87 protein-coding genes and 3 pseudogenes (1 of these 90 only partly in view) are annotated in these 103,431 nt (G+C 64.5%); 56 read left to right on the top strand and 34 right to left on the bottom strand.

Going from position 1 to position 103,431, the window contains the following annotated elements; genetic code table 11:
- From M3A49_RS15160 to M3A49_RS15130, 7 genes and pseudogenes are all read left to right on the top strand, one after another.
- Window positions 1-139, top strand: a pseudogene (locus tag M3A49_RS15160) (IS5/IS1182 family transposase); the annotation flags it as partial.
- Between the two features lie 206 nt (window positions 140-345).
- Entirely contained in the window at window positions 346-2,247 is a 1,902-nt protein-coding gene (locus tag M3A49_RS15155) for a dipeptide ABC transporter ATP-binding protein (RefSeq protein ID WP_266229358.1), read from the top strand.
- 87 nt (window positions 2,248-2,334) lie between these two features.
- Window positions 2,335-3,879 (top strand): glutathione ABC transporter substrate-binding protein GsiB, encoded by a 1,545-nt coding sequence (gene gsiB, locus M3A49_RS15150; protein ID WP_323183154.1) that lies wholly within the window; start codon window positions 2,335-2,337, stop codon window positions 3,877-3,879.
- 69 nt (window positions 3,880-3,948) lie between these two features.
- Window positions 3,949-4,869 carry a glutathione ABC transporter permease GsiC gene (gsiC, locus tag M3A49_RS15145; RefSeq protein WP_254353751.1) on the top strand — a complete coding sequence of 307 codons (921 nt, stop codon included), beginning with the start codon at window positions 3,949-3,951 and terminating at the stop codon, window positions 4,867-4,869.
- A gap of 7 nt (window positions 4,870-4,876) precedes the next feature.
- The gene (gene gsiD, locus M3A49_RS15140; RefSeq protein ID WP_266229347.1) at window positions 4,877-5,770 is read left to right on the top strand and encodes a glutathione ABC transporter permease GsiD; all 894 of its coding nucleotides are present in this window, start codon (window positions 4,877-4,879) and stop codon (window positions 5,768-5,770) included.
- Window positions 5,767-6,843: a P1 family peptidase gene (locus M3A49_RS15135; RefSeq protein ID WP_266229346.1), complete on the top strand. Its 1,077-nt coding sequence runs from the start codon at window positions 5,767-5,769 to the stop codon at window positions 6,841-6,843. Before gsiD ends, M3A49_RS15135 begins: the two co-directional genes overlap by 4 nt.
- Window positions 6,840-7,673 (top strand): M55 family metallopeptidase, encoded by an 834-nt coding sequence (locus M3A49_RS15130; protein WP_266229345.1) that lies wholly within the window; start codon window positions 6,840-6,842, stop codon window positions 7,671-7,673. The genes M3A49_RS15135 and M3A49_RS15130 overlap by 4 nt, the downstream gene beginning before the upstream one ends.
- A gap of 102 nt (window positions 7,674-7,775) precedes the next feature.
- On the opposite strand, the gene glgX is transcribed toward M3A49_RS15130, so the two are convergent.
- The 5 genes and pseudogenes from glgX to M3A49_RS15105 form a co-directional block, all read right to left on the bottom strand.
- Window positions 7,776-9,953, bottom strand: a complete 2,178-nt coding sequence (glgX, locus tag M3A49_RS15125; protein WP_266229344.1) for a glycogen debranching protein GlgX — start codon at window positions 9,951-9,953, stop codon at window positions 7,776-7,778.
- A gap of 228 nt (window positions 9,954-10,181) precedes the next feature.
- Window positions 10,182-10,414 (bottom strand): annotated as a pseudogene (locus M3A49_RS15120) (antibiotic biosynthesis monooxygenase family protein); the annotation flags it as partial.
- 91 nt (window positions 10,415-10,505) lie between these two features.
- On the bottom strand, window positions 10,506-10,772 hold the full coding sequence (locus tag M3A49_RS15115) for a hypothetical protein (protein ID WP_266229343.1): 267 nt from the start codon (window positions 10,770-10,772) through the stop codon (window positions 10,506-10,508).
- Window positions 10,773-10,963: 191 nt separating this feature from the next.
- On the bottom strand, window positions 10,964-11,290 hold the full coding sequence (locus tag M3A49_RS15110; protein ID WP_266229342.1) for a hypothetical protein: 327 nt from the start codon (window positions 11,288-11,290) through the stop codon (window positions 10,964-10,966).
- A gap of 178 nt (window positions 11,291-11,468) precedes the next feature.
- Window positions 11,469-11,633 carry a hypothetical protein gene (locus M3A49_RS15105; RefSeq protein ID WP_266229341.1) on the bottom strand — a complete coding sequence of 55 codons (165 nt, stop codon included), beginning with the start codon at window positions 11,631-11,633 and terminating at the stop codon, window positions 11,469-11,471.
- 808 nt (window positions 11,634-12,441) lie between these two features.
- On the opposite strand from M3A49_RS15105, the gene gspG reads away from it, so the two are divergent.
- A complete protein-coding gene (gspG, locus tag M3A49_RS15100) occupies window positions 12,442-12,903 on the top strand; it encodes a type II secretion system major pseudopilin GspG (protein ID WP_266229340.1) in 462 nt (153 codons plus the stop codon).
- A 156-nt stretch (window positions 12,904-13,059) separates the two neighbouring features.
- Here gspG and M3A49_RS15095 read toward each other — a convergent pair whose 3' ends face one another.
- A complete protein-coding gene (locus M3A49_RS15095) occupies window positions 13,060-14,964 on the bottom strand; it encodes a sensor domain-containing diguanylate cyclase (RefSeq protein WP_266229339.1) in 1,905 nt (634 codons plus the stop codon).
- A 509-nt stretch (window positions 14,965-15,473) separates the two neighbouring features.
- Window positions 15,474-16,397, bottom strand: coding sequence for a transporter (locus M3A49_RS15090; RefSeq protein WP_266229338.1), 924 nt, complete (start codon window positions 16,395-16,397; stop codon window positions 15,474-15,476).
- Window positions 16,398-16,834: 437 nt separating this feature from the next.
- Between M3A49_RS15090 and M3A49_RS15085 the strand changes: the two genes are divergently transcribed.
- From M3A49_RS15085 to M3A49_RS15065, 5 genes are all read left to right on the top strand, one after another.
- On the top strand, window positions 16,835-18,364 hold the full coding sequence (locus M3A49_RS15085; protein ID WP_266229356.1) for a transglycosylase SLT domain-containing protein: 1,530 nt from the start codon (window positions 16,835-16,837) through the stop codon (window positions 18,362-18,364).
- Window positions 18,365-18,640: 276 nt separating this feature from the next.
- Window positions 18,641-19,321 (top strand): VIT1/CCC1 transporter family protein, encoded by a 681-nt coding sequence (locus M3A49_RS15080; protein WP_266229337.1) that lies wholly within the window; start codon window positions 18,641-18,643, stop codon window positions 19,319-19,321.
- A gap of 89 nt (window positions 19,322-19,410) precedes the next feature.
- On the top strand, window positions 19,411-19,806 hold the full coding sequence (locus M3A49_RS15075) for a potassium channel family protein (RefSeq protein ID WP_266229336.1): 396 nt from the start codon (window positions 19,411-19,413) through the stop codon (window positions 19,804-19,806).
- A 45-nt stretch (window positions 19,807-19,851) separates the two neighbouring features.
- Window positions 19,852-21,516: a Na+/H+ antiporter gene (locus tag M3A49_RS15070; RefSeq protein ID WP_266229335.1), complete on the top strand. Its 1,665-nt coding sequence runs from the start codon at window positions 19,852-19,854 to the stop codon at window positions 21,514-21,516.
- 280 nt (window positions 21,517-21,796) lie between these two features.
- Window positions 21,797-23,908 carry a kelch repeat-containing protein gene (locus tag M3A49_RS15065; RefSeq protein ID WP_266229334.1) on the top strand — a complete coding sequence of 704 codons (2,112 nt, stop codon included), beginning with the start codon at window positions 21,797-21,799 and terminating at the stop codon, window positions 23,906-23,908.
- 422 nt (window positions 23,909-24,330) lie between these two features.
- Here M3A49_RS15065 and M3A49_RS15060 read toward each other — a convergent pair whose 3' ends face one another.
- Together M3A49_RS15060 and M3A49_RS15055 are read right to left on the bottom strand one after the other, a co-directional pair.
- Window positions 24,331-25,416 carry a methyl-accepting chemotaxis protein gene (locus M3A49_RS15060; RefSeq protein WP_266229333.1) on the bottom strand — a complete coding sequence of 362 codons (1,086 nt, stop codon included), beginning with the start codon at window positions 25,414-25,416 and terminating at the stop codon, window positions 24,331-24,333.
- A 152-nt stretch (window positions 25,417-25,568) separates the two neighbouring features.
- Window positions 25,569-25,976: a DUF6632 domain-containing protein gene (locus M3A49_RS15055; protein ID WP_266229332.1), complete on the bottom strand. Its 408-nt coding sequence runs from the start codon at window positions 25,974-25,976 to the stop codon at window positions 25,569-25,571.
- Window positions 25,977-26,408: 432 nt separating this feature from the next.
- On the opposite strand from M3A49_RS15055, the gene M3A49_RS15050 reads away from it, so the two are divergent.
- Entirely contained in the window at window positions 26,409-28,433 is a 2,025-nt protein-coding gene (locus M3A49_RS15050; RefSeq protein ID WP_266229355.1) for a TonB-dependent receptor, read from the top strand.
- Window positions 28,434-28,446: 13 nt separating this feature from the next.
- Here M3A49_RS15050 and M3A49_RS15045 read toward each other — a convergent pair whose 3' ends face one another.
- Genes M3A49_RS15045 through M3A49_RS15030 form a run of 4 tightly spaced genes read right to left on the bottom strand, consistent with a single transcriptional unit; the run spans window position 28,447 to window position 31,918 of the window.
- A complete protein-coding gene (locus M3A49_RS15045; protein ID WP_266229331.1) occupies window positions 28,447-29,616 on the bottom strand; it encodes a betaine/proline/choline family ABC transporter ATP-binding protein in 1,170 nt (389 codons plus the stop codon).
- Window positions 29,613-30,266: an ABC transporter permease gene (locus M3A49_RS15040; protein WP_028202324.1), complete on the bottom strand. Its 654-nt coding sequence runs from the start codon at window positions 30,264-30,266 to the stop codon at window positions 29,613-29,615. Before M3A49_RS15040 ends, M3A49_RS15045 begins: the two co-directional genes overlap by 4 nt.
- A 15-nt stretch (window positions 30,267-30,281) precedes the next feature.
- On the bottom strand, window positions 30,282-31,202 hold the full coding sequence (locus M3A49_RS15035) for a glycine betaine ABC transporter substrate-binding protein (protein WP_416338959.1): 921 nt from the start codon (window positions 31,200-31,202) through the stop codon (window positions 30,282-30,284).
- The gene (locus M3A49_RS15030; protein ID WP_254353760.1) at window positions 31,202-31,918 is read right to left on the bottom strand and encodes an ABC transporter permease; all 717 of its coding nucleotides are present in this window, start codon (window positions 31,916-31,918) and stop codon (window positions 31,202-31,204) included. The genes M3A49_RS15035 and M3A49_RS15030 overlap by 1 nt, the downstream gene beginning before the upstream one ends.
- Between M3A49_RS15030 and M3A49_RS15025 the strand changes: the two genes are divergently transcribed.
- The 7 genes and pseudogenes from M3A49_RS15025 (at window position 31,917) to M3A49_RS14995 (ending at window position 39,733) form a co-directional block, all read left to right on the top strand.
- Window positions 31,917-32,228, top strand: a complete 312-nt coding sequence (locus M3A49_RS15025) for a hypothetical protein (protein ID WP_266229329.1) — start codon at window positions 31,917-31,919, stop codon at window positions 32,226-32,228. The two genes, M3A49_RS15030 and M3A49_RS15025, sit on opposite strands and share 2 nt — an antisense overlap.
- Before the next feature lie 590 nt (window positions 32,229-32,818).
- Window positions 32,819-33,838, top strand: coding sequence for a M23 family metallopeptidase (locus tag M3A49_RS15020; protein WP_266229328.1), 1,020 nt, complete (start codon window positions 32,819-32,821; stop codon window positions 33,836-33,838).
- A gap of 309 nt (window positions 33,839-34,147) precedes the next feature.
- Window positions 34,148-35,448 (top strand): annotated as a pseudogene (gene eat / locus M3A49_RS15015) (ethanolamine permease).
- Window positions 35,449-35,495: 47 nt separating this feature from the next.
- Window positions 35,496-36,893: an ethanolamine ammonia-lyase subunit EutB gene (locus M3A49_RS15010; RefSeq protein ID WP_266229327.1), complete on the top strand. Its 1,398-nt coding sequence runs from the start codon at window positions 35,496-35,498 to the stop codon at window positions 36,891-36,893.
- Entirely contained in the window at window positions 36,890-37,690 is an 801-nt protein-coding gene (gene eutC / locus M3A49_RS15005; protein ID WP_266229326.1) for an ethanolamine ammonia-lyase subunit EutC, read from the top strand. Before M3A49_RS15010 ends, eutC begins: the two co-directional genes overlap by 4 nt.
- A gap of 227 nt (window positions 37,691-37,917) precedes the next feature.
- Window positions 37,918-38,934 (top strand): helix-turn-helix domain-containing protein, encoded by a 1,017-nt coding sequence (locus tag M3A49_RS15000; RefSeq protein WP_323183153.1) that lies wholly within the window; start codon window positions 37,918-37,920, stop codon window positions 38,932-38,934.
- A gap of 16 nt (window positions 38,935-38,950) precedes the next feature.
- Window positions 38,951-39,733 carry an alpha/beta fold hydrolase gene (locus M3A49_RS14995; RefSeq protein ID WP_266229325.1) on the top strand — a complete coding sequence of 261 codons (783 nt, stop codon included), beginning with the start codon at window positions 38,951-38,953 and terminating at the stop codon, window positions 39,731-39,733.
- A 15-nt stretch (window positions 39,734-39,748) separates the two neighbouring features.
- On the opposite strand, the gene M3A49_RS14990 is transcribed toward M3A49_RS14995, so the two are convergent.
- Window positions 39,749-40,285 carry a GNAT family N-acetyltransferase gene (locus tag M3A49_RS14990; RefSeq protein WP_266229324.1) on the bottom strand — a complete coding sequence of 179 codons (537 nt, stop codon included), beginning with the start codon at window positions 40,283-40,285 and terminating at the stop codon, window positions 39,749-39,751.
- A gap of 16 nt (window positions 40,286-40,301) precedes the next feature.
- Window positions 40,302-40,874, bottom strand: coding sequence for a helix-turn-helix domain-containing protein (locus M3A49_RS14985; RefSeq protein ID WP_266229323.1), 573 nt, complete (start codon window positions 40,872-40,874; stop codon window positions 40,302-40,304).
- A gap of 253 nt (window positions 40,875-41,127) precedes the next feature.
- On the opposite strand from M3A49_RS14985, the gene M3A49_RS14980 reads away from it, so the two are divergent.
- Genes M3A49_RS14980 through M3A49_RS14970 form a run of 3 tightly spaced genes read left to right on the top strand, consistent with a single transcriptional unit; the run spans window position 41,128 to window position 45,677 of the window.
- A complete protein-coding gene (locus M3A49_RS14980) occupies window positions 41,128-43,671 on the top strand; it encodes an EAL domain-containing protein (protein WP_266229322.1) in 2,544 nt (847 codons plus the stop codon).
- Between the two features lie 47 nt (window positions 43,672-43,718).
- The gene (locus M3A49_RS14975) at window positions 43,719-44,027 is read left to right on the top strand and encodes a hypothetical protein (RefSeq protein WP_266229321.1); all 309 of its coding nucleotides are present in this window, start codon (window positions 43,719-43,721) and stop codon (window positions 44,025-44,027) included.
- 15 nt (window positions 44,028-44,042) lie between these two features.
- Window positions 44,043-45,677 carry a methyl-accepting chemotaxis protein gene (locus M3A49_RS14970; protein WP_266229320.1) on the top strand — a complete coding sequence of 545 codons (1,635 nt, stop codon included), beginning with the start codon at window positions 44,043-44,045 and terminating at the stop codon, window positions 45,675-45,677.
- 4 nt (window positions 45,678-45,681) lie between these two features.
- Here M3A49_RS14970 and M3A49_RS14965 read toward each other — a convergent pair whose 3' ends face one another.
- Entirely contained in the window at window positions 45,682-46,425 is a 744-nt protein-coding gene (locus tag M3A49_RS14965; protein WP_266229319.1) for a FadR/GntR family transcriptional regulator, read from the bottom strand.
- Between the two features lie 391 nt (window positions 46,426-46,816).
- Here M3A49_RS14965 and M3A49_RS14960 point away from each other — a divergent pair, with 391 nt between their 5' ends.
- From M3A49_RS14960 to M3A49_RS14945, 4 genes are read left to right on the top strand one after another with little or no spacing between them, the layout of a single operon-like run.
- Complete coding sequence (locus tag M3A49_RS14960) at window positions 46,817-47,944, top strand: sugar ABC transporter substrate-binding protein (RefSeq protein WP_069265916.1); 1,128 nt, start codon at window positions 46,817-46,819, stop codon at window positions 47,942-47,944.
- 37 nt (window positions 47,945-47,981) lie between these two features.
- Window positions 47,982-49,550: a sugar ABC transporter ATP-binding protein gene (locus M3A49_RS14955; protein ID WP_266229318.1), complete on the top strand. Its 1,569-nt coding sequence runs from the start codon at window positions 47,982-47,984 to the stop codon at window positions 49,548-49,550.
- Window positions 49,547-50,527: an ABC transporter permease gene (locus tag M3A49_RS14950; RefSeq protein ID WP_266229317.1), complete on the top strand. Its 981-nt coding sequence runs from the start codon at window positions 49,547-49,549 to the stop codon at window positions 50,525-50,527. The genes M3A49_RS14955 and M3A49_RS14950 overlap by 4 nt, the downstream gene beginning before the upstream one ends.
- Window positions 50,524-51,510 (top strand): ABC transporter permease, encoded by a 987-nt coding sequence (locus M3A49_RS14945; RefSeq protein WP_254353772.1) that lies wholly within the window; start codon window positions 50,524-50,526, stop codon window positions 51,508-51,510. The genes M3A49_RS14950 and M3A49_RS14945 overlap by 4 nt, the downstream gene beginning before the upstream one ends.
- A gap of 52 nt (window positions 51,511-51,562) precedes the next feature.
- On the opposite strand, the gene M3A49_RS14940 is transcribed toward M3A49_RS14945, so the two are convergent.
- Window positions 51,563-52,366, bottom strand: a complete 804-nt coding sequence (locus M3A49_RS14940) for an SDR family NAD(P)-dependent oxidoreductase (protein ID WP_266229316.1) — start codon at window positions 52,364-52,366, stop codon at window positions 51,563-51,565.
- Between the two features lie 141 nt (window positions 52,367-52,507).
- On the opposite strand from M3A49_RS14940, the gene M3A49_RS14935 reads away from it, so the two are divergent.
- Window positions 52,508-53,461 (top strand): GlxA family transcriptional regulator, encoded by a 954-nt coding sequence (locus M3A49_RS14935; RefSeq protein WP_266229315.1) that lies wholly within the window; start codon window positions 52,508-52,510, stop codon window positions 53,459-53,461.
- Between the two features lie 14 nt (window positions 53,462-53,475).
- Here the strand turns inward: M3A49_RS14935 and M3A49_RS14930 are convergent, their stop codons facing one another.
- Window positions 53,476-54,471: a GlxA family transcriptional regulator gene (locus M3A49_RS14930; RefSeq protein ID WP_266229314.1), complete on the bottom strand. Its 996-nt coding sequence runs from the start codon at window positions 54,469-54,471 to the stop codon at window positions 53,476-53,478.
- A gap of 21 nt (window positions 54,472-54,492) precedes the next feature.
- Window positions 54,493-55,902 (bottom strand): MFS transporter, encoded by a 1,410-nt coding sequence (locus M3A49_RS14925; protein WP_266229313.1) that lies wholly within the window; start codon window positions 55,900-55,902, stop codon window positions 54,493-54,495.
- A gap of 161 nt (window positions 55,903-56,063) precedes the next feature.
- Here M3A49_RS14925 and M3A49_RS14920 point away from each other — a divergent pair, with 161 nt between their 5' ends.
- Window positions 56,064-56,342: a hypothetical protein gene (locus M3A49_RS14920; RefSeq protein ID WP_266229312.1), complete on the top strand. Its 279-nt coding sequence runs from the start codon at window positions 56,064-56,066 to the stop codon at window positions 56,340-56,342.
- Between the two features lie 20 nt (window positions 56,343-56,362).
- Here M3A49_RS14920 and M3A49_RS14915 read toward each other — a convergent pair whose 3' ends face one another.
- From M3A49_RS14915 to M3A49_RS14905, 3 genes are read right to left on the bottom strand one after another with little or no spacing between them, the layout of a single operon-like run.
- The gene (locus tag M3A49_RS14915; protein ID WP_266229311.1) at window positions 56,363-58,657 is read right to left on the bottom strand and encodes a xanthine dehydrogenase family protein molybdopterin-binding subunit; all 2,295 of its coding nucleotides are present in this window, start codon (window positions 58,655-58,657) and stop codon (window positions 56,363-56,365) included.
- The gene (locus tag M3A49_RS14910) at window positions 58,654-59,115 is read right to left on the bottom strand and encodes a (2Fe-2S)-binding protein (RefSeq protein WP_254353779.1); all 462 of its coding nucleotides are present in this window, start codon (window positions 59,113-59,115) and stop codon (window positions 58,654-58,656) included. Before M3A49_RS14910 ends, M3A49_RS14915 begins: the two co-directional genes overlap by 4 nt.
- Window positions 59,112-60,431: a cytochrome c gene (locus M3A49_RS14905; protein ID WP_266229310.1), complete on the bottom strand. Its 1,320-nt coding sequence runs from the start codon at window positions 60,429-60,431 to the stop codon at window positions 59,112-59,114. The genes M3A49_RS14910 and M3A49_RS14905 overlap by 4 nt, the downstream gene beginning before the upstream one ends.
- A 138-nt stretch (window positions 60,432-60,569) precedes the next feature.
- On the opposite strand from M3A49_RS14905, the gene M3A49_RS14900 reads away from it, so the two are divergent.
- From M3A49_RS14900 to yicI, 11 genes are all read left to right on the top strand, one after another.
- A complete protein-coding gene (locus tag M3A49_RS14900) occupies window positions 60,570-61,469 on the top strand; it encodes a LysR family transcriptional regulator (RefSeq protein ID WP_266229309.1) in 900 nt (299 codons plus the stop codon).
- 169 nt (window positions 61,470-61,638) lie between these two features.
- Window positions 61,639-62,967: an MFS transporter gene (locus M3A49_RS14895; protein ID WP_266229308.1), complete on the top strand. Its 1,329-nt coding sequence runs from the start codon at window positions 61,639-61,641 to the stop codon at window positions 62,965-62,967.
- A 34-nt stretch (window positions 62,968-63,001) separates the two neighbouring features.
- Complete coding sequence (locus tag M3A49_RS14890; RefSeq protein WP_266229307.1) at window positions 63,002-64,042, top strand: amidohydrolase family protein; 1,041 nt, start codon at window positions 63,002-63,004, stop codon at window positions 64,040-64,042.
- Entirely contained in the window at window positions 64,039-64,710 is a 672-nt protein-coding gene (locus M3A49_RS14885; RefSeq protein ID WP_266229306.1) for an RraA family protein, read from the top strand. The genes M3A49_RS14890 and M3A49_RS14885 overlap by 4 nt, the downstream gene beginning before the upstream one ends.
- Before the next feature lie 80 nt (window positions 64,711-64,790).
- Window positions 64,791-65,183, top strand: coding sequence for a hypothetical protein (locus M3A49_RS14880; protein WP_266229305.1), 393 nt, complete (start codon window positions 64,791-64,793; stop codon window positions 65,181-65,183).
- A 187-nt stretch (window positions 65,184-65,370) separates the two neighbouring features.
- Window positions 65,371-66,417, top strand: coding sequence for a substrate-binding domain-containing protein (locus M3A49_RS14875; RefSeq protein WP_266229304.1), 1,047 nt, complete (start codon window positions 65,371-65,373; stop codon window positions 66,415-66,417).
- A 210-nt stretch (window positions 66,418-66,627) separates the two neighbouring features.
- Window positions 66,628-67,839: an ABC transporter substrate-binding protein gene (locus M3A49_RS14870; RefSeq protein ID WP_266229303.1), complete on the top strand. Its 1,212-nt coding sequence runs from the start codon at window positions 66,628-66,630 to the stop codon at window positions 67,837-67,839.
- 86 nt (window positions 67,840-67,925) lie between these two features.
- A complete protein-coding gene (locus M3A49_RS14865; protein WP_266229302.1) occupies window positions 67,926-68,864 on the top strand; it encodes a carbohydrate ABC transporter permease in 939 nt (312 codons plus the stop codon).
- A 30-nt stretch (window positions 68,865-68,894) separates the two neighbouring features.
- Complete coding sequence (locus M3A49_RS14860) at window positions 68,895-69,707, top strand: carbohydrate ABC transporter permease (RefSeq protein WP_266229301.1); 813 nt, start codon at window positions 68,895-68,897, stop codon at window positions 69,705-69,707.
- A gap of 18 nt (window positions 69,708-69,725) precedes the next feature.
- Complete coding sequence (locus tag M3A49_RS14855) at window positions 69,726-70,805, top strand: ABC transporter ATP-binding protein (protein ID WP_266229300.1); 1,080 nt, start codon at window positions 69,726-69,728, stop codon at window positions 70,803-70,805.
- Between the two features lie 54 nt (window positions 70,806-70,859).
- Complete coding sequence (yicI, locus tag M3A49_RS14850; RefSeq protein ID WP_266229299.1) at window positions 70,860-73,190, top strand: alpha-xylosidase; 2,331 nt, start codon at window positions 70,860-70,862, stop codon at window positions 73,188-73,190.
- A 118-nt stretch (window positions 73,191-73,308) separates the two neighbouring features.
- Here yicI and M3A49_RS14845 read toward each other — a convergent pair whose 3' ends face one another.
- Both M3A49_RS14845 and M3A49_RS14840 read right to left on the bottom strand, forming a co-directional pair.
- Window positions 73,309-73,575 carry a DUF4148 domain-containing protein gene (locus M3A49_RS14845; RefSeq protein ID WP_254353792.1) on the bottom strand — a complete coding sequence of 89 codons (267 nt, stop codon included), beginning with the start codon at window positions 73,573-73,575 and terminating at the stop codon, window positions 73,309-73,311.
- A 191-nt stretch (window positions 73,576-73,766) separates the two neighbouring features.
- Window positions 73,767-74,834, bottom strand: coding sequence for a GGDEF domain-containing protein (locus tag M3A49_RS14840; RefSeq protein WP_323183152.1), 1,068 nt, complete (start codon window positions 74,832-74,834; stop codon window positions 73,767-73,769).
- Window positions 74,835-75,057: 223 nt separating this feature from the next.
- On the opposite strand from M3A49_RS14840, the gene M3A49_RS14835 reads away from it, so the two are divergent.
- The 4 genes from M3A49_RS14835 to M3A49_RS14820 all read left to right on the top strand — a co-directional run bounded on the left by M3A49_RS14835 (window position 75,058) and on the right by M3A49_RS14820 (window position 79,096).
- A complete protein-coding gene (locus M3A49_RS14835) occupies window positions 75,058-76,311 on the top strand; it encodes a serine hydrolase domain-containing protein (RefSeq protein ID WP_266229297.1) in 1,254 nt (417 codons plus the stop codon).
- Between the two features lie 206 nt (window positions 76,312-76,517).
- Window positions 76,518-77,306 carry an acetoacetate decarboxylase gene (locus tag M3A49_RS14830; protein ID WP_254353795.1) on the top strand — a complete coding sequence of 263 codons (789 nt, stop codon included), beginning with the start codon at window positions 76,518-76,520 and terminating at the stop codon, window positions 77,304-77,306.
- A gap of 30 nt (window positions 77,307-77,336) precedes the next feature.
- Window positions 77,337-78,620, top strand: coding sequence for a patatin-like phospholipase family protein (locus M3A49_RS14825; protein WP_266229296.1), 1,284 nt, complete (start codon window positions 77,337-77,339; stop codon window positions 78,618-78,620).
- Entirely contained in the window at window positions 78,617-79,096 is a 480-nt protein-coding gene (locus tag M3A49_RS14820; protein WP_266229295.1) for a hypothetical protein, read from the top strand. The genes M3A49_RS14825 and M3A49_RS14820 overlap by 4 nt, the downstream gene beginning before the upstream one ends.
- A 57-nt stretch (window positions 79,097-79,153) precedes the next feature.
- Here the strand turns inward: M3A49_RS14820 and M3A49_RS14815 are convergent, their stop codons facing one another.
- The 5 genes from M3A49_RS14815 to M3A49_RS14795 all read right to left on the bottom strand — a co-directional run bounded on the left by M3A49_RS14815 (window position 79,154) and on the right by M3A49_RS14795 (window position 82,252).
- The gene (locus M3A49_RS14815) at window positions 79,154-79,840 is read right to left on the bottom strand and encodes a type 1 glutamine amidotransferase domain-containing protein (RefSeq protein ID WP_254315825.1); all 687 of its coding nucleotides are present in this window, start codon (window positions 79,838-79,840) and stop codon (window positions 79,154-79,156) included.
- Window positions 79,841-79,932: 92 nt separating this feature from the next.
- Window positions 79,933-80,448, bottom strand: a complete 516-nt coding sequence (locus M3A49_RS14810; RefSeq protein WP_266229294.1) for a DUF3331 domain-containing protein — start codon at window positions 80,446-80,448, stop codon at window positions 79,933-79,935.
- Between the two features lie 87 nt (window positions 80,449-80,535).
- Window positions 80,536-80,769, bottom strand: coding sequence for a tautomerase family protein (locus M3A49_RS14805; RefSeq protein ID WP_266229293.1), 234 nt, complete (start codon window positions 80,767-80,769; stop codon window positions 80,536-80,538).
- Between the two features lie 90 nt (window positions 80,770-80,859).
- Window positions 80,860-81,570 carry an SDR family NAD(P)-dependent oxidoreductase gene (locus tag M3A49_RS14800; protein ID WP_266229292.1) on the bottom strand — a complete coding sequence of 237 codons (711 nt, stop codon included), beginning with the start codon at window positions 81,568-81,570 and terminating at the stop codon, window positions 80,860-80,862.
- A 259-nt stretch (window positions 81,571-81,829) separates the two neighbouring features.
- Window positions 81,830-82,252, bottom strand: coding sequence for a VOC family protein (locus tag M3A49_RS14795; RefSeq protein ID WP_266229291.1), 423 nt, complete (start codon window positions 82,250-82,252; stop codon window positions 81,830-81,832).
- Window positions 82,253-82,522: 270 nt separating this feature from the next.
- On the opposite strand from M3A49_RS14795, the gene M3A49_RS14790 reads away from it, so the two are divergent.
- From M3A49_RS14790 to M3A49_RS14770, 5 genes are all read left to right on the top strand, one after another.
- Window positions 82,523-82,960 carry a MarR family winged helix-turn-helix transcriptional regulator gene (locus M3A49_RS14790; protein ID WP_266229290.1) on the top strand — a complete coding sequence of 146 codons (438 nt, stop codon included), beginning with the start codon at window positions 82,523-82,525 and terminating at the stop codon, window positions 82,958-82,960.
- 88 nt (window positions 82,961-83,048) lie between these two features.
- Window positions 83,049-84,611, top strand: a complete 1,563-nt coding sequence (locus M3A49_RS14785) for a DHA2 family efflux MFS transporter permease subunit (protein ID WP_266229289.1) — start codon at window positions 83,049-83,051, stop codon at window positions 84,609-84,611.
- A gap of 113 nt (window positions 84,612-84,724) precedes the next feature.
- Entirely contained in the window at window positions 84,725-85,162 is a 438-nt protein-coding gene (locus M3A49_RS14780) for a MarR family winged helix-turn-helix transcriptional regulator (RefSeq protein ID WP_266229354.1), read from the top strand.
- A 56-nt stretch (window positions 85,163-85,218) separates the two neighbouring features.
- Window positions 85,219-86,742, top strand: coding sequence for an efflux transporter outer membrane subunit (locus M3A49_RS14775; protein ID WP_266229288.1), 1,524 nt, complete (start codon window positions 85,219-85,221; stop codon window positions 86,740-86,742).
- 34 nt (window positions 86,743-86,776) lie between these two features.
- A complete protein-coding gene (locus M3A49_RS14770; protein ID WP_266229287.1) occupies window positions 86,777-88,072 on the top strand; it encodes an HlyD family efflux transporter periplasmic adaptor subunit in 1,296 nt (431 codons plus the stop codon).
- Here the strand turns inward: M3A49_RS14770 and M3A49_RS14765 are convergent.
- The 4 genes from M3A49_RS14765 to M3A49_RS14750 form a co-directional block, all read right to left on the bottom strand.
- On the bottom strand, window positions 88,069-89,016 hold the full coding sequence (locus M3A49_RS14765) for a LysR family transcriptional regulator (RefSeq protein WP_266229286.1): 948 nt from the start codon (window positions 89,014-89,016) through the stop codon (window positions 88,069-88,071). The genes M3A49_RS14770 and M3A49_RS14765 overlap by 4 nt on opposite strands.
- Before the next feature lie 70 nt (window positions 89,017-89,086).
- Window positions 89,087-89,386, bottom strand: coding sequence for an ArsR/SmtB family transcription factor (locus tag M3A49_RS14760; RefSeq protein ID WP_028202276.1), 300 nt, complete (start codon window positions 89,384-89,386; stop codon window positions 89,087-89,089).
- Window positions 89,383-89,991 (bottom strand): AraC family transcriptional regulator, encoded by a 609-nt coding sequence (locus M3A49_RS14755; protein WP_266229285.1) that lies wholly within the window; start codon window positions 89,989-89,991, stop codon window positions 89,383-89,385. Before M3A49_RS14755 ends, M3A49_RS14760 begins: the two co-directional genes overlap by 4 nt.
- A 6-nt stretch (window positions 89,992-89,997) precedes the next feature.
- Window positions 89,998-92,823: a 2-oxoglutarate dehydrogenase E1 component gene (locus M3A49_RS14750; RefSeq protein ID WP_266229284.1), complete on the bottom strand. Its 2,826-nt coding sequence runs from the start codon at window positions 92,821-92,823 to the stop codon at window positions 89,998-90,000.
- 311 nt (window positions 92,824-93,134) lie between these two features.
- Between M3A49_RS14750 and M3A49_RS14745 the strand changes: the two genes are divergently transcribed.
- Window positions 93,135-94,100 (top strand): GlxA family transcriptional regulator, encoded by a 966-nt coding sequence (locus M3A49_RS14745; protein ID WP_266229283.1) that lies wholly within the window; start codon window positions 93,135-93,137, stop codon window positions 94,098-94,100.
- The gene (mug, locus tag M3A49_RS14740; RefSeq protein ID WP_266229282.1) at window positions 94,093-94,659 is read left to right on the top strand and encodes a G/U mismatch-specific DNA glycosylase; all 567 of its coding nucleotides are present in this window, start codon (window positions 94,093-94,095) and stop codon (window positions 94,657-94,659) included. The genes M3A49_RS14745 and mug overlap by 8 nt, the downstream gene beginning before the upstream one ends.
- Here the strand turns inward: mug and M3A49_RS14735 are convergent.
- Entirely contained in the window at window positions 94,645-95,664 is a 1,020-nt protein-coding gene (locus M3A49_RS14735; protein ID WP_266229281.1) for a LysR family transcriptional regulator, read from the bottom strand. The genes mug and M3A49_RS14735 overlap by 15 nt on opposite strands.
- 503 nt (window positions 95,665-96,167) lie before the next feature.
- Between M3A49_RS14735 and M3A49_RS14730 the strand changes: the two genes are divergently transcribed.
- The 4 genes from M3A49_RS14730 to M3A49_RS14715 all read left to right on the top strand — a co-directional run.
- On the top strand, window positions 96,168-97,793 hold the full coding sequence (locus M3A49_RS14730) for an MFS transporter (protein ID WP_266229280.1): 1,626 nt from the start codon (window positions 96,168-96,170) through the stop codon (window positions 97,791-97,793).
- A 12-nt stretch (window positions 97,794-97,805) separates the two neighbouring features.
- Window positions 97,806-98,894: an HlyD family secretion protein gene (locus M3A49_RS14725; protein ID WP_266229279.1), complete on the top strand. Its 1,089-nt coding sequence runs from the start codon at window positions 97,806-97,808 to the stop codon at window positions 98,892-98,894.
- Window positions 98,891-100,423: an efflux transporter outer membrane subunit gene (locus M3A49_RS14720; RefSeq protein ID WP_266229278.1), complete on the top strand. Its 1,533-nt coding sequence runs from the start codon at window positions 98,891-98,893 to the stop codon at window positions 100,421-100,423. The genes M3A49_RS14725 and M3A49_RS14720 overlap by 4 nt, the downstream gene beginning before the upstream one ends.
- A 145-nt stretch (window positions 100,424-100,568) precedes the next feature.
- A protein-coding gene (locus M3A49_RS14715; protein ID WP_266229277.1) for a trifunctional serine/threonine-protein kinase/ATP-binding protein/sensor histidine kinase crosses the window boundary here: on the top strand, window positions 100,569-103,431 show its 5' portion. 2,648 nt of this gene lie beyond the right edge of the window; only the first 2,863 of its 5,511 coding nucleotides appear in the window; it begins with the start codon at window positions 100,569-100,571; its stop codon lies beyond the right edge, outside the window.

Here is a 103,431-nt window from a genome sequence, read left to right as displayed (position 1 = left end):
TTTCGGCTGGGCCAAGACCGTGGGGCGCATGCGTCAGGTGATGGTGCGTGGCTTGAAGAAGGTGGACCAGATGTTCGTGTTGAACATGGCGGCATACAACCTCGTGCGCATGCGATCACTGGCACAAATCCGCTTATAAGTGGCGGAAAGCGTGGCAAGGAGGTCAGAAGTCGGCCTCAAGCCGCCGAAAGAACGTTGAATTCGCGTTGAGATTGCACAATGCGAAAGTTTGCGACTGGCGGGCGCGTACATCGAGGCGCACCGCTTCCGCCGGGGGTGTATTTCCGCAACCTGTTAAGCGGCGCATCGTTTTGCGCACCAAACGAAGGAATCCTCATCGTGCAGATGTCCTCGCACTCTCCTGATACCGCGCCGGCCAGCGAAAAGGCCGCGCTGCCGCCGAACCGCGTGATCGACGTCCGTAACCTTTCCGTGTCGTTCAGGCGCGGCGCGGGCGCGTTCGAAGCCGTGCGCAATCTGTCGTTCCACGTCGATCGGGGCGAGACGCTCGCCATCGTCGGCGAATCGGGCTCGGGCAAGTCGGTCACGTCGCTTTCGCTGATGCGGCTCGTCGAGCACGGCGGCGGCAGCATGACGGGCGGCAGCATCGACCTGCGCCGCCGCAACGGCAGCGTGCTCGATCTCACGCGTGCCAGTGCCTCGACCATGCGCTCGGTGCGCGGCGCGGACATCGCGATGATCTTTCAGGAGCCGATGACCTCGCTGAACCCGGTGTTCACGGTGGGGAACCAGATCAGCGAGGCGATCGCGCTGCATCAGTTGATGAACGCCGCGCAGGCGCGCGCCGAAACGCTGCGCCTGCTCGACCGCGTGCGCATTCCCGAGGCGCGCCGCGTGATGGACCGCTTTCCGCATCAGCTTTCGGGCGGCATGCGCCAGCGCGTGATGATTGCGATGGCGCTTTCGTGCAAGCCCGCGCTCCTGATCGCCGACGAACCGACCACGGCGCTCGACGTGACGATCCAGGCGCAGATCCTGCAGCTCATTCGCGGCCTGCAGGACGAGATGAATATGGGAGTGGTCTTCATCACGCATGACATGGGCGTGGTGGCCGAAGTGGCGGACCGCATCCTCGTGATGTATCACGGGGAAAAAGTGGAAGAGGGCGCATCCGATGCGCTGTTCGCCGCCCCTTCGCATCGCTACACGCAGGCGTTGCTCGCCGCAGTGCCGAAACTTGGCGCGATGCAGGGCACCGACCTGCCGGAGAAGTTCCCGCTGCTTTCGGTGAGCGAAGCGGCGCGCCCGGCTGCCCCGTCAACGCTCCCGGCGAGCGCGCCGAAAACGCACGCGGCGCCGGTCCTGCGCGTGCGCGACCTCGTTACGCGCTTCCCCGTGCACAGCGGTCTGTTCGGCAAGGTCACGGGCCGCGTGCATGCGGTGGAAAAAGTCAGCTTCGATCTTCACGCCGGCGAAACGCTCGCGCTGGTGGGCGAGTCCGGTTGCGGAAAATCGACCACGGGCCGCTCGCTGCTACGGCTCGTCGAGAGCCAGAGCGGCACGATCGAATTCGGCGGCCACAATATCAGCACGCTCACCGGCCCCGCACTGCGGACGTTGCGCCGCGATATCCAGTTCATTTTCCAGGACCCGTTCGCCTCGCTCAACCCGCGCCTCACGGTGGGCTTCTCGATCATGGAGCCGCTGCTCGTGCACGGCATCGCGAAGGGGGCGAAGGCGCAGGCGCGCGTGGAATGGCTGCTCGATCGCGTGGGCCTGCCGAAGTCGGCGGCGGGCCGCTATCCACACGAATTCTCGGGCGGCCAGCGTCAGCGCATTGCCATTGCGCGCGCGCTGTCGATGAACCCGAAAGTCGTGATCGCCGACGAATCGGTGTCGGCGCTCGACGTTTCCGTGCAGGCGCAGATCGTCAACCTGATGCTCGACCTGCAGCAGGAGCTTGGTGTGGCGTATCTCTTCATCTCGCACGATATGGCCGTGGTGGAACGCGTGAGCCATCGCGTCGCGGTGATGTACCTGGGGCAGATCGTCGAGATCGGCCCGCGCCGCGCCGTGTTCGAGAATCCGCAGCACGCCTATACGAAGAAGCTCATGGGCGCGGTGCCGATCGCCGATCCGGCGCGCCGCCACGCGAAGCGCGTGCTCGCCGCCGACGAACTGCCGAGCCCGATTCGCGCAACCGGCGACGAGCCGCAGGTCCTGCCGCTCGTGGCGGTCGGCCCGGGTCACTTCGTGGCGAAGCATCGGGTGGGCGGCGCTTACTGAACACGCCGTCACGCCACGCAGTCGTTCGCTGTTTAGCTGGATCGTTTTGCTGAGTCGTCAAGATTCATTGTTATGGATACCTGATTGATGAAAGAAGTCAAAACATGGATGAAGGGCAGCGCGCTCGCACTCGCGCTGATCGCGGGCGCGAGCGCGGCACAGGCCGCCGGACAGCGCGCCGTGATGGCCGTCGATTCGACCTTCTCGACGCTCGACCCATACGACGCCAACGACACGCTCTCGCAGGCGGTTTCGAAGTCGTTCTATCAGGGCCTGTTCGGTTTCGACAAGGACCTCAAGCTCACCAACGTGCTCGCCACGAGCTATGAAGTGAGCGGCGACGGCCTCGTCTATACCTTCAGGCTGCGCGAGGGCGTGGAGTTCCAGGACGGCACCGACTTCAACGCGGCGGCCGTGAAGGCGAACTTCGACCGCGTGACGGACCCGGCGAACCACCTGAAGCGCTACAACATGTTCCGCCGCATCGCGAAGACCGAAGTGGTCGATCCGTACACGGTGAAGGTCACGCTGAACGCGCCGTTCTCGGCGTTCGTGAACGTGCTCGCGCACCCTTCGGCGGTGATGATCTCGCCGGCGGCCATGAAGAAGTGGGGCAAGGACATCGGCCTGCATCCGGTGGGCACGGGCCCGTTCGCTTTCGTGAAGTGGGACCCGGCTGGCGACCTCGTCGTCCACAAGTTCGCCGGCTACTGGAAGAAGGGCTACCCGAAGATCGATGAGATCGACTGGAAGCCGGTGGCCGACAACAACACGTGCGCGGCGCTCATGCGCACTGGCGAAGCGGACTTCGCCTTCCGCATTCCGTTCGAGCAGGCGAGCGCGTTCCAGTCGAACCCGAAGGTGGATTTGATCGCCACGTCCTCGATCATCCAGCGCTACATCAGCCTGAACACCGCGAAGAAGCCGTTCGACAACCCGCTCGTGCGCCAGGCGCTGAACTACGCGATCAACAAGGACGCGCTGGCCAAGGTGGCGTTCGGGGGCTATGCGCTGCCTTCGGACGGCGTGCTGCCGCAAGGTGTGGACTACTCGGTCAAGCTCGGCCCCTGGCCTTACGATCCGGCCAGGGCGCGAGAACTGCTCAAGCAGGCCGGTTACCCGAACGGCTTCGAAACGACGCTGTGGTCGGCGTATAACAACTCGACCGCGCAAAAGGCCATTCAGTTCGTGCAGCAGCAGCTCGCGCAGGTGGGCGTGAAGGCGAACGTCGAAGCGCTCGAAACGGGCACTGCGGTCGCGCGCGTGGAAAGCGCGCAGGACCCGGCGACGGCGGGCGTGCGCATGTATTACATCGGCTGGTCGTCGTCCACGGGCGAGGCCGATTGGGGCATCTCGCCGCTGCTCGCTTCGGCATCGTGGCCGCCCAAGCTCATGAATACGGCGTACTACAAGAACCCGGCGGTCGATGAGGACCTCGCGAAGGCGCTCGAAACGACGGACCGCGCGCAAAAGACGGCGCTCTACGCCGACGCGCAAAAGCGCATCTGGGCCGACGCCCCGTGGGTGTTCCTCGTCAAGGAGAAGGTCGTGTACGCCCGCAGCAAGCGCCTGGCCGGCGCGTATGTGGCGCCGGACGGCTCGTTCAACTTCGACGAGATCTCGATTCGCTAATGCGTTGCGCGCCGCGCCGGAACGGTTGGTTCCGGTGCGGCGCGCACGCCCCGATGCAGTAACGCGCTCATGCTGAATTTCATTGTCAAACGCTCGGTGGGTCTGCTGCCGACGCTCCTGATCGTCGCGGTCCTGGTGTTCCTGTTCGTGCACCTGCTGCCGGGCGACCCGGCGCGCCTCGCGGCCGGTCCCGAAGCGGACGACGCGACGGTCGCGCTCGTGCGCGCCGACCTCGGCCTCGACCAGTCGCTGCCGCAGCAGTTCCTCCACTTCTTCGTGCGCGTCGCTCACGGTGACTTTGGCGTTTCGATGCGCAGCAAGCGCCCGGTCGTCACCGAAATTAGCGAGCGTTTCATGCCCACGCTGCTGCTCACGCTCACCAGCATGGTCTGGGCCGTGGTGTTCGGCATGGCGATCGGCATCGTCTCGGCCGTGTGGCGCAATCGCTGGCCCGATCGCATCGGCATGGCGCTCGCGGTGTCGGGCATTTCGTTTCCGGCTTTCGCGCTCGGCATGGCGCTCATGGAGCTGTTCTCGGTGCGCCTGGGCTGGCTGCCCGTGGTGAGCGACGGTTCGTGGCGCAGCTACGTGCTGCCGTCGATCACACTCGGTGCGGCGGTGGCTGCGGTGATGGCGCGCTTCACGCGGGCCTCCTTCGTCGAGGTACTCAACGAGGACTTCGTGCGCACGGCGCGCGCGAAGGGCGTGGCCGAACAATGGGTGGTGATCAAGCATTGCCTGCGCAACGCGATGATTCCCGTCGTGACGATGATGGGGCTGCAGTTCGGCTTCTTGCTGGGCGGCTCGATCGTCGTGGAAGTGGTGTTCAACTGGCCGGGCCTCGGGCGACTGCTCATCGATTCGGTTTCGATGCGCGATTACCCCGTGATTCAGGCCGAAGTGCTGTTGTTCTCGCTCGAGTTCATCGTCATCAATCTGATCGTGGACGTGCTGTACGCGGTCATCAATCCGACCATTCGATTCAGGTGAGCCCGCCATGAGCACGACCCTAAACGTTGATGTACGCGCAGAGGACGAAGCGATCCGCACGCCATGGCGCGAATTCTGGCGCAAGTTCCGCAAGCAGCATGTCGCGCTCGGCGCGGGCGCATTCGTGCTGCTGCTGGTGGTGATCGCGGTGTTCGCGCCGCATCTCGTGCCTTACGACCCGGAAAATTACTTCGACTACGACTCGCTCAACGCCGGTCCGTCGGCTGCCCACTGGTTCGGCGTGGACGCGCTGGGCCGCGATATTTTCAGCCGCATTCTCGCGGGCACGCGCATATCGCTCGCGGCGGGCTTTCTTTCCGTGGCGCTGGGCGCCGTGGTCGGCACGTTCTTCGGCTTGCTCGCGGGTTACTACGAAGGCTGGTGGGACCGCATCACCATGCGGGTGGCCGACGTGCTGTTCGCATTCCCAGGCATTCTGCTTGCCATCGGTGTGGTGGCGATCCTCGGCAACGGCATGATCAACGTGGTCTGTGCGGTGGCAGTGTTCAGCATCCCGGCGTTCGCGCGGCTCGTGCGCGGCAACACGCTCATGCTCAAGCACCTCACCTATGTCGAGGCCGCACGCAGCATTGGCGCGTCGGACTGGACGATCATCATGCGCCATATTCTGCCGGGCACCGTGTCGTCCGTGATCGTGTATCTGACCATGCGTATCGGCACGTCGATCATCACGGCGGCGAGCCTGTCGTTCATCGGCCTTGGCGCGCAGCCGCCCACGCCGGAGTGGGGCGCCATGCTCAACGAGGCGCGCGCCGATATGGTGACGGCGCCGCATATCGCGCTGTTCCCGAGCCTCGCCATCTTCCTCACCGTGCTCGCGTTCAATCTGCTGGGCGACGGCTTGCGCGACGCGCTCGACCCGAAGCTGGATCGCGCATGAGCATCGATCGTGGAGATACCGCGCCGCATGTCGGCACACTGGCGAGCGGGGTGACGGGAACGATTGCCGACGTAGCCGGCGTGCGCGTCGGACATTGCACGCTCGACGCGGGCGAGGTGCAAACCGGCGTGACCGTGCTGTTGCCGCATGCGGGCGACCTCTTTCGCGAGAAGGTGCCGGCGAGCGTCTGCGTGATCAACGGATTCGGCAAGAGCATTGGGCTCATGCAGCTCGAAGAGTTGGGCGTGCTCGAAACGCCGGTCGCGCTGAGCAACACGTTTGCGGTGGGCACACTCGCGCAAGCGCAGATTCGCGCGGCGGTCGCGGGGAATCCGCAAATCGGGCGCGGCCTGCCGACCGTCAATCCGCTCGTGTTCGAGTGCAACGACGGCTATCTGAACGATATTCAGGCGCTGGCTGTACATGAGGAACACTACCTCGCGGCCTGCGCCGCTGCGAACGCCGGTTTCGCGCGTGGCAGCGTAGGCGCGGGTCGCGGCATGTCGAGCTTCGACCTGAAGGGCGGCATCGGCACGGCGTCGCGCGTGGTGCAGGCGGCGCTCGCGCCGTACACCGTGGGCGCGCTCGTGCTGGCGAACTTCGGCCGCTTGCCGATGCTGACGATCGGCGGCGTGCCCGTGGGGCGCGAGCTTGCGGCGCGCGCGGCGTCCAATCGTGCGACGCAGGAGCCCGAGAAGGGCTCGATCATCATGCTGATCGCCACGGATGCGCCGCTCGACGCGCGGCAGCTTCGGCGCGTGTCAATGCGCGCGGCGGCGGGTCTCGCGCGCACGGGGTCCGTTTATGGACACGGCAGCGGCGATATCGCCATGGCGTTCAGCACCGCGTACACATTGGCGCACGACGCGCAGACCTACGCGTTGCCGCCCCTGCTCGCCGACTCGCAGCTCGATCCGCTGTTTCAGGCGAGCGCCGATTGCGCCGAGCAAGCCATTCTCGACGCCTTGTGGTGCGCGCGCACCGTGCAGGGCCGCGATGGCCACGTGCGTCTGGCGCTGCGCGAAGCGGTGCCCGATCTCGCCGAACTGCTTTCAGGCGGAGCGCAGGCGTGAAGGTCCTCATCTCGGTCGATATCGAAGGCATAGGCGGAGTCTTCAACGTTGCGCAAACGCGCGCGGGAAACGCCGAGTACGAGCAGGCCCGCCGCTGGATGACGCTCGAAGCGAACGCGGCCGTGGAGGGCGCGTTCTCGGGCGGCGCGAGCGAGGTGTGGGTCAACGACTCGCATGGCGGCTTCAACAACCTGCTGCTCGACGAGATCGATGCGCGCGCACGCGTGATACTCGGCAAGCCGCGCACGCTGGGCATGATGGCGGGGCTCGAGCACCGGCCCGCGCTCGTTTTCATGATCGGCTATCACGCCATGGCGCAAAGCCGCGGCATGCTTGCGCACACCATCAACAGTTTTGCGTTTGCGCGTGTGCTCGTCGATGGCGTGGCGACGGGCGAGGCGGGGCTGTATGGCGCGCTCGCGCAGGAATACGGCGCACGAGTGGCGCTGCTCAGCGGTGACGATGTGTTCGAAGGCGAAACGCGGCCCGCTTTTCCCGATGCGAAGTTCGTGGTGGTGAAGCGCGCCGGCGGCCACGCGAGCGGCGACCTGCTGACGCCCGCCGCGTGCCGCGAGCGGATTCGCGACGCGGCGCACGAAGCCGTCGGGCAGGTGGCACGCGACGGCGCGTGGTGGGACCGCGCGTGTGCCGCGCCGCGCGTGCGCACGTGCGAGCTGCATACGCAGACTACTGCGCTGGCCGACCTCTTTGCGCAGTGGCCCGGTGTCGAGCGCGCGGCGGGCTGCTTGATCCGGTTCGTGGCGCCAACCGCCGAGTCCCTCGTGCGCACGCTCAATAGCTTGTCGGCGATGTCTGCGGTGCTGCGATGAGGCGGCGGTCATTCGCCGCATTGTGCAACTAACTGTCAGCCCCGCCACACGTCGCACAACGGATAGGCGGCTTCGCCGCCAATCCGCAAAAAAGCCTGCCGATTACCCGGTGAGATCTTCCTCCAGGCGGTCGAACACCCGTCGCGTCGCGCCACGCGCGTGCAGCGCGAACAGCAGTAGCGAGCGGCCGGTCACCTGGTAGATATCGCCCGCTTCGAATTCGGGCAGCTCGTCGCGCACGGGCATGTTCGTGTCGATGAGGCAGTTCCACTGATCGTTGCCCGGCACGGAAGGCAGCGTGAAATCCACCACGTCGTGATAGGCGTTGAGCACGATGAGCATGGTCGCATCCGAAGCGAGGCGCATGATGCCGCTCGTTTGCGATCGTCCATCGATCAGCATGCCGAAACAACGCATGGCCGAATCGTCCCACTGCTCCCGAGCGATCGGTACGGCTGCGGGCGAGAGCCATTCGACGTCGGTGACGTCAAGCGCGGCGTTGTGCTCGCCGATGAGAAACCGGTTGCGTCGCAGCACCGGCAGCGCATGGCGCAGCGCGGTGAGCTTGCGCACGAAGTCGGCGAGCGCGCGGCCCGTGTCGTCAATGCCCTCCCAGTCTACCCAGCTCACCTCGTTGTCCTGGCAGTACGCATTGTTGTTGCCGCGCTGCGTGCGGCCGAATTCGTCGCCCGCGAGCAGCATCGGCGTGCCCTGCGAGAGCAGCAGGGTGGCGAGGAAGTTGCGCTTCTGGCGCTCGCGCAGCGCGCGGATTTCGGGGTCGTCGCTCGGGCCTTCCGCCCCGCAGTTCCACGAGAGATTGTCGCCGTGGCCGTCGCGGTTCTCTTCGCCGTTGGCTTCGTTGTGACGCTCGTTGTACGAAACGAGATCGTTCAGCGTGAAGCCGTCGTGCGCGGTGACGAAGTTCACGCTTGAACATGGCCGCCGCCCGCGCCGGTTGAAGCTGTCGCCGGAGGCGCACAGGCGCGTGGCGAGTTCGGGCGCCTTGCCTTCGTCGCCTTTCCACCAGGCGCGCGTGGTGTCGCGAAAGCGGTCGTTCCATTCCATCCAGCCGGGCGGGAAACCGCCCACCTGGTAGCCGCCCGGCCCGCAGTCCCACGGCTCGGCAATCAGCTTCACGCTCGCGAGAATCGGATCCTGGCGGCAGCTGTCGAGAAAGCCGCCGCCTTCGTCGAAGCCGTAGGGCTCGCGCCCGAGGATCGTCGCGAGGTCGAAGCGAAAACCGTCCACGCCCATTTCCAGCACCCAGTAGCGCAGGCTGTCCGTGACCATCTGCAGTACGCGCGGGTGCGAGAGATTGAGCGTATTGCCGGTGCCGGTGTCGTTGATGTAATAGCGCCTGTCTTCGGGTAGCCGGTAGTACGAAGCATTGTCGATGCCGCGAAACGAGAGCGTCGGGCCGAGTTCGCTGCCTTCGGCCGTGTGGTTGTAAACCACGTCGAGTATGACTTCGAGACCCGCCTGGTGGAGGCGGTCCACCATGTTCTTGAACTCGTCGATCGAGCCGTGCGCGCCCACCGAGTAGCGCGGGTCCGGCGCGAAGAAGCCGATGGTGTTGTAGCCCCAGTAGTTCGTGAGACCGCGTTCGAGCAGATGCGAGTCGTTCACGAAGGTATGAATGGGCAGTAGCTCCACGGATGTCACGCCAAGCCCGCGCATATATTCGAGCACCGGCGTTTGTGCGAGCCCGGCGAAGGTGCCGCGCTCTTCGGGCGGCACCTCGGGATGGCGGATCGTGTAGCCGCGCACGTGCGTTTCGTAGATGATCGTGCGCTCGCGCGGCACACGCTCGCGCATCGGGTGGTGCCATGTGAAGCCCTGATCGACCACGCGGCAGCGCGGCACATAGCGCGCACTGTCTCGCGTGTCGAACGAAAGATCGCCATCGCGGCTTCCGATCGTGTAGCCGAACACGGCGGGATGCCAGCGCATCGCGCCCACGTGCGCCTTCGCATAGGGATCGAGCAGCAGCTTGTGCGGATTGAAGCGATGGCCCGCTTGCGGCTCGTACGGCCCATGCACGCGATACCCATAGATGGCGCCCGGTTCGAGTTCGGGCAGATAGACATGCCACACTTCGTCGGTGTATTCGGGCAACTCGATGCGTTCGAGTTCGCGCAGGCCGCTCTTGTCGAAAAGACACAACTCGACCTTCGTAGCGTTCGCGGAGAAGAGCGAGAAGTTCACACCGCGGCCGTTCCAGGTGGCGCCGAGGGGGAACGGTTGTCCTTCTACGATGCGGGTAGCGGTTTTTTTCTTCATGGGCTCGTCGGTTGGGGACGCGATGGCGCGCGCCTCCAACACCGTTGCGCGCGAGGGCGGGGGCTTGTATCAAGCAAGGTTTGGGCCTAGGACGCGCGGCGCAGCGGGAAGACGAGAGGAGGGGGCCGGATGCACGGGGCACTGCGGCGGTGCGTGCTGCGAGCGTGTAGCTTTGGCGCAGCGCGTGCACAGATTTACCGATTTTCTTTACGACTCCGCGTGCACCGCCTATTTCACGGTTTGCACGACTTCGAGCCTTCGAACTCGGGGTCGCTCAGATAGACCGGACGGTTTGCGCCGCCCGTATTGCCCGCGTTTCGATGCGCCGCGCGAAAGGCGTCGGAGCGCGTCCGGTCTTCGAAGTGCGCGTGGCTCGCCCAGATCGTGTGGCTCGCGTAGAGCACGTGGTCTTCGCGCTGCGGGCCTTTGAGCAGATGAAATTCGATAAAGCCGGGCACTTGCCCGCGTCGCTGTACACGTTCGCGTCAGTAAAACGCTCACCACACGCGATGCAGTGGATGCGATAAATGTCCTGACGCGACATGGCGGGCCTCACCCGCTGACTGGATCGGCGTACGCGTCGTCGTCCCACATGCAGGCGCCACGCATCGATCCCTCGTACACCACCTGCCCGTCCACGAGGCGGGTCACGCAGGGCGTCTGGCCGCATACCTCGCACTGCCGACCGTAGTCGGGCATCCACGCGTCGACCACGATGCTCGTGGGGTACGCATCGGGTACCGCGATGCGCTCGCGGGCCTTCCTGCCACGCGCGGACATCGTGGACCTCGCGAGTCGTGAGCGCTTTGGGCATGGCATGTGATGCCCGATTGTCCCGCTTCGCGCGATCGAGCAGGTAGCCATTGGACGGCTTGAGCGTGATCGTGGCCTGCGGGTACTCGCCGAGCGGCTCCAGATGCACCACGCGACCGAAGAGGCGCTCGCAGTGCGTGACCACGTGCGCGTTCAGATTGAAGCGCTGCGCGATCACGCGCAACGCGTACGGCCATTCATCCGGGCGCCGTGCGTCGTGCATGTCCTGCAGCGCGACGAGCAGGTTGTGATGCGCGAGCAGGAATTGAAGGCTTCGCGAGGCGCTCGATCAGAGAGTTGGCAGTTGCGAGGAAGGGCAACGCTCTCTGATAGCTCAGGACAGCCACCATCGCGTCATCTTTCGCGCCCTTCACCACGCGCAAATAGTCATCGGCGTGCTTCTTCGGCGGCAACTGCATCGCCGCGGCAAGTTGGTCACTGCGCGACTGCCCATGCGTGCCGAGGCTCAACGCGCGCCGCTGGAGGTCCGCATACTGCTCGCGCAGTTCGGTTTCACTGAGCATCGGGTGTATCCGCAGGTTCCATATTCATGGGCAGCATTTTACGACAGCACTTTGAAGCCGCTTGGCCGCCGCGCGGCGGCGCTGTCCTGCGCGCTATCGCGCGAGTGCGCTGACAGGTGCACAGCGGCCGATAGCGTGAAGTCCCGAAAGGCTATATTGATCGAATCTGTCGCCTGCGCTAGCGGGTGGCGATCCGTGCGTACCAGAGGAGGCTGCTATGGACGAATCCTGGCTGGCAATGACTGTGGGTGTAATCGTGCTGGCAATCGCCGCGGCCGGCGTTGTTGCCCACTATCGACGTGAACGGCGTCGAGCGGATCTTCTGCGCAATCTCGATCACCACGAGTGGTTTCGCTGGACGCGTTCGCGGTCTCTGTGCAGACTATCTGAAGCCATCGTAAAGGATGCTCGAGGGGCGAGCCAGACGAAAGAGCGGCCGGCCGCGTCTGGGCATCGGAGCCCCAGACTTCACCAGTCGACCCTGTAGCGCCTTTCGTTGAGGAGATGTATCGCCTTCTGCGTGACCCAGATCCCGGGCTGGGCGGTAGCGGCCGTGCCTCATGGCCACTCGATCGCAACGACATGAAGAAGGCCGCCGCTTCCACAGGAATGCGGCGGGCATGAGTTCCGGGAGCCTTTGCGATAGCTTCCGGCGGCGAGCGCGTCGGTACGCGCCCGAAGAAGAAGCTAGCAAGCGGCTCCGGTATTGTCCATAGGACCATCGTCCGATTCGCAGTCATGCGTCAGCGTCTGCAGCACTAGCATGTGCGGTGGTCGCGCTGCTGGCGAGTTGTGAGCCTTTACCGATGCCAGCAGACGGGGCCGCGCACGAGGCCCGCTTTGAGTGCGGAGTCGAAGTTCGAGTGTCATTGCGAAGGGACGAGGCAATGACGGGAGTTGGCCGCACAGCGCCCCATGACTGAACGCGACGATCATCCCGGATCGAGATTCAACCTTTTTCGGTGATCGACGACACGGCATCGATCAGAGCGCAGGATCGTTCGTCATCCATTGTCTGGCGCGCTCCGCAGACTACATTTACGTTACACCTCTACCACGACAAAACTTAGAATGAGTGGCCGGGCTTAATTGACCGCTATCTGGCCACGACGAAGCACACGCGTTTCTTCCCGAACAATAGGCAACAAGTTATGAAAATGAGGACAGGTCGCCGCGCGGATATCGGGGGTCTGCGCAGCCGTGATCAGCAAGGGTTTGCGTTTAAAAGAACTATCGCCGTTGTTGCGATGCTCGGCCTGCTCGCTGCACTAGTCGCCTTGAAGATGCGTGGCCCGGAAGGGGTGAAACGTGTCGCTGCGAAACAGGAAATCGGCGCGATCATGCAGGCGCTGACGCTATACCACCGCGACAATGGCCGCTATCCAACCCAGGAGCAAGGCCTGCGGGCGTTGATGGAGAAACCGGCTACTAGTCCAGTGCCAATCTTCTGGAAGGACGGCGGCTATCTCCGGCGTCTGCCGTACGATCCATGGGGCAACGCGTATTCGTATCTCAATCCAGGCGTGCATGGCGAGATCGACGTATTCAGCTACGGCGCTGACGCGAAGCAAGGCGGTGAGGGCGACGACGCCGACATAGGCTCGTGGGAATAGCCTACTCCCTTTCACTGCGTACCCGGCACTTACCGCGGACCGCATTGCGCCGTTCACCACCGCGCAAACGTCTGTCATGAGGCGCACAGCAGACGTCGAGGGAGGCGTCGCCGAACACGCTATTCTTCAACCTCCCGTCGTAGCACTGTCAGCGGGTCACGTGCTCTCTCTGTCTGTCCTTGATGCCTGACTTTCACAACCCGATGGTGCCTGTAATGTCGTTTCCTTGGAGTCAGGGGCGGCCGGCATCGCAATGTGGACACGATTGCGCCCCGCGCTCTTAGCCGCATATAGCGCGGCGTCGGCACGCTCGTGTGCTGCCACGATGTCATCTTCGCCCTCGTGGTATGACGCAATGCCAATGCTTATGGTCTGCGAAATGGTCTGTCCTGTCTCCAGGGCGATCGGCGTGTTCTGGATGGAGGTGCGAATACGTTCGGCGACGGTCTGGGCCTGCTCCAGTGTTGTGTCGGGCAGGATGGCGGTGAATTCTTCGCCGCCCAGGCGGGCGGCCAGATCCTCCGTGCGCAGCGCTCCTTCAAGCACGCGTGCCACGACTGCCAGCACGCGATCTCCGGCTGCATGACCGTACGTGTCATTGACAAGCTTGAAGTAGTCCAGATCCAGTGCCAGCAGCGATAGCGGCCGGTGCTGTCCGCGAGCATGCGCAACCGCCTGCGCGGCAGCCCTCGCGAAACTGCGGCGGTTCGGCAGTCCAGTGAGCGAGTCCACTTCGGCTTCGGAGCGTAGCTTCGTGAGCTGCTGGTATTGATGACTGACGTCGACGAGTGTGACGAGCAGTGCGCCGGATTCTTCGGCTTGCACGCCGAGGGGGAGCCGGGTGCTGTGCAGCAGCATATGCCGGGGGCCGTCGCGCGTGAGCATCGCGACCGCCTCGTCTTGACGGACCGACTGCGTGTCCGTCCATGCTGTGGGGTCCACGAACAGCCGGGCAAACGGTTGCCCCGCGCCAGCGACCGCACCGAATACAGCCAGCATAGATTCATTGGCGACAAGAACTTTACCTTCGCCGGGTTGTACCACAACAACCGGCGTGGGCATGTTCTTCACAATGGTCGAAATCAGGCTGGCAAACTGTTGCACCTGATCGAACAGGTGACGCTCACGGCGCACGAGCAGGATCGCGCTCGCCAGCATGACCAGGACTGTGGCCGAGCCAGCGAGGTTGATATACAAGCTTTGTCGTACACTCGCGCGGTATACATCGACCGAAAGGCCGACATCAAGTGTCCAGTAGCTTGCTGTGGGTCCGAGCGGAATCCTGCGTGTGGCCACCAAGTGTTGCGTACCGTCCGGAGGAAAGAGCAGATACCGGGTCGTCGGCGTGGGGCCAGTCGTCGCCGTGCCGTCGATCAGCTTCTGTCCTGGCGCCACCGCGAGGGCGGCCGGGTAGCGCGCGATGACGTGGTCCGCACTGTCGCGCAACAGGACGGAAGTGCCCGCGGGCAAATTCATGGCTTCGAGCGGGCGCTGTTCGACATTGACCACCTGGACGATGACCGCGTCGAGTTCACCTGCCCGGTTATGATGTCCCTTTGCGAAAATGACGACTGCCTCTTGTGCCCAGGTCGCAAGGTCTGTGACGAGGTCAGACGGATCATTCCGCACACGGGAAAGCACTGATTCAAGGCCAGGCACCTGGTTGCCGACACTCGCACTCGATCCGGCAAGTAGCCGGCCGTCAGGCGCGAAGACAGCAATGAGCACTTCACCGAGCGCCGGACGCATGATCATTGCCAGTTGCGTCAGCTCGACATCGGCGAGCGCCTGGCTATCCAGCATGTTCTCGATCTGTGCCGTCGACACATTTATGCGCTGCAAACGGTCCTCGATGCGTGCCGTGATAAGCGAGGCCTGGCCGTTCAGCCGCTGTGCTGCAAGGGTATCTGCGGCTCGGAAGTCGTGCCACGACTGCCATGAGTTAATCAGGATATTCAGAGTGACAAGCAGGGCGAGTGCGAGCAGCGCCCGTCGCAGCCACGATTTGCGCGCAATGTAATCGAGCGACCAACGAACGGCAGTGGTGAGTGAGCGCGCCATGATGTCTGACTTCCGGTGCGGGCTTGTCTATCATCGTAGGCGATCGACGGCGCCACCGCATTTCAGGACGGCATCAGCTCCTGGACACGTTCCCAATTCTTGCCCGTCAGTTCGTTCCAATATGGCTGTCCGGATGCGGCTGACTACTGCTCGACACGTTCGCGGTAGCTGACCAGATATAGCGGTCCTTTAACCTACAGCGCAATCGGTGGCGGTGACCTGCTGGTATCGGCCATACATCTTGCCGGAGTCGTCTATCTCTTCTGGAAACTTCGCAAAGCCAGACTTGGCGATTCAGGGTTGCAAACGCTTCTTCAATCCATGTCACCGTCATATGAGGACGTCCGGCTATGCTTCTGCGCAATTTGAGGCCTCAGCGCGATGAACGGTTGGTGCCGAGCTCGGGCTGCCAAACGCGAATATTTTCTTTTGTCGTTTGGACATTCCAGGCGGCTGATTGATGGGAGCAGTGCTTTGAGGTGACCCTCATGAGGCGCCAATGACCCAACTCAATGATCGAACCAGCGGTACTGGATCGCGACGGAGACGATCTGATAGTTGCCGCCCGCGCGCACGACAAAGCCTCGAGAGTAGGAAAGCTTGGCAGACCAGCCGCGACCTAGCGGCGCGGCAAGCGTGACGCCGCCGCGCGCGTTAGCCTGGCGGCCGCTGCTCGATCCGCCATTGACTTCAGTGGCGCCACCGAGCGCATAGCCGAGATCGGCGGCGAGCCAGAGCCCCGGCCGAAAGCTGTATCCGCCATGGAGTTGGGCGATCGCGAGTGGAGCCTGGCTTTTTTCCCGTCCTTTGAAAAAGTTCGTGTTGTTCGTGAACATCCAGACACCGGCCGAGGCCTCGAAGAACCAGTTTCCCCATGGCTGTGATATCCCGAACTCTGGCTTGAACGCCCAACGGTTGTTGCCGACGTTGACGAGGCGTGAGGGGACGTACTGGCCTGTGGGCGCCTGAATCGTCACGCTCGCGCCGAGCGAGGTAACGGGCGGTGCACGGGAAAACGCTTCAGGTGAAAGCGCGGGGTTGCCGATCAGATTCAGCGCGAAGCGAAACTGCACGTCACCGAGGCCTGCGCGATGCACCTCGGTCGGTGCACCAATGACGAGCCCGTTCAGGTTGCCGCTCACGAATGGCACGGCAACGCCGATCGACGCCGTGCGGTCTGCCAGCGCGAACGTGCGCACGTAGCCGAGCACGAGGTTGTTCAGTTGTGTGCTCACACCCGTGATGGGGAGGGACGGGTCGGTGAGCACGTCGCCGCTTACGTGGGCGTAACCCAGGAGGAGAAAGTTGGTGCCGATCGGCGAGGGAGAATAGGTGCGCGGCTCCAGTTCCTGGGCGCGCGGTGCGTTTGCCAGCCACGACAGCACAGCAGCGCAGTAACAGAGACGCAACCCGAGAGCGGTTCGCCTGCTCATGGCGGTTCAATCCCGTTTGCCGGCAGGAGGGGGCGAATGCGATGCGGCTGCATACGCCTCGCGAGTTCGGAACCCAGGATAGCAGCGACGTCCCCGCCGGTGAATAGGACGATGGTCTGATTGTCGTGGGGGGCGGCGCGTGAACGGACTCGTCTGACCTGACGGGTGGAGCAATGACTGCCCTCGACCTGCCGTCCCCGGAGATCGCCGTGTAGGACCATAGGCCGATTTTCACAAGCCACCATAGTGGCAGTATCAGGATGTGCTGGTGCAGTGAGACCGTCGCCAGCGCGCAGAAGGTTAAGCGGGATTCATGACCGCACCGGATTCACGTTGCGGAGTCTCAGCCCGAAAGACGAGCATGGCGTGGCGATTGGTACACACACGGTCACTACCGGGGTTCGTTCCAGCCTCCGGTTTCGGAGCGGGTCTTAATGATGCGCGTCATACATGTGTTGATGTACGTTGCGGCGTTCTGCGCAGGCATGTTCGCGGGTGTGGCGACGTGCTGCGCCGCGCAAGGTGCGGCGTCGCAGCCTGCCGCTTCCGCGTCTACCCCGGCAGCCGCTACTGCCCCCGCGTCGGCTACCGGGGCGCGCCGTATCGATCTCGGCAACCAACCATGGAAGGGTGACTTCGACGCAATGCTCGACCGGCGTGTGATCCGCGTACTCGTTCCCTATAGTCGGACACTCTATTTTAACGACCAGGGTCACGAGCGCGGACTGACTGCCGGGCTCATGCGGGACTTTGAGCGTTATGTGAACAGGAAATACAAATCGACGCTTGGCAAGCGCCCGCTCACCCTGGTCATCATCCCGACAACGCGCGACCAGTTGATCCCGGGGCTGATCGCCGGCCGGGGCGACATCGCGGCCGGCAATCTGACGGTGACCGAGGCGCGTCTCAAACAGGTCGACTTCGTGGCGCCGCGCGACCGAACGCCGGTCCGCGAAGTCGTTATTACCGGGCCGAAGTCGCCGTCTCTCGCGAAGCTTGACGATCTCAGCGGAAAGACGGTCCATGTACGCGCCAGCAGCAGTTACTACGAGAGCCTGAACACGCTGAATGCGCGCTTTCGCAAGGAAGGCAAGGCTCCGGTAAAGCTTGCGCTGCTCCCCGATGCGCTTGAGGACGAGGACGCAATGGAGATGCTCAATGTTGGGCTCATCCAGATCCTCGTGGTGGATGACTGGAAAGCGAAGATATGGGCGCAGATACTGCCTGGGATCGCTGTGCACGACGATATGGCGGTGCGCGACGCCGGCTATATCGGATGGGCGATCCGTTTGCAGAGCCCCAGGCTGAAGGATGCGATCAACGACTTCTACGTCAATTACGTGAAGAAGCAGAGCGTCGCCGAGGTCCGTCTCCAGCAGGAAATGAAACGCATCAAGCAGATTTCCAACAATACGGAGACGGAGGACATGAAGCGGTTCAGGCAGACCGTCAGATTATTTGAAAAATACGGCGCGCAGTACCGCTTTGATCCGCTTTTGCTTGCGGCCCAGGGATATCAGGAGTCCCAGCTAAATCAGGACGCACGCAGTCACGTCGGGGCGATTGGAATCATGCAGCTCATGCCGGCCACCGGGAAGGAACTTGCAGTAGGCGACATCCGGGTGACGGAGGCGAATATCCATGCAGGAGCAAAGTATCTCGATTCCCTGATGGTCCGTTACTTTCCAGATGCTCAATTTTCGGAGAGGGATCGCTCGCTCTTCGCATTCGCAAGCTACAACGCGGGACCTGCAAAGATCGCGAGGATGCGCAAGGAAGCGGCGGCACGCGGTCTGGATCCCAACAAGTGGTTCAACAATGTCGAGATCGTGGTTGCCGAGAAGATTGGCACCGAGCCGACGACCTATGTACGTAATGTTTTCAAATATTACGTCGCCTACCGGCTGGTGCAGGAAGCCGAGGCGGCGCGCTCTCGCGCGATTGGACAGATGCGCAAGAAAGGATGATCGGCAAGCGGAGCGAGCGATGGATTCGGCCTGCGTAGTCCACTGAAGCTGCAGGGTGTTACTCCGGTGGACCATTTGTGCATGGCCTGCAAGCGAACACCCAATCCGGCCTGTGATGGACGGTCCGGCTGGCCTCAGGCCTCTTGCGCTGGTCTCTCTGTTCCCGGTGTATCAAACAAGGATATCGAACTGTCGTCTCTTTCATATACTGCTCGTACCAGCACTCCATGTTGGCAGCTATCGCAACGTCTCGTTGTCTACCATGATCGAGGCCATATGAGCACTATCATGCCGGCCGGACACGCCGAACCCGAACGACGCGCACCGATTCTCAATACCGTCGACCGTGTCTGTGAAATATGTTTTGGTCTGTTCATGGCCCTGACGTTCGTCGGCGCCGTCAAGGCGGTCACCGCAGGCGAAGATGAAGGGTACAAGATGTTCTTCGCGGCACTCGGATGCAATCTCGCGTGGGGCCTGGCGGACGCCGTGATGTATCTCGTACGTACGCTCGCTGATCGAGGGCAGCGCCTGAAACTCGCGCAGACCGTCAAGCGCGAACAGGACCAGGCTGTCGCCGTACGGGTGTTGCGCGATGCATTGCCTGAGAAGCTGGCGCCGCTCGTCGAAGATGCCGACCTCGAGCGGATCCGCGCGCGCCTCGCGGCGGCATTGACGCTGCCACCTCGGGCGAATTTTGTGAGTGGTGACTTCGTCGGCGCGCTGGGTATCTTTCTGCTAGTTGTTCTGGGAACCTTCCCGGTCGCGGTGCCGTTTCTCGTCTTCAGGGATGTGACAACGGCACTCGTCGCCTCGCGCGTGCTCACACTCGTGATGCTTTTCGTCGCCGGCTTTGCGCTGGGGCGCTACACCGGTGCAGGGGCAATGAAGGCAGGTATCGCAATGATTGCGCTTGGCATTCTACTTACGATGGCGATCATCAAGCTGGGCGGCTAACCGACCCTTCTACACCCGGCCGGCCCGCTTTCCAGGCGCGAGTGGATTCCCGGCAGGGCGACCCAAAATATTGTGGGAGGTTTAGCGTCATGAAGGACGCCGACAATTCCGCGCACGCTACGCTGAAGCCTCACCAGGTCGTGGCCGAATTTTCCAGGGCACTTTGGCAGCTACGTGGCCCGATCGCATTTCTGTTTGTGCTTTACCTCCTGCTTTCTGTCGTCATGTATAACTTCGGCGGCCAGGTCGACTCTGCAAGCGGATTGCCATGCTCCTTTGGGGAAGCGCTCTACCTTTGCGCGATGAGGGCGATCACGATCGGTCAAAGCGACATCGTGCCCACCACAAGCGTTGGCCATATTGTCTCAGTGTCGCTCGGGGTGCTGGGCATACTGCTCGTAAGTACTGTTGCTGCCGCAGCGGTTCGCGGTGTCGGTGAGGCGATACAAAACGCAGGCACATCGCTAGGTCAGTTGTCGCGCTGAGCAAATAGTAAGACCCGGTTCGAATTCTCACGGTTGACGGCCCTGATGGAAATCGTCTTCACCGTTTTGATCCTGCTGCTCGCGGTCGCCGTATCGGGCGTCGTCGTGCGGCTTCTGCGTGGCCTGTTGCCGTTGCCGCTCGTCCAGATCGCAATCGGTGCAGTGCTTGCGTGGCCAAAGTTCGGTCTGTACGTCACCTTCGACCCCCAACTGTTTCTGCTACTCTTCATCCCGCCGTTACTCTTCGCGGACGGATGGCGCACTCCGAAACGCGAGTTCTTCATGCGGCGCCGTTCGATCCTGCTGCTCGCATTCGGTCTCGTGTTCATGACGGTGCTCGTGGTCGGCTACTTCGTGCATGCGCTCGTGCCCACCGTTTCGCTTCCCATCGCGTTTGCGCTCGCAGCGGTGCTGTCGCCGACAGACGCCGTAGCGCTGGCGGGCATTGCCGGCAAGAATCGCATTCCAGCGCAGCTGATGCATATTCTCGAGGGCGAAGCGCTGATGAATGACGCCTCGGGTCTCGTTGCGCTCAAGTTCGCGATTGCGGCCGCGCTGACCGGCATGTTCTCGCTGCGGGAGGCTTCTATCAGCTTCGTGATCATCGCCGCAGGCGGCCTTGCGATGGGCGCCGCGGTGAGCTGGCTGTTCAGCTTCGTGATACGGCGGTTGCGCAGCGTGACGCACGAAGGCGATCCAGCGCCCGGCGTTGTCTTGACGTTGCTGATTCCGTTCGCCGCCTACCTGTTCGCCGAACATTTCCATTGTTCCGGCATTCTCGCGGCGGTTGCTGCCGGCATGATGATGAATTACGTGACTGTCACCAGCGCCGGTTCGGTATCGGCACGCGTGAGGGCGAACAGTACGTGGGCAATGGTCGAATTCGTCTTCAACGGAATGGTGTTTATCCTGCTGGGATTGCAGTTCCCGCACATCATCGGCCGTGCGCTCCTTGACGCTCACGAGACGGGTAACGGTGACGTGTGGCGGCTGATCGGCTACGTCGCAGCGGTCACGCTCGCGCTCTATGCGATGCGCTTCGTGTGGGTCTGGCTGCTGCGGTGGTTTGCAAGCCTCGGAGCGGCCCGGCACGGCGTGAGCAACGCCGTGCCGGGGCTACGTACCGTGGCGATCATGACGGTCGCTGGGGTGCGTGGTGCGCTGACGCTCGCAGGCGTATTGTCGATACCCGTTGCGTTATCCAGCGGAGAGCCGTTGCCGGGGCGTGACCTGGTGATCTTTATCGCTTCAGGGGTGATCCTGACGTCGTTGCTTGTTGCCGTCTTCGCACTGCCGCAGTTGCTATATGGGACGCGCCACGGGCACGATGCCCATGCAGATGAGGAAGTCCACGCGCGCAAGGTCGCTGCGCAAGCCGCAATCCGCGCCGTCGACGACCTTCATCGAACCGTCACCGGGGATAATGGCGAGTCCGCAACCGCCTTCGCTGCGGATGCGGCTGCACGCGTGATGGATCTATACCGCCGGCGACTCGCCAGGTTCACCCACGACAGGAATTCCGCTGACGAAGTGCGCAGGGTGGAAGCGCTGGAAATTCAGTTCAGCCTTGCGGCAATGCGCGCAGAGCGCGCTGCGCTGCTGGCGCTGCGCAACGCCAACGAGATCAATGACGAGACGTTGAGCAAGCTGATGCGGGAGGTAGACTATTCGGAAACGGCGCTGACCACCCGTGAACAGGCTGCTAACTGACGGATCACGACGGTCAGCTTTCGAGCGCACTTCGGTCGGCGGGAAACACACGACGACGGTCGCTTCATGGCCGACCAGCGTCCCACGGCCGAGCGTGACGATCGTCCGGGCCGCGCGTTTCATGCAAAAGGCATGACCCGACCCGACCCACAACAGACCTACAGCATCGTGAGATATCCGTCCGCTTTGCAAACCCTTTCCACCATTGGCCGGTTTCAGGATTAAGAAGTCCGGCGAGTCTCCGTCGCATAGTTATGCGCTCCGATAATTGGAGCGGCTCTTGAACCAATCCGATGGCTCATTTCGCTTTCCGACCTATGGCGAAATCAAGACCGGTGTGCGGCCTACGGCAAATCGGCATCAGCGATGCGGAGTGCGGGAACGCGATAAGCGCTGGCATCGCATCCGACTGATATTTACGGCTGGACAATCTATCCTGAAAAGAAAATGGGCGGAGGGCATGGTCATGCGGATAGAGCGTCGTCTGACAGGCCTGCTGCTGCTGGCCATGCTGGTGGCCGCGTGCCATGGCGGTGGCGACAACAGCGTCGGACCGGCGCAGCCTGCGGGGCTGGCCGAACATGACGGCTCGGTGGTGTACCCGGTGGGTACCGAAATAATTCCCGAAATGCCCAGCGAGAGTGGTGGGGCAATCGCGCAATTCGACGTGTCACCTGCGCTGCCCACGGGGCTGAACCTGAATCCACAGACCGGCGTGATTACCGGAACGCCCACCGCTGTCAGCAATGCCACGGAATATACGATCACGGGCACCAACGGGACGGGCAGCACGACCACCCGGCTGCAGGTTGAGGTCAAGGCTACCGCCATCGCGCCGGAAAACCTGGGCTACCTGGATAGTTCGGTCATCTATGTGACCAATGCACCGATCACGCCCAACACGCCGATCACCACGGGCGGTGAAATCACGCAGTACAGCGTGTCGCCGGCGCTGCCCGCGGGCCTTACGCTAGACCCGCAGACCGGGATCATTTCCGGCACGCCGACGGCAGTAACCGCGCCAGCGGTCTACATCGTCACCGGCAGCAACAGCGTGGACAGCATCCAGGCCCAGCTCAGTATCGAGGTGCAGGCGCAGGTCGTGCCGCCGGCAGGGCTCACGTATGTGGACCCGGTGCCGGTGTATATCATCGGCCGGCCTATCGTGATCAACGAGCCCCAGTATTCCGGTGGCGAAATTACCCAGTTCACCGTGTCACCAACGCTGCCTGCCGGGTTGAGCATCGATGCGTTGACCGGGGCGATCAGCGGCACACCGACCGCGGTGCAGGCGCCGACGACCTTCACCGTTACCGGCAGTAACAGCGCGGGCAGCGTCACAGCGCACATCGTCATTGATGTGGACAACGCCACGATCGGCGCGTGGCTCCCAGCCGATGCCATGAACCAGGGGCGATACCTGCACACCGCCACGCTGTTAGCCGACGGTACGGTGCTCGCCGTGGGGGGGTACAACAAAGGCCGGCTGGCCTCGGCCGAACTGTACGCTCCGGCTGCGGATACCTGGTCGCCGACCGGCAGCCTGAATCAGGCGCGTGACAGCCAAACCGCCACGCTGCTGACCAACGGCATGGTGCTCGCGGCGGGGGGCGAGAACACGACCGGTGCCCCGCTGTCCTCGGCCGAACTGTACGATCCGGTCGCACGGACCTGGTCGCCCACTGGCGGCCTGAATCAGGCGCGTGACATCCAAACCGCCACGCTGCTGACCAACGGCACGGTGCTCGTGGCAGGCGGTCAGGGCGCGACCAACGCCGCGCTGTCCACAGCTGAACTGTACGATCCGGCCACGCGGACCTGGTCGCCGACCGGCAGCATGAGTGAGGCGCGTTACTACCATACTGCCACACTGCTGCCCGACGGCCGGGTGCTGGTGGCGGGGGGCGTCGGCAGCGCAAGCTTTGGCAGCGCAAGCCGGCTTGCCTCGGCTGAACTGTATGATCCGGCCACGCGGACCTGGTCGCCGACCGGCAGCATGAGTCAGGGGCGCAGCATCTTCGCCGCCACGCTGCTGCCCGACGGCAAGGTACTGGTATCAGGGGGATACGGTGGAACCGCCGCGCTGTCCTCCGCCGAACTGTTTGATCCATCCACGGGTACCTGGTCGCCGACCGGCAGCCTGAATCAACCGCGTTACTACCATACCGTCACGCTCCTGCCTGACGGCCGCGTGCTCGCCGCGGGCGGGATCAACCTGAGCAACCTGGCTTCCGACGAACTGTACGACGAGGCCACGGGTTCCTGGTCGCCGACTGGCAGTCTGATCCAGCCGCGCAGCCGGCATACGGCCACACTGCTGCCCGACGGCCGGGTACTCGCCGTGGGAGGACTCGGCCCTGGCTACCTGTCGTCAGCCGAGCTGTTCCATTGACACGAAGATCCGGAATCCGAATGGCTCCTGAAGCCAGATCTGCAGACGTTCGATGCTGCACGTCGGGCGTCCCTTCATGGCCGAACTGAGCCGGACGCGAACTGACACCGTCTGTCCAATCAAGTCCAAATTTTTACACCTCTCATACTTGGTACTGGTGGGGCAACACCAGGCGGCGCACAAAGCTGCGGTATGTCCTAATCAGGCTTGCGCGTGCCTCGTCGCCCGGTTGCGCAACGTATGCCGCAAGCAGCGCGTCCAACTTGTCCACGAACGCCTCGTAAGCGGGTGATCGGGTTTTGCCCAATATGCATGGAAAATCCGAAGTCCGGTGTGGAATCCGACGCACCAAGGAGGTAGGGCAGTGGGCGCTGTGCGCCCGATTCGATACCGGGGCTGCGCGGGCTTCAGTCTGGCGTTCTTCAGGCAGCGGCGGTCCTGAAGGGGATCACGTTGTCCGCGCCTTCGATCTCGCTCATTGTGCTCACCACGTCCTGCACGACATCGCTCCCGCGCGACGCCACGTTGGCCGCCGTTTGCGCGAGCGTGCTGCCCTGGCGGGCGTTGTCGGTGTTCTGCTTTACCGCCGACGTCAGCTCGTTCATGCTCGCGGCCGTTTCCTGGAGCGACGCGGCCTGTTCCTCGGTGCGCGCCGAGAGGTCGATCATGCCCGCTGCGATCTGGCGCGTGGCCACCGAAACCGATTCGCTGCCCGAGCGCACCGCGCCCGTGACTGAACCCAGTTCCTTGCGGGTCTTTTCGATCTTTTCCAGCAGCGGGCCCATTTCGTCGCGGCGCTGCGCGCGCACGGCCCGGCTCAGATTGCCCGAGGAGATTTCATCGAGGCGCTTGAGCGCGTAATTGAGCGGCTCCATGATCGCGCGGCGCAGCATCACCCAGCCGAGGCCCGCGCCGAGCAGGCCGAGCGCGACCATGGCGGCGCTCACGCCCGAGAACAGATGGAAATTTGCTTCGGCCTCCTCATAACGCATCTTCGCGTTGTGGTAGAGGTGCTTCTTGACCTCGTTGTTCGCGGCGCTCATGGCGCTGTAGAGGTCGGAGAGCTGCGTCATCGCGATGTTGTCGGCGCTGGCCTTGTCGCCCGATTCGAGCGCCTTCGTGAAGTCCGATACCGCGTTGCGCATGGCGGTGCGCCGCTCGGTGGTCGCCGCGATGAGCGGCAACTCGTCGCTCTCGTGCGGCATCTGCGTGAACTTCGTCCACCACTCGTCGGAATTCTTGAAGAAGCCGACGGCGCGCTGCAGCTGGTCGGGCACCGAGGGCGCGTCGGGATGCAGTGCCACGCGGTCGAGCACGAGGCGTGTGCGCGCGATATAGATTTCCGCGTTGTCGATGGCCGTGGATTCGGCGAGCTTGTTGCGATAGGTGTCGCGGTTGGCGCTATTGGCCTTTTCGGTGCTGATGAAGCCGAGAACGCCGGAAACCGTGAGCAGGAGGGCGAGAAGCGCGAACGTGAGGGCGATGCGCGCTCGAATGGTGAGTGTCATGCGTCTGTACCGTTTTGACCAGGGGCAACGCAAGCGGGGCGGCCCATCTCTGCGGGCTGCCGCCGACGGGCGTCACCTTACATATCGACAGCTGGCAGCCGGGATTTAGGGGGCAACCCTGAGATTTTTAAGAAACTACAGAATTTCGTTGATCAGGCGCCGGTAACTGTGGCCGGAGCACGGACGTTCGCACGACGCGGCGTGAGAACGGCCAGCACGGCGGCGACGATAAAGAGGGCGGGTACGTCGCCGAGCAGATGGCCGAGATGACCGGGCGACGCCAGCGACTGGACCGTCATGATTGCGCCGTGCACGACGCTCGACCACACCGTGAACCGGATCAGGCTCAAATGCTCGAGCGGACGGCGCGCGGCGCGCATGAGGAACACGCCCAGCGTGGCGTAGATGCCGACGATCATCAGCGGGTAGTCAGAGTGGCTCGAGTGCCAGGTCCAGCCGGACGGCCAGAGCACCATCAGCGGGTAGATCGCGAAGGTGGCGATTGCGCCGACCGCGTATAGGGCGATGGAGAGGCTTTTGAGCCGGGCCGAGTCGTCCATGGCGCACCCCGTTATATCCGTTTGATAGTGTGGGGAATATGCGCGCACGCGGTTTCTCGCGCAAGTCCTTTGCGATTAACGCGCTAATTCGCGCAACTTGCCGGCGCGATGAGTGATGTTTGGCGAAACTTCGCTCGTGCGTGGTGGCGGCGAACTGAAAGCAATCCGTAAAATTCCATTTCCAATTAGTAATGTTATAACGTAACATTCGCGTCGAGCTGCAGCCACAACCCTGTGCCGCGTGCGTCCACCCTGGGCCCGGACGTTCGCCGCGCATCACTCCAACGACGCAAACAAGAAACCATCGTGGCGACCATCCCTTTTACGTCCTTGTCCGCGTTGCTGGCGGGGCTGCGCTTCGCGCGCGTCCTGCCGCTCGCCCCCTTGCCACTCGCGCTCTGCGGTGCGCTGGCTCATGCCCAATCACCGGCAATGAACGCGGCCGACGCCGCGGCTGGCGACACCCGGCAGGGCGTCGCAACGACGGGCGTCGCGACGCTCGCGCCGGTGTTCGTCACCGCGAACCCGCTCGGCAACACCGCTCTCACGGCGCCCTCCACCGCGCTCTACGGTGACGCGCTCGTCCTGCGTCGCGCCAACTCGCTGGGCGAAACGCTCAACGGCCTGCCGGGTGTTTCGACGACGACCTACGGCCCCATGGTCGGGCGTCCGATCATTCGCGGCATGGACGGCGACCGCATCCGTCTGCTGCAGAACGGCGTGGCCGCGTTCGACGCCTCGTCGCTCTCGTACGACCACGCGGTGCCGCAGGATCCGCTCTCGATTGAGCGCGTCGAGATCGTGCGCGGGCCGGCCGCGCTGCTGTACGGCGGCAATGCGATTGGCGGCGTGGTCAACACGATCGATAACCGCATTCCGCGCGAGCCGATTTCGGGCGTCAGCGGCGCGGTGGATGCGAGCTACGGCGGCGCGAACGACGCGCGCGCCGGCGCGGCACAGGTGGAGGGCGGCAACGGCGGCTTCGCGTTCCACGTGGACGCCTTCGCCCGCGACACGAGCAACCAGCGCATTCCCGGCTACGCGCACTCGGCGCAGCAACGCGCGCTGGACGGTCCCGATGCCGAAGAGCCCTATGGCAGCATCCCGAACAGCGACGGTCGCTGGCACGGCGGCGCGGTCGGCTCTTCGTACACCTGGGCCGACGGCTACGCGGGCATCTCGTACAACGGCTTCGACGCGAACTACGGCTCCGTGGCCGAAGACGACGTGCGCCTGCGCATGCATCAGGACCATGTGGCGCTCGCGTCCGAAGTGCGCAACCTGCAGGGGCCGATCAGCCAGCTCAAGTTCGATTTCGGTTATACGGACTACGAACATCGCGAGATCGACAACGGCAAAACGAGCACGACGTTCCGTAACCACGGCTACGAAGCGCGCCTGGAGGCGCGCCACGAGAAAATTGGGCCGCTGGAGGGCGCCTTCGGCGTGCAGGTGAGCCAGAACACCTTCTCGGCGCTAGGCGACGAGGCGCTCGTGCCGACCACGCAAACCACCAATGTCGCGCTGTTCGGTCTGGAGGAGTGGAATGTGACGCCGACGCTGAAACTGAGTCTGGGCGCGCGCCTCGAGCATGTGAAGCTCGATCCGGTGGCGGGCGAAGACGGCACGAAGTTCGCGGGCGTGCAGGCGCGCGACTTCAACGCGGGCAGTCTCTCGGCGGGCGCGCTCTACAAGCTCACGCCCGTATGGTCTGTGGTGGGCAGCGTGGCGTACACCGAGCGCGCGCCGACTTACTACGAGCTTTACGCAAACGGCCCGCACGACGCGACCGGCCAGTATTTGATCGGCAACCCCGACGCACAGAAGGAAAAGGCCGTTTCCGCGGATCTTTCGTTGCGCTACGCGAGCGGCCCCAACAAGGCGAGCGCGGGCGTGTTCTACAGCCGCTTTCGCAATTACCTCACCGAGTACAACACCGGCCGCCTCGTGGACGACGACGACACGCCCGTGCCCGCCGGCGCCGCGGATGCCCTCAACGAGGCCGTTTATCGCGGCGTGCCCGCGGAATTCTATGGGGTGGAACTGGAAGGGCGCTGGCGCGTGCTGGAGCGCGGCGCGCATCGGCTCGATATCGGCTTGGCCGCCGACTACACGTACGCGCGCAACGTGGATACGGGCGCGCCGCTGCCGCGCATTGCGCCGTTGCGCGCGACGCTGAACGCCGATTACGGCTACGGCCCGTTCGGCGCGCACGCCGAACTCGTGCACGCATGGGCGCAAAACCGCGTGCCTGAAGACGATTTGCCGACCGCAGGCTACACCACGCTTGCGTTGGCGCTCACCTACAAATTCCATGTGGGCGCAACGAACTGGCTCGCTTATGTGCGCGGCGACAATCTCACGAATCAGGACGTGCGCTATGCCAGTTCCGTGGTGCGCGACATCGCGCCCGAGGGCGGGCGCAGTGTCATGGTCGGATTGCGCACCACGTTCTAGCGCGTCATGCCGCTCACGCGGTCGCAGCGGCCGGCCGCACCGCCGCGCTCGGCGGCTGTCCGGTCTGCTGCCGCGAGCGGCCCGAGCTCAGATAGTCGGCGATCGAATCCTGCGTGATCTCGCCCACATAGGCGCCCTCGGCGTCGAGCACCGGCATCCACGAGGCGCGGAACTGGTACATCTTCGAGAGCACGATGCGCAGGTTGTCGTCGACGGAAACGGTGGCCGGGAAGGGCGTGATGCGATCGCCGCACACGCCTTCGGCCCCACGCGCGGCGCGGCGCGCCACGAAACCGAGCGCATGCTGGACTTCGTCGAGCACGGTGAGGTAGCGCGAATCGCTTTCGTCCATCGCGGCGAACGCGTGCGAGAGCGGCGTTTCGGCGCGCGCCGTTTCGGGCTGCGTGGCGGCGTCACCGGCCTTTACGAGCAACAGGCGCTTGAGCGTGCTGTCCTGGCCCACGAACTGCGCGACGAAGTCGTCATGCGGGCGCGCAAGCAGCGTATCGGGATGGTCGTACTGCACGAGCCTGCCGCGCCGGAACACCGCGATGCGGTCGCCCAGCTTGATCGCCTCGTCGATATCGTGGCTCACCATGATGACGGTCTTCTTCAGTTGCCGCTGCATCTGGAAGAACTCGTTCTGGATGGCTTCGCGATTGATCGGATCGACCGCGCCGAACGGCTCGTCCATGAGCAGTACGGGCGGGTCGGCGGCCAGCGCGCGAATCACGCCGATACGTTGCTGCTGGCCGCCCGAAAGCTCGCGCGGATAACGCTTCAAATACAGCTTCGGGTCGAGCGCGACCATCGACATCAGTTCCGCCGCGCGCTCCGCGCAGCGCTTCTTGTCCCAGCCGAGCAGGCGCGGCACGACCGTGATGTTCTCCGCGATCGTCATGTTCGGAAACAGGCCGATCTGCTGGATCACATAACCGATGCGGCGGCGCAGATCCACTTCGTTCAGGCCCGTGGTGTCCTCGCCGTTGATGAGCACGCGGCCCGAGGTCGGCTCGATCAGCCGGTTGATCATCTTGAGCGTGGTGGTCTTGCCGCAGCCCGACGGGCCGAGGAACACGCAGATCTCGCCTTCGGCCACCGAAAGGCTCACCGAGTCGACGGCGCGCACGGTCTGGCCGTCTTTCTGCGTGAAGGTCTTCGTCAGTTGGTCGAGTTCGATCATGTCTTCTGTACTCCTTTCGGTGTCAATGCGCGCTGCAGCATCTGCAACAACAGGTCGGCGGCGATCGCGAGCACGCTCACGAGCACGGCGCCCACGAGCAGCTTCATCATGCTGCTCTGGCCAATGGCGCGAATGATCAGCGTGCCGAGGCCGCCCGCGCCGATCACGGCGGCAATGGTCATCACGCCGATGTTCATCACGACCGCCGTGCGCACGCCCGCGAGAATCACGGGCACGGCCAGCGGCAAGTCGACGAGACGCAGCCGCTGCCACGACGTCATGCCGATGCCGGTGCCGGCTTCCTTGATGCCCGCGTCCACGTTGCGCAGCGCGAGGTAGGTGTTGCGCATGATGGGCAGCAGCGAATAGAGAAACACGGCCGTGATGGCGGGCACCGCGCCAATGCCCTGGCCGAAGCGCGAGAACACCGGAATCATCAGGCCGAACAGCGCGATGGAGGGCAGCGTGAGGATGATGGTCGCAACGCCCAGCAGCGGCGCCGCGAGCCAGTCGTGGCGGCTGATGAGCACGCCGAGCGGCACGCCCGCGATGATCGCGCAGCCCACGGCGATGCCCACGAGGTAGAGATGCTGGAGCGTGAGCTGCAGCAGTTCGGGCCAGCTCGAAGCGAGATAGTCGAATACGTTCATATGGCCTGGCCTCCTTCAGGGGAGCGTATGCGTGCGCAGGAACTCCGCCGCCACATGCTGGGCGGACTTGCCGTCCAGATCCACGGCCTTGTTCATGTCTTGCATCACGTCGTTGTTGAGGGCGGCGGAAAGCGCGTTGAGCTGCGCGGCCAGCTTGGGATTGCGCTCCAGCACTTCCTTGCGCACCACCGGCGTGGCGTTGTACGGCGGGAAGAAGTGCTTGTCGTCTTCGAGCGGCACGATGCCGAAGCCTTTCACGCGGCCATCTGTCGTGTAGACGAGGCCGATCTTCAGCTGGTTGTTATGCAGCGCCGTGTAGACGAGGCCGGGGTCCATCTGCTTCATCTGCGAGCGATGAAAGCTCATGCCGTAGGTCGCGAGCAGCGGCTTGAGACCATCCGGGCGATTCGCGAACTCGGCGTCCATGCCGAACACGTAGTGCTTCGCATCGGGGTCCGTCTTCAACCTTTGCGCAAGCTGCGAGACCGTGGTGATGCCGGTTTCCTCGGCGAATTTGCTTGGCAAACCTAATGCATACGTGTCGTTGAGCGGCGAGGCGTTGAGCCAGACGAGACCGCGCGGCGCATCGAGCGCCTTCACGCGCTCGTACATCGCTTCGGGCGACAGCTTTTCCGTCAGCTTGTCGTAGACGAGTGCCGCCGTGCCCGTGTAGTCCCATACGAGGTCGAACTGGCCGTTCTCGAGCGCGCTGCGCATGAGCGTGCTGCCGAGGCCGGAGCGCACCTCCACGGTATAGCCGCGCGAGCGCAGGTATTGCGCGGTGACTTCGGCGAGTACGTATTGCTCGGTGAAGTTCTTCGCGCCGAGTACAAGCTTGGGCTGCGCGAATGCGGGCGTGGCGGCGGCAACGAGCGCGCTGCCGATCACGCACGCCTGAACGAAACGGCGCAGGGATTTGAAGGGTGACGCGAACATCATGCGAGCCCTCCGTGACGCGAGAGCCACTGATGGCTGCCGGCGGCGACCACGCCGTCCAGCACGAGCGCGAGCGCGGCCGTGAACGCGGCGCCGAGCAGCAGCAAGGGCTGATCGTTCAGATAGATGCCGGGGAAAATGAGCGAGCCCAGGCTGTCGGCGCCGATCAGGTAAGCGAGCGGCGCGGTGCCCACGTTGATGGCGAGCGCGGTGCGCACGCCGCCCACGATGATGGGCAGCGCGCCCGGCAATTCCACGCGCGTGAGCGACTGCCAGCCCGTCATGCCGATGCCGCGCGCGGCTTCGCGCAGTGCGCCCGGCACGTTCTTCACGCCCTCATAGGTATTGCGCGTGATGGGCAGCAGCGACGCGAGAAAGAGCGCGACGATGGCGGGAATGTCGCCGATGCCGAACACGCCGAGCGCGATGGCGAGCACCGCGAGCGACGGAATCGTGTTGCCCACGTTGAAGATCTGCATGAAGCGTTCGGCCTGGCGCGCGAAGCGCGGCCGGCTGAGCAGCACGCCGGCGGGCACGCCGACCACGACGGCGAGCGCCATCGAATAGCCGACGAGCAGCAGGTGCCGCCCGGTGTAGTAAGCGAGGTCGCCTGCGTGGCTTTGCCACGTATCGGCGCCGATGGCGCGTGAGAGGGCCCACGCGATGACGGCAAGGGCGATCAGGCTGCCCGCGAGCAGGGCAGAGCGTCGAGTCATGAAGGTACGCCTCCTTGTTTTTGTGCCGCGCGGCGCAACGCTGCGCGGCGAGGACGCCCATGAGGATGCTCAAGGCGCCGCGAAGGAAGTTCGTGATCCCGGCATGGCCGCGATTGGAACCGACGAAAACAACGGACAGAAAAGCGGACAAAAACCAGTCCGCCCGCGCACGATGGCTACGTGGCCGCAGTGGTGGGAACGCGCTTCTCGCGTTCTTCTGGTTGTCATGTTCAGCTCAACGGCACCGAGCAGATCGATGCGCGCTGAAGCAGAAAACCGCCTGATGACGGCATGGATGCGGCGGCTTTGAACCGCTACGCGAGGGCCGGAGGCCCGTTTGAACGTCGCTTGCGACACAGCGGCCCTTTAGCGTGGACCGGGTATCTCAATGCGCACGAGAACGACTTCGTTGTGATCGAAACGAGATCAGTATAGATCATTCGATTAGGTGCGTCTACCTTGGGGAGCGATCGCGAGTTGACGTATGAAAGGCGGGGTTGCATGCGGTATGTCATTTTTGGAAATTAATCAGTTATCCGGATAAAAATCTTTCGGTAGCATTTCCCGTTTATAAAAAGTGACAGAAAGTGCCGTACAGGTATGCACTTTCGCGTCGTTGGCTTTAGCAAGCGACGTTCCCGGTGCTGCATCGAGGCGCTGCGGCAGAATGTTCCGCTCTTTTCGCTTTCTTAAGATTCGTTTAAGAAAGGCCATTTATTTTGAAGCGCTTCGCATCATCGATGCTCGCCGATTCAACGTTGCGGCCATCGATCTCACTTCCGATTTCACCTTGATAAGCGCGGCACCCGCTCGCGTTTCTCTGCTCTGCAATCCGTCATTCGATTCATGGCTTTTCGTGCAATAGCGGCCTCCCCGGGCCTCGCGGGGAAACTCATCGTTGTGTCAGCAATCGGTTTGACGAGCGCCGCGTGGCTCGCCCATCGACACGCGAACGTTGCCACCGACGATCCGCTTGCCGACGCGGCGACAGTGACGACTGCGGCGCCGGAGCAAGATGCAGCGTCGCAGGCAGCGGCCAGCGCGGCGCCCGCGAGCGAAAGCGCGTCGGCGTATCGCGTGGAGACCGCCGTGGTCGGGCACAGCTTTTCCGAGGCGGCCCAGCGTCTCGGCGTGGATGCAGCGACGACGGCGAGGCTGGCGCGCGCGTTCTCGGGTCGCCTCGATTTCCGGCGCGATCTTCAACGCGGCAGCGAGATCCGCTTCGTGTTTCGCAATGACACGAGCGGCGCGAATGGCGCGAGCGAAGCAAAAGATGCAAACGACGTGGGCGCTGCGAATGCCGGCGCGCCACAGAACACAGTGTCTTCAGACGACACGCCGGTCGCGATCCGCATCTCGAACGGCAACGTCTCGCACGATCTCTTTCTCTACCGGAACCTCGCGGGCAAGGCGTTCTATTATTCGGCCGACGGCCATGCTGCCGCGCCATCGTTCCTGCGCTATCCCGTGAAGTTCACGCGCGTGTCTTCGCACTTCTCGCTGCGACGGCTCGATCCGGTCACGCATCGCGTGCAGCCGCACGAAGGTGTGGATCTCGCGGCGCCCGTCGGCACGCCCGTTCAAGCGACCGCGCGCGGCACCGTGACGTTCGCCGGCTGGCAGACGGGCTACGGCAAGGTCGTGAAGCTCGAGAACTTCGGCCCTTACTCGACCACCTTCGCCCATCTATCGCGCTTTGCGAAGCACTTGAAGGTCGGCCAGACGGTGAGCAAAGGGCAGGTGATCGGGTACGTGGGCGCGACGGGTTGGGCGACGGGTCCGCATCTGCACTATGAGGTGCACGTGGATCAGGTCGCGCAGGATCCGCTGACCGTCGACTTGCCGCATCGCGACCCCTTGCAGGGCGAGGACAAGCAGCGCTTCGCGCAGCAGGTCGCGCTCATCGATCCGCTGCTTTAGGCACAACGCGCGAAAGGCTGCCGCAAGGAGGCACGCCGCGGCGCGTGCTGCGCCGCAAACGCGATTTGCCGATTTTCGATAACACGTTGATTAATGACTCAATAGCATGGTTCCACTCAACCGTGGCGGCCAGGGCCGGCCGCCCGGGCCACCCAGAGGGAGAAAACCATGCAAAGCGAGTCGAACGCACGCCCCGCTGCAGTTGGCACCACACTTGGCACCGTAGTTGGCAACGCAGGCGGCGCAGGCGCGCCCGCGCTCAATCAGACGCTCGGCACGTGGCAGTTGTGGGGCATCGCAGTCGGCCTCGTGATATCGGGCGAGTACTTCGGCTGGAGCTACGGCTGGGCCAGCGCCGGCACGCTCGGCTTCGTCGTCACGGCGCTGTTCGTCGCGGCGATGTACACCACGTTCATCTTCAGCTTCACCGAGCTCACCACCTCCATTCCGCATGCGGGCGGCCCTTTCGCCTACGCCCGCCGCGCGTTCGGCCCGACCGGCGGGTATCTGGCGGGGGCGGCCACGCTAGTGGAATTCGTATTCGCGCCGCCCGCCATCGCGCTCGCCATCGGCGCGTACCTGCACGTGCAGTTCCCCGGCTCGAGCCCAAACACGCGGCCATGGGCGCGTATCTCGTGTTCATGGCGCTCAATATCGTGGGCGTGCAGATCGCCGCGACCTTCGAGCTGATCGTCACGCTGCTCGCCATCTTCGAGCTGTTCGTGTTCATGGGCGTGGTGTCGCCGGGCTTCGCATGGGGCCACTTCACGAAGGGCGGCTGGTCGGGTAACGATCACTTTTCGCTGGGCTCGTTCCATGGCATGTTCGCCGCGATTCCGTTCGCCATCTGGTTCTTCCTCGCGATCGAAGGCGTCGCCATGGCCGCCGAGGAAGCGAAGAACCCGCGCCGCTCGATTCCCATCGCCTACGTGGCCGGCATTCTCACGCTCGTCGCGCTCGCCGTGGGCGTGATGGTGTTCGCGGGCGGCGCGGGCGACTGGACCAAACTCGCCAATATCAACGACCCGCTGCCGCAAGCCATGAAGTTCATCGTCGGCGAGCACAGCGGCTGGATGCACATGCTCGTCTGGCTCGGGCTGTTCGGTCTCGTGGCCTCGTTTCACGGCATCATTCTCGGCTATTCGCGGCAGATCTTCGCGCTTGCCCGCGAAGGCTATCTCCCCGCGTGGCTCGCGAAAATCCATCCGCGCTTCAAGACGCCGTATCGCGCGATCCTCGCGGGCGGCGCGGTGGGCATCGCCGCGATCTATAGCGACGAGCTGATCCAGTTCGGCGGGCAGACGCTCACGGCCAACATCGTCACGATGTCGGTGTTCGGCGCGATCGTGATGTACATTGTCAGCATGGCGGCGCTCTTCAAGCTGCGCCGCGTGCAGCCGGCCATGGACCGGCCGTTTCGCGCGCCGCTGTACCCGTTTTTCCCGGCGTTCGCGCTTGTGGCCGCGCTCGTTTGCCTCGGCACGATGGTGTATTTCAATGCGCTGGTCGCGGGGGTGTTCGTGGTGTTCCTCGCGCTCGGCTACGCGTATTTCCTCGCCACGCGCACGCAGCGCGAGGGAATGTCCGTCGAGGGGCTGCTCGAGGAGTGAGCTTCCAGGGCCTGTTCACAGGCCCTGGCTTTGGAGGAGTCCAACGCATGAACTATACGGAGACGATCGGCGCGCGCACCTACCGCTTCGCGGACCTCAAGACGCTGCTCGCCAAAGCCAGCCCGCTGCGCTCCGGCGACCAGCTCGCGGGCGTGGCGGCGGCGAGCGAAGAGGAGCGCGTGGCCGCGAAAATGGCGCTTGCCGCGGTGCCGCTCAAAGCGTTTCTCGCGGAAGCGCTCGTGCCCTATGAAGACGACGAGGTCACGCGCCTGATCGTCGACGATCACGACGCCGCCGCGTTCGCGGCCGTTGCCCACCTCACGGTGGGCGACTTTCGCGACTGGCTGCTTTCGGGCGCGGCAAATACCGAAGCGCTCGAACGCCTGGCGCCAGGCCTCACGCCCGAAATGGTTGCGGCGGTGTCGAAGCTCATGCGCAATCAGGACCTGATCGCGGTAGCGAAAAAACGCCCCGTGGTCACGCGCTTTCGCAACACCGTGGGACTGCCGGGCCACATGTCGGTGCGCTTGCAGCCGAACCATCCTACCGACGACGTGAAGGGCATCGCCTCCTCGATGCTCGACGGCCTGATGTATGGCTGCGGCGACGCGATGATCGGCATCAATCCCGCCACGGACAGCCTCGCGGCCATCGTGAAGCTGCTCGCGATGATCGACGGGTTTCGCGAGCGCTACCGCGTGCCCACGCAGTCCTGCGTGCTCACGCACGTCACCAACACGATCGCGGCGATCGAAACGGGCGCACCTGTCGATCTCGTGTTCCAGTCGATAGCGGGCACGCAAAAGGCGAACGCGAGCTTCGGCATATCGTTGTCGCTGTTGCAGGAGGCGCGCGAGGCGGCGCTCGCGCTCAGGCGCGGCACGGTTGGCAACAACCTCATGTACTTCGAGACGGGGCAGGGCAGCGCGCTCTCGGCGAACGCGCACTACGGCGTGGACCAGCAAACCTGCGAGGTGCGCGCCTATGCAGTCGCGCGCAAGTTCGAGCCGTTCCTCGTCAATACGGTGGTCGGTTTCATCGGCCCCGAGTATTTGTACGACGGAAAGCAGATCATCCGCGCGGGGCTCGAAGATCACTTCTGCGGCAAGCTGCTGGGCGTGCCCATGGGTTGCGACATCTGCTATACGAACCACGCCGAAGCCGATCAGGACGACATGGACACGCTGCTCACGCTGCTGGGCGCCGCCGGCATCAACTTCATCATGGGCATTCCGGGCGCGGACGACGTGATGCTCAACTACCAGAGCACCTCGTTTCACGACGCGCTCTACGTGCGCGACCTGCTCGGCCTGCGCCGCGCGCCGGAGTTCGAGGAGTGGCTGGAGACTATGGAGATCGTCGACGCGAAAGGCGCGCTCCTGCCCGGCTCCGCGCGTGTGCCGCTGCTCGCGGGCGCGCACGAATGGATGGGGATCGACGCATGAGCGACGCCGTCGAAAAGAACCCATGGGGCGGTCTCAAGGCGTTCACGAACGCGCGCATCGCGCTCGGGCGCGCGGGCAACGGCTTGCCTACGGCGCCGCTGCTCGCGTTCAATCTCTCGCATGCGCAGGCGCGCGACGCCGTCCATCACCCGCTCGACGCCGAAGCCTTGCGGCGCACGCTCGAAGCCGAAGGGTTCGCCACGCTCGGCGTGGAAAGCGCGGCGCCGGACCGGCAACATTATTTGCGCCGGCCGGACCTGGGGCGGCGCTTGTCGGAGGCGAGCCGGGCAGCGTTGGTCGAAGCGGCGGGGTTCGCCACTGCAGCGCGTGACGAGCCGCCCGAAGTCGTGTTCGTGATCGGCGACGGCCTTTCGGCGATCGCCGCCGCGAAACAGGCCGCGCCGCTGCTGCTCGCGGTGCGCGCGCGCCTCGCGGACTGGCGCATCGGCCCGGTGGTGGTCGCGCGTCAGGCGCGCGTGGCGCTCGGCGACGAGATTGGTGAGTTGCTGGGTGCGAAACTCGTGGCGATGCTGATCGGCGAGCGGCCAGGGCTTAGCTCGCCAGACAGCCTCGGCGTCTATCTCACCTATGCGCCGAAGGTGGGCTGCCATGACGCGCAGCGCAACTGCATCTCGAACGTGCGTCCCGAAGGGCTGCCGTATGAAGCGGCCGCGCACAAGCTCCATTACCTCCTCACGCACGCGCGGCGGCTCGGGCTGAGCGGCGTCGGACTGAAGGACGATAGCGACGCGACGCTGCCGGGCGTCGGGGCGGCCGGGCAGATCACGTCTGCATGAGGGGCCACACGCGCGGGCGAGGACTGCATCCGCCGCAACCATTGAAGCCCGCGACGCACCGCGGCGGGGCCGCCGCCTGTGCAGGGATTGAGCACTCCTCTCATCGCCATTGCGCCGCCGTGGAGCAGCGCGGCGCCCGCCATCGCCATACGGCATGCCGTTCTCGCTGGCCCGACTCTTGCATCAATCGACGATTGATCGAAGCAAGCGCGTACTGGGAGGCAGCCATGAACGAAACGGCAGAGCGAACCGAGGCCACGGCCGGACAGGCGCAATGGAACGCGCGTGGCGCTCGCACCGTGGTCAGCGTGGCGCACGACGCCGACGAACAGGCGCGCAACCTCGTGGGCTGGCGGCAGACCTACGACCAGCTCGCGGCGGGCCGCTTTGTCGGCACGCTCACGGAGCTGCCGCTCGACACCATGAAGGTCTTTCGCGAGACCACGAGCCACACGCTGCGCCAGGCGTGCGAGGTGCGCGGCGACGCCTGGTGGTTCGGCATACCGGTCGCGCGCGAAGGCGAGGCGCGTATCGACGCGCAGCCCTTTGGTGCGCAGGCGTTTGCGCTGCGCCCGGGCAACGTCGAGTTCGAGCTGCTCACGCCCGCACAGTTTTCGATCTACGGCGTGGTCGTGCGCGGCGACGTGCTGCGCCACTATGCCGCCGCGGTCGAGCACACGGCGCTCGAAGAGCGTCTGCCGGCTGCGCCTGTCGTGCAGGCCGGCGCGGCGAGCATCGAACGCCTTTGCGCGCGGCTCGCGTGGTGTCTCGACGATGGCGGTCACGCGCAGGAGAACGTGCCGAACGCACCGCTTTCGGACGCCGGGCGTAATGCATTGCAGGCGGAAGTGCTCGCCGCGCTATTCGACGCCTGCGCGAGCAGCGCGGATGCGGTTGCCGAGCCCGCGTCGCGGCGCCGCTGGATCGTTGCGCAGGCGCGTGACTACGTGCTCGCGCATCGCGCGCGGCCGGTCGGCGTGCCGGAGCTTTGCGAGCAGCTGCACGTGAGCCGGCGCACGCTCCAGTACTGCTTTCAGGACGTGCTTGGCATGGCGCCTGCAAGCTACCTGCGCGCGCTGCGCCTGAACGGCGCCCGGCGCGACCTGTGCGCTCGCGCGGCCGGTTCGGTGCAGGACGTGGCCGCCGCCTGGGGCTTCTGGCATCTGAGCCAGTTCGCCTCCGACTACCGGCGCATGTTCGGCATGCGGCCTTCTGAGGCGTTGCGCGCGGTGGCATCGCCTTGAATTCCCGGACGAGAGTATGAATTCATTCGCGACAGATGACAGAGGGAACGTTCTTCGTTATCTGGATTTATATGCCGGCACGAACCCTTCCGAGCCGCTCCTGTTGGTTCATGGTTTGGGTTGTGCGTCCAGCAGTGATTACCCATCGGTAGTGGGCTCGAATTCATACTCAAAATGCCGTTCGCTCCTCATCGATCTCATGGGGGCGGGGTTCAGCGACAAACCGGAGGACGGGAAATATACTTCGGATGACCAGGCGAATGTCCTCTCAAACCTTGTCGCGAGTGAGCACTTCACGCGGGTGAATCTCTTCGGCCATAGCGCTGGCGCGTTCATCGCGCTGAAGCTCGCAAAACGCCTGCCGATCCACGTGGGTAGCGTGATTTTATGTGCGCCCGGTCTGAACGACTACGGCAAAGCGATGTTGTCGGAAATAACGTCGATGACCGAAGCGCAGTTCGTCGCCGAAGGGTATTCGCAGATTCTGGCGCAGTTGAAAGCCGCCGGCGGCAACGACGCCTGGCTGGGCCCGTTTTCCGTCGCATCGCCTCATGCCATTTACGAGTGGGCAAGATCCACGCTGGACGATAACGCGCAAAACTGGCTCGATGATCTCGCCAGGCTGAATTCAAAAAGAGGGGTGATTCTTCCGGATACCGCTGCGAGTGACGAAATTACCCAATTCGAGCACGCCGGCTGCAGAGTCGAACTCGTTGTCGACACCGAGCACATGATGGCTTACGACAATCCGGATGGCCTCGCGCGCGCAATCAGCAATATTCTCGAGCGAGGCGCTTGAGGAACGGGCGGTGCCTCACCGGCTCAGCAGTTGCTTGTGATAGAACGTGGTGCCGCAAAATGCGCCGTCCGGCATCAGCGCGTAATTCGGCACGGTGCCCACACGCTCCCATCCCGCGCGCGCATAGAGCCGTTCGGCCGCGCCGCCCGTCACGGTGTCGAGCACGAGCACCGATTTTCCGGCCTGCCTTGCCGCCTCGTCGATGGCGAGCATGAGGCGCAGCCCCACACCTTGTCCGCGCGCGGCGCGGTGCACCAGCACCTTGGCGACATCGGCGCGATGCGGCTGGTTTTCCGGTTGCGCCGTCACGAGCTGCGCCGTGCCCACAATACGCTGCTGCGCGTCTTCGGCCGCGAGCAGGATGCGTTCGCCTCGCGACACGTCTTGCGCCACCCCGTGCCAGAACGCGAGCGCCGTCTCGCGCGCGATCGGCAGCATGAAGCTCACCGAGGCGCCGCCCTCCACGCAGTCGATGAGTACGTCCACAAGCGCGCTCGCGCAGGCTTGCGCCTGTTCGGCGGTGAGGCGGCGTATCTTGATGGCTTCGTTCATTTGAATATGAATCCGGTCAGTTAGTGGTCCTGCAGAGCGCGACGACATAGCGCGCCGGCTCGTTCGTGGGATTGCGATAGACGATGGGGCAGTCGAGGCGCATCGCGAGGCAGTCGCCGGTTTCGAGCCGCCACACGCGCTCGCCCACCGTCATCTCCATCGCGCCTTCCATCACCCAAACCTGTTGATGAATCTGCGCGTCGCGCAGGCTCGTGTCGTAAGCCACGCGCTGGCCGGGCGGAAAGTGCACTTCCACGAGCTGGATCGGCGACCATGTGGGCGGCGAGAGATTGCGCCGCACGTAGCCCGACTCGGGATCGGTCCAGACCGCTTGATCGCGGGCCGCGGCGTGCGGGGAAGGGGCCTGCCGCGCATCGTCGCCCGGCGCCTCGAAGAGCGACGCGAGCGAGACGCCGAGCGCCGTGGCGAGCTTGTCGAGCACGACGGCCGTGGGGCTGCTTTGCCCGCGTTCGATGAGCGAGATGTTCGAGCGGCTCACCGAACTGCGCTCGGCCAGCGCTTCGAGCGACCAGCCTTTGGCGTCGCGCAATTCGCGCAGGCGGCGGGCGATATTGGTGTGAATATCCATGTCGTCCAGTTTAATGGATTTCGGAATCCAGTAAACTGGATTTTGCAAATTTGCGTATAAATCTTTATGCGCATCAAGTTTGTCGCAGGCGTGCGACAGACGATGCCGCCCTGTTATTCCGGTTAGTCGACACGCAAACGTTTGCGCCGCCGCGGGCGGTCAAAACCTTGATTTTCGTCAATTGAAGGCCTCCCGCCCGCTGTTAGTTTCCCGCTATCTCATAATGACATCGCCGTGCGGTTCGGGACGCAACATGCAACACCACACGCTGGACCTGGAAATCGGGCAGCTACTTTCAGGGCCGCCGCTTGCCTGCGGGCCCGACGTGCCGATTCGCGAAGCGGCGCGCATGATGAGCGAGCGGCGCTATAGCGCCATCGTGATCACCGAAATGGGTCGGCCCGTCGGCATCTGGACCGAGCACGACGCGCTTGCGCTGGGCGAAGACGCCGCCGGGCTTGCGCTGCCCATCCGCCATGCAATGAGCCATCCGGTGCGCGCGCTGCCTGCGAGCACGCGTCTGCGCGATGCCGCCCTGCGCTTCAAGCGCGAAGGCATCCGCCATTGTCTCGTGGTCGATCAGGCGGGCCGCTCGCTCGGCATCGTCACGCAAACCGACCTGGTCATGAACCAGGGGCTCGAGTGCTTTCTGCGGCTGAGGACGATCGGCTCGGTCAATGCGGCAATGCCGCTCGTGGTCGACGCGCGCATGTCCATGCACGAGGCCATGCAGCGCATGCGTGCGCGGCGTCTGAGCGCGCTCGTCGTGAGCTATCCCGAAGGCGACTTCGGCATCGTGACCGAGCGCGACGTGGTGCGCCTCGCTGCCGACGGCGCGCTCGACGGCACGGCCGGCGCGCGCGCGAGCCGGCCGCTGCGCTCGCTCGCGCATTCGCAAAGCCTTTATGCGGCACGTCAGTATCTCCTCGAGCACCGCATGCGCCACGTGGGGGTGATCGGCGAAGACGGGAGTCTCGCGGGCCTGCTCGACCTCTCGCATATCCTGCACGACATCGAAGACGGCTTCGTACGCGAGCTGCAGCTGGCGCTGCGCGAGCGCGACGACGCGCTGCTCGCCTCGCGCGCGAATCTGCGTCTCGCCGACCAGGTGGTGGAGTCGACGCTCGATGGCGTGATGATCACCGACCTCGACGGCACCATCGAACGCGTGAATCCCGCTTTTACGCGGCTCACGGGCTATACGGAGCACGAGGCGCTAGGGCGCAATGCGAGCCTGCTCAACTCGGGGCGCCAGGGCCCGGGGTTCTATAGCGCGCTCTGGCGCAACCTGCAGCAAAACGGCCACTGGAAGGGCGAAATCTGGAACCGCCGCAAGGACGGCGCGCTTTACCTGGAATACCTGACGATTTCCAGCATCTGCGACCCGAGCGGCCGCTGCACGCATTACGCCGCGATCTTCGCGGACATCACGCAGCGCCGCGAGACCGAGGAGCGCCTGAGCTACCTCGCGACGCACGACGCGCTGACCGGCCTGCCCAATCGCACGCTCTTCACCGAGCGCCTCACGCTCTCGCTCGCGCGCGCACGCCGCTCGGGCAAGCGCGTCGCGGTGATGTTCCTCGACCTCGACCGCTTCAAGCTCATCAACGACACGATGGGTCACGGCGTAGGCGACGAGGCGCTCACCGTGATCGCCACGCGCCTGCGCGACGCGGTGCGCGAGACCGACACGGCGGCGCGCCTCGGCGGCGACGAGTTCACGCTGCTGATCGAGGATATCGAAGACATTCGCCACGTCGGGCAGATCGCCCAGGGGCTGCTCGCGCGCGTGGGTGCCGCGATGCACATCGGCGAGCAGCTGCTGTTCGTCACGCCGAGCATCGGCATCAGCATGTATCCGGACGACGCGCACGATCCGCGGCAACTGCTCATGCAAGCCGACCGCGCGATGTACGAGGCCAAGGACGCGGGCAAGAACAATTTCCGCTTCTTCGCCACGCCGATGACATCTTCGGCCATGGAGCGCATCGTGCTCGAAAGCGAGCTGCACCATGCGCTCGAGGCGGGCGAGCTGGTGCTCCACTATCAGCCCGAATTCGATGTGGCGAGCGGGGCACTCGTCAATATCGAGGCGCTCGTGCGCTGGCAGCACCCGCGCCGCGGCCTCGTGCCGCCCGACCAGTTCATCCCGATTGCCGAGGAATCCTCATTGATCGTTCCGCTCGGCGCGTGGGTCTTGCGCGAGGCCTGCCGGCAGGCGCGCGAGTGGCTGGACGAGGGCTTCGATTTCGGCCGCATCAGCGTGAATCTTTCGGCGCGGCAATGTCTGCACGACGGCTTTCTGCATCAGCTCACGACCGTACTCAGCGAAACGGGCCTGCCAGCCACGCGGCTGCAGCTCGAACTCGTGGAGAGCATGGCGATGACGTCGGGCCGGGGCGGCATCGAAGCGTTGCTCCAGGAGCTCGCCGCGCGCGGCATCAGCCTCGCGATCGACGACTTCGGCACGGGCTATTCATCGTTCAAGTATCTGCAGTCCTTACCGGTCGACACGCTCAAGGTAGACCGCTCGTTCCTCGCAGACATGGCCGAGCCGGGGCCGGGAATGTCATCGCGTGTGAAGAAAAGCGCGGCGCGAGACCGCTCGATCGTGCGCGCGATCGTCGCGATGGCGCGCACGCTCGGTGTCACGGTGGTGGCCGAGGGCGTCGAGACGCCGCGGCAACTCGAGTTCCTGCGCGAGATCGGCTGCGACCGCGCACAAGGTTTCCTGCTTGCGCGTCCCGCGCCGGCCGAGTTGATGCCGCGCGCGCTCGAAGCGTGCGTGGCTGGCTGAAGACCGCCTTTTCTTTTCCCCTTTAGCCGACGTATCTGGAGAATCCCGTGAGCACCAGTGACGAGATGCTGTTGAACTCGATGACCGCGCTAGTGAGCGCGCATGGCAAGGCTATCTCGCGCTTCGGCGCGAGTGTGGTGGTGATGACGAAGTTCGTCGAAGCGGTGCTGCCGCAACTGTCCGCGACGCAGATCGAACGCACGATCCTCGCGTTTCGCGCACAACTCGGCGAAGCGATGGCCGTGGCCGACGACGTGCTGTTACCCGGCGAATACCGCGCCACACTGATCGAACAGGCGAACATGCTGCTGGCCCGGCTGGGCAGCGATGCCGTCCCCACCACGTTGAGGCCCTGAAGCGGAAATAAGGCAATGCGTAATCTGACGATTCGAAAAGGGCTGCTGCTCGTGCTTTGCACGTTTGCGGCGATGCTGGTGATGGGTGCAGCGGTAGGTCTCCTGATGATCGGCCGCGCCGACGACTCGGCGCGTTACATCCACGAAGTCGCGCGCCAGGACGCGCTCGCGCTCGCCTTGCGCGAGGACGCGGCGCTTGCGCAAACGGCGCTGGCGCGCGCTTATCAAGCCAGCAAGGAGAATGGCGCCGCCGAAGCGCAACAGCGGGCGCGGCAGGACGCACGCGATCTCTTCGAGCAGGCCTCGAAGCACAGCGCCGCGCTGCGCGAGAGCGCACCGTTCGACCTTGATGCGGCCCAGCAGCGCGATGCCTTGCTCGGCGCGTGGAACGCGCTCGCGCAGTCGCTGCAGAGCGCGGGCACGGCGCTCGAATCGGGCGACACGGCAACCTATGCCACGCTGGCCGCCGGGGATGTCGCCAATGCCAATACGCAGTTTTCTGCGAGCGTGGCCGCACTGCGCGCGAACGCCGATGCCGTCTCGCGCGCGACGCTCGACCAGTCCGGGCGCGAGCACGACTGGGTGATGGCGATGGTAGCGGTGGGTTTGCTGGGTACGCTGGCGCTCGTCGTTGCGACGCATTTGGCGCTGCGGCGCCTCGTGACGGCGCCGCTCAAAGAGGCGGTGGAAGTGCTCAACCAGATCGCCGCGAACGATCTCTCGGTCCACATCGAAGGCGGCGGGCGCAACGAAATCGGCCAGTTGCTCGGCGCAATGCGGCGCATGCAGGGCGGCCTGAGCCACACGGTGCGCAGCGTGCGATCGAGCTGCGATGCGATCAACACGGGCGCACGCGAAATCGCGGCGGGCAATCTCGACCTGTCGAGCCGCACGGAACAGCAATCTGCGTCGCTCGAGCAGACGGCGTCGAGCATGGAGCAGCTCACGTCGAGCGTGCGTCAGAACGCGCAGCATGCGAACGCCGCGAGCGCGCTCGCCACGGGGGCGGCCGATGTCGCGCAGCGCGGCGGACGCGTAGTCGAGCAGGTGATCGACACGATGGAGGAGATCAGCCGCAGCTCGGGCAAGATCGCGGACATCACGGGCATCATCGACGGCATTGCGTTTCAGACCAATATTCTCGCGCTCAACGCATCGGTCGAGGCCGCGCGCGCGGGCGAGCAGGGGCGCGGTTTCGCCGTCGTCGCGGGCGAGGTGCGCATGCTCGCGCAGCGCAGCGCCTCCGCGGCGCGCGAGATCAAGTCGCTGATCGACGCCTCGGTGCACGACGTGCGCAACGGCCGCTCGCTCGTGGGCGAGGCGGGTGCGACGATGGCCGAGATCGTCGCTTCGGTGGACAAGGTGTCGGGCCTCATGAAGGAGATCGCCTCGGCCACCGTGGAGCAGAGCGCCGGCATCGAGCAGGTCGAGACCGCGGTGAGCCAGATGGATCAGGTCACGCAGCAGAACGCGGCGCTCGTGGAACAGGCGGCGGCTGCCGCCGAGTCGCTCGAGCAGCAGGCGAGCCAGATGGCCGATGCCGTGGCGACGTTCCGCGTGAGCGAGACGGCGGACACGCCGCCGGCGCCGCCGCCCGTCACGCCGCCGGCGGTTGCGCACGAGGAAAGCGCGCTGCCTGCGGCGGCATGAGGGGCTAACGCCAGGCCTGTGTGAACTCGCCGATCACGCGGGCGAGATGCGCTTGCATCGCCGCACGCGCGGCATGGGCGTCGCGCGCCATGATGGCCGAAAAAATGCGCTGATGGTCTTCCTGCGAAGCCGCGCGCAACGCGGGCGTATGGAAGTGCTCCTCGATCTTTTTCCACAACGGGTCGGCGCGTGAGTTGTCCCACATCGCGCTCACCACCTGCCGCAGCATGTCGTTTCCAGTCGCACCCGCGATCGCCAGATGGAACTCGCGGTCGGCGGCCTCGTTCGCGGCCTTGTCATCCATGTTTTCGCGCATCGTGCGCAACGCGGCGAAGAGGCGGTCGAGATCCGAATCCTTGCGTTCGATCGCGGCGAGCGCCGCGATCCCGCTTTCGATCACTTCGCGCGCGCGCAGCGTCTCGATCGGGCCCGGCCCGCGCGGCAGTTCGAATGCGACGGCGCGCGCTTCCTGCGCGTCGGCCACATAGATGCCCGACCCCACGCGCACCTCGACCACGCCTTGCACTTCGAGCGCGATGATCGCCTCTCTGACCTGCGTGCGGCTCACGCCGAAACGCTCGGCGAGCGTGCGCTCGGAGGGCAGGCGGTTGCGAGGCGCGCCCGGCGCGCGCCCAATGTCGCCTGCCGCGATCAGTTCGTAGATCTGTTTCGCGAGGCCGACGTAGGAGCGGTCGGTTGCGTCCGCATCGGCGGCGCGACCGGTTGGCGTGTGCGAAAGATCTGCCATCCAGGATTCTCGAAAGCGTCGAAGCCGCCGGGAGGCGGCTGAAGTTCGCCAGAATGGTACACCAGTTGCCGCGCCGCCAAGCGTCGAGGCGGCTTGGGTTTCCGCCCGATTCCAGCCCGCGCGGGGTCTGCGCCGGGTCCAGTGGTAAACCACTATCGCGCGTAGATTGGTATGCCAGTACTGTCAGACGGGGAGGCGTTCACGCATGCCCGTCGTTTTGCTTCGAGGGGACGCCTTTGAAGAGGTCATTCCGCTGGTTCGGCGCGTCCGGTCCAGTCCCGCTGCAGCACATCCAGCAAGATTCCCTGCGTCACGCACACGGTGTCGGCCATTCCCGACGCGCCCGGTGTGCCGGCTATCAGTAAGCTCTATCCGACAAAAAGGAGACAACATGCTTTCAGGAATCCAGGTGCTTCGAGCGGCGGCGACCGCGGCAATGGCGCTGTGCGCAGGCGCGGCTTTCGCGCAGGCATCGATCGTTTCCGGTCCGTCCAGTGACCCTACGTGCATGGTCCCCTGGAAGACCGACACCAAATTCATCAAGTATCCGAAGAAGAGCGGGCCGTACCGCGTCGCGCTCGTGAACGGCTATATCGCGAACACCTGGCGCATCCAGATGATCAAGACGGCCAAGGCCTATACGGCGGAACCGGCCGTCGCCGCCAAGCTCAAGGAGTTCAAGGTCGTCTCGACGGGCGAGGACGTGCCCGCGCAGATCTCGGCCGTCAACAATTTCATCGACGCCGGCTACGACGCGATCATCGTCGACGCGCAGAATCCCGCCTCGTTCGGACCCGCGATCCGCCGCGCGAAGAAAGCCGGCGTCGTGCTGGTCGCGTTCGACAATACGCTCGACAGCGAAGACGCGATCAACGTGGACGTCGACCAGTACGGGCTTGGCGTGCTGTGGGCCAAGTGGCTCGCGACTCATGTGCCCAACGGCGGCAAGGTGCTGGAAGTCCGCGGCGTGGCCGGCACCTCGGTCGACACGGACCGCCACAACGGCTTCACGAAGACCCTCGACGAGACCGGCAAGAAGTGGAACGTCGTGCAGGTCTACGGCAAGTGGGATGACGCGGTCGCGCAGAAGGCCACCGCCGACGCCATCGCCGTGCAGGGCCATTTCGACGGCATTTCGGCGCAGGGCGGCGACACGGGGGTGGTGCGCGCGATGATCGATGCGAAACATCCGTTCGTGCCGTTCGGCGGCGAGACGGAGAACGGCTTTCGCAAGTTCTGCGCGCAGTACGGCGCCCAAGGTCTGAAGTGCACGTCGGCGGGCACCGGTCCCGCGCAGGTGGCCGTGGCGATCAAGACGGCGCTCGCGGCGCTCGATGGACAGACCATTCCCGTGGCGATCAAGCTGCCGCTGGACGTCACCGACGATTCGATGCTGAAGGCGGGCACCAACTATTTCCCGAACGAGTCGGACAACTTCTTCGTGGGCAACTCGTTTCCCACTTGCGGCATCAACTTCTCCGCTCAGGCAATCATGAAGCAGAGCCAGGGCAACCAGTGACCGCGTGATTGCCGCGTGACGTGACGGGAGGCGAAGCATGCAGCTGGGTGCAGAGCAGCCGTTCTTTCAGATGTCTGGAGTGTCGAAGAGCTACGGCGGCGCGGTGGCGCTGGATCACGCGGAACTCGCGGTGCGAAAGGGCCGCATTCACGCGATCCTCGGCGAGAACGGCGCGGGCAAGTCGACGCTGCTGAAGGTGATGTCCGGCGTGGTACAGCCGGACGAAGGCGTGATGCACCTCGATGGGCGTGAAGTCTCGTTCGCCTCGCCCGCCGAGGCGAACGCGGCCGGCATCGTCTGCGTGTATCAGGAGTTGTCGCTGATCCCCGACCTGAGCGTGGCCGACAACATCTTCGCGTCGAACCCGCCGCGCCGCTTCGGCATGATCGACCGCCGGGCGCAGCGCCGCCAGGCGGAGGAAGCGCTGGCCCGCGCGGGCGCGGCCGACATCAATCCACTCGCGAAAGTGCGCGACCTGCCGCTGTCGCGCCAGCAGATGGTCGAGCTGGCCAAGGGGCTCGCGCACGAACCGCGCATCCTGATTCTCGACGAGGCCACCTCGGCGCTGACCGCCGCCGACGTGGCGCGCGTGATCGAGGTGCTCAAGCGCCTGCGCGAAGAGGGGCTCGCATTGCTCTTCATTTCGCACCGGATGCACGAGGTCAAGGCGCTCGCGGACGAATGCACGGTGTATCGCAATGGCCGTCATGTGATGAGCTTCGAGGCGGGCGCGCGCTCGGATAATGAGGTCGTCGAAATGATGATCGGGCGGAAGTACCAGCATGTCTTCCCCGACAAGCCCGCAGAAAAGGTCGAGCGCCAACCCGTTCTCACCTGTCATGATCTCGCGTGGAGCGACACGCTGCGGGGCATCAGCTTTTCGCTGAAGCCCGGTGAAATTCTCGGGCTGGGCGGTCTCGACGGCCAGGGGCAGCGCGAACTGCTGCTCGCGCTGTTCGGCGTGCTGCGCGGCTGCGCGGGCAAGATCGAGATCGACGGCAAGGCGGTGACGATCGGCAGCCCCGTTGCCGCGCGCGCAAAGGGAATCGGCATGGCGCTGATACCGGAGGACCGCAAGACCGAAGGCCTGATGCTGCCGATGTCGGTGCGCGAGAACCTCTCGTTTGCCGCGCTCGATCGCATGTCGAGCGCAGGCGTGATCGATCGCAATCGCCAGCAGTCCTTCGTTAACCGAATGATCGAACTCCTCGCGATCAAGTCGCATGGCGTCGACGCGCCCGTGGGCTCGCTGTCGGGCGGCAACCAGCAGAAGGTGGTCATCGCGAAGTGGCTGATCCGCAAGCCCAGAATTTTGCTGCTCAGCGATCCGACGCGCGGCATCGACGTGGGCACCAAGCAGGAGCTTTATCAGCTGCTCAGGCGCCTGGCCGACGAAGGCGCCGCGATTCTTTTCTATTCGACCGACTATGACGAGCTGATCGGCTGCTGCGACCGCGTGCTCGTGCTGTACGAAGGCAGGATCAAGAAGGAACTCGTCGGGCCGGCGATCACCGAACAGAACCTGATCGCCAGCGCACTGGACCTGCCGGTGGGACAAATCGGACAGGTTGCGCAGGTTTCGCCTTCCACGGGAGTCGCGCCATGAGCGGGCTGCGTTACTGGTATGCGGAAAATCGCGGGACGTCGTTCGCGTTCGGCCTGTTCGTGCTGATGTTTGCGATTTACCTCGTCAACTATCCGTCGAGTTTATCGGCGAACGTGTTTCAGACCGCGGCGAACAAGGCGGTGCTGCTCGCGCTGGTGTCGATGGGGCAGGCGCTCGTCGTGCTCACGGCCGGCATCGACCTGTCTATCGGCATGATGCTCGTGCTGACGAATTGCATCGGCTCGTGGATTGTCACGGGCGACGCGCTGCACAGCGCGCTCGGCATCGTCGGCGTGCTCGCGGCGGGCGCGTTGTGCGGCGCGCTCAACGGCGTGATCATCATTTTCGGCCGTCTGCAGCCGATCGTGACGACGATTGCGACCGGCGCCGTGTTTTACGGGCTGGCGCTGCTGCTGCGCCCCGTGCCCGGCGGCACGATCAACGAGGATCTCGCCGACGCCCTGACCGGCAAGGTCGCGGGCATCGTGCCGGCGAGTCTGCTGATTCTGATCGCGACCGTGGCGATCGTCTGGATTCCTTTCAAACGCTCGGCGGTGGGCCGCGCGGCGTATGCGACGGGTTCCTCCGAACCCGCGGCCTTCCTCTCCGGCATGCCGATCCGCCGCGCGAAGTTCGCGAGCTATACGCTGGCGGGCGTGCTCGCCGCAATAGGCGGCCTGTTTCTGACCTTCTTCACCGACACCGGCGAAGCGAGCCTTGGCAGCGCGAACTCGTACACGCTCTTTTCGATTGCCGCCGTGGTGATCGGCGGCGTGTCGCTGCTCGGCGGCAAGGGCAGCGCGATCGGCGCGATCTTCGGCGCGTTCGCATTCCGCTCCATCGGCGACCTGCTGTTCGTGTTCAACGTCGACGCGCTCTGGCAGCCGCTATTCCAGGGCGTGATTCTCCTGCTTGCCGTCGCGATCGGCGCGTGCGGGTTGTTCAGCGTGCGCAACCGTCTGGAGTGGTTCCAATGAGCGGCGTTTCTGCAAGCACCCGGACCACCTTCGTGTCGAGGCTCACGCGCAGGATCGACAAGCCGATCCTGATCTCGTTCGGGTGCATCGTTGCGCTGCTGCTCGTCGGCGGGATGTATTCGCGCAACTTCACGTCGCCGGAATACATCCTGCTGCAGTTGAAGGTCGGCGCGTTTCTCGGCATCATCGCGACCGGCTTGATGATGGTGATTCTGCTCGGCCACATCGACCTCTCGTTGCCGTGGACGATCACCACAGGCGCGATGATGGCCTGCGCAGTCGCCGGGCATGGCGATCTCGGGCAGATTCTCGCGATTCCGGTCGGCATTGGCTGCGGCGTGCTGATCGGCATCGTCAACGGCATTCTCGTCGCACTCCTGCGCATTCCGTCGATGATCGCGACGCTCGCGACCAACGCGGTCGCGCAGGGCATCATGATCGTCTATACGGGCGGCTCGTCGCCGCAGGATTCCGCGCCGCACGTCATGCGCTGGCTCGCCGCGGGCTGGCTCTTGCCAGGCGTGCCGAATGCCGTGGCGCTGTGGGTCGTGATCGGGGCCGCGACGATGTTCCTGCTCTCGCGCACGACCTTCGGCCGCACGCTGTATGCGATCGGCAACACCGAGCGCGCGGCGTATCTTTCCGGCATCGACACGCGGCTCGTGACCGTGGCCGCGTTCGCCGTGTGCAGCGCCTTCGCCGCGTTCGGCGGCGTGCTGCTCGCGGGCTATGCGTCGAAGGCCGCGCAGTCGATGGGCGACGCCTACCTGCTGCCCGCGATCGCGGCGGTGGTGCTGGGCGGTACGTCCATTCTGGGCGGCCGCGGCTCGTACCTCGGCACTGTTGCCGGCGCGATCCTCATCACGCTGCTGCAGTCCATTCTCTCGGTCGCGCAGATGCCGGAGGCCGGGCGCCAGATCATCTATGGCGTGGTGATCGCTGCGATGCTGCTGCTGTACGGGCGCAGCAAGCGGGAAGTGTAGGTTGCGGGGGCGAGCCCCCGCTTCACTCAATCCATCCGATCGAACCAGACCGTCACTGCGCGATGCGATAGCGCGCCGCGGGCGTGTTGCTGGACAGTTGCGTCGACATCGCGCGGCGAGCCGTCTCGAACACGTTCCATTGCTCCACGTCGTGCAGCGAAGGAATCGTCACGGTTTCGCCGCGCTCGAAGCCGGTGAGGGCGGCGCTCACCATGTCCTGGGCGGACATCACGATCGCGCTGTCGAGATGTTCGAGCGGCAGGCCGCCCGTCTCCCAGAACTCCGTGGCCGTGGCGCCGGGCAGCACTGCCTGCACGCGGATGCCCTTGGCCGCCAGTTCGTGATGCAGCGACTGGCTGAACGCGAGCACGAAGGCCTTGGTGCCGCCATACACGCCGTTGAGGATCTCGGGAGCGATGCTCACGATGGAGGCGATGTTGATGATCGCGCCCTGGCCGCGCGCGACGAAACCCGGCACGGCCGCATACGTGAGCCGCGTGAGCGCGGTGACGTTCAGCTCGATCATACGCGTCATGTAATCGACGTCGCTCTCCACGAGCGGCGTGTGCGTGCCGATACCCGCGTTGTTCACGAGCAGCGTGAGGCTGGCGTCGTCGCGCAGGCGCGCTTCCACGGCGGCGAGATCGTCACGGTCGTTGAGATCGGCGGCGAGCACTTCCACGTCGCGCCGGGTTTCGCTCGTGATGCGCCCGGCGAGCGCGGCGAGCCGCTCGCGATTGCGCGCGACGAGCACGAGGTCGTAGCCCTGGCGCGCGAGTTCCGCGGCGTATACGGCGCCGATGCCGGAGGATGCGCCGGTGACGAGCGCGGTGCCGCGATGGGTTTGCTGGTTCATATCAAGCTCCTTTGCGTAGCGGCGCGAGTGGTTAGGTAACGTGCAAGTGGCGCTGCTGTGAGTGCATTCTGGCCGCGATTGACCGTGGCGCAAATGACGTATAAGGTCGTGATTCAGGACATCCAGCGACGGGAGTAGGACATGCACCGCATCGGCTACCTTTTGAGCGACGAATTCCAGGTCATGGCGCTCGCGACCCAAAGCGTTTTCGAATACGCGAACATGGTGGCCGGCTCGCCGTTCTACGCGATCGAGAACTATTCGGTGGAGGGTGGCGCGGTTCGTTCGTCGCTCGGCATGAGCGTGGACACGCTGCGCACACCCGCGCCCGCGCGCAGCCGCGTGGACACCTGGATCGTGGCGGGCGTGAACGACCCGCGTACCGTGGACGCCGCGCCCGCGGTGCTGGCGTTCCTGCGCCGCGCGAGCGGCCGGGCGCGGCGGGTGGCGGGCATCTGCACGGGCGGTTTCGTGCTGGCCGAGGCGGGCCTGCTCGACGGCCGCCGAGCCACCATGCACTGGTACTACGCGCGCGATCTACAGCAGCGCTTTCCTGAAGTGCGTGTGGAAGACGACCGCATCTATATCGTCGACGGGCCGGTCTGGACTTCGGCGGGCATGACGGCGGGGCTCGATCTCGCGCTCGCCATGGTCGAACGCGACCTCGGCGCGGAAGTGGCGCGCTCGGTTGCGCACAAGCTCGTCATGCATCAGCGTCGTTCGGGCGGCCAGTCGCAGCATTCCGAAATGCTCGCGCTCGCGCCGAAATCGGACCGCATTCAGAACGCGCTCGACTACGCGCGCCGCAACCTGAGTAGCGCGCTCACGGTGGAGCAGCTTGCAGACGCCGTGCACCTGAGCCCGCGCCAGTTCAGCCGCGTGTTCACGGCGGAAACGGGGCAGTCGCCCGCGCGCGCCGTGGAGGGCCTGCGCCTGGAGGCGGCGCGGCTCATGATCGAGCAGAGCACGCATCCGCTCGACGTCATCGCACGCGAGACCGGTTTTCGCGACCGGCGGCATATGCGCGAGGCGTTCGTGCGCGGCTTTGGCGTGCCGCCGCAGGCGGTGCGGCGCGAGGTGCGTGCGGGGGCGTAGGCGCAAAGGCGCTGCTACGAATCCGCTGTTGCGGTGCGTTTGGCCCTGGCCGTCACAGCGCCGAAGTGCGCGCGATATTGCTGCGGCGTGGTGCCCAGCTTGCGCCTGAAGGCCACACGCAAATGGTCGGCGTCGCGCATGCCGCATCGAAAGGCCACCGTTTTCAACGGCGCCGTGCTGTTTTCCAGCATCACGCGCGCCGCGTCGATGCGCGCGCTCTCGACGAATTCGGCGGGCGTCACGTTGGTGTCGCGCACGAAGATTCTCGCGAAGTTTCGCTTGCTCATCCTGGCTACGTCGGCGAGCACTTCCACGCCCAGATCTTCATTCAGATGCCCGAGCACGTACTGCTGCACCTGGGCAATCGGCGACGTCGCCTCCGCGTACGGCGTGAGATACGGGCTGAACTGCGACTGGCCGCCCGCGCGCTGCACGAACACCACGAGCCGTCGCGCCACGTTCAGCGCGATTTCCGGGCCGTGATCCTGAGCCAGCAGATACAGCGAAAGATCGATTCCCGCCGTCACGCCCGCCGAAGTATAGAGATTGCCGACCTGAATGAAGATCCGGTCGAATTCGACGTTCGCGGTCGGACACATCGCGGCGAGCGCGGCCGCGTCGTTCCAGTGCGTCGTCACGGTGCGCGCGTCGAGCAATCCTGCGCGCCCCAGCGTCAGCGCGCCGTTGCAGATGGAACCGAAGCGCCGGGCGCGCGCGCTGGCTTCGCGCAGCCATGCGTGCGCGGCATCGGCAAGCGGCTGCTCTACGAGCGACGGGCCGCCCGCAACGAGCAGCAAATCGAAATGGCCGCTTGCTTCGTCGAAATACCGGTCCGCGCCGATCCGCACACCGCTGGAACAGCGCACGGTATCGCGTTCCGTTGCGATCAGCTCGAGCTGGTATTGCGCCTCGGGCGGCAGCAGGCGATTGGCCTCCGAGAAAACGTCGGTGGGCCCGAACACGTCGAGTGCCTGGACGCCCGGGAAGACGAGAAGCGCAACGGTAAGCATCGTGTTGAACGAAGAACGGGGTCAGGGATTGGAGGCGCGCTGGCGTCGCGCGAGAATATGCGCGCCCGCGCTGCGCGGCAGCAGCACGCTGTCGACCACGCCCAGCGCCGCGAGCGCCGTGATGAACCAGAACGCGAGATGGAAGTCGGCGGCGCCTGCCGTCCCGGTGCCGCGCAGCGCCTCGGCAACCGAAAGCGCCAGCGCGCCCACGGCGATCCCCATGCCGGCGTTCATTTGCTGCAGCACGGAGAACAGTGTCGTCGCGTCTCGCATCTGCGCCTGGGGCACGTCGGCGAAACCAATGGTGTTCAGCGCGGTGAACTGCATCGAGCGCACGAGGCCGCTGAAAAACAGCAACGCCGCCACGACGACACGCGGCGTATCCGCCCCGAGCAGCGTGAAGCCCGCGAAGCCGAGCGCCACCAGCGTGCCGTTGCCGATCAGCACGGTGCGAAAGCCGAAGCGGTTCATGACCCACGTGGTGCCCGGCTTCATGCACAGATTGCCGGCGAACAGCCACAGCAGCAGCGCGCCCGAAGCCACGGCGCTCCACCCGAACGCCACCTGGAACATGAGCGGCAGCAGAAACGGCGCAGTGCCGATGGCCGTGCGAAACAACGAGCCGCCGAACACGGTCACGCGAAAGGTGTTGATCTTCACGGGCGCGAGATCGAACAGCGGATGCGGCACGCGCCGCAGATGCGCGACGGCCGCCGCCAATAGCGCGACGCCCGCCACGCACGTGCCGATCGACACGGGCGCGTTGACGTCGGAGCGGCTCGCCATCTCGATGCCGCTCATGACGAGCGCGAAGCCGAGGCCGCTCAGCACGAAGCCGAAGGCATCGAAGCGCCGCGGTTGCGTGTGCTCGTCACGCAGGAGCAGCAGGGCGGCCACGAGCGCGGCCACGCCGAGCGGCAGGTTGAGCAGGAAGATCCAGTGCCAGCTCCAGTGCGTGCTGATCCAGCCGCCGAGCGGCGGTCCGAGAATCGGTGCGACCAGCGCGGGCCAGGTCAGGATGGCAATGGCGCGCACGATCTCGTGCTTCGGCGTGTCGCGCAGCACGACGAGCCGGCCCACCGGCACCATCATCGCGCCGCCGAGGCCCTGCAGCACGCGCGCGGCGGTGAAGGCGAGCAGGCCCGTGCTCAGCGCGCACAGCAGCGAGGCCACGCTGAACACGGTGATGGCCGTGGCGAACACGCGCCGCGCGCCGAAGCGCTCGGCGAACCAGCCGCTCACGGGGATGAACATGGTCAGCGCGACGAGATACGCGGAGACGCCGATCGAGAGATACGCGGGCGCGGTGTGAAAGTCACGCGCGATGATGGGCAGCGACGTGGTGATGACCGTGGCGTCGAGGTTCTCCATGAAGAACGTTGCGGCCACAAGGAATGCGACGGCGGTGCGGCGATCGAGGGCGTGCGGCATCAGGCGTGTTCCAGGATTTTCCGGGCGTGATCCTTCGTCGGCCGCCGGATTCGGCGCGGAGTGTCCCTCATTCTACTGAAGTTGGTCCATCCTCCGCTGGCACGTTCCCTGCATGTTCTGGTTGGACCATGCGATATCCATCGCGAAGGGAGGTCGATACGATGAGCAACCAGTCCGACGAGTCCGAACAGCCCGAAGATGCACCGGAACCGCGCGGCACGGATCTGCCCAAGCCAATTGGGGACGCTGTGCCCGCGCCGACCGAGCCGGGTCTCGATCAGCCGTTGCCGCCCAAGACTATGCCAACCGAAGAGGCGGACGAGGGTCCAGGCGAGGCAGAGCGAGCGCCGCAGAACGATATTTCCAGGCCGCTAGGCGACGCGGTGCCCACCCCGGTCGAGCCCGGCCTCGACCAGCCTCTGCCGCCTAAAAAGCACTAGCGAAACAAGGGGCGGTTTCACTACGCCTTGAGCGCATTCCGCGACTTTGCCCCGAGTAGCGGCAAGTCGCGGATTCTCACACCGGTCGCGTCGGCAATCGCGTTTGCGAGCGCCGCGGCGGCCGGTCCCTGCGCCGCTTCGCCCACGCCGAGGAACGGCAGGCCGGGGCGATCGATCAACAATACCTCCACGCGTCTCGGCACTGACGCAAAGCGCATGATCGGGTAAGTGCTCCAGTCAAAACTCGTAATACGTTCACGGTCGAAATGCGTTTCTTCGAAGAGCGTCCAGCTCGTGGACTGCAAAATGCCGCCTTCGACCTGGTTGCGCACACCATCCGGATTCACGATCTGGCCGCAATCGATGGCAGCGACCACGCGCTCGATACGCACTTCGCCGGTATCGCGCAAGACGGTCACGTCCATGGCAATGGCAAGGTAGGCCATCAGGTTCTTGTATTGGGCAAATGCAAAGCCGGAGCCGGACACGTGCACGTCCGGGTGCGTCGCGCGCGCGGCATGCGCACGCCAGCCGAATCGATCGGCCACGGCGTGGATGACGGCTTGCGCGCGCGGATCGTCGAGGTGCTTGAGACGGAACTCGACGGGGTCCGCTTGCGCGGCACTCGCAAGCTCGTCGATAAAGCTCTCGATGGCGAACACGTTCATATGCGCGCCGAGCGAGCGCATGGCCGAAACGCGTATCGGCATATCGGGCAGGAAGTGATGCTGCACGTGCAGGCTCGGCACGCGGTAGAGCGGAATGCTGTTGCGGTCGCCACCGCCCTCCGGCATGGGAATGGGCTTGGGCGGCGCGGGCGTGAAGGGTCGCGCGAGCAGTTGCGCGGGCAACAGCCGGCCCGCGTTCTCGATGCGATTGTTATGGGTATTGCTCCATAGTTCGTATTGCCAGGCGACGATCGATCCGCCGGCGTCGAGCGATGCGCTCGCGTCCACGGTCATCGCGGGACCGAACGGCTCCCACAGATGTTCCTGCTCGCGCATGAACTGCACGCGCACCGCATGGCCGGGCAGCTCGCGGGCGATAAGCGCGGCGTCGCCGGCGGCGTCGTCCGCACCGTTATGTCCGTAGCAGCCCGAACCTTCCACGTGCACGCAGCGCACTTTCTCGCGCGGCATGCCGAGCATCCCGGCAATGCCGGCGCGCAGCGGGTAGACGCCTTGCGTATGCGTCCAGACCGTCATGACGCCGTTGTCGAGTTGCGCGAGCGCGCACGACGGCCCGATCGACCCATGTGTCAAATAAGGCTTCGAATAGCGGGCTTTCAACGTCGCCATCGTCGGGCTTGCGGGTGCGCCCTGGTCCGCCACCACGATTTCCTGTGCGGGCAGATTCAAGAGAAACGCGTGAATGCCGTCCGGATCGGGCAGCGGCGGGCCCGGCTGCCACTGCGCCGCGAGCGCGAGTTCGCGCATCGCGACGATGGCGCGCCATTCGTCGTCGGCGACCACGGCGAGGTAATCGCCGTTGCGCACGACCTTGACGACGCCAGGCAGCGCCGCCACGTGCGCGCTATCGACGGCAACGAGCCGCGCGCCATACGAAGGCGGCCTCACTACGCGCGCGTGCAGCATTCCGGCGGGCCGCAGGTCCTGGACATAGCTCGGGCCGCCCGTGACCTTGCCCGGAATATCCACGCGCGGCAGCGTGTGCCCGATCACGGCGTAGTGCGCGGGCGGCTTTTTCGCGGCGTTGGGCTGCGCGTCCTGATGCAGGTTCGCGTGCTGTACCGCTTCGCCGTAGGCCACGCGCCGTCCGTCGGCGGCGAGGATCGCGCCGTCGCGTGTGGTGAGCGCGGCGGCATCGACGCCCAACTGTGCCGCCGCGCTCGCGACGAGCAACGTGCGCACCTGGGCCGCTGCGTCGAGGATGGCCGTGCCGCTGTCCGCCATCGTGTGGCTGCCTGCCGTGTAGCCCTCGTTTGGCGTGGCGGCCGTATCGGCCGTGATCAGTTCGATCGCGTCAGGCGCGAGGTCGAGTTCTTCTGCGGCGAGTTGCAGGAGCGCCGTGCGAACGCCGGTGCCCAGCTCCACCTTGCCCGTGAACACGCTGACGTGGCCGTCGGGGCCGACCTTGATCCACGCGTCGAGCGATGGCGTGGTCTTGAGGCTGCCGGGCAGCTTCGGGGCGCTCGCATGGAAGGTGCCGGCTTCGGTGGTGGTTTGCGCGAGCGCGGCCATGCCGGGCACGATGGCGAAGCTCACCATCAGCGAGCCGCCCACGAGGAAACGGCGGCGCGCGGCATCGTCGGGGCCGCCAGGGTCGAACGCAGGGGATGAGCGGGCGCGGCTCATGACTGCACGCCCGTCGCCACTTGCCGGATCGCCGCGAGGATACGCATATGCGTGCCGCAGCGGCACAGATTCGGCTGCATATAGCGACGAATCTCGTCGTCGGTGGCGTGCGGCGTGCGTTCCAGAAGTGTTTGCGCGCGCATGATCATGCCCGCGATGCAGTAGCCGCATTGCGCGGCCTGCTGGTCGATAAAGGCCTGTTGCAGCGGCCCCGGATGATCCGCGCTGCCGAGTCCTTCGACGGTGCGCACGGGCCGCTCGCCCACCGCCACGACCGGCAGCAGGCACGAGAACACCGGTTCGCCGCCCACACTCACGGTGCACGCGCCGCATTGGCCGAGCCCGCAGCCGAACTTCGCGCCATTGAGCTGCAACTGGTTGCGTAGCACGTAGAGCAGCGGCGTGGAAGGATCGGCATCGACGGTATGGCTGACGCCATTGATGTTGAGCGTAATCATCGTGATGGGCTTTCCTTGCGAAGACGCGCCACCGCCTGAGCGTCGAGTGCGGACCACGGGCCGAGCGCGGTGAAGCGCGTGCGCGTGTAGTTGGCAAGCTCCGCGATCTGCGCGTCCGTGAAGGTGCCTGCGAACGGCGGCATGAAGGACGCAGCCTCGCTCTCGTGCCAGGCGATGCCGTCGAGCAGGATGCGCACCATGTTGCGCGGGCCTTCGGCGTTGACGGCGGTGGAGAGCGACAGTGACGGACGATGGCCGTCGATCGACATCGCCGCGCCTGCGCTGTGGCACGACGCGCAGGCCGCGGCAAAGAGGGTAGCGCCGTTGGCGGGCGCGGTCGAGACATGGACGCTGGCTGCGGCAGGCGGCGCGGCGGCGTTCGGTTTGGACTGCAGTGTCAGCAGATATGCGGCGATGGCCTCGACGTCTGCGGGAGACCCGTCGCTGAGCGAGCGGGTCACCGTGCGCATCGGGCCGGCCGCCGCGCCGTGCTCGCTGGCGTAGCCCGTACGCAGATAGTTCGTCAGTTGTGCTTGCGTCCAGGGTGTTGGGCGTGCCGTGAGGTCGGTCAGTGCGGGCGCGTCCCAGCCCTCGAGGGTGCCGCCCTGCAACGCATGGTCGCGGCGCTCGGCGCCGAGACGGTTGAGCGGCGTGTGGCACGCGCCGCAATGACCGAGGCTTTCGACGAGATAGCGGCCGCGCGCGACCTCCGATGCTTGTGCGTCCGTCGCGGTAGCGGACGCAGCAGACGTTGCGGACGCAGCAGACTCAGGCGGCAGATAGAGCTTATTCCACACGGCCATGAGTGGCCGAAACCCCAACGGAAAAATCAGCGCATTGTGCGGCGCCGGCGCGTTGACGCTCGCGCGGCTCATCAGCCACGCATAGAGCGCGGCGATATCGGCGTCGCTCATCTGCGTGAAGTGCGGATACGGAAACGCGGGATAGAGCAGATGCCCGTCGCGCGACACGCCTTGCCGCATCGCGCGCGTGAACGCGTCGAGCGACCAGTCGCCGATGCCGGTGTTCTTGTCCGGGGTGATGTTGGTCGAGTAGATCACGCCGAACGGTGTTTGCAACGGCAGGCCGCCCGCGAGCGGCTGACCGCCCGTCGCGGTATGGCACGTCATGCAGTTGCCGATGGCCGCGAGCTTCGCGCCGCGCGCGATGGCTTCGGCGTCGCCCGCCGGCGGCGAGGGCGCGGCCACCGGTGCGAGCCCTCGCTCCCAGGCACGCGCAACGTGGCCGCCATAGGCGGCAGCGAGAGCAAGAAGGACAACGGCCACGCCCGCCATCCGTACCCGCCTGCCTTTCATCGAGCCTCCAGAGCCGAGAGGGCCATCGCTCAACATGGCGATCGGCATGCGTCGTTCGATCGCGAGCAAATGACGTGCCTGATTCGTGGGTTGTTCGCTGTATTACGATGCAGGGCAGATCGATACGGAGATGACGAGATGAATGAGCTTCGGGGCCTGCAGTGTTTCGTGACACTCGCCGAGGAACTGAACTTCAGCCGCGCCGCGGAGCGTCTGCACGTCGCGCAGCCGGCCTTGAGCCAGCAGATACGGGCGCTCGAGGACCGTGTGGGCACGCAACTGATCGATCGCTCGCGCCGCCCGCTGCGCCTGACGGAAGCCGGCCAGTACCTGGCCACCGAAGCGCGGCAGATTCTCGGTTCGCTCGCCGAGGTGACGCACGGCGCGCTGGAGATCGGCGTGGGCCGGCGCGGCTGGCTCAGTGTCGGCTTCACGCGCTCGTCGATGTACAGCGTTCTGCCGCCCGCGCTCAAGGCGTTTCATCAGGCGTATCCGCAGGTCGAGCTCAAGCTGTTTGAAATGCTGACCGACGAGCAGACCGACGCGTTGCGCGACATGCGCATCCATATCGGCATTGGGCGGCAGCCGCTCGCCGTGCCCGGTTACACGACCTTGCCGCTGCTGCGCGAGCGGCTCGTGGTGTTGATGGCGTCGGATCACCCGCTCGCCAAACGAAAGAGGGTGCGCATCGACGAACTCGCCGATACGCCGTTGATCCTCTACCCGAAGCATCAGAACGCGCAGTTCAAGCGCACGGTTCAGGCGCTCTACCGCGACGCGGGCGTGACGCCTTTCGTCGCGCACCAGGCCTATGAGATCCAGACTGCCATTGCGCTCGTGGCGGCGGGGCTGGGCGTGACCGTGGTGGGCGAGTCGGTGGCGCGGCATGGCCGCGCCGACGTCGTCGCGCGCCACTTCTCCGGCCCCGGCGCGTCGCAGCGCACCGTGCTGGCCGCGACGTTCCGCAGCGACGACGCCTCGCCGCATCTGCGCGCCTTTCTCGAATGCCTGCCGCCGCCGCTCGTCAGCACACTATAAGCGCACGCTTATAGAAGCATAAGTATCGCGTCTTGGACTCGACGCCTCCCGCTTCTTATTATCGAAACTCAGGCGCCCCGTCCCGCGGGGGGCCGCCGGCAGCGGTCACCGCTGCCGGCCGATAACGATGCAGCGACGGCACCGCCCGTCGCCATGAGGCGGAGACAGCATGAGTCACTTCGACGAAGCAGCAACCATGCGAAAGGTTTACAAGCGGCTTGTGCCGCTCCTTTTCTGCATGATGTTTTTCAATTATCTGGACCGTATCAATATCGGTTTCGCCGCACTCGACATGAACTCGGACATGGGTTTCGACCCGGCCGTGTTCGGCTTTGCGGGCAGTATTTTCTTCGTCGGCTACATGCTGCTGGAAGTGCCCAGCAATCTGTTGTTGCATCGCGTGGGCGCGCGCCGCTGGATCGCACGCATTCTGCTCACGTGGGGCGCCGTTGCGGCCGCAACGGCCTTCGTGTTCAACACGTCGAGCTTCTACGTGCTGCGCTTTTTGCTCGGCGTGATGGAAGCGGGCTTTTTGCCGGGTATCGCCGTGTATCTGACCTACTGGTTTCCGGAGCGCTACCGCGCCCGCGCCGTGGGCGGGTACATCATCGCGGGGTCGTTCTCGGCCGTGCTGGGCGGCCCGCTCTCGACCACCGTCATGACTTATGCGAACGGCGTGCTCGGCATGCACGGCTGGCAGTGGATGTTCATTATCGAAGGCGTGCCTGCGATGCTGCTCGGCCTCGTCACGCTGCGCATCATGACCGAGCGCCCCGCCGACGCCGACTGGCTTTCCGCGCAAGAGAAGCAATGGCTAGAAGCTACGCTCGCCACGGAGCGCGAGGCGCTGGGCGGCCATCGTCATTTTCCGCTGCTGAAGGTGGCGAGCGACATTCGCGTTTGGAGCCTCGCGTGTCTGTTCGGCTGCGCGCTGGTCGGCATCTATGGGCTCTTCCTGTGGCTGCCGCAGATCGTGAAAAGCCTGGGTCACCTCAGCAACATCGAAGTGGGCTTCCTCTCCGCCGCGCCGCCGCTCCTGGGCGTGCTGGGCACGTACCTCGTGAGCCGCAGCTCGGACCGCACCGGCGATCGCAAGTACCACCTCGCATTCGTCTACGGCATGAGCGCACTGGCGATTGCGGGCAGCGCGTATGCGCCGAATCCGCTGCTGGCGTATGCGCTGCTTTGTGTGACGGGCCTCTTCATCTATGCGGGCAACCCGCTGTTCTGGAGCCTTGCCGCTTCGTTCAGAACCGGTGCGGCGGGCGCGGCGACGATCGCGCTCATCAATACGATCGCGCAGTTCGGCGGCGTGGTGGGGCCGTGGAGCATCGGTCTCGTGCGTCACGCCACCGGCAATTTCAAGCTCGCGTTGCTCACTATCGCCGCTTTCCTCGTGGTCGCCACGCTCATCGCCATCGTCATGCGCGTGAAGCCTGCCGGGAGCGGCACCTCGAACCGGGCGCTCGTTGGCCACGACGAAGCGACGGAAAGCTGATCCTAATCGTCCGTACACCTGATGGAATTGCTACATGATCATTGATTGCCACGGTCACTACACGACCTCGCCGCCCCAGCACGAAGCCTGGCGCGTCAAGCAGATTGCCGCGCTCAAGGACGGCACGCCGGTTCCGCCGCGCCCGCCGATCAGCGACGACGAGATTCGCGAAAGCATCGAAAATGGCCAGCGCCGCATTCAGCGCGAGCGTGGCACGGACCTGACGATCTTTTCCCCGCGCGCCGCGGGCATGGGCCACCACCTGTCGGGCGCAGCGGCAAATGCGCTGTGGTCCAGCGAATGCAACGATCTCGTGCATCGCGTGTGCGCGCTGTTCCCGCAGCATTTCGTGGGCGTTTGCCAGTTGCCTCAGGCGCCGGGCGTGACGCCGGAAAACTGCATTCCCGAGTTGCGTCGCTGCGTGGAGGAACTGGGCTTCGTGGGCTGCAATCTCAACCCGGACCCCTCGGGCGGGAACTGGTCGGGGCCGCCTGTCACGGACCGCTCGTGGTATCCGCTTTACGAGGCGATGGTGGAACTCGACGTACCCGCGATGATCCACGTTTCATCGTCATGTAATCCGAACTTTCATGCGACGGGGGCGCATTACCTCAACGGCGACACCTCGGTATTCATGCAGCTGCTGCAAGGCGACCTGTTCGCCGACTTCCCGACCTTGCGCTTCATCATTCCGCATGGCGGCGGCGCGGTTCCGTATCACTGGGGACGCTATCGCGGCCTGGCGCAGGACATGAAGCGCCCGCTCCTGAAGGACTACCTGCTCAAGAACGTGTTCTTCGATACCTGCGTTTACCACCAGCCAGGCTCCGACCTGCTCGCCAGGGTGATTCCGGTGGAGAACATTCTGTTCGCCTCGGAGACGATCGGCGCGGTGCAGGGCATCGACCCGGAAACCGGCCACTACTACGACGACACGCGCCGCTATATCGACGCGATCGAATGGCTCAGCGACGCCGATCGACAACGCATCTACGAAGGCAACGCGCGTGCGGTGTACAGCCGTCTTTCCGCGCAGATCGAACGACAAACCGCACCGGAAGGGATAGCGAAATGAACCCGATTGGCTGGCGTGAATACGAGTCTGCTCCGCAGGCCAGCGCAGCGACGCTCGCCACGTTGCGCGAACTGCAAGTGTCGCTCCTGAGCGACAACATGGCGCGCTCGAGCGGCATTCTCGGCCTGCAGCCGTTCCACAAGCCCAGGCCAATGGCGGGCACGGCCGTGACGGTGCGCACGCGTCCCGGCGACAATCTCGCCATCCATCGCGCCTTCGACTTCTGCCGGCCGGGCGACGTGCTCGTGATCGATGGCGCGGGCGAGGTGACCCAGGCCCTGATGGGCGACATCATGTCGAGCTACTCGGAAAGCCTCGGCGTGCAGGGGCTCGTGATCGACGGCGCGATCCGCGACGTCGGCGCGATTCGCCAGCGCGACTTTCCCGTGTATGCGCGCGGCGTGACGCACCGCGGACCCTACAAGAACGGGCCAGGCGAAATCAACGTGCCGGTGACCATTGGGAGGATGGTCGTCAATCCTGGCGATATCATCGTGGGCGACGAGGACGGCTTGCTCGCCATCGCGCCTGTTGATGTGGAGACCGTCATCGCGGGCGCGCGCAGGCAAGGCGAAAAGGAGGCCGCCGCATTGCAGGCGATCGCCGAAGGGCGCTTCGACCGCGCATGGGTGATGCCGCACATCGAGCGCATGAGAAGCGGCGCCTGATGAACCCAGGCGGCGTCAGGCGTTAAGATGCCCGCCGGAGCCTGTGCTCCCTCGCTCAACCGCAGATCCACTCTTGCTCCATGACCCGATACCTTGACGCTGCCGCGTTGCGCGAACTCGCCGAACACGCGGAGCAAACCGACCCGCCGCCGTGCACCTGCACGAAAACGCCGCTGGATGGCTGGCAATCGCAGCCGCTCTCGCTCGACGAGCGGCAACTGGAACAGATCGGCACGCTCGTTAGCGCGGACGAAGCCGAATCGACCTTCGCCGAACATCTGCCGGGAGGGGCCGGCTACTGGTCGGAGAATGCGCCGGTCGCGCCCCGGTACTTTCCGTATAACCGTTGCGGCGTGTGGAAATGCACGTTGTGCGGACGCCTTTACCTTCGGTATACGGAAGGCGGCGGCTATTTCGTCGACCAGCGCATCCGCGCGGTGAAAGCGCGCTTGATCGAGGACGTGCCGCTTTGAGGCTTTGATGGCCCGCACCGTCAAACCGGCGCGAGGCGCCACAGCAAACAGCCAGCGGACGTGAAGAACGTCCGCTGGCTGTTTTTTGCTTCGGCCACTTCGGCCCGACGCTTCCTTACGGTTATGATGTTTCGCACTGTTCGGGCTCCGCGAGCCCGAACACATTCCAACATCACTCAACCAGCGCATGGGTATTCGGGAACTCGCCAAAGTACTGAAGCTGTCCGTTTCGACCGTGTCGCGCGCCTTGAACGACAGCGACGAGGTGAGCGCCGAAACGCGTGAGCGCGTGCGCGCCGCCGCGCTCGAGCATGGCTATGCGCCAAGCAAGTCGGCCGCGAGCCTGCGCCGGGGGCGGCTCGACATCGTCGGGTTGATGCTGCCGGTGCGGCGCGAAGAAGAGACCTACACGCTCGGCATCTTCATGAAGCTGGCGGACGGTCTCCAGTCGGTCCTGTCGCGGCACGGCATGGACCTCGTCATGTACTCGAGCGAGTCGTGGGACGACGAGTTCGCGCGGCTGCGGCGCATTGTCGATCGCCGTCATGTGGACGGCGTGATTCTCGCGGGGACGCGGCGGCACGACGAGCGGCTCGATTACGTCGCGAGCCGCCATTTCCCGTTCGTGGCGCTGGGCCGCAGCGAGTCGGGCGGCAAGCACGCATGGGTCGATCTGGACTTCGAGGCTGCCGTCACGGAGGGTGTCGAGCGGCTCGTGGCGCAAGGGCATCGCCGTATTGCGCTCGCCATTCCCGGCGGCGACGCGATGCAGGCGCATATCTACCTGCACGCGTGGAAGAAGGCGATGAAGAAGCACGGGCTGCCCGTGCCCGAAGGGTTCGTGCAGCGCAACGAACTCTCCGAACGCGGCGGCTATCTCGCGACCGAGGCGCTGCTCAAGCTTGGCGTGCCGCCCGATGCGCTCATGTTCCAGAGCGACTGCATGGCGATCGGCGCGTACCGCAAGCTGCACGAAACCGGCCGGGCGCCTGGCCGCGATCTGGCGATTTCGGGCGGCGTGCTGGCCGGCGAAGTGTCGGAATACCTCGCGCCGCGCCTTTCCGGCTTCACGCTCGACGCCTATGGGCTGGGGCAGCGCCTCGCGCAGGCGCTGCTCGCGCAATTCCCGGATCTCGGCGACACCTACCGCGCCGCGCGCGAGCCGCTGCTGTGGCCGCTGACGCTGCGCGAGCGCGACGACGACACGGTGACGTCCGAGGCCGTCCAGCGCTAGTCCGCGGCGGCCGCCGTCGGCATTGCGGTTTCCGCGAATCGGCATTGCGATTTTCGCAGCCAGCTTGACAGCGCTGCCTGCAGAAGCAACTATTTGCCTGTTTCCGGAAACGTTTCCGGAAAACGCGGTTGCAGCGGCACGGCTCCCGCCAGGTCCCAGAAAAGAGCCTGAAACAAAGCGCGATTCGCAACGCGCGAAAACGGAGACAGCATGAAGAGGCTACTTGCCGCATCCGCGGCCATTGGTTTGGCATTCTCGCTTTCCTGCGCGTCGCTGCATGCCGCGACGCTCTCGGTCTGGGCCGTGGACGAGCCCGACGACTACACCGCGAAAATGGCGCAGGAATTCGGCAAGCTGCATCCCGATGTCCATGTGCAGATCCGCAAGGTAGGCTTTGCTGCGCTCAACGACGAAACCATGCGCGCCGTGATGTCCGGCAACATGCCCGACGTCGTGCCGATCGACAACCCGAACACGGCGATGTTCGCTTCGAAGAACGCGCTGCTCGATCTCGACCCGTACCTCGCGAAGTCGAAGGTCATCGACGCGAAGCAGATCTTCCCCGGCCCGCTGAAAAACGCCACCTGGAACGGCAAGGTTTATGCGATTCCGCGCGGCACGAACACGCTCGCGCTGTACTACAACAAGGACCTGTTCAAGGCAGCCGGGCTCGACCCCGAGCACGCGCCGCAGACCTGGGACGAACTCTATACGGACGCGCAAAAGCTCACCGACGCCAGGAAGGGCGTGTACGGTCTCGCGTTTTCCGCCATCAACACGGAAGAGGGCGTGTTCCAGTTCCTGCCGTTCGTGCAGGCCGCGGGCGCGGACTGGGACCGCATGAGCGACCCGGGCGCCGTGCGCGCGGCCGCCTTCTGGCAGAAGCTGCTGGACAGCAAGGTGGCGTCGCCGGACACGCTCACGCATAGCCAGTCGGAGGCGGCGGCCACGTTCATCAACGGCAATGCCGCGATGGACATCGACGGTCCGTGGGAACTGGGCGCCGTGGAAAAGGGCGCGAAGTTCAAGTGGGGCGTCGCGCTCCTGCCGGTCGAGAAGGCGGGCGGCCCGCGCGCCTCGGCGCTCGGTGAGCAGAATCACGCGATCCTGCGTGGCGCGAAGAACCCGGATGTGGCCTTCCAGTTCCTCGAGTACATGTATGCGCAGCGCGGCCGCGACTGGAACGAATTCGGCATGCTGCCGCCGTCCAAGGACACCGTGACGCCGAACCCGAAGTGGCCGCAGGCGTACAAGGTCTTCAACGAGCAGATGCAGTACGCCCGTGCGCGTGGTCCGAACCCGAACTGGCCGAAAATCTCGAAGTCGATCTCCGACGCAATCCAGTCGGTGCTGACGCACCAGGCCACGCCGCAACAGGCCATGGCGGCCGACGCACAGACCGTGCAGGCGGCAGCGAAATAAGCATTCCCAAGTATGGCATTGAGGTTGTTGCCGCCCGGGGAACATGTGTTCTTCGGGCGCCGTCCCGCCTTTGAGCAATGAACGCCATGAACACACTTTCGCGCCGCGCTCCTCGCGACCCGGCCGCGGGGCGCCTGGGCCGCTTGCCGCGCGCGCACGCCTTCGAGATCTCGCTGGCGGTGTTCGCGCTGCTGTATCTGCTGGTGTTTGCGGGCCTGCCGCTCATCTACAACATCGTCCTGTCGTTTCAGCAGGTCGATTTGATGGCCCCCGCCACTTTGTTGCGGCCGTTCGTCGGGCTCGCGAACTATCGCGATGTGTTCAGCCGTCCCGAGATGCACCTGGTGATCGTGAACACGGTGCTGTTCGTTGGGCTCTCGCTCGTCTTCCAGGTGGTGATCGGTTTTCTGCTGGCGCTGCTGTTCGCGCAGGACTTCCCGTTCGCGAGCCTCATGCGCGGCCTGTTTCTCGCGGGCTGGATCATGCCGGGGCTCGTGGTCGGCGTGATCTGGAAGCTGATTTTCGCAGGCGATTATGGCGTGCTCAATCATGTGCTGATGCAAACGCACATCCTGCAAGAGAAGATCTTCTGGCTCTCCGATCCGCACTGGTCGCTCTATGCCGTGATCGCCGCGAACGTGTGGCTTGGCGTGCCGTTCAATATGCTGCTGCTTTCGGTCGGGCTCGCGGCGATTCCGGCCGATCTCTACGAAGCCGCCGAACTCGATGGGGCGAATGCGCTGCAGCGTTTCATCGGCATCACGCTGCCGATGATGAAGGCCACGCTCGGCGCCGTGATCGCGCTGGGCGCGATTCTGACGATGCAGCAGTTCGATCTGATCGCAGCGCTCACGCAGGGCGGTCCGGCCAACTCGTCGCTGGTCGCGCAGTACTGGTCGTGGCAGCTTTCCCTGCAGACCTTCGAGGTGTCGGCGGGCTCGGCGGTGGCCACGGTCATGCTGGTGCTCGTGCTGATCGTCGCAGTGATCTACGTGCGCTCCACGCGCAACGAAAGGATGGTCTGAGATGAAGCGACCCCCACGCGGGAGGCCGGGATGAAGCGCTATGTGCTGTTCGTCATCGCGCTGTGCGTCACGGCGGTTTATCTGTTCCCGCTGTACTGGATGTATATCACCGCATTCAAGAGCGCGAGCGAGATGTTCCAGTATCCCCCTACGTTCTGGCCGCAGCATCTGCAATCGCACCTGTGGCAGGTGTTCAGCAGCAGCGGCATGGGCAACTTCCTGTGGAACTCGTTCGTGACCGCATGCGGCACGGTGGCGGTGACCGTGTTCGTCGGCACCGGCGCCGCTTATGCGCTCGCCTTCGTGCAGAACCGCTGGACCCGTGTCGCAATCTTCGCGGTGCTGGTGCTGCAGGCGCTTCCATCGAGCCTCATGGTCACGCCGATCTTCACGGCGTTCAAGATGCTCGGCCTCCTCGACACGCCCCGCCTCGCCGTGGTGCTCGCGCAGATCACCAAGACGCTGCCGTTCTATATCGTGCTGTGCCGCCCGAGCTTCGTGCAGGTGCCGCGCGAGCTGCGCGACGCGGCGCTCGTGGATGGCGCCACGCCGGCACGCGCGTTTTTCGGCGTGATCTTGCCGCTCGCGGTGAACGGCATTCTCGTTTCGGCGCTCCTCGTGTTCCTGCAATCGTTCGGCGAGTACGTCTACGCCCGCTCGCTGATTCTCGACGACCAGTATCAGACCGCCACGGTGGGTCTCTCGGCATTCGTCGGCGCGACCAAGGTCGACTGGATCGGCATCATGACCTACTCGGCTATTTTCGTCACGCCCATCCTCGTGGCGTTCATGCTGCTGCAACGCAAGATCGTCGCCGGGCTGACGGCCGGCGCGCTCAAGTAACGCATACGGAGAATCGCTGTGGATCGCATACAGATCGAGCGCCTGAGCAAGAGCTACGGAACCGTGCAGGTTTTGAAGGACATCGATATCAGCGTGCCGGAAGGGTGCTTCGTCGCGCTGGTCGGACCGTCGGGATGCGGCAAGTCCACCTTGCTGCGCACCATTGCCGGGCTCGAACCGATCACGGGCGGCACGCTGCGCATCGACGGCCAGGTCGTCAACGACGTGCCGCCGCGCAAGCGCGACGTGGCGATGGTGTTCCAGAGCTACGCGCTCTATCCGCACATGAATATCGAAAAAAACATGTCGTACTCGCTGCGGCTGCGTCGCGCTGCGCCGAAGGTCATTCGCGAGAGCATCGACGGCGTGGCGCGCACGCTGGGCCTCGACCATCTGCTCGCGCGCATGCCGCGCCAGCTTTCGGGCGGCCAGCGCCAGCGCGTGGCGATGGGTCGCGCCATCGTACGCAATCCGAAGGTATTTCTGTTCGACGAGCCGCTCTCGAATCTCGATGCCGCCCTGCGTGTGCATATGCGCACGGAGATCCGCAAGCTGCATCAGCGACTCTCCGCGACTTCGGTGTACGTCACGCACGACCAGATCGAGGCGATGACGATGGCCGATCACGTGGTCGTGATGCGCGCGGGCGAAGTCGAGCAGCAGGGCGCGCCGCTCACGCTGTATCACCGGCCTGCCAACCGCTTTGTCGCGGGCTTCATCGGCTCGCCGTCGATGAACTTCATCGAAGCCGTGATCGGGCCGGACGGGCGCAGCGCGCAGTTCGGCGGCACACCAGGCGCGGGCGCGCACACGCTCGACCTGGGCCGCGCGCTGCCGGCGGGCTCCGAGGTCTGGATCGGCTTGCGTCCCGAGCATCTGCAGTTGCACCGCGAAGCGCATGGCCTGCGCGGCATGATCGACACCGTGGAGACCACTGGGTCCATGAACTTCATCGCGGTGAAGCTCGATGGCGTCCCGGCACCCGTGATGATCGCGCAAGCCGGCATGTGCGCCATGCGCAGCGGCGAGGCGATCGGACTCGACATGGCGAGCGAGCACATCCACGTGTTCGACAGGAAGACCGAGCAGGCGCTCTAGCCACACCGCAGGTGGATCTGGATTGGCTGTTCAATGAGCTATGAGTACATCTAAATGAAAATCAGCGATGGCAACTGGTTGATCCGGGACGGCCTGAACGTCTCGTACTCGGCGTCGCCGCACAGCGTGGAGATCGTCGGCGACGAACTGCTCGTGCATGTGGCGCCCCGCGACGTATCGAACCGCGAACGGCAGCTCGACACGGGCCTCTTCACGTGGCGCTTCTTTTCGCCGCAAAGCGGTGTGATTGGCGTGCGCGTCGAGCATTTTGCCGGCGCGCGCGATCGCGGCCCGCATTTCACGCTTGAGCGCACGGGCACGGAAGTCGTCACGCACAACACCGAGGCCGAGGCGGGCCTCACCAGCGGGTCGCTGACGGTGCGCATCGTCAAGTCGGGCGACTGGTCGGTGGATTTCCTGCGCGACGGCGAGCGCATCACCGGCAGCGGCTTTCGCGCGAGCGGCCAGGTCCACGACGCCAGCCAGCAAGGCGCTGCGTTCATGTTCGAGCGGCTCGACCTGGGCGTTGGCGAGAACGTCTATGGGCTCGGCGAGCGCTTTACCGCGTTCGTGAAGAACGGGCAGGTGGTCGAAAGCTGGAACCGCGACGGCGGCACGGGCACCGAGCAGGCGTACAAGAATGTGCCGTTCTATCTGACCAACCGCGGCTACGGCGTGCTGGTGAATCACCCGGAAAACGTGTCGTTCGAGGTGGCCAGCGAGAAGGTGGCGAAGGTGCAGTTCAGCGTGGCAGGCGAGCGGCTCGAATACTACGTGATCGACGGCCCCACGCCCAAAGCCGTGCTGGAGCGCTTCACGCAGCTCACCGGGCGCCCGGCGCTGCCGCCCGCGTGGTCGTTCGGCCTGTGGCTCACCACCTCGTTCACCACGAACTACGACGAAGCCACGGTGAATCACTTCATCGACGGCATGGCACAGCGCGGCATCCCGCTGCACGTGTTTCACTTCGACTGCTTCTGGATGAAGGCCTTCCACTGGTGCGACTTCGAGTGGAACCGCGAGACCTTTCCCGATCCGCAGGGTATGCTCGCGCGGCTCAAGGCGCGTGGGCTGAAGATCTGCGTGTGGATCAATCCGTATATCGCGCAACCTTCGCCGCTGTTCGCCGAAGGCATGGCGAAAGGCTACCTCCTGTGCAAGCCCAACGGCGACGTGTGGCAGTGGGACCGCTGGCAGCCCGGCCAGGGCATCGTCGACTTCACGAATCCCGCCGCGGCACAGTGGTATGCGGGACATTTGCGGCGTTTGCTGGAAATGGGCGTGGACTGCTTCAAGACGGATTTCGGCGAGCGCATTCCGACCGACGTGGTCTACCACGACGGCTCCGATCCGCAGAAGATGCACAACTACTACAGCTACCTCTACAACAAGGTGGTGTTCGACGTGCTGCGCGAAGTGCGCGGCGAGGGCGAGGCGGTGGTGTTCGCGCGCTCCGGCACCGTGGGCAGCCAGCAGTTGCCCGTGCATTGGGGCGGCGACTGCAGCGCGACCTACGAATCGATGGCCGAGACGTTGCGTGGCGGTCTCTCGCTGGGCCTGAGCGGCTTCGGTTTCTGGAGCCATGACATCGGCGGATTCGAGCACACCGCGCCCGCCGACGTCTACAAGCGCTGGTGCGCGTTCGGGCTGCTGTCGAGCCACAGCCGCCTGCACGGCAGCAAGTCGTATCGCGTTCCATGGCTGTTCGACGACGAAGCCGTGGAGGTGGTGCGCCATTTCACCGAATGGAAGTCACGCCTCATGCCGTACCTGTTCGACGCCGCGCAGCAGGCGGTCGATCGCGGTACGCCGATGCTGCGCGCCATGCTGCTGGAGTTTCCCGGCGACCCGACCTGCGATCATCTTGACCGTCAGTATCTGCTCGGCGAATCGCTGCTGGTGGCGCCGGTGTTCAACGCCGCGGGCGACGTGGACTTCTGGCTGCCGGCGGGGCGCTGGACGCATCTGTTCACGGGCCGGCCGGTCGAGGGCGGCAGGTGGCTGCGCGAGCGGCACGGGTTTCTGAGCCTGCCGGTCTACGTGCGGCCGAATACGCTGTTCGCGATCGGCACCGAGGACCAGCGCCCCGATTACGACTACGCATCGCGCAGCGAACTGCATCTGTTCGAACTGGCCGACGGCGCGAGCGCCGCCGCGACGCTGCGCGACCAGCGCGGCGCGCGCGTGACCCACGTGAGCGTGACCCGGCGCGGCGATACGCTCAACGTGCGCTACGACGGCGTGAAGGGATCGCTTCCGCTCACGCTGCGGCAATGGCCCGAACTGCGCGACGCCGGCGGGTTGAATTCGCAAGCTGGGGAACTGGGCGTGGAATTGCAGTTGCCGGCGGGCGACGGAGAGGTCGTGTTGCGCGTTCAGCCTTAACAAGGGGCAACGCGAGGCGTTGCGAGCGCCAGATACGCAACTGGCCCGCCATCGCAACACACTGCGATGGCGGGCCAGAAGGCAACAACGACAAAGCGCGGCTATCCAGCCGGGCAGCTTACTGCGCTGCCTGACCGGCTTGCGACGAACCGTTGTTCACGCCGCCCACTGCGCTGTTTTGCGCAGCGACGCGAGCTTCGGCAGCTTGAATGTTCGCCGGATATTCATTGGGGTTCGAACGTGCCGGATTGAAGCCGGCCTTTTCGACCTGGATCATGTCTGCACGGACTTGCGCGCGCGTCACGGGCTGGTTCGACTGGGCGAACACGGCAACGGGAGCGGCGAGGGCGGCAGCGATAACGACGGCTTGGACGAGCGATTTCATGACTAACCTCCAGATTTACGTTCTTCTTTAGCTGCCTACAGGGTTGTAAGCAGCGGTGAAGTCAGTGTAGGAGGGTCGGAGACTAGGGTAAATACCTAATAGCCGAATTCACTGTTTCCGCCAGGAGAACAATCCGGGCATAAGCGTGGCGCAAGCCGGGGATTCCCCGAACGCGACGGCAGCGAGTGGGGTCAGACCATGCTGGGCGCGACGCCGAATGTTTCGACGAACTCGGTCTTGCCCATGCCGCGCGACTTGGCCCGGTACATGGCGCTGTCGACGGCGCGCATCAAGGTTCGCGCATCGAGCGAGCGGCTGCCGCTGCCTTGCGTGAGCAGGCACACGCCGATGCTGCACGACACGGTCACCGGATAGCCGCCCACGGTGCGCATGTTGGCGAGAATCGCGTGGATGCTGTTGGCGACGGTAAGCGCGTCGTTCTTGTCGTAGACGTGACGCGCCAGCACCACGAACTCGTCGCCGCCCAGGCGTGCGAGCGTGTCGCCTCGCCGCATGCGGCGCACCAGTGCGGCGGCGAAGCTGCGCAGCAGTTCGTCGCCCACCGCGTGCCCAAAGGAGTCGTTCACTTCCTTGAAGCCGTCGAGGTCGACGAGCAGCATGGCGGTGCGCTCGACCTCACCGGCGCGCGTAAAGAGCGCGCGTCCAATGGCTTGCTCGAGCCGCACGCGGTTGTAGAGCCCGGTGAGCGGATCGGTCGACGCCTGGCGTTCCAGCCGGTAGACGAGCACCGCCAGATAGACGGACGTCGCCACGATGCTCAGCGCAATGCCGAGCGCGGCCGTGATATTGGCGCGCCACCACGGTTGCCAATGCATCAGTCCCATGATGCCGACGAGCGCCACCACACAGGAAAGGCCCAGCATGCGCTGGCCATAGCGGCAGCCCGCGCCGACCAGAAACCAGAAGGCCACCCACAGGAGCGGCAGCGCGGCCGTTCCGCCCACGGCCAGCGCGGCGGTGACGATGGCCTGATCGGCGACCGTGGAGAGCGTGAGGCGCAAGAGCGAGCGCGTTGGCGCGACGGTGACCGCCACATACGTGATGACGCCGAACGCCACATAAGCGGTGACCGCCAGCAGCGTGGCGTAGACGTGGGTCGAGCGATAGATCGAGCAGGCAACGAGGTAGGCGAGAAGCACGACTGAACCGAGCGTGATGCGCAGTACGGCCTGCTCTTTTTCTGGGTCCTTCGGAAATGCGCGAAACAACGCCTTCCCGGGCCAGGAATGTGTTTCCATTTCGCCCATGGCTGCCACCCCCGCTCTCATTCTGTATTTTGTCGCCCGGTAGTGTACCCCACACGTATTGCGTGTCGAGGCGCGAAAAAAACGAAATTTCAACGCGCATGGTGCCGATACGCAATGCAAGGCAACTTCGCGCCGGATGACCGATACTGTGACGCGCATCGCGTGCAATCCATCGGTTCCGGATACGCTCGGTCAATCCATTCAAGGAGGCGTCATGGGTAGGGAAGGTCTGGAAAAGCAGGGCATGTCGTGTGAGCGGCTCGCGCGCATCGAACGTTTTCTCGAAGAGAACTACGTCTCGACCGGCACGCTCGCGGGCGCCGTCACCCAGGTGTGGCGGCGCGGCGAACTCGCGCTGAACTCGGTGCTGGGTCTCGCGGACCGCGAACGGCGCACGCCGATGGTCGAGGACTCGATCTTCCGCATCTACTCGATGACCAAACCCATTACGTCGGTGGCGATCATGATGCTGGTCGAAGAGTGCAAGATTGCGCTCGACGACCCCGTCAGCAAGTACATCCCGTCGTGGGAAAAGCTCGGCGTGTACGCGGGCGGTTTCATGGAGAGCTTCCAGACGCGCGCGAGCGCGCGCTCGATGCGCGTGGTCGACTTGTTGCGGCATACCTCCGGCCTGACCTATGGCTTCCAGCAGAACACCAATGTCGATGCGGCCTATCGCAAGCTGAAGGTGGGCGAGCTTGCGACCGCGGGTACGCTCGACGAAATGATCGAGAAGCTGGCCACGCTGCCGCTGGAATTTTCGCCAGGCGATGCCTGGAACTATTCGGTTTCCACGGACGTGCTCGGCTATCTCGTCGGCAAGGTCAGTGGCATGGCCTTCGAGGACTTTCTGACAACGCGGATCTTCGACCCGCTCGGCATGGTCGACACGGCCTTTTACGTGCCGCAGGAGAAGGTGTCCCGCTTCTGCGCCTGCTATGCCATCGGCGCGCTCGGTTCGAAGGTCGTTTCCGAAAAAGGCCCTGAGTTGCAGGATGATCCTCACACGAGCCCCTATCGCGAGCCGCCCTCGTTTGTTTCGGGCGGCGGCGGCCTCGTTTCCACGGCGGCGGACTACATGCGGTTCTCGCGCATGCTGCTGCAAGGGGGCGAACTGGACGGCGTGCGGCTGCTGGGGCCGAAGACCATCGAGCTGATGACCGCCAACCATTTGCCGGGCGGTGTCGACTTGCCGCGTCTCTCACGCTCGATGTTCACCGAAGCGGCTTACGAAGGCGTTGGCTTCGGGCATGGCTTTGCCACGACGATTGCGCCTGCATCCACGCTGATTCCGGGCAGCGCGGGCGACTTCTTCTGGGGCGGCGCGGCCAGTACCTTCTTCTGGGTCGATCCTCGCGAGGACATGATCGTGCTGTTTCTCACCCAGCTCCTGCCTTCGACCGCGTGCCCGATTCGCCGGCAGTTGCGCACGCTCGTTTACAGCGCGATTGCGGACTGCGAAAGCTGAGCAGCGCGTCTAGCGTTCGCGAATGGCAATGAAATTGCAAGAGGCTGGCTGGCTGGCTGAATGGCTGGCAGCCTCTTCAACGTTTCCATCACACCAATATCTTCCCGATAACTGGAAGATAGATTCCTGATATCGACGGATTCTCTCGTGATTCGCGAGTGAGTAGCATCTGCTGCAGTGCAACTCAATCTCAAAGAGAGAACGTCATGACCCGCCTGAATCTGGCTTCGATTCGCAAAGACGCCTTTGCGATGCCTGTCCACAATCCCGCCTATCCCCGGCCGCCGTACCGTTTCATCAACCGGGAATATTTCATCATTACCTACGAGACCGATTTCGATGCGCTGAAAGCCATCGTGCCGGAGCCCTTGCGCCCGGAAAACAATCTTGTGCACTACGAATTTATTCGCATGCCGGATTCGTCGGGCTTCGGTGACTACACGGAAACCGGTCAGGTCATTACGGTGCGCGATCAGGAAGGGCGCCTCGGCAACTACACGCATTCGATGTACCTCGACGACGAAGGCCCGATTGCCGGTGGCCGGGAAATCTGGGGCTTTCCGAAGAAGCTGGCGCGCCCGACCTTGAGCATCGATGGCAACGACACGCTGCTCGGCACGCTCGACTACGGCACCCAACGCGTCGCAACCGGCACGATGGGCTACAAGCATGTGCCGCTCGATATCGAGGCCGAACGCAGGAAGCTTGCAGAGACACCGAATTATCTGCTCAAGGTGATCCCGCACGTTGACGGTTCGCCGCGCGTCTGCGAACTCGTGCGCTTCTACTTGCGCGACGTGAGCGTGCTCGGGGCGTGGACCGGTCCGGCGGCGCTCGAATTTCATCCGCACGCGCTGGCGCCCGTGGCCGATCTGCCGGTGAAACGGGTGGTCGGCGCGCGGCATCTGATCGCCAATCTCACGCTGGATATCGGCGAGGTTGCGCTCGACTATCTGGCTCAAAGCGAAACCGTGAAGCTCGCGGTCAACGAATAAGTTTGCGTGGATTTACGCGAAGGAAGCGACATGTCTTTGCACAACAAAGTGGCGTTCGTGCTGCCGCACTACGACGAAGTCGCTCTGGTGCTTCAGGGCGGTGGCGCGCTCGGCTCGTACCAGGCCGGCGTGTACGAAGGCCTGGCCGAGATGGGTGTGCATCCGGGCACGATCTCCGGCATTTCGATCGGCGCGCTCAATACCGCCATCATCGCCGGCAATGCGCCGGAAAACCGCGTGGCGGCGTTGCATGGATTCTGGAACCGGATCTGCCATCCACGCGACTGGGTCGGTGGTCTGGGTGCCTGGATGCCGCCCATGTTCGGCATGCACGATTTCACGCGCAAGTGGGCGAGTGGGTGGGCGGCCGCACGCGCCCTGACCGAGGGCCAGCCGGGGTTTTTCTCGCCGCGCGTGCCGTTACCGGTAGCCTGGCTCGGCAAGCAAAACCCCAACGTGGTCAGCTACTACGATACGGCCGCGTTGAAGGAGACGCTGCTCGAGTTCGCCGACTTCGACCGCATCAACGACGGCGACGTTCGTGTGTCGGTGGGGGCGGTGAACGTGCGGACCGGCAACCTGGTGTACTTCGACAACACGAAGATGCGTTTGAAGCCCGAGCATTTCATGGCATCCGGGGCGTTGCCGCCCGGCTTTCCGGCGGTCGAGATCGACGGCGAGTATTACTGGGACGGGGGGCTCGTGTCGAATACGCCGTTGACCGAGGTGCTGCGCGATGCGGACCATATGGATGCGCTGGTGTTTCAGGTCGATCTCTGGAGCGCGCGCGGCAATGCGCCTGGCGACTTCTTCGATATCTCCGCGCGCGCCAAGGACATCCAGTATTCGAGCCGCACACGCGCGGTGACCAGCATGCTGGCGGATCGTCAGAAGCACGCCCGATTCATCAAGGAGTTGCTCGCGCACATTCCCGCCGAAGTGCGCAGGACCGATCCGCTGTTTCGCCTCGCCGAAGAGGCGGCCGACGGCAGCGCGATCAATGTGGTGCACCTCATCTACAAGAACAAGCCCTATGAAGGTCACTATAAGGACTACGAGTTCAGCATCGACACGATGCGGGAGCATTGGGACAGCGGTCTTGAAGATATTCGCGATTCGTTTTCTCATCGCGAGTGGTTCGACGTGCCGAGCCGCGAGCAGGGTTTCGTGACGCACGACGTGCATCGCTTGCCCGGTTCCGTGCCGCAGGATGATCGTGACGCGCTCATCCCGCCGCTCGCGGAAGTGCGGAAAATCGCCGACGGCGAGCTGGCGATCGAAGCCCGCGAACCGGCTGGAGAGGGCGTATCGTGAGTAAGGAGCCGTTTCGGTGCGCGGTGCGCTGCCTGTGCGAGGAAACCCTGCGGAGGCCGTGGGGCTATATTTTTCGCAGCATCGCCATGATCGCGCTGGCGGTTTCGCCGGCGATTATATGCGCCTACCTCGCACAGGCTTCAACACGTTGGGACCTGTTCGAGCGGTCCGGATCGGTCATCACCATCACGGGCCTTTTGCTGGCGTCGCGCCGCTATCTCGAGCATACCGTGACGGATCTGGTGGTCGCCCACGCAAACCAGGATGCCGGATTCAAGCCTCATCACGCAATGAGCGAGGTACTCGCGGCCAGGCGTGGACTGACGCTTTCGGCGTTCGGTACGCTCATCTGGGGATGGGGAATATTCCTGCGGTGGTGGAGCTTCGGCGTGCTGGCGTTGTGGATGGCATTCGCGGTCTACCGGGCATTTCGCGACCCGGTATTGCAACGCTCCGGCGATGACGATTTGCCGTGACGAGTTGGGGCGGCGCCCACGCCGGGCAGCCGCCATTTTCCGGCGCGAGGGCAGAACTCAGTGACGCTTGCTCAACATCTCCAGCAATGCCTTGGCGGCCGGCCCCGACGACGCGGGATTCTGGCCGGTGAGCAGCAGCCCGTCTTCGAGCACATACGGCTGCCAGTCGGGGCCCTTCGAATAGTTGCCGCCCTTCGCCTTGAGTTCGTCTTCAACGAGGAACGGGACCACCTTGGTCAGGCCAACCGCTTCTTCTTCGCTATTCGTAAAGCCCGTGACCGACTTGCCGTTGACGAGCGGCTTGCCATCGGGACCCTTCACGTGCCGCAGAACCCCCGGTGCGTGGCAGACGAGATCGACGGGCTTGCCGGCTGCGATCGTGCGCTCGATCAGGCCGATGGAGTCCGGGTCTTCTGCGAGATCCCACATCGGACCGTGGCCGCCGGGGTAGAAGACGGCGTCGAATTCGTCATGGGCGACGTCCTTGAGCTTCGCCGTGTTGCCCAGATCCGCCAACGCGGCCGGGTCGGCTTCGAAGCGACGTGTCAGGTCGGTCTGAAAGTCCGGCTCGTTGCTCTTGGGATCTAGCGGAGGTTTGCCGCCCTTGGGCGACGCGAGCACGATCTGCACGCCGGCGTCCTTGAACACGTAGTACGGCGCGGCGAGTTCCTCGAGCCAGAACCCGGTCTTGCGTCCCGTATTGCCCAGTTCGTCGTGCGAAGTCAAAACCATCAGAATCTTCATGACGTTCTCCTTGAATGCGTTTACACAACTTCAGGTTGCAGAGAATTCCGGTCAACGCCGCTGGCGTGCCGAATCAGACTACCGAACTGCCATCAAGCCAAAGCAGCAAGATGAATCATGGCGTTCACGTTTACGGGAAGGACAGGCGTGCGGGTATAGGGCCGGTAGATGATATCGCCGCGACGGATCGCTTTGCCGCTCACTGCGCACACGCCGGCCCGGCGCGCCTTTGCGCAGACCCAGATCTGATAGCCGTAGTGGCATGAGGCGGAGCACCAGCGCAACGCAACGGTTCGGGGGGAGAGGCGGTCGAGGAGCGTGACGACGGCCGCGCACGGCGCCTCGCCTGTCGCATCGCGCCCGTTGCGGATATTGCGGCTTTTGCGGCATCTTCCGTCGTAGCGGTGCGGCTCGGCGATGCGCCGGCCGGGTGAGAGATCAGCGGGGCTCGGGGTCTGTGCGTGGGGTTCCGTCGCGCACAGCCTGTCGAGCAGCAGGAGTGTCTGCTCCCATGGGTCCGGGCGCGAGGCGTGTTTGTTGTCCGCCGCTGCCCCCGCGTTCGCGCCGCGGTTGCGCGAGCGTGTTCGAAGTCCTTCGTCCGTGTTCATGCGAGGCCTCAGATGAAGATTGATGGCGCCACGATGCAACCGGTGCAATTGCGCGCAAAAGCCCGCTCTCGAGCGGGCCGCGCGCGTTCACTTGATGAGTCCCTTCTGTCTTCGATAGACGTCGGTAGGCAGGCCGCCCCATCCCCAGTTTTCCGTTGGCACTTCTTCGATGACGACGAAGGTCGCTTCCAGCGGCTTGTTCAGCACGTCGAGCATGAGCTGGCTCACGCCCTTGATGAGCTGGGCCTTTTCTTCCGACGTGACGGAATCCGCGCCGGGCCGTGTGCCCTCGCGTGTAACCTGAATTGTGACAATCGGCATTTCGCTTTCCTTGATGGTGATCGTTGCAGGGAGCGCCGGCAAGCGGCGCTCCTCGTCGGCCCGGTGGGGCCCGGCAGTGCGCAGCGCGCCTTAGTGGCCGGCGACCTGGCCGCCGTCGACGTGGAGGATTTCGCCCGTCACGAAGGGCGCCGAGTCGAGATAAAGGATGGCGTTCACGATGTCGCTCATCTCGCCCATATGCCCCATCGGATGCAGCGCGCCGAGCGCGGCGTGGGTTTCGGGCGCGTGCATCGGCGACTTGATGATGCCAGGCGATACCGCGTTGGCGCGAATGCCGCGCTTGGCATACTCGATCGCCAGCGAGCGCGTGGCGGCGGCGAGACCGCCCTTGCTCAGCGAGGCCAGCACCGACGGCACGCCGTCGATCGCGTGATCGACGAGCGTCGTCGTGATCGTGACGACGTGGCCGCTCTCGTGCTTTTCCATCTCCGCAATCGCGAGCTGCGTGATATGGAAGAAACCGTCGAGGTTGGTGCCCTTGATCGCCGCGTAGTCTTCCGCGGTGTATTGCGTGAACGGCTTCGCTACGAAAATGCCCGCGTTGTTGACGAGCGTATCGACGCGGCCAAAGCGCGAGACGGCCGTTTCGATGACACGGCGAGCCGTGGCCGGGTCGGCGATATCGCCGGCCACTGCGACGAGATCGCTATCGTCAGTCTGTTTGATGTTGCGCGAGGTCGCGACCACCTTGTGGCCGAGTGCGCGGAATGCCCTGGCCGTTTCGGCGCCGATGCCTTGCGATGCGCCGGTGATCACGACGACTTTGGGGGATTGACTCATATGAACCTCGAAGTAAGTTGGACTCTGTTTTTGATCGGGTTTGCTGCTCCGATGACGACCAATTTACGCATCCATGCCCCTGGTTTGAATACAGGACGCGGACAAACAGTTGTGAGTCACAGGAACGAATGAGAGCGAGTTGGGCGCGATGACGCGCGGCGAAACAGGCCAGGCCAATGACGCCTGTTTAACTTTGGATAACTGACTAAATGGGACCGGCCTGACCGCGTGTGGCCTCACGCGCGGCTTGCTGCGAGGCTCAGGAGGCCTGCGTGCGCGGATCGTGGTCGAATTCGAGCCTGATCCCGCCCGGCTCGTACACCATGGTGTGGCGTTTCGGCCCCGGGCCCAGGTTCTCCGGCGCAAACTCGATTGTCACGCCCGGCCAGGCGGACACGCGCGAGAAGATATCGTTGAGTGCTTCTTCGCTGCCTACGCGCAAGGCTAGATGATGCAGGCCCACATGGGTCTTGCGGTCGAACTCGACCAGGCGGCTCGGATCGGTCACTTGCCAGAGGGTCAACATGACGTGTCCGTCCGAAACGAACGCAGCCGGATAACTGGGTCGCTCGCCAACCTGTTTCCAGCCCAGACAATTCACGAAGAAGTCACGGGTGAGGTTCAGGTCGCGCACGGTCAGCCCGACATGATCGATGCCCAGCGTAAGCGGTTTGTCAGTCATGCTTCGATTCTCCTGAAAAAAGAGTGCGCCGATCCGGACTTCCGCACCTCACGGATCCAATCTCTGCCGAAACAATATAGCTGCCAGGAACGACGTCGATTATCGCTTGCCGTTCACATCACTTTTTACATGGTGTATCGCGTCGCCTGCTGACGGACGCTCGGGTGCTGGATCGAGGCGCCGGCGCGTCTTTCTGCGGCCGCGGAAACTTCCTTGCACACATCTGTCATGTCAGATATAGTCCGCATCAGATATTGAGGAGGGCAATCGATGAACGATCCCGTCAATGAAGATTTCGAGCGCACGCAGAAGCTGGTGTTCGTGCTCGGTCAGGCGCACCACCTGATGGCCACTGAACTCAGGGCAGGGCTCAAGGACGCCGGGCTGAACCTGCAGGAGCGCGGCATTCTGCTGACGTTGGCCTGTGGGAGCGCGAAAACGCCGGCGGCATTGGCGAAGCTCCTTGGCGTCCACCCCGCCCGGATGACCCGCGTGCTGGACAAGCTCGAAACCAGCGGGCTCGTGGCGCGCGCGCGCAATGGCACGGACCGGCGCCTCGTGGACGTCTCGCTGACACGCGAGGGCCACTCGGTCGCGGCCCGCAACGCAGACGTAGCGCCTGGCGCCTGGAGCGAGCGGCTCTCGCACTTCTCGAGGTCCGACTTCGACGCCTTGAGCACACTGCTTTCCAGACTGCTCCATGGCTAGGGCGGCCTTTTTTTTGCCCAATTATCAGACATGTCAGATAACGGCCCGTGCTTGACGGGACATTCGCATCCAGACGAGAGAACCTAACATGAATCCATCGACGAACCCAGGCGGGCTACCCCAGCTGACGGGCGCGAAGTTCGCGCTCGGCACCTTCGCCGTGGCGCTCGCCACTTTTATGAACGTGCTGGATTCGTCGATTGCAAACGTCGCGATTCCCACACTCTCCGGCAACCTCGGCGTGTCGATCGACGAAGGCACGTGGGTCATCACGCTGTTTGCCGCGGCCAATGCGGTGTCCATTCCGTTGACCGGGTGGCTGACGCAGCGCGTGGGCCAGGTCAAGCTGTTCGTCTGGGCGATCCTGCTGTTCGTGCTCTCGTCGGCAGCCTGCGGTCTCGCGCCGAACCTGCTGACGCTGCTGGTGGCCCGTATCGTTCAGGGCGCCGTGGCGGGGCCGCTGGTGCCGTTGTCGCAAGCGTTGCTGCTCGCCTCCTTCCCCAAGGAAAAGAGTTCGAATGCGCTGGCGCTGTGGGCGATGACCGCAACCGTCGGACCAATCGCGGGTCCGGCGCTCGGCGGCTGGATCACCGACAGCTACAGCTGGTCGTGGATCTTCTATATCAACGTGCCGGTCGGCCTGTTCGCGGCCGGCGTGATCTGGGCGATCTACCGCGACCGCGAGACGCCGGCACGCAAATTGCCCATCGACAAGGTCGGGCTGATTTCGCTCATCGCGTGGGTCGCGCCGCTGCAGATCATGCTCGACAAGGGCAAGGACCTCGACTGGTTCAACTCGCCGGTCATCTGGGTGCTCACTATCGTCGCCGCGGTCAGCTTCGTGTTCTTCCTGATCTGGGAATTGACTGAGGAAAAGCCGATCGTCAACCTGCGGCTGTTCGCCAAACGCAACTTCCTCGGCGGCACGATTGCGATTTCGGTCGCGTATGCGATCTTCTTTGCAAACCTCGTGATCCTGCCGCAGTGGATCCAGGGCTTTCTCGGCTACCGCGCGGTGGATGCGGGGCTCGTCACCGCGCCGCTGGGGATCTTCGCCGTGATCCTCGCCCCCGTGATGGGCAAGCTCATGCCGCGCTCCGACCTGCGGGTGCTCGCCACCCTCGCGTTCGTTGGTTTCGCCGCCGTGTTCTTCATGCGCTCGAACTATACGACCGGCGTGGACGCCTGGACGCTGATTTTGCCGACGCTGCTGCAAGGCATTCCCACGGCGCTGTTCTTCACGCCGCTCACCGGCATCATCCTGTCGGGTCTGCGGCCCGACGAGATTCCGGCGGCCGCGGGCCTGTCCAATTTCGCGCGCATTTTCGCCGGCGCCGTGGGCACGTCGCTCATGAGCAACGCCTGGAACGACCGCACGATCCTCCATCACGCCCGGCTCGCGGAGCAGACGAGCGTGGAGAATCCGGCGTTCACCGGCGCCATCGCGCACCTGCATGCGACGCTGGGCGGCGGCATTCCCAAGGCCACGGCCTTTTACGAAGCCTCGCTCAACGCGCAAGCCACCATGCTGGGGTTGAACGACATCTTCTGGATATCGGCGGTGATCTTCGTCGTCATCATCCCGCTGATCTGGGTGACGCGGCCGGTCAAGGGCGGTGGCGCGGGCGCGGCAGGCGCTGGCGGACACTGAATTCAGCAGTTGAACCCGGTTCAGACGGCAAACCTGATGGCAAAGCTCACGTGTTTTTCTTGACAGTATCTGATAATGCAGATATTGTGCTGTTCAACATGGAGGATGTCGCGATGGACCACTACACGACGAGAAATTTCATGCTCACGGAAAGTGTCGGCTTCAGAATCGTCAAGGCGCGCAATCTGGTTGTCGCGGAGATGGACGCGGCGCTCAAGGACCTCGACATCACGGGCCAGCAAATGGGCATTCTGCTTTCGGTGAAGCAGGGTGAGGCGACCACGCCGTTCGAACTGTCGAAGCTGCTCGGCATCGATACGGGCCTCATGACGCGGATGCTGGACAAGCTGGAAACCAAGGGTCTGCTCGAGCGTTCGCGCGACGCAGACGACCGCCGTGTGGTCAATCTGAACCTCACCGCAAAAGGACTGGAAACGGCGGACCAGATTCCGGAAGTCGCGCCGCACGTGTTGAACGCACGCCTGCGCAAGTTCACCAGGGCGGAGTTTGCCGAACTGAACCGCCTGCTTCGCAAGTTCACAGACGACTGAACGGTGCGGCCGTGGTGCCGCGCTTTTTTTCGACCATTAATCTGATATGTCAGAAAATGAAATCTCAGACTTCTAAAGCAGGCATCGGTACCCGTACGCTGAAGCTGGGCGTATCGGCGATTGCAATGGCCATGCTGGCGGCTTGCGCCAACTACGCGGGCATCCACAGCGACAAGCAGATGGCCCAGCCGCAACGGTTCGAGACGGCGCAGAGCCTGCCGCAAGAACAGGGGCACTGGCCGTCCGCCGATTGGGTCGACCAGTTCGGCGACGCGCAGTTGAAGGCGCTGATTGCTGAAGCGCTGCAGGGCAGCCCGAGCGTCGAGCAGGCCAGGGCGCGCGTGGCTCAGGCGCAGGCCTATAGCGAAACCGCGAAGGCGGGCACGCTGCCGCGCGTGGACGCCAGCTACACGCTCACGCGCCAGCAGTACAGCAGCACGGCGCTGATTCCGCCGCCGTACGCCGGCTCGTGGCAGACCGAAAACAAGGGCTTGCTGACCGCTTCCTACGATCTCGACCTGTGGGGCAAGAATCGCGAGGCGCTGCGGGCAGCCGTTTCGGAGACGGCCGCGAGCGAGGCCGACGAGGAAGTCGTCAAGCTCACGCTGGATACCTCGATCGCACGCACCTACAACCAACTGGCGCGGCTCTATGCATTGCGCGACATCGCGCAGGAAGAAGTCACGCGCCGCGAGCAGATCGACCGCATCACCGCGGGCCGCATTGCCACGGGCCTCGACACGCAGGTGGAGCGCAAGACCGCGCAGGCGAACCTGGCGACCAGCCGCTCGCGGGTGAGCGCGCTCGACGGCAGCATTCTCACGACGCGCTACCAGTTGGCCGCGCTGATGGGCAAGGGCCCCGACCGCGGGCTCGCGATCACGCGGCCGACGCTGGGCGTGGGCGACGAGGTGCGTTTGCCGGACAACCTGCCCGCCGACCTCGTGAGCCGGCGCCCGGATATCGTCGCGGCGCGCTGGCGCGTGGACGCGATTACGCACGAAGTGAAGGAGGCGAAGGCCGAGTTCTATCCGGACATCAACCTGAGCGCCGCGCTCGGTCTCGACGCGTTCGGCTTCGGCCGCTTCCTGACCGCCGCGAGCCGCACGGCCTCGGTGGGCCCCGCGGTCCACCTGCCGATCTTCGACGGCGGCGAGCTGCGTGCGCAGTTGAAGGGCCGCTACGCCGAGTTCGACTACGCCGTGGCCGCTTACGACCAGACGCTCATTGGTGCGCTGAGCGGCGTGGCCACGCAGCTCGCGCAGATCCATTCGAGCGATGCGCAGCTCGTCGATGCCCAAACCGCGCAGCAGGCGGCACGCGATGCCGACCAGCTCGCGATCACGCAATACAAGGGCGGCCTGACCAATCAGCTCACGGTGCTCAACGCCGACGTCACGGCGCTGAACGCCGACGAAGCCATCGCTAACCTGAAGATGGATCGCCGCGACGAGCAGATCGCGCTGGCTTCGGACCTGGGTGGCGGCTATGTCGACACCTCGGCCGATACCGGCCACCACGCGGACGCTGCCGCCCAACCCAACCCTCAAGCCAATTCCGTCATTGCCGCCGCGCGTTGAACGGCATGTTTGCAAACCCGTCAGGAGAACTGAAATGAGCGAAACGATCACGACCGACCGCGAGCCGGTGGATCAACGCGACGAGAAAAAAAACGGCGCGCAAGCGGCCCCGGCCAACAATGACCAGCAAGCCACGCCCCCGGGCCGCCGCAAGCGCCTGATCGCGCTGCTCGGCGCCTTCACCTTGATCGCGGGCGCGGCCTATGGCGCGTACTACTTCACGGAAGGCCGCTTTCACGAATCGACCGACGACGCCTACGTGAGCGGCAATCTCGTGCAGCTCACGCCGCAGGTCACGGGTACGGTGGTCGCCGTCAACACCGACGACACGCAGATCGTGAAGGCGGGCAACCCTGTCGTGACGCTCGATCCGGCCGACGCAAGAATCGCGCTGGCCGATGCCGAAGCGTCGCTCGGCCAAACCGTGCGACGCGTGAGCGGCCTCTATGTCAACAACGACTTTTATGCGGCGAACGTGGCGCAACGCGAATCGGACCTGGCGCGCGCCAACGACGATCTGCGCCGCCGCGCCGCAGTGGCGGACTCGGGCGCCGTTTCCGCCGAAGACATCGCCCACGCGCGCGACGCCGTGCAGGCCGCGCAGGCCGCGCTCGACGCCGCACGCCAGCAGGGGGCGGCGAATCACGCGCTGACCGATCGCACGTCGGTCGAACAGCATCCGGACGTGCAGGCGGCCGCCTCGAAAGTGCGCGCGGCCTGGCTCGCGTATGCGCGCGATACCTTGCCCGCACCCGTGACGGGTTATGTGGCGCAGCGCCAGGTGCAGGTGGGCGAGCGCGTGTCGCCCGGCACGCCGCTCATGGCGATCGTGCCGCTCGACGGCGTGTGGGTGGACGCAAACTTCAAGGAAGTGCAGCTCAAGCACATGCGCATTGGCCAGCCGGTGACGCTCACTGCCGATGTCTACGGCTCGAGCGTGAAGTATCACGGTCGCATCGAAGGCTTTTCGGCGGGCACGGGCAGCGCCTTCGCGACACTGCCGGCGCAGAACGCCACGGGCAACTGGATCAAGATCGTGCAGCGCCTGCCGGTGCGCATCGCGCTCGATCCACGCGAACTCGCGGCGCGTCCGTTGCGCATCGGCCTCTCGATGACGGTGGATGCCGATACGCGCGACGACTCGGGCTCGCAGCTCGGCGCGGCGCAAAATACGCGTTATCGCACTGATGTCTTCGCACAGTACGACGCGCAAGCCGACGGCGAGATCGAAAAGATCATCAAGCAGAACGAAATGGCGGCACCTGCGACTGCGTCACAACCCACGCCGCAACGTGTGGCGGCGCGCGATCATAAGGGAACCGCGGGCTAAGCGAGTCTGGCGGCGGCCCGGCAAAGCGCTTGAGCATCCGCAGCAAGCGCTTTGGGCACCGCCTCGCGCAGGTCATCCATGAACGTCTTGATCTTGGCGTCGAGGTACTTTCGCGAGGCGTGCACCGCATAGGCGGTGAGCCGCTGCAGGCGATATTGCGGCAATACACGCACCAGCGCGCCGCTATCGAGCATGGCCAGCGCCGTCGACATCGGCAGCGCGCCGATGCCTACGCCTTCGCGAAGGGCGACGCTGAGCGCATCGGGAAGATTGATTTCGACGGGCGCCTTCGGGAACGCCACCGTCTCCCGGCCGTTGGGGCCGTGCAGATGCCAGCGATCGCGCGGAAAGAACGTCGTGACGAACTGCAGGCACGTGTGAGCCTCCAGGTCCTGCACCGTGCGCGGCACGCCGTGGGTATCCAGATAGGCGGGTGCCGCACACAGCACGTTGTGGACATCGCCGAGCCGGTGCGACACGAGCCGCGAGTCCGGCAACTCTGTCGTACTCAATTGAAACATCACGTCGTAGCCTGCCTCGATGATGTCGGGCGTGTGCTGCGACAACGTCAATTCGATCGATACCGCGGGATACCGCTCGCGATAGCGCACGAGCGCCGGGACCACATAGGCCTGGCCGAAGCTCGGCGACGCATGAATGCGCAGCCGCCCGGAGGGATTGACCTGCGCATTGGCCGCCTCTGCCTCGGCCTCGTCGACACACGCGAGGATGCGCTCGCATCGCTCCAGATAGCGCTGGCCCGCCTCGGTTAGCGAGAGCCGCCGCGTACTCCGATGCAGCAGGCGCGTGCGCAATTGCGACTCGAGTTGCGAGACCGCCCGCGACGCATTGGCGGTTTGAATATCCAGACGCGAGGCCGCGCCCGTAAAGCTTCCTTCTTCCGCTATGCGGACGAAAATCCGCATCATGTCCAGCTTGTCCATTACGCGTCTTCCACGGATAGATCTGTCTCGCACGCAGCTACGACGCAAACTCGCGCCACGCCAGATTCTCCTATAAATGCAGGGAAATCTGTTCGGCGAATGTCCGTATCACTTCTTCGTTACGTGACAGAAACATCCATTGTCCGACTCGCGTCGAAACGAGCAGTCGCGCTTCGACCAGTACGGCAAGGTGCGCCGATACGGTGGACTGCGAGAGCCCGCTGCGTGCCTGGATGGCGTGTGCGGGCACGCCGCGACCCAGATCGACATGGCCCTCTGGAAAGGCATCGGCGGGGACCTTCAGCCACGCGAGGATGTCGCGCCGCAGGGGATTGGCGAGTGCCTTGTGAATCCGGTTCGCGTCTATCATGGCGTTCCTTGCGCGCTCGCGGTGCTTGAACGCGGCTGCATCAACAACGTTCTGGCGATGGTTCCCGCGGCACCTTCCCCAAGGTCTTCCCGCACGATCGACAGCGCCAGGTGAATGCCGGCGCTTGCGCCGCCCGACGAATAGAGGTTGCCATCCTTCAGGCAGCCGGGATTGGACATGACGTGCACCCGTGGATATTCGGCCGCGAGGCGGTGAGCGTCGCGCCAATGCGTGGTCAGCCAGCGGCGGTCGGCAACGCCGGCGCGCGCCAGCAGAAACGCGCCAGTGGAAATGCAGGCCAGCCTGCGCGTGGCGGCCCCGGCGTCGCCGAGCCACGTCACGAGTTCGCGATGCTCACGCGCCGAACTGACCACGGGAGACCCGGGCACCACGACGACATCGAACGGCGTGCTCGTTTCGAACAGGCATTCCGTGGTGCCCACCGCCGTGCCGTTGGAAGACAGCACGGGCCCAGGCGAGGTCCCGACGAGGTGCGGTTCATAAAACGCGCCGCCATACAGGCGATTCGCTGCATGAAACACATCCATCGGGCCGCTCACCTCGAGCAGTTGAAACCCCGCATAAAGCATCATCGCGACACGCATGCGCGGTTACCCCATGAACGCCTGCTCGACCAGCGCGGATTGCCGCGCGACGTGCGCCGAATGGTAGCCCGGCGCGGTCGATGCGCCGGCGTCAGGACCGGCGTAGGCCAGCTTCGCACCCGTTGGCAGGAGGTCGCGCAACTGCGGCTCGACGAAACTCCATGCGCCCTGGTTGCGCGACTCCTCCTGACACCAGACGACGGTCTTCAGGTTGGGATAGCGCGCGAGTTCGGCGGCCAACTGTTTTGCTGGAAACGGATATAGCTGTTCGACACGGATGATCGGCGTGTCGGCCGCGTTCGCGCGGCGATGCTCGAGCAATTCGAAGTACACCTTGCCTGTGGCCACGATCACGCGCTCGACGCTGGATGCCCGCGACGCCTCGACCTGCGTATCCGGCAGAACCTCGCGGAATGCGCCCTCGCTCAACTCCTCGAACGTGCTGAGCGCTTCCGGATGCCGCAACAGCGACTTGGGCGTCATGACGACAAGCGGGCGGCGATCGGAGGCGAGCGCCTGCATGCGCAGCAGATGGAATAGTTGCGCCGGCGTGGTTGGCTGGGCGACACGCATGTTGTCCTGCGCGCTCAACTGCAGATAGCGTTCGAGCCTCGCCGATGCGTGCTCGGGTCCCGCGCCTTCCTGCCCATGAGGAAGGAACAGCGTCAGGCCGCTGCGTTGCCCCCACTTGGCGGCGGCCGCTGCGATGAACTGGTCGATCACCACCTGCGCGCCGTTTGCGAAGTCGCCGAATTGCGCCTCCCAGATCACCAGCGCATCGCGGTTCACCGTCGTATAGCCGTACTCGAACGCGAGCACCGCCGCTTCGGAGAGGATGGAGTTCGTCACATTGAAGCGGCCCTGCGCTTTGTCACTCGCAACACCGAGATGATCGAGCGGAATATAAACGCCATCTGGCCGGTTCATGCGCGTTTGATCGTGCAACACGGCGTGACGATGATTGAACGTCCCGCGCGCGCTATCCTGCCCGCTCAGTCGAACGCTGACCCCCGCGCCGAGCAGCGAAGCGAATGCCAGATGCTCGCCCATGCCCCAGTCGAGCGGCCGTGTTCCCGAGGCCATTTCCTGGCGCCCGGTCATCATCTTCTTGACCAGCGGATGGAGCGCAAGGCCCTCAGGAACGGTCGAAATCTGATGCGCGAGACGGCGCAGCGTTTCCGTCGAAGGGGTGGGGTGAGAAGCCGGGCTCACCGCTTCCTCGCGTGAAGAGGCCGCGTCGGAGCCGTCGGTTTCGTTCGCACGCTTGAGCAGTTCACGCCGCGCGCTGACGTAGCCCTCTGCTTCTTCGGCCGTCAACACGCCTTGCTGGATCAGCTTCTGCGCGTAGCGGGTTCTTACGCCGGGATGGCTGGCGATCGCGCGATACATCAGCGGCTGCGTGATGCCCGGCGTGTCCTGCTCCTGGTGCCCGAATTTGCGGAAGCACACGAGATCGATGACCACGCTCCGTTTGAACGCGGTACGATAGTCGAGGGCAAGGCGCACCGCCATCGCGACGGCTTCGGGGTCGTCGCCATTCACATGCAGGATGGGCGCCTCGATCATCTTCGCGACGTCGGTGGTGTAGAACGACGAACGCGTGTCGCGCGGATCGGACGTCGTGAAGCCGATCTGATTGTTGACGACGATATGAAGGGTGCCGCCCGTGCCGTGGCCGCGCGTATAGGAGAGGCTCAAGGTTTCCATGACGACACCCTGGCCGGACATCGCCGCGTCGCCGTGTATCTCGACCGGCAGAACCTCGACCCCGTCGGCGCTGCCCAGGGCCTCGCCCTTGGCGCGCGCCATGCCTTGCACGACCGGATTGACGATTTCCAGATGCGACGGGTTGAACGCGAGCATCACTTCGACCGGTCCCTCGGGCGTATCGACCGAACTCGTAAAGCCCTTGTGATACTTCACGTCGCCTGCGGCAAGTCGGTCGGGATCCTTGCCATCGAACTCGTCGAACAGCGCACGCAACGGCTTGCCGACGATATTCGCCAGAACGTTCAGGCGTCCGCGGTGCGCCATGCCCATCACCACCGCGCGCAACTTTTTCGAAGCCCCGTAGCGGACGACTTCGTCGAGCATCGGAATCAGCGATTCCGCGCCTTCGAGCGAGAAGCGCGTCTGCCCGACGTAGCGTGCGTTAAGGTATTTCTCGAGGCCTTCTGCCGCGCTCAGGCGTTCCAGCAGCCGGCGTTGTTCCGCGGCCTGCAGCGACGGTCTGGCTCGCGTGGATTCGAGCTGCATCTGCCACCAGCGCCGCTGCCCGGCGTCGGTAAGATGCATGAATTCGGCGCCGAGCGTGCCCGTGTAGGTTTGCTCCAGCGCCGCGACGAGCTCTTGCAGCGTGGCGTCGTCGTCGAACAGGAACGTGTCGGCGGTGCTGAATGTCGTCGCCATGTCCGCGGCCGTCAGGCCGTAATAAGCCGGCGTCAACTCGGCGTAGGCGCGTGGCGGCGTCCACATCAGCGGATCGAGATCGGCCGTGCGCGTGCCGATCATGCGGAACGCGGCGATCAGCGACTGTACCGCGACCTGCTTGCGCGCGAGGCCAAGGCCGGAGTCGTTGGCGACGGTGGTATCGGCCTGGACGATCATGCGCGGCGGCTGCTTGGCAAGCTCCACAAAGCTGGAAATGACGGGGGCGTGCGGCTCGTCATCGCGATCGCTGCCGTCGATAGCGGGCGTTTCGCGCAGTGCATCGAACCACGCCCGCCATTCACTGGTGACCGCATCCGGGTCAGCCAGGTAAGTTTCATATTGCTCTTCGACGTAAGGGGCGTTGCCCCCGAAGAGGAAAGAGCTCTGACGTTCTTTCAACATGATGAATCTGCCTTTGGTCGGTGTGCGGTCCAATGTCGGGCGCAACACGTGGAGTGATGGCGATAACGCCTTCCGGTCCGCCCGGGTTGTTTGCCCTACCGCAGTCGTGAACACAGTCTAGTTATGCGGGGCAGCGGGCGAAATGCGCGCGTGGTGCCGCCGCCTGCCAACTAGTGGATGTTTTGGGCCACGCTGCCGATTTGTTACACCGACGCAAAATACTTTTTCCGGGGACAGACTGCACCAGCTAGTGACGATGCGTTAAGCTGCGCCACGGTCCTGGTTGGGACACCACCTCTGAAGGTCACGGCATGAAAGTCGCCATTGTTGTATTCGATGGTGTGCAGGCGCTAGATGTTGCAGGCCCACTCGATGTGTTCGCCGAGGCGAACACATTCCTCTCCGAGCATCAGCGCTACGAGGTGACACTCGTCGGGCGCGAGGCGGGCGCCGTGACCTGCTCGAACGGCATGCAACTGGCGGTCTCGCTTGGCTATGCCGACAGCGACGTGCAATGGGACTTGCTCCTCGTAGCCGGTGGGCCGCAGTTGCCCGACCTGCATCCGTCGAATGCGTTTCTGGCCTGGCTGCAAAATCAGGCGCGCAGTGCAAGCCGCTTTGGTTCGGTGTGCAACGGCGCATTCGTACTCGCTCATGCAGGGCTGCTCGATGGCAAGGACGTGACGACTCACTGGTCGGATGCCGGCCGTCTCTCCAATGAATTTCCGCACGCCAATGTGCAGCCGGACCGGATTTTCGTTCGCGACGGGCGGCTGTTCACGTCGGCGGGCGTGACCGCGGGCATCGATCTGTGCCTCGCGCTGGTGGCGGAAGACTGGGGACACGAACTGGCGGTGCGGGTTGCGAAGCGGCTGGTGGTGTATATCCAGCGCGAAGGCGGGCAGTCTCAGTACAGCCCGTATATCGGCGCCGGTAAGGACGAGGACCCGATACTCAGCAAGGTGTATCGCTACGTGAGCGAACATATCACCGATACGCTTTCGATCGAGGCGCTGGCGAGCGCGGCTGCCGTGAGCCGACGCACCTTGTCGCGCATATTCGCCAAAAACGCAAAGGTCACGCCCTCCGTATTCGTCGAGCAGGTTCGCGTCGACACGGCGAGAAAGCTGCTGGAGGACACGGATGCACCGCTCAAGACGGTCGCATTCAAATGTGGCTTTCATAGCGCCACGCATATGCGCACGACGTTCTCGCGGCGCCTGAACGTCACGCCAAAACAATATCGCCTGCGATTCCGCGGGGAGGCGAGTGCGTAGCGACGATTGCCTGGCGGAGCCGGCGCGCGCCGATTGTGCGCCGTGCCTTCGCGATATCATCGAGCCCGGTCTGTCGATACTGTTTTGCGGGATCAATCCGGGCATGCGTGCGGTCGCCACGGGGCACCACTTCGATGGCAGAGGGAACCGGTTCTGGCGAGTGCTCCATCGCGCCGGCTTTACGCCGGAAGAATTTCGCCCCGAGAACGACCGTGAGTTGCTGCAGCATGGCTTTGGTCTGACTACGGTGGTCTCGCGCGCGACGGCACGCGCGGACGAATTGTCGAGAGCGGAGATTCAGGCTGCTGCGGCGCAATTCGAACGGAAGGTTCAACACTACGCGCCACGGTTTATCGCCTTTCTTGGCAAGATGGCGCTTGCCGAAATGTCCGGCAAGCGAGATATCCAGTGGGGTTTGCAGTCCAGCCAGTGCGGCGGCGCGTGTGCATGGGTTTTGCCGAACCCGAGCGGCTTGAATCGCGCATTCAGCCTCGACGCGCTCGTGAGCGCCTACCGCGAACTTCGCATAGCGGCTCAGATTTCCTCAGTTGTCGATTGAATGAATCAGCGACTGCGGATATTGTGCAGGCGCAGCGGGATGCCTTGCGAGTTCGCGCTTGCCTGGACCGGGCGTACATTCGCCTTCGGTCGTCAAGCCGCTCGCGCATTGAAGATACGCATTGTTTCGCAGCGTTTCGGTCACGAACTCGACGAAGGACCGAATCTTTCCGCTCGTTCCGCGCCGTTCGACATGAAGCAGGTTGACCTGCGCCGATTCGGGTTCGTACGCGCGCAAAATGGGCACCAGATTTCCGGAGGACACTTCGGTTGCGGCCTGGTAAGACAGCAACTGCGTGATACCCACGCCGTCTTCCGCGGCCGAAATCGCGGCGGCCGCCAGATTGACGATCAATCTCGGCTGCAGCCGTACAGGAATCTTCGCGTTATTTTCGTAAAACATCCACTCGAACGGTTGGGAAACGCCGGTAAAGGAAACGCAGTGGTGGCCGACCAGGTCTCGCGGATGCATGGGCTCTCCATGCCCGGCGAGATAAGCGGGTGACGCAAAAGTTTGCCGCCGCACGGATCCCAGGCGCACCGCGAAAGTCGACGAATCTTCGAGATGGCCAATACGTATGGCGATATCCACGCCTTCTTCGAGCAGGCGCGTGGGACGATCGAGGTAAACGGCGTTCACGCTGACGTCGGGGTAGCGCAGCGTGTAGGCGTTGACGAGCGGGGCGATGAAGCGCTGGCCGAGTTGGACCGGCGCGGTAATCGTGAGCGTGCCCACCGGGTTGGCGGGATCCACGGCAATATGCGACTCCGCGTCGGTGATGCCATCGAGCAGCTTGCGGCAGGCCTCGAGGTAAGTGGCGCCCGCGTCCGTGGGTCGGACCGAGCGTGTCGTGCGCGCGAGCAACTGGGCGCCCAGGCGCGTTTCGAGCGAGTTGACCGCCCGCGAAACCGCCGCTCGCGACAAGCCGAATTTTTCGGATGCGGCGCTGAAGCTGCCGCGTTCAACGATGGCTACAAAAACCTCCATCTCGCGTAATCTGTCCATCTTGACTTCCCAATCTGAGCCTCTTGCAAACGGAAAACAAAAGTAAAAGCCGTTCGGCGCCTACCGTTGCTGGTTCGTTTTCAAACCTTCGTTGATCGTGTCTATCACGATTAACCCGCGGCCTGAATGCCTACGCCGCGATTCTAGGCATCGTGCGGCGTCTGGTATCGCCTCGCAAGCTGGATTGGCTCAAAACAGCGCAGAAATGACCCATGTGTAATCAGTCAGGTTTGCGTTGGCGCAGCGCACACGCGTTGGGCGAATCACGACCGGACGGCCTGGCAAAATTCTCGTACTAGATGGCCCAAAATCAGGCCAGGCAAGACTTTAAGAAATTGGGTTCATCTCTGACAATAAAGCCGTCAGTGAACAGCAACAATGCGCGCCGAAACCGATGATGTGGTCATCGCATCGCGTGAGGACGCAGGGCACTGAATGGCCTCACAGTGAAATAGCCACATCAAACAGTATAGCTAACGAAACCCGAGAAGTTGCTGATCCCCATGACAACTGCGAACCCTTTGACGACTGGAACGGAAGCGGCGACGGCCCCGCAGGCGTTGGAGCCACGCCCTGTACGCGAAGCCGCGGCGCCGGCGCAGCCTGCCCCCGCGCAAGTGGCGTTCACGGGACGCATTGTCGTGGGCCTGCTCGGCATGTTGTTCGCTTCCTTGCTGGCCATCCTCAACGAACAGGTTACCGCGGCGGCGATGGCCGATATCCAGGGCGCGTTCCTGATCGGGCATGACGACGGGACGTGGCTCACGTCGCTCTTCGAAGCCGCCAACGTCGCGACGATGGTATTCGCACCCTGGTTCGGCATCACCTTTACGCTCAAGCGCTTCACGATCGGCGCTGTGCTCGCCACGATGTTGTTCGGACTGCTGTGCCCGTTTGCGCCGAATCTGGCGACGCTCTACGTCTTGCGTATCTTCCAGGGAATCGCGGGCGGCTGTCTGCCCCCCATGCTGATCATCGTGGCGCTGCGTTATCTGCCGCCCAAATTCAAGCTGTATGGGCTCGCAGGCTACGCGCTCACTGCGACCTTCGGACCGGCGCTCGGCACACCGCTCGCCGCGTTGTGGACGGAGTTCGTGAGCTGGCGCATGGCGTTCTGGCAAATCATTCCGCTCGGCGTGCTGTGCTGTATCGCGATTCAGCAGGGGCTGCCCGACGATCCAGTCAAGCTCGAGCGCTTTCGTACGTTCAACTGGATCGGGTTGATGACGGGCTTCCCCGCGTTTGCCATGCTCGTGACCGGGTTCTTGCAAGGTGACCGGCTCGACTGGTTCGAATCGGACTTTATCCGCGTGATGCTTGGCGGCGGCGCGCTGCTGCTCGTGGTCTTCCTCGTCAACGAGTGGTTTCAGCCCGTGCCCTTCTTCAAGCTCCAGTTACTCGAGCGCAGAAATTTCACGCATGGACTCTCGACCTTGCTCGGCACCGTGATCCTGCTGGTCGGCGTCGCGGCGATACCCGGGCAGTTTCTCGCCAAAGTTCACGCGTACCGGCCGCTGCAGACGACGCCGCTCTCGCTGTTGCTTGCTGTTCCGCTGCTGATTACGCTCCCTTTGACGGCGGCGCTATTGAACACGCGGCGCGCCGATCATCGCTGGGTGATCGCGATCGGTCTGTCGCTGATGTTCACGACGTGCGCACTCGGCAGTTTCATGACGTCCGAGTGGATTCGCGACAACTTCTATGTGCTGCAGGCGCTGCAGATCATCGCGCAGCCCATGGTGATCATGTCGATCCTCATGGGCGTCACGACGGGTCTGCCGCCCGCGGAAGGCCCGTTTGCTTCGGCCATGTTCAATACGGTCAAGACGTTCGCCGCCGCCATCGCGACGGGTCTGATCGAGGGGGTGGGCACCGCGCGCGAACATTTCCATTCGAGCATGCTCGTCGACCAGCTGGGCAACCGCGCGCTGGTGGCGGGCCCCGGTCTCGACACCCCCTACGCGCTGGGGCAACTCGCGCACCGTATTCACGAGCAGGCCGTCGTGCTGACGTCCGCCGATCTCTACCGGGTGATGGCGTGCGTTGCGCTCGTTCTGCTTCTTCTTGTTCCGGTGCTGCCGGTGCGGATCTATCCGCCGTGGAGCACTACGCCGCCCGCTTCGAAATGAGGTCCGTTTTCCATGTCATCGACTAAACCCACCCCCACACCGTCCAGGTTGAAATGGTTTCGTATTGCGGCAGTCGTCGCCGTTGTCGGCGTTGCTGCGTGGGGCGGCACGAAGCTCCTGTCTCACTCCAGTTCGGAATCCACGAACGACGCCTACGTCACCGCGGATTTCACGCTCGTCGCGCCGCGAGTCGCGGGGCAGATCACGGACGTGCTGGTGAACGATAACGAGGACGTGAAGGCCGGTCAGCTGCTGGTGCGCATCGACGACCGCGACTTTCGCGCCGCGTTGATGAGCGCCGAGGCGGAGGTGGTGGGCGCGAAGGCGTCGGTGGCGAACTTCGAAGCGGAGATTGCGCGCCAGCCCTCGCTCGTCGATCAGGCGCGCGCCACGCTGCGCGCCGACGACGCGTCGATCGGCTTCGCGCGGGCCAACGCGGCGCGCTACCAGAATCTTTCCACGGCGGGGGCGGGGACCGCGCAGGAGCAACAACAGGCTTCGAGCACGCTCGCCGAGCAGCTTGCCCAGCAGTCGCATGATCAGGCGGTGCTCACGGCTACCCAGCAGAACCTGGACGTTCTGCGCACCGAGCGCGACAAGGCAGCCGGTGCACTTCAACACGCCGAAGCGGTGCGCGAACAGGCAAAGCTCAACCTCTCCTATACGGAAATCCACGCGCCGGTCGACGGCAAGGTGGGACGCCGCTCGGCGCGGGTCGGCGCATTCGTGACGCCCGGCGCCCCCGTGCTGGCCATCGTTCCGCTTTCGGACGCGTATGTCGTCGCCAATTTCCAGGAGAGCCAGATCACGCATATGCGGCCCGGCGAAAGCGTGCGCGTGACGGTCGACAGCCTTCCCGGCGTGGTGATCCGTGGCCGCATCGACAGCCTCGCGCCGGCGACCGGCGTGAGCTTCGCGCCGATCGCACCCGACAACGCAACCGGGAACTTTACGAAGGTGGTGCAGCGCGTGCCCGTCAAGATCACGATCGATCGCGGGCAGCCTGCTGCAGCGGCATTGAGCGTTGGGCTCTCGGTGGAAGCCGAAGTGGCCGTTGGCCGGGGCGAAGAAGCGTCGGCCGAGGGAGCGGAAAGCAAATGAACACGAGCAAATATGCTATCCGCGCGATCTTTCTCGCGGTTCTCGCATGCCTGGCGTTCCTGACAATAGCCGCTTGCACGGTGGGTCCCAACTTCGAACCGCCAAAGTCGCCGACGCCGGAGGTCTTCAACCGCACGCAGACGGCGCAGGCGCCGAGCAAAGCCGTCGAAGGCCAGTTTGGTCCGGAATGGTGGACGCTGTTCAACGATCCGGTATTGAACGGCCTGGAAAAGCAACTCGCCGACGCAAACCTGGACGTGGCGGCGGCCTCCGCGCGCCTGCTGCAGAGCCGCGCCGAGCGCCGCGTGGCGGGCGCAGCCGAATATCCGACGCTCGACGGCGCCGCATCGTATAACCGCGAACGCGGCAGCGAAAACGGCATCCTCTCGCTGCTTGGCGTGACGCCGACGCAAAGTCAGCCGCAGTCGGCCTCCGGCAGCGCGCCTCTCGGCGTGGCGGCGATGCCGGGCTCCAAGGGTTCGCCCGCCTATAACCTGTATCAGGCCGGCTTCGATGCTTCATGGGAGGTCGATATCTGGGGCCGCGTGCGACGCAGCGTGGAAGCGGCGACGGCGCTGTCCCAAGCCTCGTATGAGGACCGCAACGCGGTCTTGCTGAGCGCGCGCGCGGAGCTTGCGCGAGACTATATCGAGTTGCGCGACACGCAGGAACTCCTGCAGATCGCGCATCAAAACCTGGACATCGCCAACGACGCGCTGAAGCTCACGCAGGTGCGCGCGCATGAAGGCGTGACCACGGACCTCGATGTCTCGAACGCTTCGGCACAGGTGGAGAATATCGAAAGCCTGATTCCCACACTCGAATCGCACTCCGAAACGACGATCAATGCAATCGGCCTGCTGCTCGGCGAGGAGCCAGGCGCGCTGCGCCAGACGCTCGCTGCAGCGCAGGAGGTGCCCGTGCTGCCCGCGCAGGTGCCGATCGGCTTTCCTTCCGAACTCGTGCAGCGCCGGCCGGATATCCGCAAGGCAGAAGCGGACCTGCATGCGGCGACGGCGTCGATCGGCGTGGCGAAGGCCGATTTTTATCCGCGCATAATGCTCAATGGAAGCGCGGGCTTTCAGAGTCTTCAGCTTTCGAATCTGGCCAGTTGGGCGTCCGGGCAGTTTGTCGTTGGCCCTTCCATTACGTTTCCCATCTTCGAAGGCGGCCGCCTGAAAGGCACGCTCCAGCTGCGTGAGGCGCAACAGCAGGAGGCCGCGATTGCCTACAAGGAGACGGTGCTGCGCGCGTGGCAGGAGGTGGACGACGCGCTCGTCACCTACGACGCCGAACAGCGCCGCCGCGACCGGCTGGCGCAAGCCGTGACCATGAACGAGCGCGCGCTCTCGGTCGCAAAGGAGCGGTACAAGGCGGGGGCGCTCGATTATCTCGACGTGTTGAACGTGCAGAAGCAGTTGCTCGAAGCACAAAGCAATCTCGAGCAAAGCAGAGCCACGGCCGCTACGAATCTCATTACGCTTTGTAAGGCGCTGGGCGGGGGATGGGAGTCGACATACGGCGGGTAAGCCATAGCCAGAATGCCCGCTAGTCTCGCGCATCATCATTGTTCAGGACAATCGATGACGGTGCGGCGCTCGCCATGGCGCAAAGACAGGCGCGCGTGCAAAATCATTTCCGGATGAAGATCGCATCATGACAGGAGCGTCCGTCATGGATCTCGCTGGATATGAGCTGGAGCCGCTGCGCGACGACGGCGATTTTTCACTGTATCGCGCCCGCAAACGCAGCCATCCCGTCTCGGTGCTCGCGCTGGTCGCCACGCGAGCGGACCCGGTGGGCATGAAGCGCCTCGAGCGCGAATACGGACTCGCCGCGCTGCTCGATTCCAGCTGGGCGGCGCGGCCGCTTGCGCTCTACCGGCACAGAGAGCCGCCCATGCTCGTGCTCGACGACGACGGCGGCGAACCCCTCGATCGCTCGCTTGCCGGCCCGTTCGAACTCGCGCGCCTGTTGCGCATTGCCATCAATCTGGCGAAGGTGGTCGGCCACGTGCATCGATGCGGCCTCGTTCACAAAGACATCAAGCCAGCGAATGTGCTCGTCGACAGCAGCGGCAACGTGCGGCTCACCGGTTTCGGCATCGCTTCGCAACTGCCGCACGAACATCAGCCGCCCGCGCCGCCCGAGATCGTAGCCGGCAGCTTTGCGTATATGGCGCCCGAGCAGACCGGCCGCATGAACCGTTCGATCGACACGCGCAGCGATCTCTATTCGTTCGGCGTCACGCTGTACGAGATGCTCACCGGGTCGCTGCCGTTCAAGGCCTCGGACGCAATGGAGTGGATTCATTGCCATATCGCGCGCAAGCCCACGCCGCCCCGGGCGCGCCGCGACGCGATTCCGCAGGCGCTCGAGGGCATCGTGCTGAAGCTGCTCGCGAAGGCCGCCGAGGACCGCTATCAGACTGCGGCGGGACTCGAGGCCGATCTGCGCTCGTGCCTCGCGGAGTGGGAAGCGCACCATCGCATCGACCCATTCCCGCTGGGGGAGCACGACGCGTCCGACCGGTTGCTGATTCCCGAGAAGCTGTACGGGCGCGAGGCGCAAATCGAAGCACTGACCAGCGCGTTCGATCGCGTGGTCGGCAACGGGTCGGTCGAACTGGTGCTGATCTCGGGCTATCCGGGCATCGGCAAGTCGTCGGTCGTGAACGAGTTGCACCGGGTGCTGGTCCCGCCGCGCGGTCTCTTCGCTTCCGGCAAGTTCGACCAGTACCGGCGCGGCATTCCGTACGTGCCTTTCGCGCAAGCCTTCCAGACCCTCGTGCGCAACCTGCTGAGCATGCGGGAGGCCGAGGTCGAGCCGTGGCGGCGCGCACTGATGGACGCACTCGGGCCCAACGGGCAACTGATCGTGAATTTGATCCCTGAGCTTGCGCTCATCATCGGCGAGCAGCCGGCTGCGCCGACGCTGCCGCCGCAAGACGCGCAAAATCGCTTCCAGATCGTATTTCGACGCTTTCTCGGCGTATTTGCGCGGCCGGAGCACCCGCTCGCCTTGTTTATCGACGATCTGCAGTGGGTCGATACGGCGACGCTCGATCTGCTCGCGCATCTCGCCACGCATCCGGACGTGCGGCACGTTCTGCTGGTGGGCGCCTATCGGGACAACGAGGTCGACGCTACCCACCCATTCGCGCGCACGCTCGAGTCGATTGCCCGCGCCGAAGGCAAAGTGCAGCAAATCGAGCTTGCGCCGCTCACAAGGGACAGCGTGACGCAACTCGTGGCGGATGCGCTGCACTGTGACCGCGCCAGCGCCGCCCCGCTGGCGCAACTGGCGCATGAGAAAAGCGGCGGCAATCCGTTCTTCGCGATCCAGTTTCTGACCGCGCTCGCCGATGAAGACCTGCTCACCTTCGACCCGCGCGTCGCGAAGTGGGGCTGGGAACTGCCGCGCATTCGCGCGAAGGGCTACACCGAGAACGTCGCCGATCTGATGGCGGCGAAGTTGAGCCGGCTGCCGCCCGCGGCGCGCGACGCACTAGGCCAGTTGGCGTGCCTTGGCAACGTTGCCGAAGTCGCCGCGCTGACCTGGGTTCAGGGCGGCTCCGAAGAGAAGATGCACGCGGACCTGTGGGAAGCCGTGCGAACGGGCCTGGTCTTTCGCGAGGCCAATGTCTATGAATTCGCGCACGATCGCGTGCAGGAGGCCGCGTACGCGCTCATTCCGGCCAACGAACGGGCTGCCGCGCACCTGCGCATCGGCCGGGCGCTGGTGTCGCGCACGCCGCCGGACGCGCTCGAAGAGGCGATTTTCGACATCGTGAATCATCTCAATCGCGGCGCGGCGCTGATCGTGGATGAAACGGAACGTGAGCAGGCAGTTGCCGTGAATCTCGTCGCGGGCAGGCGGGCCATGCGTTCGACGGCCTACGTGGCCGCGCGCGGCTATCTCGCGCAAGGCGTGGCCTTGCTGTCGCCCGCTGCGTGGACCCTGCGCTACGAGAGCACGTTCGAACTCTATCTCGCTTTCTCGGAGTGCGAATATCTGGTGGGCGACTTTGCAAAAGCAGATGCCCTGGCGGACATCATGCTCGCCACGGCGCGCTCCAGTCTCGATCGCGCCAAGGTCTACAGCTTGCGCATCGAGTTGTATCAGCTTGCCGGAAGATACGACGAAAGCTTCGCGGTCGCGCTCGTTGCGCTGCGCGGCTTCGATATCCACTTTCCTGAAACCGATGAGGCGATTCAGGCGGCGTTCCATGCCGCCCTGCAGGACGTTCGCGTCAATCAGGCAGGCCGTTCCATCGGCGAACTCGTCGAGGCGCCGGTGGCGACGGACCCCGCGATCCACGCGATCGTCAATCTGCTCCTGCAGGCGATGAACTGCGCGTTTGCCGCGCGGCCCGCGTTTTATCCGCTCGTCACGCTCGAGGCGGTCAATCTCTCCTTGCAACACGGCATGACCGATAACTCGAGTTTTGCGTTCGGCAACTACGCGCTCATGCTGGTCTCGCTGATCGGCGATATTCCCACGGCGGTTCAGGTGTCGGAGATGTCACTGAAACTGA

The sequence above is a fragment of the Paraburkholderia sp. CNPSo 3076 genome, assembly GCF_026343935.1.
Classification (GTDB): Bacteria; Pseudomonadota; Gammaproteobacteria; order Burkholderiales; family Burkholderiaceae; genus Paraburkholderia; species Paraburkholderia nodosa.
The sequence above is the reverse complement of the archived record's forward strand: the minus strand, read 5'-3'. Positions and strand labels throughout refer to the sequence as shown.

What these genes read in the sequence shown, in the direction of transcription:
- M3A49_RS15155 (WP_266229358.1), top strand. Translation starts at nt 346, where the DNA reads ATGTCCTCGCACTCTCCTGATACCGCGCCGGCCAGCGAAAAGGCCGCG.
- gsiB (WP_323183154.1), top strand. Translation starts at nt 2,335, where the DNA reads ATGAAAGAAGTCAAAACATGGATGAAGGGCAGCGCGCTCGCACTCGCG.
- gsiC (WP_254353751.1), top strand. Translation starts at nt 3,949, where the DNA reads ATGCTGAATTTCATTGTCAAACGCTCGGTGGGTCTGCTGCCGACGCTC.
- gsiD (WP_266229347.1), top strand. Translation starts at nt 4,877, where the DNA reads ATGAGCACGACCCTAAACGTTGATGTACGCGCAGAGGACGAAGCGATC.
- M3A49_RS15135 (WP_266229346.1), top strand. Translation starts at nt 5,767, where the DNA reads ATGAGCATCGATCGTGGAGATACCGCGCCGCATGTCGGCACACTGGCG.
- glgX (WP_266229344.1), bottom strand. Translation starts at nt 9,953, where the DNA reads ATGAAGAAAAAAACCGCTACCCGCATCGTAGAAGGACAACCGTTCCCC.
- M3A49_RS15115 (WP_266229343.1), bottom strand. Translation starts at nt 10,772, where the DNA reads ATGCCATGCCCAAAGCGCTCACGACTCGCGAGGTCCACGATGTCCGCG.
- M3A49_RS15110 (WP_266229342.1), bottom strand. Translation starts at nt 11,290, where the DNA reads ATGCTCAGTGAAACCGAACTGCGCGAGCAGTATGCGGACCTCCAGCGG.
- gspG (WP_266229340.1), top strand. Translation starts at nt 12,442, where the DNA reads ATGAAAATGAGGACAGGTCGCCGCGCGGATATCGGGGGTCTGCGCAGC.
- M3A49_RS15095 (WP_266229339.1), bottom strand. Translation starts at nt 14,964, where the DNA reads ATGGCGCGCTCACTCACCACTGCCGTTCGTTGGTCGCTCGATTACATT.
- M3A49_RS15090 (WP_266229338.1), bottom strand. Translation starts at nt 16,397, where the DNA reads ATGAGCAGGCGAACCGCTCTCGGGTTGCGTCTCTGTTACTGCGCTGCT.
- M3A49_RS15085 (WP_266229356.1), top strand. Translation starts at nt 16,835, where the DNA reads ATGCGCGTCATACATGTGTTGATGTACGTTGCGGCGTTCTGCGCAGGC.
- M3A49_RS15080 (WP_266229337.1), top strand. Translation starts at nt 18,641, where the DNA reads ATGAGCACTATCATGCCGGCCGGACACGCCGAACCCGAACGACGCGCA.
- M3A49_RS15075 (WP_266229336.1), top strand. Translation starts at nt 19,411, where the DNA reads ATGAAGGACGCCGACAATTCCGCGCACGCTACGCTGAAGCCTCACCAG.
- M3A49_RS15070 (WP_266229335.1), top strand. Translation starts at nt 19,852, where the DNA reads ATGGAAATCGTCTTCACCGTTTTGATCCTGCTGCTCGCGGTCGCCGTA.
- M3A49_RS15060 (WP_266229333.1), bottom strand. Translation starts at nt 25,416, where the DNA reads ATGACACTCACCATTCGAGCGCGCATCGCCCTCACGTTCGCGCTTCTC.
- M3A49_RS15055 (WP_266229332.1), bottom strand. Translation starts at nt 25,976, where the DNA reads ATGGACGACTCGGCCCGGCTCAAAAGCCTCTCCATCGCCCTATACGCG.
- M3A49_RS15050 (WP_266229355.1), top strand. Translation starts at nt 26,409, where the DNA reads ATGAACGCGGCCGACGCCGCGGCTGGCGACACCCGGCAGGGCGTCGCA.
- M3A49_RS15045 (WP_266229331.1), bottom strand. Translation starts at nt 29,616, where the DNA reads ATGATCGAACTCGACCAACTGACGAAGACCTTCACGCAGAAAGACGGC.
- M3A49_RS15040 (WP_028202324.1), bottom strand. Translation starts at nt 30,266, where the DNA reads ATGAACGTATTCGACTATCTCGCTTCGAGCTGGCCCGAACTGCTGCAG.
- M3A49_RS15035 (WP_416338959.1), bottom strand. Translation starts at nt 31,202, where the DNA reads ATGTTCGCGTCACCCTTCAAATCCCTGCGCCGTTTCGTTCAGGCGTGC.
- M3A49_RS15025 (WP_266229329.1), top strand. Translation starts at nt 31,917, where the DNA reads ATGAAGGTACGCCTCCTTGTTTTTGTGCCGCGCGGCGCAACGCTGCGC.
- M3A49_RS15030 (WP_254353760.1), bottom strand. Translation starts at nt 31,918, where the DNA reads ATGACTCGACGCTCTGCCCTGCTCGCGGGCAGCCTGATCGCCCTTGCC.
- M3A49_RS15010 (WP_266229327.1), top strand. Translation starts at nt 35,496, where the DNA reads ATGAACTATACGGAGACGATCGGCGCGCGCACCTACCGCTTCGCGGAC.
- eutC (WP_266229326.1), top strand. Translation starts at nt 36,890, where the DNA reads ATGAGCGACGCCGTCGAAAAGAACCCATGGGGCGGTCTCAAGGCGTTC.
- M3A49_RS15000 (WP_323183153.1), top strand. Translation starts at nt 37,918, where the DNA reads ATGAACGAAACGGCAGAGCGAACCGAGGCCACGGCCGGACAGGCGCAA.
- M3A49_RS14995 (WP_266229325.1), top strand. Translation starts at nt 38,951, where the DNA reads ATGAATTCATTCGCGACAGATGACAGAGGGAACGTTCTTCGTTATCTG.
- M3A49_RS14990 (WP_266229324.1), bottom strand. Translation starts at nt 40,285, where the DNA reads ATGAACGAAGCCATCAAGATACGCCGCCTCACCGCCGAACAGGCGCAA.
- M3A49_RS14985 (WP_266229323.1), bottom strand. Translation starts at nt 40,874, where the DNA reads ATGGATATTCACACCAATATCGCCCGCCGCCTGCGCGAATTGCGCGAC.
- M3A49_RS14980 (WP_266229322.1), top strand. Translation starts at nt 41,128, where the DNA reads ATGCAACACCACACGCTGGACCTGGAAATCGGGCAGCTACTTTCAGGG.
- M3A49_RS14970 (WP_266229320.1), top strand. Translation starts at nt 44,043, where the DNA reads ATGCGTAATCTGACGATTCGAAAAGGGCTGCTGCTCGTGCTTTGCACG.
- M3A49_RS14965 (WP_266229319.1), bottom strand. Translation starts at nt 46,425, where the DNA reads ATGGCAGATCTTTCGCACACGCCAACCGGTCGCGCCGCCGATGCGGAC.
- M3A49_RS14960 (WP_069265916.1), top strand. Translation starts at nt 46,817, where the DNA reads ATGCTTTCAGGAATCCAGGTGCTTCGAGCGGCGGCGACCGCGGCAATG.
- M3A49_RS14955 (WP_266229318.1), top strand. Translation starts at nt 47,982, where the DNA reads ATGCAGCTGGGTGCAGAGCAGCCGTTCTTTCAGATGTCTGGAGTGTCG.
- M3A49_RS14950 (WP_266229317.1), top strand. Translation starts at nt 49,547, where the DNA reads ATGAGCGGGCTGCGTTACTGGTATGCGGAAAATCGCGGGACGTCGTTC.
- M3A49_RS14945 (WP_254353772.1), top strand. Translation starts at nt 50,524, where the DNA reads ATGAGCGGCGTTTCTGCAAGCACCCGGACCACCTTCGTGTCGAGGCTC.
- M3A49_RS14940 (WP_266229316.1), bottom strand. Translation starts at nt 52,366, where the DNA reads ATGAACCAGCAAACCCATCGCGGCACCGCGCTCGTCACCGGCGCATCC.
- M3A49_RS14935 (WP_266229315.1), top strand. Translation starts at nt 52,508, where the DNA reads ATGCACCGCATCGGCTACCTTTTGAGCGACGAATTCCAGGTCATGGCG.
- M3A49_RS14930 (WP_266229314.1), bottom strand. Translation starts at nt 54,471, where the DNA reads ATGCTTACCGTTGCGCTTCTCGTCTTCCCGGGCGTCCAGGCACTCGAC.
- M3A49_RS14925 (WP_266229313.1), bottom strand. Translation starts at nt 55,902, where the DNA reads ATGCCGCACGCCCTCGATCGCCGCACCGCCGTCGCATTCCTTGTGGCC.
- M3A49_RS14920 (WP_266229312.1), top strand. Translation starts at nt 56,064, where the DNA reads ATGAGCAACCAGTCCGACGAGTCCGAACAGCCCGAAGATGCACCGGAA.
- M3A49_RS14915 (WP_266229311.1), bottom strand. Translation starts at nt 58,657, where the DNA reads ATGAGCCGCGCCCGCTCATCCCCTGCGTTCGACCCTGGCGGCCCCGAC.
- M3A49_RS14910 (WP_254353779.1), bottom strand. Translation starts at nt 59,115, where the DNA reads ATGATTACGCTCAACATCAATGGCGTCAGCCATACCGTCGATGCCGAT.
- M3A49_RS14905 (WP_266229310.1), bottom strand. Translation starts at nt 60,431, where the DNA reads ATGAAAGGCAGGCGGGTACGGATGGCGGGCGTGGCCGTTGTCCTTCTT.
- M3A49_RS14900 (WP_266229309.1), top strand. Translation starts at nt 60,570, where the DNA reads ATGAATGAGCTTCGGGGCCTGCAGTGTTTCGTGACACTCGCCGAGGAA.
- M3A49_RS14895 (WP_266229308.1), top strand. Translation starts at nt 61,639, where the DNA reads ATGAGTCACTTCGACGAAGCAGCAACCATGCGAAAGGTTTACAAGCGG.
- M3A49_RS14890 (WP_266229307.1), top strand. Translation starts at nt 63,002, where the DNA reads ATGATCATTGATTGCCACGGTCACTACACGACCTCGCCGCCCCAGCAC.
- M3A49_RS14885 (WP_266229306.1), top strand. Translation starts at nt 64,039, where the DNA reads ATGAACCCGATTGGCTGGCGTGAATACGAGTCTGCTCCGCAGGCCAGC.
- M3A49_RS14880 (WP_266229305.1), top strand. Translation starts at nt 64,791, where the DNA reads ATGACCCGATACCTTGACGCTGCCGCGTTGCGCGAACTCGCCGAACAC.
- M3A49_RS14875 (WP_266229304.1), top strand. Translation starts at nt 65,371, where the DNA reads ATGGGTATTCGGGAACTCGCCAAAGTACTGAAGCTGTCCGTTTCGACC.
- M3A49_RS14870 (WP_266229303.1), top strand. Translation starts at nt 66,628, where the DNA reads ATGAAGAGGCTACTTGCCGCATCCGCGGCCATTGGTTTGGCATTCTCG.
- M3A49_RS14865 (WP_266229302.1), top strand. Translation starts at nt 67,926, where the DNA reads ATGAACACACTTTCGCGCCGCGCTCCTCGCGACCCGGCCGCGGGGCGC.
- M3A49_RS14860 (WP_266229301.1), top strand. Translation starts at nt 68,895, where the DNA reads ATGAAGCGCTATGTGCTGTTCGTCATCGCGCTGTGCGTCACGGCGGTT.
- yicI (WP_266229299.1), top strand. Translation starts at nt 70,860, where the DNA reads ATGAAAATCAGCGATGGCAACTGGTTGATCCGGGACGGCCTGAACGTC.
- M3A49_RS14845 (WP_254353792.1), bottom strand. Translation starts at nt 73,575, where the DNA reads ATGAAATCGCTCGTCCAAGCCGTCGTTATCGCTGCCGCCCTCGCCGCT.
- M3A49_RS14840 (WP_323183152.1), bottom strand. Translation starts at nt 74,834, where the DNA reads ATGGAAACACATTCCTGGCCCGGGAAGGCGTTGTTTCGCGCATTTCCG.
- M3A49_RS14835 (WP_266229297.1), top strand. Translation starts at nt 75,058, where the DNA reads ATGGGTAGGGAAGGTCTGGAAAAGCAGGGCATGTCGTGTGAGCGGCTC.
- M3A49_RS14830 (WP_254353795.1), top strand. Translation starts at nt 76,518, where the DNA reads ATGACCCGCCTGAATCTGGCTTCGATTCGCAAAGACGCCTTTGCGATG.
- M3A49_RS14825 (WP_266229296.1), top strand. Translation starts at nt 77,337, where the DNA reads ATGTCTTTGCACAACAAAGTGGCGTTCGTGCTGCCGCACTACGACGAA.
- M3A49_RS14815 (WP_254315825.1), bottom strand. Translation starts at nt 79,840, where the DNA reads ATGAAGATTCTGATGGTTTTGACTTCGCACGACGAACTGGGCAATACG.
- M3A49_RS14810 (WP_266229294.1), bottom strand. Translation starts at nt 80,448, where the DNA reads ATGAACACGGACGAAGGACTTCGAACACGCTCGCGCAACCGCGGCGCG.
- M3A49_RS14805 (WP_266229293.1), bottom strand. Translation starts at nt 80,769, where the DNA reads ATGCCGATTGTCACAATTCAGGTTACACGCGAGGGCACACGGCCCGGC.
- M3A49_RS14800 (WP_266229292.1), bottom strand. Translation starts at nt 81,570, where the DNA reads ATGAGTCAATCCCCCAAAGTCGTCGTGATCACCGGCGCATCGCAAGGC.
- M3A49_RS14795 (WP_266229291.1), bottom strand. Translation starts at nt 82,252, where the DNA reads ATGACTGACAAACCGCTTACGCTGGGCATCGATCATGTCGGGCTGACC.
- M3A49_RS14790 (WP_266229290.1), top strand. Translation starts at nt 82,523, where the DNA reads ATGAACGATCCCGTCAATGAAGATTTCGAGCGCACGCAGAAGCTGGTG.
- M3A49_RS14785 (WP_266229289.1), top strand. Translation starts at nt 83,049, where the DNA reads ATGAATCCATCGACGAACCCAGGCGGGCTACCCCAGCTGACGGGCGCG.
- M3A49_RS14780 (WP_266229354.1), top strand. Translation starts at nt 84,725, where the DNA reads ATGGACCACTACACGACGAGAAATTTCATGCTCACGGAAAGTGTCGGC.
- M3A49_RS14775 (WP_266229288.1), top strand. Translation starts at nt 85,219, where the DNA reads ATGAAATCTCAGACTTCTAAAGCAGGCATCGGTACCCGTACGCTGAAG.
- M3A49_RS14770 (WP_266229287.1), top strand. Translation starts at nt 86,777, where the DNA reads ATGAGCGAAACGATCACGACCGACCGCGAGCCGGTGGATCAACGCGAC.
- M3A49_RS14765 (WP_266229286.1), bottom strand. Translation starts at nt 89,016, where the DNA reads ATGGACAAGCTGGACATGATGCGGATTTTCGTCCGCATAGCGGAAGAA.
- M3A49_RS14760 (WP_028202276.1), bottom strand. Translation starts at nt 89,386, where the DNA reads ATGATAGACGCGAACCGGATTCACAAGGCACTCGCCAATCCCCTGCGG.
- M3A49_RS14755 (WP_266229285.1), bottom strand. Translation starts at nt 89,991, where the DNA reads ATGCGTGTCGCGATGATGCTTTATGCGGGGTTTCAACTGCTCGAGGTG.
- M3A49_RS14750 (WP_266229284.1), bottom strand. Translation starts at nt 92,823, where the DNA reads ATGTTGAAAGAACGTCAGAGCTCTTTCCTCTTCGGGGGCAACGCCCCT.
- M3A49_RS14745 (WP_266229283.1), top strand. Translation starts at nt 93,135, where the DNA reads ATGAAAGTCGCCATTGTTGTATTCGATGGTGTGCAGGCGCTAGATGTT.
- M3A49_RS14735 (WP_266229281.1), bottom strand. Translation starts at nt 95,664, where the DNA reads ATGGACAGATTACGCGAGATGGAGGTTTTTGTAGCCATCGTTGAACGC.
- M3A49_RS14730 (WP_266229280.1), top strand. Translation starts at nt 96,168, where the DNA reads ATGACAACTGCGAACCCTTTGACGACTGGAACGGAAGCGGCGACGGCC.
- M3A49_RS14725 (WP_266229279.1), top strand. Translation starts at nt 97,806, where the DNA reads ATGTCATCGACTAAACCCACCCCCACACCGTCCAGGTTGAAATGGTTT.
- M3A49_RS14720 (WP_266229278.1), top strand. Translation starts at nt 98,891, where the DNA reads ATGAACACGAGCAAATATGCTATCCGCGCGATCTTTCTCGCGGTTCTC.